Raw genomic sequence first — 115343 nt, 5'->3', positions numbered from 1 at the left:
GTTCCTCGGCCTGCTCTGCGGCGCGGGCGGGCTCGTCGGTGGCTACCTCGGCGCCCATCTGCAGCCCCGCCTGCCCGAGCGGGCCCTGCGATTCCTGCTCGGCGGGCTGGCCGCCGCGCTCGCTGCGCTCTACGCGGTTCAGGCGACCACCGGTTGAGTTGCGTCGATATATTTTTTCCCTGCTCAGGAAAAACATCCTTGGATCTTTGAGTTGCGTCGATTTGGCGCGCATGGGCCTTTCGTCGCCGGGTACCCGCCGCATCCGACGAAGGGATACAAAAATGTTGTTGCGACGTATGGCGGTCCTGATCGCCGCCACCGGGCTTCTCGCGCTGCCCGGAACGACCGCTCTCGCGGCACCCTCCGACCAGGACGCCAGCTATTTGAAGGCCGCGCACCAGTCCAATCTGGCCGAGATCGCGGGCGGCAAGATCGCCCAGCAGAAGGGCACGTCCGAGCAGGTCAAGAACCTCGGTGCGCGGTTCATTGCCGACCACACGAAGCTCGACACGGCTCTGCGTCAGACCGCCGAGGGGCTCGGGGTCGAGCTGCCGTCGGCGCCCAACTCCGAGCAGCAGGCGCTGGCCCAGCGGCGGCGACCGGATTTCCAGTGAGGCCGACGTGCACCGGCAGTTGGCCACGCTCTTGGATTTCGGCCCCTACTACGGCAAGAACCTGGACGCGCTGTGGGACCGGCTGACCACCGACGTGCCGAGACCGGTGCACCTGGTCTGGACGGCGGCCGCGGCCAGCCGGGCGGCCATGGGGGCGTTCGCCTTCGACCGGGTCGACCGCGTGCTGCGCCGGGTGGCCGACCGGGACGCGGACCGTGAGCCGGCCAAACGCTTCACCTACGAGTTGGGCTGACCCTGCGGGACCCAGTCGGCCTCGATCGCGCCGGGCGGGATGTGGTTGTCGGCGATGAGCGTGGCGATCTCGGTCATCATGCGGTCGAGGTCTTCGGGGCCGCACAGGTCGTAGTGCTTGTTGATGATGCGGTCGTCGGCCAGGCGGATGCTCTGGAACTCGGTCTCCCCGGTGGCCCAGATGATGACGGTGCCCATCCACGCCTCGGACTCGAAGTCGCTGATGATGGTGGCGGTGCCGTGGTTCGGGCTGACGGGACGGGTCTGCCAGACCAGCGCGGCCCGGGTCCAGGTGTCGGCCCGGGCCGCGATGGCGTCCGGCAGCTTCTCGAGCGGAAAGTCCACGGCGCGACTATCGCACCTGGGCGCGCCCGGCCCAACCGAGTTCCGGACGCGGCGTTCCGGATCCCGACGCGGCTACGGTCCTGAGGGTGTCGCCGTCCCTGTTCTTGACGCGGCCATGATCTCGGGGGCACTCCTGCTCGAGGAACGTGCGGGCACGATCAGGATTACCGATGTCACCGCCAGGAGGAGGCCGGCGGTCACGAAACCGGCGGCCGGGCCCTGCGACTGGGCGACGAACCCGGCCAGGGCCGCCCCCGCGGCGCTGCCCGCATTGGTGGCCACGTTGACCCATGTGCCCGCCTCGGTGGCGGAGTCCGAGCCGGCGTAGGAGTCGGCGGCCAGATAGGCGACGACGTAGATCGGGGCCAGCGCCGTGCCGGTCAGACACAGCACCAATCCCAGCCAGAGCAGGCCGGGTGCGGCGGCGGCGATGGTGAGGCCGGCGGCCAGGGTGGCTACGAGCAGGGCGAGCTGGCGGTTGTGGTGCGGGCCGTGGTCGCGGCGGGCCCACAGCAGGCCGCCGGCCACGCTACCCACGGCCAGGGCGGCTTCCAGGAGGCCGGCGGCTCCGGGCTTGCCGTGGTTCTGGGCGGTGACGGCCAGACAGGTGTAGGCGGCGCTCGTTCCGGCACCTACGGCCAACACGGCTGTAAGCAGGCCCCGCAGGCTGGGAGAGCGCAGCGGGCCGAGCGAGAACAGCCCGCGCAGACCTGAAGGGCGTGCCGGGGTGGCGGAGGGTGGCTGGTCTGCGGCGGCCGAAGGGCTGGGCTCGGCGTGGCGGGCCGGTGGGGTGGCGACCATGCCGAGTGTGCCGGTGAGCAGCAGGACCGCGGTCAGCACGAGTGCCCAGCGGGCCGGCCCGGCCGCGACGAGCAGCCCCGCGATCAGCGGCCCGATCAGATACAGCGACTCTTCGACGACCGAATCCAGCCCGTACGCCCGGGGCTTGAGCGGTGTCCCGTCGGTCAGGCGCCGCCACGTGGCTCGCATGGCCGGGCCCAGCGGCGGGGCGGCCAGCCCGGCCAACGTGATCAGGGCGATCAGTGCCAATGGGTGGCGGAGGAAGGCGGCCGCGGTCAGGGCGGCGGCGCAGACCAGAGCGAGTGGGGGCAGGACGGTCCGCTGGCTGTGCCGGTCGGCCAGGCGGGCCTTGACGGGCAGGGTGACGGCGGTGATGCCGAACCCGGCCGCGGCCAGGCCGGCCGTCGCGTACGAACCGGTGGCCTGCTGGACGGTGAACAGACTGGCGAGCGGGAAGACACCGTAGGCCAGGCGGCCGCCGATCGCGGGCACGAAAGTGCGCAGCGCGAACGGCAACCCCAGCACGGCACGGTAACTCCCCACGCCGAGGGCGCGGGACATGAGAGAGACTCCTGGGACGAAGCGACTAGGGACCGGTGAAGGGCCGGCTGCCTAGTGCGGCGTCGAAGTCATGGCGACACTGTAACCCGGCACCGCACGGCGGGGATGAACCAGTCGAAGACGGCGGCGAGCGACGGCGGCGCGGGCCAGCCGTTGATGGTGGCGACCAGACCCCAGTAGCGCTCGACCCGAAAATCGTTGGCGACCTCCAGGCGGGTCACGAGCCGGGCCCGGAAGTCGCTGGTGTCGGCGGCCGAGAACGTGTCGGCGTAGCAGGCGATTAGGTCCGCCACGACGGGCGCGGCCTCGGGCGACTCCGGCCGGATGCCCGCGGCGATGGCGGCGGTGACCCGGTCGCGGACGGTGGTGGTCAGGTCGTGGTGCAGGCCGGTGCGGTCGCCCTCGGCGCGCTCCGCGGCCTGGTGCGCGGCCATCCGGCGTACGGAGGAGAGGAAACCGGGGTCCTGCACGAGCTCGGCCAGCTCGATCCAGGAATCGAGCTGCTCGGCGGCCGGCTCGTCGGGGAGCTCGGGCAGGCTCTGCCGCAGCAGCTCGACGAGCTCGGGGTTGGCGTCGACCGCGCCGAAGGTGCTGTCGAGGAAGCCGTCGACGAGGCGGCGGCGTTCGGTGGCGGTCAGCCGGGCGTGGTGATCCATGATGGCCATCTCCGATGCGGTCGTAGGAGTGGTGGCGGCCCGGCGCAGGACGGCCCGGCGCAGCCGCAGCAGCCGGATCTGGGCGTCGAGGGCGTCGGCCTGCACCGCGGCGGCCTGGGCCACGGTCAGCTCGTCGGCCAGCACGCGCTGGATCGTTGCCAGGTCGAAGCCGATCTGGCGCAGGGTGCAGAGCAGGTCGAGGCGGGACGCCGCGGTGTCGTCGTAGCGGCGATGACCGGCGCCGGTGCGGGCGGTGGGTGGCAGGACGCCGGCGTCGGAGTAGAAGCGGATGGTGCGTACGGGCAGGCCGCTGCGCCGGGACAGGTCGCCGATGGTGTACACGCCGACCATCGTGCGGTCTCCAGTGGGTGGAGAGGCAAGCTGTTGGCATGAGCGAGCAGTGGGACGCGGACGACCTGACGACGATCGGGGGCAGTCAGGAGCTCGAGATCGCCGTACGGCGGGCGGCTGGCGGGCTGGGCCGGTGGACGCCGATCTGGGTCGTCGTCGCGGGTGGGGAGGTGTTCGTGCGCACGTGGCATCGGCGGGAGACCGGGTGGTACGGGGGTGTGCTCAGGACCGGCCGGGCCCGGATCCGGGCCGGCGGGCTGGAGGCCGACGTGCTGGTCGAGGACGTGGGGGAGACGGCCCGTACGGACGTCGACGCGGCCTATCACGGCAAGTATCGGGGCGGCGTCGCCGACATGGTGAGCGACGCCGCCGCGGTCTCGACGCTGCGGCTCAGGCCCGGGCCAGATACGACGACACCCACGACAGGGCCGAGTTCCAGTTGATGGCCAGCTCGTTGGTGGCGTACGAGTTGATGTCGTCGAGGTAGCAGAACTGGGGCAGGCAGCCGGCGAGGCGTTTGGCCGACAGCGGGTCCTGCAGGCCCGAGTTGGGGCCGCCCGCGATCGTGCCGACCGGCGGGTGGGGCAGCGCGGGATCGAGCTGGTGGGCGTACATGCGGCTCTGCTGGTTCCGGGCGTAGACGGTGCCGTAGCCGGTGACGTACGAGATGTTCAGCGCGTTGCGGCCGAAGATGAAGTCGGCGCCGGTGAGGGCGGCGTCGCGGTAGCGGTCCAGGCCGGTCAGCCGGGCCGCGGTGGCCAGCACGACGATGTTGTTTCCGATGTTGCCGTTGGAGCCCCACGCCCACTGGCCGCCGGCCGGGGCGTACGGCTGGCCGTAGGGCTGTCGGCGTTGCAGCGCGATGAGTCTCTCGGCGGCGGCCACGACCGACAGCTTGGCGACCGGATCCCCGTGCAGCGCCAGGTCCATGCGGCCCAGGGCGGCGACGGAACCCCAGTAGAAGCCGTCCGGGTCGAACACCACCGGCGGCGCGACCGGGCGGTAGGCCGCCTTGCGGGTCGTGAGGAACAGCTCGGCCGCGGCCCAGTAGAACTCGTCGCGCACATCGGAGTCGGCGTAGGCGCCGCCGCCCGCGGTGTCGGTCGCGGGCGCGTACAGGGCCGGGTTCGCGCGCGCCGCTGAGTAGGCCACTTCGGACACGGCGAGCAGCTTGCGGGCGTACGGGGAATCGGTTGTTCGGAAGACCCGGGCACCCTGGGCCGTGACCGCTGCGAGGTTGAGGGTCGCCGCCGTCGAGGGGCGGTGCAGGGCGCGTGGCTTGGCGTCGGCCGCGGGGGCCAGCGGCAGGCCGGTCCAGCTCGTGTCGGTGATCTTGTGGTAGGCCATGCCGGCGAGGGGCTGACCGGGTGGCACCTGCATCTTGAGCAGGAAGTCGAGCTCCCAGCGGATCTCGCCGAGCAGCCGCGGGTCCCGGTCGCCCTGGTCGTATTCGGACAGCAGCTGGGCCACCGCGATGCCGCCGTTGACGACGTACTTGCCGTGGTCGGCCGCGTCGTACCAGCCGCCGGTCACGTCGCGGGTGTAGCCGGCCGGGCAGGACCAGTCGGCGGTGGCCAGGCACGGCACGGCGGTGTCGCCCTGGTTGGGCGCGACCCCGACATGCCCGGCGGCCCGGCCGTAACCCGGCGCGACCGAGTCGAGGATCGGAGTGCCGCTGCGCTGCGTGTAGAACAGGGTCTTGCTGTCGCGAGGCAGAGCCGCGTAGATGTCCGGCCGGATCGCGAACGGGTGGCTGGTGGCGCCGTCCGCGGTCAGCCGGAAGCCGTCCCCCGACACGAGCCGGCCGGAGAAGTCGATCGAGTGTACGTTTTGCCCGGAAGTCGGATCGATGCCGCGCGGCTGGGATGAGCCCGACCGCACGCTCCGGCCCGCCGCATCGAGGAGCTGCCACCGGACGGGCCGCAGCACGGGAGTCAGCAAAGTGCCGAAGAACGGGCCGTCGGGGAGGTAGCCGACCTGGTTCACCCGCACGCGCGGCCCGGTGTCAGGAACGTACGGGGGAAAGGGCTCGCCGCCGACCAGGCCCACGTCGTCGAGGCAGAAGGTGGTGCGAGCCTGCCCGCCGAACTGGAATCCGAGCTGCCCGTCGGCGAAGTCGCCCTTGCCGAGGCCGGTCAGCGTGTACGTCGTCAGCCCGGTCGGGACGGTCGTCGTCGTGGCCAGCACGGTCGAATACGTGGGCGAGTTCTGCTGGAACACCACGGTGACCGGGATCGGCGTCGTCGTGCGGGCCGAGAACGTCAGCGTGTAGCTCACGCCGTTCTGGATCCGCAGGTAGGGCAGCGCCAGCATCGAGTCCCACGGGTTGACCGTCCCCGTGCCCGTGTCCACGCAGGCCTGACCATCGACCGGGCGCAGGCTCCCCGAGCTTCCCCCGTACGCCACCCAGGGCGCGACTCCCGTGTCGAAGGTGCCGTTGGTGACCTGGTCGTACGGCTCGGCCGCGCTCGGCGCCAGGACGAAGGCGCTCAGCAGCAGGGCAGTGGCAGCGAATCCCATGCTCACCGTCTTAGGCCCGCGCGCACCGGCGGCGCCACCAGGCGAACAGGCGTGGTCGGAAGCGATCAGAAACGATCAGTGCCGGGGTCGCAGCGACGACTGCCGGACGACCAGGCTGGGCACGAGCTGCAGCCGGTTGGCCGGGCGGCGGTCGCCCTCGGTCAGCCGCGAGACGAGCATCTCGACCGCCATCCGCCCGATCTGCCCCTTGGCCGGGCGGACGGCGGTCAGCGGCGGCTCGCCCTGCCGCGCGACCTCGTCGTCGTACGAGACCAGGGCCAGGTCACCGGGGACGCGCAGGCCGGTCTCGGTGGCCCGGCGGGCCAGGGCGATCGCGTCCGGGTCGCTGTGCACGAGCAGGGCCGTCGTGCCGGTCGCGGCGCAGGCCCGCAGCACCTCGTCGACCCGATCGCCGCCGGTGCGCAGGGTGTCGCGCACCAGCAGGGCGTCGCCGTCGAGCCCGGCCGCCGCGCGGCCCCGGGTGAAGCCCTGCTCGATGAGCGCGGCGTTGGGGCTGATCGGCGTGACGACCAGGCCGACCCGGCGGTGTCCCTGCCCGGCCAGATGTCGCAGCGCGGCCTCGACCCCGGCGTCGTGGTCGTTGCGCACCGACTCCAGCGGCCGCGCGCTCGGGCCCAGCGCCGGCGCGGCCCGCTCGACCAGCACGCACGGCACCGGCAGGGCGCCGATCCCGCTCAGGTCGTCGTGCACGTCCGGCGCGAGCAGCAGCCCGTCGAGCCGGCCGGTCTCGAGCAGCCGGGCGATCTGCCGCCGGTCCTCCTCGGGGTCGTAGCCGGAGCCGCGCAGCCGCAGGCCCGCCCCGAGCACGGCCGCGGCCGTCCGCGCGCCCGTGATCACCTGAGGCCAGAAGAAGTCCAGGTCGGGCACGATCATGCCGAGCGTGAGCCGGTCGGCCGGGGCGGGGCTGCGGGCCGGATCCGGGGGCAGCAGCGCGCCGCCGTGCACCCGCACGAGCCGGTGCTCGCGGGCCAGGGCGGCGATGTCGCGGCGCACCGTGACCGGGCTGACCTGGAAGAGCGCGGCCAGCTCGGCAACCCGGACGGCACCGTGCCGGCGCAGCTCGGCCAGCAGGCGCTCGCGCCGCTGGGCGTTGAGGATGTGGTCGTCGGGCAAGGGGCCATCGTAGGACCGCGGCCGCCGTCAGAGGCTGCGCGCTTCCCAGACGAACCCGAAGTCGGCCCGATTGCCCTGGGCCTTGTCGTCGTCGGCCAGCACCGGCGTGAACCGGTAGGGACGGGTCACGGCGCCCTGACCGGCCGGCTGCCACAGGCCCGGTTTCAGCCCATTGACCCAGCCCGAGGCCCCGGCCATCGTCCGCAGGGTCGCGTCGCCGAGCGTCGTCCACGTGCCGGGGGCGGCGCACGACGACCCCGAGCCGAGGTCGATCCGCATGCTCAGCAGCGCGCCCAAGTCTTGGCCGTGCTCGTCGAGCCCGGTCAGATAGAGCCGCACCTCGGCCGTCGCGTCCCCGCTGTAGGTGACCTCGATGCACCGCGTCGCGCCGGGGCCGGGGGCCAGGTCGGTCGCGTCGAACAGGGCCCGCCCGCTGTCGTTGTCGGTCAGCGTCACACCCGCGCTCGTGAAGGTGTTGCCCGAGATCACGACGTCGTTGTTGAGGGCCGCGTACGTGGCCTGCCAGATCACGGCGGACGTGGCGATCGCGCCGATGACCGCCGCGCCCAGCCGTCGCCGCCGCCTGACGGTCACCGCAGCACCCCGGTCGGCTGGGCGTCGGCGAACGTCACCTTGTTGCGGCCGTTGTGCTTGGAGTCGTAGAGCGCGGCGTCGGCCGACGCGATCAGGGCCTCCGCGTCCGAGCCGTGCGCCGGGCTCGTCGCGACGCCGAGGCTGGCCGTCACCCCGGTCACCGTCTCGAGCGCGGCGATGCTCAGCCGGATCCGCTCGGCCGTCGCCAGCGCCGAGGCGGCGTCGCGGCCCGGCATGACGACCGCGAACTCCTCGCCACCGTACCGGGCGACCAGGTCGGACTCGCCGATCGCGGCCCGGATCGCCGCGGCCACCAGCTTGAGCACCTCGTCGCCGGTCAGATGCCCGTACGTGTCGTTGAGCCGCTTGAAGTGGTCGATGTCGACCAGGGCCAGCGCCAGGTCGGCGCCGCTCGTGCCGGCGTGCCGCAGCGCCGCCGCGAACGCCTCGTCGAACCGCTTGCGGTTGGCCACCCGGGTCAGCCCGTCGGTCTCGGCCGTGGCCCGGATGTGCTCGGTCAGCACGATGCGGTCCAGCGCCACCGACGCGTGCAGGGTGGCCTGCATCGCCGTCTCCAGCAACCGGCGCTCGAGGCGGTCCCGGCGCACCTCGACGACCAGCGCCCCGGTCACCTTGTCGATGGTGAACGGCAGCACCACGACGTTGTGCGCGTCCGGCAGCATCGCGGCCAGCCACGGGTCGGCGTCCGGGTCGAGCCGGCGCAGCAGCTGCGGCCCGGCGGCCATGGCGTGCCGGATCACCGAGCGCGGCCCGGGCTCGCTGTCGGGGCCGAGCGCGCCGAGCCGGGTGGTGCCGGCCAGTTCCACGTACGCGCCGAGGGTGTGCCCGCCCTCCCCGGCGACCGGCGGCTGCACGTGGGCCAGCACGACGGCCTTGCGCGCGGGCAGCTCCTCGAACGCGAACTCGGCCAGGGCGGCCGCGACCGTGACGGCGTCGGGCGCGGTGGTCGTGCGCAGGCCGAACTGCCGCAGCTGCTCGCTGTCGTGGCGCCGCCGCCGCAGCTCGCGCTCGTTCATGGCGGCGAACCCGGCCGTGCTGGCCACGGCGGCCCAGAGCACGCCGAAGAAGACCCACGGGGTGGACGTGGGGGTGCCGGGCAGCAGCTCGAGCATGACGGCGTCGATGACCAGCACCGCGACGAAGCAGTGCCAGACCGCCAGCCGTACGCCGGTGCGGAACGACGCCAGCAGGGTGACGGCCACGGCGTGCAGCACGATCAGGAACTCGAGAACGTGGTGCTGGTCGCCCAGCGCCCACTTGGCCAGGGCCAGCAGCACGCCGTCGCCCAGCAGCGAGACGGTCAGCGCCGCGCGGGCGACCCGGCGGCCCGCCCGCGGCGCGAGCATCGACAGCGCCGTCCCGGCCGGCCAGGCCAGCGCCAGCCCGATCCAGGTGCCCGCGCCGCCCGCGGCCGGGGTGTCGCTGAGCCACCAGGTGGCCAGCACGGCGACGCTCAGGATGGCCCGCCAGCCGAGCATCCACTGGATCCGGTCGGCCACCGGCACCAGCTCGCCCGGCTTGACCGGCCTAGTCTTTCGGTTCGCCACGGTCGACCTCGTTGTTGTCGGTGAATTCCAGATACGGCTCGCGCAGCACGGGGGCCAGGGCCAGCTTGGGGTCGCGCCGGTCCGACCGGTCGACGGCGAACAGCAGCAGCCACATCGCGGCCAGCGAGAACAGCAGGTGCCAGGGGTGGCGCGCGGTGGCGTCGAGCAGCTGCCAGGCGCCGCGCACGACCGCGCCCAGCGACTCGCTCCACCGGCTGCGACCGGTCTCGGCCGGCTGCGGCTCGAGCTCCGGCACGGGGTCCGCGGACCGGGCCGGGTCGACCGGGACCACGGCCGGGGCGGCGGTGGAGGGCGTCGCGGCGGGCTGCCCGGCCACCGGCGCGCCGCGGGTCGGGACGGCGCTGGACGGGACGGCGCTGGACGGCGCGCTTGTCGTCGGCGTTGGACTCGACGCCGCGGGGCTCGACGGCGCGGGACTCGACGGTGCGGGGCTGGTCGGCGTGGGCGTCGTCGGGGTGGCGGCCGGGCCCGGGTCCAGGAGCCAGCGGAACGTCGCAGTCCCGGCGGCGCGCTGGAACTGGTCGTCGTCGGCCACCTCGACGGTCAGCCGATAGGTGCGTGTCTCGGTGGTGGCCGGCGTCCACCCGGTCGCCACGCCACCGGTGACCGCCAGCCCGGTCAGCGGGCCCTCGAAGACGGTCCGGCCGCTGAAGCCCGAGCAGTCGCCCAGCGTCCCACCGGTGCCCAGCTCGACCCGCAGCCGCAGGCCCGCGACCAGCGGCCCGGACAGGTCGGCGGCCTGCAGGCTGACCTCGCGGCCGGCGTGGGTGATCCGCACGCAGTTGCTGACCTCGCGCCCCGGCACCAGCTGCCGGGCCGAGAAGAGCGCGCCGGAGCCGTCGCCCGCGGCCAGCGAGATCTGGGCGAGCTCGGTCGCACCGCTGTCCCGCCCGCCCAGCGACCCGAGCACGAGAACCCCGGCCGCGGCGGCGGTGACGAGCGCGGCGGAGGAGAAACGCGCTGGCACGACCACGGAATGGGGTATCGGTCGGCCATTCCCGCGCTTGAGGAGTCGTACGGGCTCAGCAAGTCACACCGGTGGCCGATCGGAGGAGGTGATGATCGGCAGGAAGGGCAGCCGTCAGCGCGCGCTCTGGCTGTTGCTCGACGTGCGTGACGCGGTCGTCGCCTGCCTGATCGGCATGCTGCTGGTCGCCGCGGCGCCGGTGGTGATCGGCTGGCGCAGCACCGTGGTCGTCTCCGGCTCGATGCAACCGAGCATCAAGGCCGGGGATGTGGTCGCCGCCCGGCCCGTGCCCAGGGCCGACCGTACGGGTGTCAAGCCGGGCACCGTGGTGCTGGTCGAGGACCCGGCCGCGCCCGGCCGCCTGCTGCTGCACCGCCTCGTCCGCTACGACGAGCAGGGCCGCCTCATCCTCAAGGGCGACGCCAACCGGTCCGCCGACAGCACTCCCGTGCCGCCCGAGCAGCTCCGCGGCGTGGCCCGGCTGAAGGTCCCGTTCATCGGGCTGCCCTACCTGTGGGTGCAGGAGGGCCAATACCTGCCCGTGGTGGCGTTCGCCGTGCTGCTGATCGCGTTGATCGCCTGGCAGCCCCGCGACTCCGACGACGAGGACCCCGCCCCCTCTTCGGAATGGCCCCTGCGCAAGAGCCCGCAACCGCAGCGTTCCTGGCGGCCTTTGGACAAGGCGGTTTACAGAGCAACCGTTTAGCAACCGGCCCATTACTGGTGTTCTCCCGTTCTGCGACCGAAAGAGACCCTCGGCGGCAGCAGGACGCAGCCGTTCTTGACAGGACGTCGCAGAGGAGCACTCGTGGGCTGGATCGGACGCAAGTCGTCGTCGGAAGCTAAGCAGAACCGTCGCCGGCGGGGGCGGGTGGCCGTCTTCGTCGGTCTCATCGCCGCCTCGGCCGTGGTGTTTCAGGCCTCGCACGCGGCCTTCACCGGCACCACGGACAACCGCACCAACAGCCTCAGCGCCGGTACGGTGACGATCACCGACAACCGTGCGGGCGTGGCGATGTTCACCGCGTCGAGCCTCGCTCCCGGCGCCACGGGCCAGTACTGCATCGGCGTGTCGTACACCGGCTCCATCACCCCGTCGGCGATCAAGATGTACTTCGCCAACCCGATGGAGTCCAACGCCGGCGCGGCCTACACGACCTGGGCCAACAACACGACGTCGGCCATGGACAACAACACCACGATGCGCGTCGAGGTCAACGACACCGACCTGGCGTCCGACCCGGGCGTCAACAACTGCACCCCGACCGGCTACGGCGCCTACGTCTCGGGCAACGTCACGCCGGCGACCGCCATGAACACTCTCATCGACACCAACAAGACCTTCGCCACGGGCCTGCCGACCTGGAACACTGTCACGCGCAACACGTGGCGCGTTTTCCGGTTCACCTACACGCTGGACGCCAACGCGCCCGACGCGGCCCAGGGTGACGGCGTGCAGTTCGACGTCGTCTGGGAGGCCCACAGCTGATCGGCTGATCCAGAACCCGGCTCCGGCGGTGTCCCCCCACCGCCGGAGCCGGTTTTTTTTTGGTCAGGTGCCGTTGATCAGGCGCATCGCCAGGCCGGGGTCGAACGTGCCGGCCGGTGTCGCCGGGGCCGTCCCGCAGAGACCGTCCGACGTGCCCACTGTCTTGACCCAGAGCAGCATCTCGGCACCCCCGCCGACCTGCGGCCGCGACCCCAGCTTGCGACCGGCCGGGTTGCACCACTGCCCGTTGCTGCCGTTGCCGTTGCGGCTCGTGTCGACCACGTACGGCTTGGCGCCGCCCAGGGCCGCGTTCACCTTGTTCGCGTACGAGATGGACGCGGCGGTCGTGTAGTAGTTCGCCACGTTGACGGCGAACCCGCGTACGGCGGAAACCCCGGCCTCGCGCAGATAGCCCGCCATCGTCGCGGGGGCGACCCAGCCCGCGTTGCCCGCGTCCAGATAGGCCCACGTGTTCGTGGCCCGGGAGGCGAACTGGCTCACCGCGAAGTTGAGCAACGTGTTGCGGGCCGCGATCTGCGCCGGCGTCATGCACGAGTAGTCGCCGAACGCGTCCGGCTCGAGGATGACGACCGCCGGCCGCGACCCGATCGAGTCGGCGAACGCGGCGATCCACGACCGGTAGGCCGCGTCCGAGGCGGCCCCGCCCGACGAATGCCCGCCGCAGGCGTCACGCCCCGGCAGGTTGTAGGCGACCAGCACCGGCAGTTTCCTCGCGTTCGCGCCGCGCCCGACGTAGGCGCCGACGGCCTGCCCGATGGTCGGCCCGGACGACCCGGTGAACCATTTGGCGATCGGGTAGTCGCCGATCTCGGCCTTGATGGTGGCGGCCCGCGCATCGGTGGGATGCTGAGCCACCCAGGTGTTGGGGACGGAGTCGGGATCGACCAGAAACCCGGTGGTCGACCCGATCGGATTCGCGGCGGCCGAGGCCGCCGTGAGGGGGATGACGGCGGCCGCGGCGGCGAGGACCACCGCGGCGACGGCCAGTTCGGGGGAGCGGTTCATAGGCCCCATCCCCACCCATCCACTCAGATCAATGCCAGCAACCGGTCGGGTTCGGTCGGAAACGGTCACGAACGTTCAGCGTAGAGCCCGGCCACCTGGCGGGCCCGATCGCGCAGGGCGGTGCGCAGCCACGCCGGCTCGAGCACCTCGGCCCCGGTGGAGAGCTGCCACAAGGCCCACTCGGCGTGCCGGCCGTCCTGGAACGTGACCTCCAAGGTCGACTCCTGCTCGCTGAGGACGGCCAGCGCGGTCCGGAGCAGCTCCTCGCGACGGGCCGGGTCGAGCCGCACCCGTACGGTGATCTGGTTGTCGCCCGCCCGGAACCGGGAGCCGCGGTCCTGCCAGGCCCGGCCGAGGTCGACCCGCTCGGGCCGGTCGGCCGGCTCGTCGAGCGCCTCGGCCGCCAGCACCCGCGAGAGGCGGTAGGTGCGATCCTGCCCCGACCGGGTGGCCAGCAGATAGCCCTGGTCGCGCACGGTGACCAGGCCGATCGGGTCGACCGTGCGCCAGGCCGGGGCCTGCCCGTCGGGCGCGTAGCGGATGCGCAGCTTGCGGCCGGCGAAGACCGCCTCGCGGATGGCGGCCACGATCGCGTCGGGCACCTCCTCGCCGGCCGACGGGCGTGACAACAGGTCGGCGGGCGGATCGATGAGCAGCCGCTGGGCCGCGCCGGCGGCGGTGACCCGATAGCTCTCGGGCAGCGCGTCGACCACCTTGAGCATGGCCGAGGCGAGCGCCGAGCCGAGCCCGAACGTCTGCGCCCCGCGCCGCGACCCGGCGATCAGCAGCGCCAGGGCCTCGTCGTGGCTGAGCCCGGTGAGCTCGGTGCGAAAACCCGGCAGCAGCGCGAACCCGCCGTTGCGGCCGCGCTCGGCGTAGACCGGGACGCCCGCCGCCGATAGCGCCTCGATGTCCCGCAGCACCGTGCGGGTGGAGACCTCGAGCTCGCGGGCCAGGGCGGCCGCCGACAACCGGCCCTGCTGACGGAGCAGCAGCACCAGCGAGACCAGCCGGTCGGCACGCACCCCGGAAAGTTAACAGGAATACATGACACAGGTTGTCGTGTATCGCTTGCGAGGCTCGCCCTGTCGGTTATTGAAGAAGGAGCGAATGTGGCGATGCAACGTACGGCGGTCAACCCGGTGCCGTGGTCGGTGGCGATGGGCTTCAACCAGGGCGAGCTGGTCTCCGGTCAGACCCGCACCCTGTATCTGTCGGGGCAGACCGCGATGAGCAAGGAGGGCCGCCCCGAACACGACGGCGACCTGGCGGCCCAGCTCGCGTTGAGCCTCGACAACGTGGAGGCCGTGCTGGCCGAGGCGGGCATGACCCTGACCGACCTGGTGCGGCTCACCGTCTACACCACCGACGTCGACCTGCTCTTCCAGCACTACGGGATCCTGGCCGGTCGGCTCGGTGCGGCCGGTGCTGCCCCGGCCACCACGATGCTGGGCGTGACCCGCCTGGCCGTTCCCGGTCAGCTGGTCGAGCTGGAGGGCACCGCCGTGGCCTGACCTTCGAGGGCGGCCCTGATCTCGACGATGCCGCGTTCGGTGCGGGCCCGGACGGCGGGGGCCATCGCGTGCGGCAGCACGTCGGTCAGCCAGACCAGCCGGGCCCGCTCGCCGTCGGGCAGGACCTGGAAGCTGGCGTGGTGGTAGGTCAGCGGCATCTTCTGCCCCTCGACCACCGCGTACGCGAGGCGGCGGTCGTCGTGGTCGAGGGCGACGATCAGTTCGCGGATCTCGGAGCCGTCGGGCATCGTCAGGATGCGGGCGTCGCCGTCGAGGCGGGCGTCGGCCACCCGGCCGGGCAGCAGGCGCCGGTGCACCGAACCGACGTCGGCCACCGCCTCCCACACCTGCGCCGCGGGCACGTCGATGACGGTTTCGACCCGGACTGTAGCCACTACGCGAACCTCCCGAGAGCGGTGAAACGTGCGCCCAGATCGTCCACCCACGACGCCGGGGTGCCGTCACCGGCCTCGGTGGCGGCACGGATCGTCACAGGCGGGCGATGGCCGAGGCCGGGTCCTCAATGGCGTCGGCGACGCTGCGCATGAAGCCGGCCGCGGTGCCGCCGTCGCAGACGCGGTGGTCGAAGACGAAGCTCATCTGCGTGATTTTGCGGACGCGGATCTCTCCGTCGACGACCCAGGGGCGGTCGAGGATGCGGCCGAAGCCGAGGATCGCCACCTGCGGGTGGTTGATGATGGCGGCGCTGCCGTCGACCCGGAAACCGCCGTAGTTGTTGAGCGTGAACGTGCCGCTGCCGATGATCGTGCCCTGCCGCGCGCTCTCGGTCACGCGGCGGATCTCCGCGTCGAGGCCCGCCGTGGTCAGGGCGCCGGCGTCGGTGACCGCGGGCACGACCAAACCCCGGTTCCCCTGTACGGCGAGGCCGAGATCGATGCGATCGAGCTCGACGATCTCCTGGCGTTCGGTGTCGACGCGCGAGTTGAGGACGGGGTATTCGCGCAGGGCGGCCACCGTGAAGCGGGCCAGGTAGGCCAGGATGCCCGGCCCGGGGCGGGTGGCCTCGCGCAGCTCCCAGAGCCGGGTGGCGTCGACGTCGACCCAGACCGTGGCCTCGGGGATCTCGGCCCGGCTGCGGGTGAGCGCCGTCGACACCGCCTTCCGGAACCCGGTGAACGGGATCCGCCGCTCGCCCGGCGTGGCCGTGACACCGGTGTCAGCGGGCTCGCTACCGAGATCATTGGGCGTGACGCCGGTGTCACGAGTTCGCGCCCGCTGCACGTCGGCCCGCACGATCAGGCCGTCCGAGCCGCTTCCGACGAGCGATCCGAGGTCGACACCGGTGTCACGGGCGAGCCGGCGAACCAGCGGCGACACCACGCGAATCGGCGACGACGGCGGGGGCGGGGACGGGAGCGGGGACGGTGGTGGGGGCGGGGTGACTTTGGATCGGGGGCGGCGACGACGGGTGGGGGCCGCGGAAGCACTGGTCGTGCCGTAGCCGATCAGCACGTTGCCCGACCCGGCCCGCTCCTCCTCGCGATACGTCTCAGCGGGGGAGGCGGGGGAGGTAGTGGGGGTGGGGGAGGCCGCGGGGGTGGGGGAGGCCGCGGGGGTGGGGGAGGCCGCGGGGGTGGGGGAGGCCGCGGGGGTGGGGGAGGTAGTGGAGGCGGAGGAGGTAGTGGAGGCGAAGGAGGCAGCGGAGGTGGGGGAGGCAGTGGGGGCGGGGGAGGTAGTGGGGGCGGGGGAGGCAGTGGGGGCGGCGGGGGCGGCCGACTCGATGCGGGCCACGGTCAGCAGCGGCTTGCCGACCTCGAGCACGGACCCCTCGGGCGCGTGGCGGGTGGCCACCTGTCCCGCGTACGGGGAAGGCACTTCGACCAGGGATTTGGCCGTCTCGACCTCGACGACTGGCTGGTCGATCGTTACGGTCTCGCCCTCGGTCACGAGCCAGCGCACGACTTCGGCCTCGGTCAGGCCCTCGCCGAGGTCGGGCAGCAGGAACACCTGGTCGCTCACGAGTCCTCCCACTGCAGGTCGTCGACGGCGTCCAGCACCCGGTCGACGCCGGGCAGGTGCAGGTGCTCGTATTTCGGCGGCGGGTAGGGGATGTCGAACCCGGTCACCCGCCGGATCGGGGCGGCCAGGGAGTGGAAGCACCGCTCGGTGACCCGCGCGACGATCTCGGAGGACACGCTGGCGAACCCGGCCGCCTCGGCCACCACGACGGCCCGCCCGGTCGAGCGCACCGCCGCGCACACCGTCTCGTCGTCGAACGGCACGATCGAGCGCAGGTCGACCACCTGCAGGCTGCGGCCCTCGCGGTCGGCCACCTCGGCCGCCGCCAGGGCCACGGGCACGCTCGGCCCGTACGCGATCAGGGTCGCGTCCGTGCCCTCCCGCCGGACGACCGCGCGTCCCACCAGCGAGGCAGTGGTCAGCGAGACCTCTTCCTTGGTCCAGTACAGCTTCTTGGGCTCGAGGAACACGACCGGGTCGGGCGAGGCGATCGACTCCCGCAGCAGCCCGTACGCGTCCCCGGGCGTCGCGGGCGTGACCACGTGCAGGCCGGGTGTGTGGGCGTAGTAGGCCTCGGACGAGTCGCAGTGATGCTCGACGCCGCCGATCCCACCCGCGTACGGGATCCGGATGACCATGGGCAGGGTGACCCGCCCGAGGGTGCGGTTGCGCATCTTGGCGACGTGGCTGACGATCTGCTCGAACGCGGGGTAGGCGAACGCGTCGAACTGCATCTCGACGACCGGGCGCATCCCGTTCATGGCCATGCCGACCGCCACGCCGACGATGCCCGCCTCGGCCAGCGGCGTGTCGAAGCAGCGATTCTCGCCGAACTCGGCGGTCAGCCCGTCGGTGACCCGGAAGACGCCGCCGAGCGGGCCGACGTCCTCGCCGAACACCACCACCGAGCTGTCCTCGGTCATGGCGTCGCGCAGGGCCCGGTTGAGCGCCTGCGCCATGGTCAGCTTCTCGTGGGTCACCCCGCCGCTCCTTCCCGGGCGTGTTCGTCGGCCAGCTGGGCCTGCTGCTCCCGCAGTTGCGACGTCGGTGTCGCGTAGACGTACTCGAAAAGCTGCGCGGGGGTGGGGGAGATGTCCCGGTTGAGGCCATCCCGCAGATGGGCTGCCACCCGGTCGGCCGCCTCGCGCATTTCCGACACGTCTGACGCGGGCAGGTTGAGGTGCCGCTCCAACCGCGTGATCGGGTCCCGCTCGAGCCAGGCGTCGACCTCCGCTGAAGTGCGATATCGCGTGGCATCGTCGGCGTTGGTGTGCGCCTGCATCCGATAGGTGTGCGCCTCGACCAGCTGCGGCCCCTCGCCGGCACGGGCCCGCGCGACGGCCTCGCCCAGCACGGTCAGCAGCGCGGCCACGTCGTTGCCGTCCACCCGTTCCCCGGGGATGCCGTAACCGATTCCCTTGTACGCCAATGACGGCGCCGCGGTCTGCCGGGCCAGCGGCACGCTGATCGCGTACTCGTTGTTCTGGATCAGGAACACGACCGGGGCCCGCAGCACCGCGGCGAAGTTGAGCGCCTCGTGGAAGTCGCCCTCGCTGGTGCCGCCGTCGCCGCACAGGGCCATCGCCACGGTCGGCTCGCCGCGCAGCCGGGCCGCGTGGGCGACCCCGACGGCGTGCGGCAGCTGGGTGGCCAGGGGCGTGGCGTGCGGGGCGACCCGGTGCTCGTACGGGTCCCAGCCGCAGTGCCAGTCGCCCTTGAGCAGGGTCAGCGCCTCGACCGGGTCGACTCCCCGGCCGACGGCGGCCACCGTGTCGCGGTAGGTCGGGAAGAGCCAGTCGCCGTCGTCGAGCACCTGGGCCGCGGCGACCTGGCAGGCCTCCTGCCCGTGCGAGGACGGGTAGACCGCCAGCCGGCCCTGCCGGACCAGGGCGTGGGCCTGGTCGTTGAGCCGCCGGGCGGTGATCAGCGCGGCCAGGGCCTGGCGCAGCTCGGCGTCGGAGGGGAAGACGCGACCCGAGCCGGCGACGGGGTGGCCGTCGATGCCGATCAGGGTCACGGGGGTGCCCGAGGGCAGAAGGTGGTGGGCGTCACCTGTCATGGGGCCATGCTTGTAGAGTTGCCAATTGAACGCCAGATCTGCGCGAAAACCGAGAAAATGTATTCGCGAAGGCCGCCGTCCGGGGCCAAAGGTCCAGCGACCTCGGGGCTGAGGGCGGGGAGGGAAGACAAGTGGCCGACGCCCTCGACGACATCGATCGGCTGATCCTGGCCGAGCTCACCCGGGACGGGCGCCTGTCGATGCGTACCCTGGCCGAGCGGCTGCACATCTCGCGCGCCAATGCCTATGCCCGGGTCGAGCGACTTCGTACGGCAAAAGTGATCCGTGGCTTCCGCGCGGACGTAGACCCTGTTGCGGCGGGTCTCGGCACGACCGCGTACGTGACCGTGAATTTGAACCAGGCCGAGTGGCGCGACGTGGCCGACCGGCTGCGCTCGCTGCCCGGCGTCGTGCACATCGCGCTGGTCGGCGGCGAGTTCGACGTGATCATGCTGGTCCGCGCCGAGGACAACGCGGCGCTGGGCCGGCTGGTGCTCGACGCGATCCAGGGCATGCCCGGGGTCGTCAACACGCGGACGCTGCTGGTCTTTGAAGAGGCGGAACCGGGGTAGGGAGCGTTCATGAGATCGGTACGGGTCGCCTTGGCGGCAGGTCTGCTGGTGGGAGTGGCCGCGTGCGGCGACGGCGACGCGTCGAGCGCGGAACCCCGGCGAACGGCCTCGGCCTCGGCCGCGGTGGAGGTGCCGGCCCTGGTCGAGACGCGGGTGCAGGGCGGCGGCGACGATCCGATCAAGGCGCCGCCGGGCTGGACGGTCAGCGTGTGGGCGAAGGTGCCGGGCGCGCGGCTGCTGGCCTGGACGCCCGACAAGCGCCTGCTCGTGTCGCGGCCCGAGTCGGGCGACGTGCTCGTGCTCGATGAGCAGGGGCAGTCGCAACCCCTGGTCGAGGGGCTGAACCAGCCGCACGGGCTGGCCTTCGACGGCGACACGCTCTATGTGGCCGAGAGCGATCAGGTCGATTCCTTCTCGTACGCGGGCGGCAAGGTGAGCGGCAAGCAGGTCGTGATCGACGATCTGCCCGACGAGAAGAGCGTGGAGCTGGGCGGCAAGTACGCGCACGCGCTCAAGAGCGTGGCCGTGGGCCAGGACGGCTCGATCTACGTCTCGATCGGCTCCACCGGCAACATCTCCGAGGAGGACCGGGAGACCAAGCCGGAGCGGGCCGCGATCCTGCGCGCGAAGCCGGGCCGGCCGGCCGAGACGTTCGCGCGGGGCGTGCGCAACGGCACCGGGCTGGCGATCGACCCCGACGGCGGCGTGTGGACGGCCGTCAACAACCGGGACAACATCGCCAACCCGAAGAACAACGACGTCGAGGAGTCGTACGTCAACGACCACCCCCTCGAGCCGCTGGCCAAGCTGACCGAGGGCCGCGACCTGGGGTGGCCGTACTGCAACCCCGACCCCGACCTGGGCGACGGCGAGATCAGCTACACCGACCGGCCGTTCGTGCGCGACGTGCAGACCAACCCGGACGGCGACAAGCTCGACTGTGCCAAGCTCAAGCCATCCGAGCAGGGCATGGGCGCACACTCGGCCCCGCTCGGGATGGCCTTCGTGAGCGATGTCGCGGGCGGCTACGGCGACGGCGCGCTGGTCGGCATCCACGGCTCGTGGAACCGGCAGCCGCCCCGCCCGCCCGAGGTCTCGTTCTTCGCCTGGCGCGACGGCACGCTCGGCCCGCAGCAGACCCTGCTCACCGGGTTCCAGCGCGAGGACGGCTCACGCTGGGGCCGGCCGGTGATGGCGGTGCAGGGTCCCGACGGCCGGATTTACGTCAGTGACGACCAGGCTGGGGTCATTTACCGCGTCGCCTCGTCCTGAACTGCGAAGGGCCGGGCAATTGCCCGGCCCTTTCCCTTAAGTCCAGCCATTACTCTTTGTGATCGTGAAGTTGATCACAACGCTTCACCGGCTCCTCTACGCACCGTTACTGTGCCACGTCTAGTTACCTTTGCGTTCGCTGTTAACGCTGGTTAGACGCCAGTAGCACGTTGCGGCGATGACACACGGTGATTTCGGTCGGGTTGCCAAACGGCGACGGCCGACATCACTGAGAGTCATCGTTGTTGAGAGGACGAGGAAGCTCCGTGATCCCCGCGCCCCGGTACGACTACGACGCCTACAGCGGCCTCGCCGGCCCCGCCGTGCCTCCGCCGGACGAGCCGGGGCCGATCGCGATGCGCCGGCTGACCGGCCGCCGCCCGCTCGGCAACATCGCGATCACCCTGTTCGCGTTCGCGTTCGAGGCCACGTTCGTGACCTGGCTGCTCAGCTCGGTGACGGTGCCCGACCGCGCGCTGCACCCGACCCTGCACGCCGCGACCTGGTTCATGATCGTCGCGACCCTGCTCATCGAGGTGTTCCGTCTCGTCAACGTGGTCACGCTGTGCCTGGCCACGATCTGGGCCCGCGACCCCGAGCCGCTCGCGCCCGACCCCGGCCTGCGGGTCGCCTTCCTGACCACGATCGTGCCCGGCAAGGAGCCGGTCGAGATGGTCGAGCGCACGCTGGCCGCGGCCATGAAGGTGCGGCACGAGGGCAAGTACGACGTCTGGCTGCTCGACGAGGGCGACGACGACGAGGTCAAGGCGATGTGCGAGCGCCTCGGCGTGCAGCACTTCACGCGCAAGGGCAACCCGCTCGACAACACCCCGGCCGGCGCCTTCAAGGAGAAGACCAAGCACGGCAACTACAACTCGTGGATCCGCAAGCACGGCAGCGCGTACGACGTGTTCGTCTCGGTCGACCCCGACCACGTGCCGCTGCCGAACTTCTGCGAGCGGCTGCTGGGCTACTTCCACGACCCCGAGGTCGCTTTCGTGGTCGGGCCGCAGATCTACGGCAACTACGACAACGTCGTGACCCGCTGGGCGGAGTCGCAGCAGTATCTGTTCCACTCGCTGCTGCAGCGGGCCGGCAACCGGTTCGGCGCGGCCATGCTCGTGGGCACCAACAACGCCGTACGGATCGAGGCTCTTCGCCGGATCGGCGGCCTGCAGGACTCGATCACCGAGGACATGGCGACCAGCCTGGCCCTGCACGCCGCCGGGTGGCGCTCGGTCTACACCCCCGACGTGCTGGCCGTGGGCGAGGGCCCGTCCTCCTGGACCGACTACTTCAGCCAGCAATACCGCTGGTCGCGCGGCACCGACGAGGTGGCCGTGGCCAAGTTCGGGCGGATGATCCCGAAGCTGGGCGCGCGCCGCACCCTGTTCTACGGCCTGCTCATGTCGTACTACCCGCTGACCGCGCTGGCCTGGGTGCTGGGCGCGATCAACGCCACCTGCTATCTGGTGCTCGGGGCCAAGGGTGTGCAGGTGCCGCAGCAGGTCTGGCTGATGCTGTACGTCGACGCCGCGCTCTTCCAGTTCCTGCTCTATCTGTGGAACCGGCGGCACAACGTGAGCCCGCACGAGGAGGCCGGCTCGTCGGGGCTGGCCGGCATGCTCGTCTCGACGCTGTCGACCCCGGTCTACGTGTCCGCCTTCCTCTCGGCCCTGCTGCGCCGGCCCGCCCGCTTCGTGGTCACGCCCAAGGGCGAGTCGGCCAGCCCCGACGGCGTCCGCACGTTCAAGCACGCGCTGCGCTGGGCCGCCTTCTACGCCGCGCTGCTGGTGGCCGCGCCGTTCGCCGGGCACGTGGACGGCTTCATGTGGCTGTGGCCGGCCCTCAACGTCGTCATCTGCCTGACCCCGCTGACCGTCTGGCTCTTTCACCGCCGGCGCGCGGCCGCCCCCGTTGCTCAGCTCGAAGAAGTCAAGATCGAAGAACCCGTGGAGACGTACGCATGACACCCCGCCCCCGCCCGACGCTCGCTCGCCGCCTGGGCACCGGTCTGGTCGCGCTCGCCGTCCTGTCGGTGGTCGCCGTGGTGAACCGGCCCATGGTCGCGTTCGGCGCCGACGCCCTGCATACGTACTCGATCAATCGCCAGTCCTACAAGGAGCAGTACGGCCACTGGTCGCGCCTGCCCGTGCCGGCCGGCTTCCAGGTCAACGCCATCCACGCGGCCCTGCTCAACACGGGCAAGGTGCTGATCATCGCGGGCAGCGGCAACAACCGGGAGAGCTTCGAGGCGGGCACGTTCCGCACGATCCTGTACGACCCCCAGGGCGACAAGTTCACCGAGGTGCCCACGCCGACCGACGTCTTCTGCGCCGGGCACACGTTCCTGCCCAACGGCAACCTGCTGATCGCCGGCGGCACCAAGAGCTACGAGGTGCTCGAGGGCGACATCACCAACGCGGCCGGCGTCATGAAGATCAAGAACGAGTCGGCCACGGCCGGACCCCGTACGTTCGGAAAGGGCACCCGGCTCGAGTCGTCGACCGGCTTCGTCTACGAGACCCGCGAGGACGTCACCGTGCCCGCGGCCCACCAGATGATCCACGACGGCCTGCCGATGCAGCACGCCGGCGAGGCCGAGGTGTGGGTCGACGCGATGCTGCCGGGCAACGCCGCGTTCGTCGACAAGCCCGCGCAGTACAAGATCCAGGGCCTGACCGGCGTGGACCGGAACAACCTGTACGGCGTCTCCGACAAGATCACGCGGGAGAAGCAGGAGTACGGCGGCGACAACACCTCGTACGAGTTCGACCCGGTGGCCGAGAAGTACATCCGCACCGGCGACATGGTCAAGAGCCGCTGGTATCCGACCCTGGCCGAGCTGCCCGACGGCGACGTGCTGGCCGTCTCCGGGCTCGACGAGTTCGGCCGCATCCTGCCCGGCGACAACGAGAAATACCTGCGGGCCGAGCAGAAGTGGGTGGCCGCGCCCGAGCTCAAGCGCTACTTCCCGACCTATCCGGCGCTGCACCTGATGGCGGACGACCGGCTGTTCTTCTCCGGCTCCAACTCGGGCTACGGCAGCGACACCGAGGGGCGTACGCCCGGGCTGTGGAACTTGACTGACAACAGCTTCGAGGTGGTCCCCGGGCTCGCGCAGCCCCGGCTGACCGAGACGAGCTCGTCGGTGCTGCTCGCCCCGGCCCAGGAGCAGAAGGTCATGATCTTCGGCGGCGGCGAGGTGGGGGAGTCGCCGATCTCGACCACCCGCACGGCCATCGCCGACCTCGACACGTCGAACCCGATCTACGAGCCCGGGCCCGACCTGCCCAAGCCGGCGCGCTACCTGAGCACTGTGCTGCTGCCCGACGACACGGTCTTCACCACCGGCGGCTCCTCCGGTTACCGCGGGGGCCCGTACGGGGGTAAGCCGCGCAGCGATCTCTTCAACTCCCAGATCTATCAGCCGTCCTCGAACTCGTTCGCGACCGCGGCCGAGTCGACCGTGGGCCGCAACTACCACTCCGAGGCGATCCTGCTGGCCGACGGCCGGGTCATCACGCTCGGCAGCGACCCGCTCTACGACGAGACCGGCAAGAACCCGGGCAGCTTCGAGAAGCGGATCGAGGTCTACAGCCCGCCGTACCTCTTCCAAGGCAAACGGCCGGTCATCACCGGTGGGCCTACCACGGTCAAGCGCGGCTCGACGGTAACGTTCCCCACCGACAGCACAAATGTGCAGCGTGCGCGGCTTGTGCGGCCCAGCGCCGTGACCCACGTCGTCGACGTCGACCAGCGCTCGGTCGCGGTCGGCCTCGAGCGTACGGAGGACGGATTGGCCATCAGCATCCCGGCGAAGAAGGGCCTCGTGCCGTCCGGCTGGTACATGCTCTTCGTCGTCGACGACAAGGGTGTGCCCTCGGTCGCCCGGTGGGTGCAGGTCGCGTAGTGGCTCGTCGCCTCACCTTCGTCCTGCTCGCTGTCGTGCTGGTCGTGGTGCTTTTCGTCTGGCTGGCACTTCGGTATGTGTCCGATTCGCCTTCATCCACGCCGGTGTCCGCTCCGCCGTCCTCAGCCCCACCTTCCTTGTACGTCGATCCCGCCGGCCCGGCCGTCGAGCAGGTCAAAACGTACGAGGCGCTGGGGCGGACGGCCGACGCCGCGCTGATCCGGGAGATCGCGGACCGGCCGGTGGCGGCCTGGTTCGCCGACGAGGCGACCGACCCGACCGTACGGGCCCGCGCGCTGGTGACGGCGGCGGCCGCCGCGGGCAAGGTGCCGGTGCTGACGCTGTATCGCATCCCGCAACGCGACTGCGGCAGCCACTCCGGCGGCGGCGCCACCACCGCGGCCGAATACACGGCGTGGGTCGCCTCGATCGCCGCCGCCATCACCGGGCAGCGCGCGATCGTCGTCGTCGAACCCGACGCGGTCGCCCAGGCCGTGCAGGGCTGCCTGACCAACGCCGAACGCACCGAACGCTACAAGCTGCTCGGCTCGGCGATCGACACCCTGTCGGCGAACCCGCAGCTCAAGGTCTACCTCGACGGCGGCAACCCGAGCTGGATCACCGACACGGCCACGATGGGCGACGCGCTCAAGAAGGCCGGCGTGGGCCGGGCCGACGGCTTCGCCCTCAACGTGGCCAACTTCGAGACCACGGCGGCCAACGTCACCTACGGCACCAAGCTGTCGAAACACCTGGGCGGCGCCCACTTCGTCATCGACACGAGCCGCAACGGCAACGGCCCGGCCAAGAAAACCAGCGACTACGACGGCCACTGGTGCAACCCACCGGGCCGCGCCCTGGGCAACACCCCCACCCTGCAAACCGGCCACAAACTGGTCGACGCCTACCTATGGATCAAACGCCCCGGCGAATCCGACGGCCCCTGCGGCAACGGCGCCCCAGCCGCCGGCCAGTGGTGGGCCGACTACGCCTTGGGGCTGGCCCGGGGCTGAACCCGAGCGCGTCCAGGGTCACCGGCCGGCCGCTCCGGGCCGCGCGCCGATCCTCAGCGCTCGCCCGTCCGATGCTCGCCGGCCCTCAGTGCTCGCCCGTCCGATGCTCGCCGGCCCTAGTGTTGGCCGCGCCCAGTACCCACCCTCCCAGGGGGTCCCCCGCCACTTCCGATTGTCCCCGAAGCCGGCGATCTTCGCCGTCGGCCGTGTGGACAAGTAGCCATTGTGGATAACCCGAAACGATCTCGCCGGTGTGCTAGGTCCCTGTTCGCCGTGGTGTAACGGGTGGCAGCGAGACCGGGTCCAGCTTTGGCCGGGTGTCGGCTCTTAGGCCCAGCTTCCGGGTTCGGAATCGGACGCCCCCAGGGATCCGGCCGCAGCCGTGAAACGCCGCCGGTCTCGGTCTGCCAGGTTGGACCGCAGGCGTATCGGACGGCTGGGGCGCAGCTGCTGCGGATCATGCCGTGGCCCAGGCGAATCTCACCGTCGCACACTGACGCATCCGCTCTCGACATTTCACTCCATGGCGATCCGGCCGTCGACGGGCTGCAGTCGCAGGCGGTTGTCGGTGTCGAGAACTGGGCGCAGGCGGTCCAGGCCGTCGACGATCAGGTCGGCCTCCGTGAGCTCGTGGGCGGGGGAGGTGCCGGTGACGGCCAGGACGGTGCAGCCGGCGGCGCGGGCCGAGCGGATGCCGGCCGGGGCGTCCTCGACGGCCAGGCAGCGCTTGGGGTCGACGCCGAGGCGTTCGGCGGCCAGCAGGAACGGTTCGGGGTCGGGTTTGCCGGTGTGGACGTCGTCGGCGGTGACCATGACGGCGGGGACGGGGAGGCCGGCGCCGCGCAGGCGGGCTGTGGCCAGGGTCGTCGAGCCGGAGGTGACGATGGCGCGGCGGTGCTCGGGGACGGCGGCGAAGAACTCGCCGGCGCCCGGCGTGGGTTTGATCGAGGTGGCGTCCTCGGTTTCGATTTCGAGGATGCGGGCCAGGCCTTCGGCGGTGCGTTCGGGCGGGAGCAGCAGGGTCATGAGGGCGCGGGCCCGGCGGCCGTGGTTCTGGGCGACCAGCTGAGTGTCGACCCCGGTCTCGGTGGCGAAGCGGCGCCACGAGCGCAGGACCGAGGCCGTCGAATCGGCGAGGGTGCCGTCGAGGTCGAACAGGACGGCGTCGAAGTCCCGGGCGAACAGCGGGTTGTCGGCCGGGGGCGCGGGGGAGCGCAGGCCGAGGGTCAGCAGGGCGCGGAGCAGCTGCTGGTCGGTGGTCAGCTCGGCGTCGAGCTCGATGACCGGGACGGCCGGGGGGACGTACGGTTCGGGCACGCGGTGACGGTCTCGGGTCTCCGTGCGGGCGGCTCGGCGCTGGGTCAGCAGGTCGTCGGCGCCATGGAGGTGGATGACCTTCAGGTCGGGGCCCACGGCGTCGCGCAGGCGGGTCCATTCGGGGCCGCCGCGTAGCTCGGCGGTGAAGGGTGCGACCAGGACCAGTCGGCCGGCGGTTCCGGCGATGTCGCGGGCCGTGGCGCACAGGGCGGCGTATCGACCCGTACGGATCTCCGCGGCGTGCGGTGACGTGAGCCAGTGACCGCCGAGGGTGGCCGGGGGCAGGGCGTCGAGCAGGGGGTTCGTCAGCGAGTCGAGGTCGAGCAAGGGAGCCGCCAGCGTCGCCGCCAGGGCGCGGCCGAGCGTGGACTTGCCGCTGCCGGCCACGCCCGCGACGGCCACGATCGTCCGGGCCGGCTGTTGACAATCCGTCGAGGAGCGCCACATCATGGGCGTCATGTTACCGGTGACATGAGCGAGAAAGACACCGGTGACATGTCCTCACCTCAAACATCCGGCACCGGCCGTCGGTCCATTCGTGACACCGGTGACATGATCGCGGCTAGGAGAGCTCCTGTGGTGAACCCGGCACGCCTGGTCGCGGGCATCGATCTGGGCAGCACGGGCATGAAGATGCTCGTCACCGACGAGACGGGCCACGAGGTCGCCGTCGCCCAGGTGCCGACGCCGTGGCGCTCGGGGCCCGGGGGCACGACCGAGATGGACGCCGGGGAGCTGCTGGCCGCCGTCCGCACGCTCGTCACCACCGCGGCCGGCCGCGTCGCCGCCGTCACCGACGCGCCGATCGAGGCCGTCGCCCTGGCCGGGATGGGCGAGACCGGCATGCTGATCGACTCCCACGGCGCGCCGGTCGCCCCCGCGTACGCCTGGTTCGACCCGCGCGGCGCGGACCAGGCCGCTGCCTTCCCGCCGCGGCTGCGCGCGGACTTCGCCGGCCGCACCGGACTGCCCCTCGGCGCCCAGGTCAGTGTGGCCAAGCTGGCCTACCTGCGCGACCAGGGCGTCCGCCTCGACCGGGCCCGCTGGCTCAACTTGCCGGAGTTCGTGGCCACGGCCCTGGGTGCCGACCCGGTAAGTGAGTACTCACTTACGTCCCGGACCGGCCTGCTCGACCAGGACACCGGCCGTCCGTGGCCCGAGATGCTGCGCTGCCTCGGCGTGGACGAGACGTTCCTGCCACCGCTCGTCGCCGCGGGCACCCCGGTCGGCCTCGCCGGCGGCCCAGCCGCGAGCGGGTTTCAAGACGGCGCGGGCGGATTCGCGCCGGTCGAGTGGCTGCCGGCGAACGTCATGGGTGCGATCCTCACGGTCGCCGGTCACGACCACCTGGTCGCCGCCGAGGCCTCCGGCGGACTGCCGCCCGACCACTATCACGTCTCGCTCGGCACGGCCGAAGTGCTGCTGCGGGTGATCGACGGCCCGCTCGGCTTCGAGGCCCGCTGCCGCCTGGCCGAGCATCTGATCAACGAGGTCCGCCACGTCGTGCCGGGCAAGCACGTCCTCGTGGCCGGCGTGAAGACCGGCCTGTTGCTGCGGCGCGTGCTGCAGACCGCCGGCATCCACGACCGAGCCGGCCGGGACGCGCTCGATGCGGCCGCCATGAGCATCCCGTACGAGGGTGGTCTGCCCGACGACGCGATCGAGGTGGCCGGGGCCCGCAACGACGACGGCGTGCTCAAGCTGACCGTCCGCGCCGACGGGGTGAGCCCGGCCGAGGTCTTCGGGGCCGTCCTGCGGCACAGCAACGACGAGATCGCCCTGCTCATCGAGGCCATGGACCGGGAGCTGCCCGCCGCCGCGACCTCGACCCTGACCGGCGGCTGGGCGGGGATGGCCTCCGTCCGGCGGGCCCGCGCCCAAGTCCTGCCCCCGATGACCGCCTCCACCCGCGAGGAAGAGACCGCGTACGGCGCCACCCGCGCCGCCGCCCGACTGCTGAGCACCACCCCTCCGATGATTGGAACCGCACCGTGAACCAGCTGACCACCCTCGAACGGCGTGGCATGTCCGCGATCTCGACCCCGGGCGGCCGGATGCTGATCGTCGCCGCCGACCAGCGCAACGGCATGAAGGCCGCGATGAAGGACGCCCCCGACGGGCCCGACTCGATCAGCGTGGCCGAGCTGGCCGCGGCCAAGGCCGACCTGCTGCGCTACCTGGGCAACAACGCCCCGGCGATCCTGCTCGACCCCGAGGTCGCGCTGCCCGCGGTCGTCGACGACGGCGTGCTGGCCCGGGGCACCTCGCTCGTCGTGGGCATGGACGCGTCCGGTTACGAGACCGTCGACGGCCTGCGGTACGCGCGTTACGTGCCCGGCATGACGGCCCGCCGCGTACGGGAGCTCGGGGGTGACGTGGCCAAGATGCTGTGGCACATCCGGCCCGACCGGCAGGGCCCGGACGACCGCGCGGCCGTGGAGATGCGCGAGCTGGTCGCCGCCTGTGCCGACGAGGGGCTGCTGCTCATCGTCGAGCTGCTCACGTATCAGCTCAAGGGCGAGAGCGAGGAGGAGTACGCGGCCAAGTTCCCCCAGCTCGTGGCGGACGGCGCCAAGCTGGCCGTGGAGTGCGGCGCGAAGGTGCTCAAGCTGCAGTACGCCGGGTCGGCCGAGGGCTGCGCGGCCGTCACCGCCGCCGCGCAGGGAGTGCCGTGGGCCGTGCTGTCGGCCGGCGTCGACCACGAGACTTTCCTGGGGCAGGTCGCCACCGCGATGGCCAACGGCGCGGCGGGCGCGATGGCCGGGCGGTCGCTGTGGAAGGACAGCCTCTCCGTGTCGCCCGACCTGCGCAAGGACTACCTGACCAAGCGGGCCCTGCCCCGGTTGCACGAACTCGCCGAGGTGGTCGACGGCCGTAAGTAGCGAAGCGCCCGTGCGGCTCCGATATGCTGCTGCGGTTCTGGCGGGCGGGCGGAGGTGACCATGGCGACGATGCGTGACGTGGCCGCCCGCGCCGGGGTGTCGGCCAAGACGGTCTCCCGGGTGTTCAACGACGATCCGCACGTGCTGCCCGAGACCCGCGCCAAGATCGAGCAGATCATGCGGGAGCTCAACTACGTCCCGAACGTGCTGGCCACCACCTTCCGGTCGGGCAAGACCTCGGCCATCGGCGTCGCGGTGCCCGACATCGTCGACCCGTATTTCGCCGCGATCGCCCGCGCGGTCGACGACGTCGCCCGCAAGCGGGGAGTGGCCACGCTGCTCACCAACCTGGGCGACGACCCGGCCCGCGAGCGCGACGTGCTCGAGTCGCTGCTCAGCCGGCGCCTGGCCGGGCTGATCGTGGCCCCGATCGGCGTCGACCACTCGTGGTTGAAGAGGTGGACCGAGAGCACCCCCGTGGTGTTCGTCGACCGCTCGCCGACCGGGTTGCCGGCCGACATCTTCACCGACAACGACGAGGCCGGCGGCCATCAGGCGACGAGTCACCTGATCGGCCACGGGCACAAGCGGATCGCGTACGTCGGCGACAGCTTCCACCTGTCGACCGAGGTGAACCGCCTGGCGGGGTATCGTCGCGCGCTGACCGAGGCGGGCCTGGGGTTCGACGAGGCGCTCGTGGCGTCGTACGTCAAGGATCGTGACTCGACGCGGGCCGCGGTGGAACGGCTGATGGCGCTGCCCGGACGGCCGACGGCGGTCTTCTCGTCGAACGCGCGCAGCTCCATGCTGCTGCTGCGCGCGCTGCCCGAGGCGTCGGTGGCCGTGGTCGGCTTCGGCGACTTCCCGCTGGCCGATCTGCTGCGGCCGGCCCTCACGGTGGTGGATCAGGATCCCGACCAGATCGGGCTGCTGGCCGCCGGCCGGGTCTTCGAGCGCGCCGACTTCCCGAAGCGGCGGCTCAAGCGCACCAACGTGCTGGACGTGACGCTCATCGAGCGCGAGTCCTGCAAGGTCGCCCGGCCCTGACCTGACGCTCGTCCCGGCCGGGCTCGGCCGGGGCTGGATGCTGCCCGCGCTGAGCTGGTGGGTCACGGTCATGTCACCGATGACATGGAGATCAAGAAATAGCCATGACACCGGTGACAAACACCGGTGACATGACCTACTGTGCGTTTCAACCGAGTTAACAAGTGGTCCCGCTCACAGGCTCAGGAGGAGTTCGCATGAAGGCGCACACCGCTCGCCAAGCCGTCGTCACCGCGCCCGGCCGGGTCGAGGTCCGGCCCGTCGCGGTGCCGTCGGCCGGGCCGGGCGAGGTCGTCATCCGCATGCGGCTGGTCGGCATCTGCGGCTCCGACGTCCACGCCTTCCACGCCCGCCACCCGTTCGTCCCGCTGCCCTACCACCCCGGCCACGAGATCTACGGCGTGGTCGAATCGGGCGAGGGTCTCACGCCGGGCAGCCGGGTCGTGGTCGAGCCGATCCTGGCCTGCGGGGACTGCAAATACTGCCGGGACGGTCGCTACAACCTGTGCGCGACCATGACGTTCTTCGGCTGCACCACGCCGGACGGGGGACTGGCCGACTACCTCGTCGTCCCGGCCCACCGCGCCGTGCCGGTGCCCGACGAGGTCGGCGACCTGGCCGCCGTCCTCGTCGAACCGCTCTCCACCCCCGTCCACGCCGTCCGGCTGGCCGGCCCGGACCTCACCGGCAAGACCGTCGCCGTCCTCGGCGCCGGCACGATCGGCCTGCTCACCCTGATCGCCGCCCGGCACGCCGGCGCCGCCCGGATCGCCGTCAGCGACCTCTCGCCGCACAAGCGGGAGCTGGCGAAAGAGCTGGGCGCCGACTCCGTGCACGACGCGGCGTCGCCCGCCATGGTCCAGGACATCCGCGACGACCTCGGCACCAGCGCAGACGTTGTCTTCGACTGCGTGGCCGTGCAGGCCACCGTCGACCAGGCCGTCGCCATCGCCGTCAAGGGCGGCACCGTCATGATCGTCGGCGTGCCCGCGGCGCCGGTCACCGTCCCGCTGCCCCAGATCCAGGACCTACAGGTACGCATCCAGGGCAGCGCCACCTACACCCGCGGCGACATCGAGCAGGCCGTCGCCCTGCTCGCGGCCGGCGCGGTCGACCCGGGGCGGATCATCACCGCCCGCTATCCCCTCGACGAGGTCGAGCAGGCGTTCGCGGCCGCGTCGAGCGGCGGCAACGTCAAGGTCGTCGTCTCAGCCTGAAGCAAAACTCCGAAAAACAGCCCTCCCCGGCTGGTACACGCAATTCTGGAGGTCATTTTCAATGAGGAAAACGAGAGTCGCGATAGCCGCCCTGGCGGCCTGCGCGCTGACGCTGGGCGCCTGCTCGGGCGCCGGCACGTCGGACGAGACGAGCACTTCCGAGGGCGCCAGTGAGATCACGGTGCTGATGGTCGGCAACCCGCAGATGGAGGACATCCAGAAGCTGACCGCCGACAACTTCACCAAGCAGACCGGGATCACCGTGAAGTACACGATCCTCCCGGAGAACGAGCTGCGCGACAAGGTCACCCAGGACGTCGCCAACCAGGGCGGCCAGTACGACGTGGTGACCATCGGCGCGTACGAGGTGCCGATCTGGTCGAAGAACGGCTGGCTGCACGAGCTGTCCACGCAGATGGACGCGGACGCCGCCTACGACAAGGCCGACCTGCTCAAGCCGATGGTGACCGTGGCCAGCGGCGAGGACGGCAAGATGTACGGCGCTCCCTTCTACGGCGAGTCGTCGCTGCTCATGTACAACAAGGAGATGTTCGAGGCCAAGGGCCTCACCATGCCCGAGAAGCCGACCTGGCAGCAGGTGGCCGACCTGGCGGCCAAGGTCGACGACAAGGCCAACGGCACCGCCGGCATCTGCCTGCGCGGCCTGCCCGGCTGGGGTGAGGGCATCGCCTCGCTGACGACCATCGTCAACACGTACGGCGGCACCTGGTTCGAGAAGGACTGGACCCCGAAGCTCAACGCGCCGGAGTTCAAGGAGGCCACCAAGTTCTACGTGGACCTGGCCCGCGCCCACGGCGAGCCCGGCGTCGCGCAGTCCGGCTTCACCGAGTGCCTCAACATCTTCAGCCAGGGCAAGTCGGCCATGTGGTACGACGCCACGTCCGCCGCGGGCACCGTCGAGGACCCGAACGCCTCCAAGGTCGCCGGCAAGGTCGGCTACGTGTACGCCCCCGTCAACAAGACCGAGCACAGCGGCTGGCTCTGGTCGTGGGACTGGGCGATGCCCAAGACCACCAAGAAGGCCGACGCCTCCTGGAAGTTCATCAGCTGGGCCACCAGCAAGGAGTACGAGCAGCTGGTCGGCAAGGAGCTGGGCTGGTCGCGCGTCCCGGCCGGCAAGCGCACCTCGACGTACTCGATCCCGGAGTACAAGGAATCGGCCAAGGCCTTCGCCGACATCACCCTCGACTCGATCGCGAACGCCGACCCGGTGAACCCCGGCCTGCAGGAGCGGCCCGCCACCGGCGTCCAGTTCGTGGCCATCCCCGAGTTCCAGGATCTCGGCACCAAGGTGTCGCAGGAGATCGCGGCCGCGCTGACCGGTCAGAAGACGGTCGACCAGGCGCTCGACGCCGGTCAGAAGCTCGCCGAGGACGTGGCGAAGAAGTACAAGTAGTGCTCGCGGGCGCGCCGGGCCGACGCCCGGCGCGCCCTCCCCGGAAGGCCACGACCATGACCGATGTCGCTACCCGGCCGGCCCCCGCGCCCGTCGTGGAGAAGACCCGCAGTTCCAAGGAGCGCTGGGTCCGCCGCGCACCCCTCCTGCCCGCCTTGATCTTCGCGATCATCGTGACCCAGGTGCCGTTCCTGGTCACGCTCTACCTCTCCACGCAGGGCTGGAACGCGCTGCGGCCGGGCCAGCGCGAGTTCGTCGGCCTCGACAACTACGTGACCGTGCTGACCGACACCCGCCTGCGGGCGGCGCTGGTCAACACGGTGCTGCTGACGGCGGGCGCGGTGATCTTCTCGCTGATCCTGGGCCTGGCCCTGGCTATCCTGCTCGACCGCAAGTTCCTCGGCCGCTCGGTGGTGCGCACGCTGCTCATCACGCCGTTCCTGGTGATGCCGATCGCCGCCGCGCTGCTGTGGAAACACGCGATCTACAACCCCACGTACGGGCTCATCAACGGGCTGTTCGGCGGCTCGACCGACTGGGTGTCGTCCTATCCCAAGGCGGCCGTGATCGCCACGCTGGTCTGGCAGTGGACGCCGTTCATGATGCTGATCCTGCTGGCCGGCCTGCAGTCGCAGTCGCACGAGGTGCTCGAGGCGGCCAAGGTCGACGGCGCGAACGCGTGGCAGATCTTCCGCCGGATGACGATCCCGCACCTGCGGCAATACCTGGAGCTGGGCGCGCTGCTGGGCTCGATCTACCTGGTCAACACGTTCGACGCGGTCTTCACGATCACGCAGGGCGGGCCGGGTACGGCGACGACCAACCTGCCGTACGAGATCTATCTGACGATGTTCCGCAAGTTCGAGTACGGCGAGGCGTCGGCGGCCGGTGTGATCGTGGTGGTCCTGACGATCATCGTGGCGACGTTCGCCCTGCGTGTCATCTCGGGCCTGTTCAAGGTGGAGGCCAACCGATGAACCGCCGCTTGATCGACTCCGCGTGGGGCGTCGTGGCCTGGGTGGCCGGCATCGTCTTCGTCTTCCCGGTCATCTGGATGGTGCTGACCAGCTTCAAGCAGGAGAACGCGGCCGCCTCGAACCCGCCCAGCTGGTTCTTCGAGCCCACGCTCGACCAGTACGCGCTGGTCTTCGAGCGCAACATGACGCCGTTCCTGCTCAACTCGCTGATGGCGTCGGTGTTCTCGACCCTGCTGGTGGTCCTGCTGGCCACCCCGGCCGCGTACGCCCTGTCGCTGCGCCCGGTCGAGAAGTGGTCGGACTCGCTGTTCTTCTTCATCAGCACCAAGATGATGCCGGTCGTGGCCGCCTTCCTACCGGTATATCTGCTGGTCAAGCACGCGGGCATGCTCGACAACGTGTGGACCATGGTCATCCTCTACACGTCGATGAACCTGCCCCTGGCGGTCTGGATGATGCGCTCGTTCCTGCTCGAGGTGCCGCGCGAGGTGCTCGAGGCGGGCGAGGTCGACGGGGCCGGCCTGCTCACGTCGATCCGTAAGATCATCCTCCCGATCGTCAGCCCCGGGCTGGCCGCGACCGCGCTGATCTGCTTCATCTTCGCGTGGAACGAGTTCTTCCTGGCGCTCAACCTGACCGCCACGAACTCCAGCACCGCGCCCATCTTCCTGGTCGGGTTCATCTCGTCCGAGGGCGCGTTCCTGGCCCGGCTCTGCGCGGCCGCGACGATCGTGTCGCTGCCGGTGCTGATCGCCGGCTGGCTCGCGCAGAACAAACTCGTCCGCGGTCTCTCCATGGGCGCCGTCAAATAACTGGGATGATCAACTTCATGGACTTCACCCACCGCCCGATCCTGGTCACCGGCGCCAACGGCAACATCGGGGCCGCCACCGTCCGGCTCCTCAAGCAGCACGGCGCCGACGTGATCGCCGCGGGCCCCAGCGACGAGCTCCTCGCCCCCGTGGTCGACGAGACCGGCGTACGGGGGCTGGCCTTTGACCTGGCCGCCGAGAACGAGGTGTGCCGGGCGCTGAGCGACCTCCCCCTGTACGGCGTGGTCAACTGCGCCGGTCTCGGGGGCGTGGTCGGCCCGCTGCAGGACGCCGACGTCGACGTCTACGACAGCGTCATGGCCGTCAACGCCCGCGGCGCCTTCCTGGTGACCAAGTACGCGGCCCGCACGATGATCGCCGCGGGCCGGGGCGGCTCGATCGTCAACGTCTCGAGCCAGGCCGCCGTCGTCGCGCTGACCGGCCACATGGCGTACGGGGCCTCGAAGGCGGCCCTGGACAGCATGACCCGCGTGGCGGCGCTCGAACTGGGCCCGCACAACATCCGAGTCAACAGCGTCAACCCGACCGTCGTCATGACCCCGATGTCCGCCTCCTACTGGGGCCGCCCCGAGATCAAGGACCCGTTCCTGGCCCAGATGCCGCTCGGCCGCTACGCCACCGAGGAAGAGATCGCCGCCCCGATCGCCTTCCTCCTGAGCGACGCCGCCTCAATGATCACCGGCGTAACCCTCCCGATCGACGGCGGCTACACCGCCCGCTGAGGACAGGCCGCGGCCCACGTCGCCGTCGGGCAGCGGCACCTCCAGGCCGAGGTCGTGGCGCAGCTTGGTCAGCCGGGTCAGGGCCTGCTCGACGCTGGCCGGCATGACGCTGCGGACGAGGGCGAGCCGCTCGGCCGCCTCGTCGAGCCGGTCGTGACACGGCCGCGCGGGCTCCGGGGGCAGACCGAACGTCTCCAGGACGGTGGCGTAATACCAGAGCGAGACGCCGAGCTGCAGGCAGAGGCGTTGCTCGCCCGGATCCTCGACGGGCGCGCGGTGAATCAGGTCGTCGCCACGCTGCAGGAGCTCCTTCGCCTCCGTCCCGGGCCAATCGGTGTCGGCCAGGTCCATCAGCACCTGATGGATCGGCCCGGTCTGGCCCTCGCGGCGGATCTGGGCGGCGAGACCGGACTTGAGCTTGACGATGTCGTGCCCGACCACGCGTTCGGTCAGGACGGCCAGGCCGCCCTGGCGCACTCGTGTCCGGCCGTCCTCGGCGCCGGCCTCGCCGACCAGGGTGCGCGCCGCTCGCAGCAACTCGCGCGGCAGACCACCGGCGAGGGCGTGACACAGCGCCATGAACGGGCGCGGACAGCCAATCAGGCGCCGGCCGAGCAGCTCGACCGAGTCGTCCAGCGTCATGATGCCGAGGCGCAGCACCTCGTCGAAGGTGCTGTCGAGCGCGGGCCGGATGCCGATCATGCGGCGCTCGAACAACGCCAGCGCATCCTCCGAGATCGTGACGAGGTAGGTGCATCCTCGGACACCGAAGACACCCTTGATCTCGTTGATGAACTTCTCCGCGAGCTCCCCGTCGTTGATCCGGTCGACCTCGTCGATGACGACGATGACCCGCCCGCCGCCGGGCCGGGTCGTCGTCCACCACTCCGCCACGTCGGCCGCGAACCGGCGGAACTCGCGTACCAGATCGGGGTGGGACGCCGGCTGTTCGATGAGCTGCCGGGTCCATTTGCGTCCGATGTCGAAGCCGCGCGAGGACTTGAACACCCCGCTCAGCTCGCGAGAGACGTTCTGCAGGAAGCGCAGGCGGCGGAGCTGGTGCCGGGCGCGGCGGCGCATCCTCGTGGTCGCGTACCGGTGGGTCAGCCGGGCCGTCCGGCCGGTGATCGTCCACCAACGGTCGCGCCCGGTGCCCTCGATCACCGCCTCGCACAGGGCGCGGAACAGCAGGATGGTGAAATCCCGGGCCTGGTAGTTGACCGCCGCGTCGACGGCGACGACCAGGTCGTGCGGCGGTCCGTCGGCCTCGGCAAGATCTCGCAGCAGGGTCGACTTGCCGGCGCCGCGCGGACCACTGATCGCGATGGCCGAGGCGCCGAGCTGACGCATCAGGTTCTCGATCTGCCGCATCTCCGGCCGGGCGACCCGGTGCAGCGGGTCGGACGCCGACGAGAGGCCCGGGGCAGAGGTGAGCCGCAACTCCGGCCGCTCGCGATCCTGAGCCAGGCGCATGATGTCCAAGCGGACCAGCGGCCGCACCTGCTCGGGCAGGGTCTCGAGGTAGCGCCGGCGTTCCGTGCGGACAGCCACCGCGTAGCCGGCGGCGCTGCGTCCGAGCGCGATCAAAGTCCCCGCGGCGAGAACGCAGCCGAAAATCTGGCCGGTCAGGCCCAAGCCGAATCCCTTCCCGACGAACAGGGCCGCGGTGGCCACCGCGTTGTGCTGGGGCGCATGGATCATCCGGACCAGGGCGACGACCAGGATCACCGTTCCGGTGGCGGCCGTCAGCGCGCGTCCGGCAGCCGCGCCGCATCGCCGGCGGAACAGCCGGCGCCGGAGCAGGAACTCGGCGGTAGCCTCGCGCGTCTGCCGGAGCCTCTGATCGACCAGGTAGCGACGCTGTCCGGTCCGCGCGAGGTACTCGGTGAACTCGGCCTCGTCGAGCACGTTGTCGGCGGCGTGCTCGACGAGCCGGGCGAGGTGCTCCGCACGGCGGCGATCCCGGCGCCCCTGGGCGGCGTGGCGTAGCGCATCAACCATGGTGACCCTCTCGTCGTTCCCCGCTTACTGACGGACGAGGGCTTGTCCGTCAGTAAGCGGGGAGACAATGCGGACCGGCGGAGGGGAGTCGATGGCCGACTTCGAGACACTGATCTACAACCAGTGTCTGCCAGCCAGCGGCGGCCGGGCACGGCCGGCCCCCAGTTGCAGGCCGCCTCGGGACGGACCGACGCCGCCACCATCCAGGTCGTCCAGGACCATCTGCTGTACGAGCAGCCGCCGCCGGCCTGGCGCGACGGCCAGCCGGCGGCGGGATATCCACGGTCCTTCGCCCACATGGGCGGTGAGCGCTTCGCCACCGCGGCCGGTGTCTATCTCGGACCGGAACTCTCGGGCACGGCTGACGGCAACGCTCTGACACACGCCCTGACGACTGTCGACCCGGCGGCCTACGGTGACCTGCGGCCGGCTCAGCTCTTCGACGCGGAGTTCTGGACCGCCCGCCCGGCCGGCACCACACGCAGCGACCCGGTGACGGGGCCGCCCCGGCCCGGCCGGTTCGACACCGACACCGTACGCGGTCTCATCCGCAGCCAGCCGCGCGGAAGCGCCCTGTTGGCGACACTTCTCACCGCGCTCGGGGGCACGCGCCGCGTGCTCTTCGTGGCCGAGGAGATCGAGCCCGTCCTCACCTGGATCGCCGCCGCCACGCTGCTGCTGCCCAGGCGCCGCGCGCTCGAGATCGGCTTCAAGGTCTTCACCCTGGACCCGGTAGCCTGCTCCCAGCGGGTGGTCGCCGTTCATCCCGGCTGGGGCAAACCGGCCGCCACCGTCGACCGCCCCGGTGAGTTCGTGGTTCTCGACCTGACGACGCTGCGATGCAGTCAGACGACCGCGGATCCGGCCGCGCGGGCGTGGGCGGAACTGTTCTGCTCGCCCGAGCCGCTCGACCTCGCCGGCGCTGTCATGCTGGCTGACGAATGCGGTTTGGCCCCGATGGCCGCCCTGGCGCTGGTGCGGGCGGCCGTGCTCGGTCAGGCGGTGGACCCCCGGCACGCCGAGGCGATCTCGGGCTGGCTCAAGACCGGCCGGTCCTCGCTCATCGCCCGATACGGACCGGCGATCGCGCGCCGGCTGGCCGCTCAAGCGCCCCACCAGGATCTCGGGGCCTTGCGCGCTCTGGACGCGGCGATGGCCTCCGGGACCCTCGGCCCCGGCGCGGCGGAGGTGCGGCTGCAGCGGTTGTCGGCCGAGTTGAAAGCCGCTCGCGCTGCCGATGCGACGACGATCGCCCCGGTCGGCCGGGTCCTGGCGGCCGAGTGGGGAACGGCCGAGGCCGAGCGCGCGGCCGAGGCGGTCGTGGCCGAGCTGCGGACCGCCCGGGAGCACGCCTTCGCCGCGGTCCTGCTGGTGGCCGGACGCTTCCGGGTCCCGATCACCTGCACCGGCATCGGGCGGCCCGTGGACGGCTTCGTCGACTGGTGGGCCGAGCACCCGGAAACGGGCTTCGATCCGCAGCTCTGGCCCTGCCCGACCGAGCTGGACGAGCGTCTCCGGGCCGAGCTGTGCCGGCGGATCAAGAACACCCCGGGCGACCGCCGCAAGATCGCAACAGCCTGGAGCGCTCAGCTGGCCCCCCGGCAGCCGGCCCGCGAGATCGACGCCGCGATCCTGGGCAGCCTGATGGCCGATGGCACCCCGGCGACCCGGCGGGCCGTGCTGACCGAGCAGATCGGCCGCGCGACGCGAACGGTAGCTCCGGAGGTCCCGTTCGGCGAGCTGGGCCGCTGCCTGTGGCAATGGACGCTGCCTACCCAGGACGAGCTGAGGCTGTTCGCCGGGGCCATGCCGAGCGACGCCGGGCTCGAGCCCGGCGTCGTCGAGAAGTTCCTGATCGACCAGCCGCAGCCGGGCGGTCTCACGGTGAGCGATCTGGCGGTCGTCGCCGAGCTCGTCAGCGCCGGCCGGCTCCAGCCGAGCCCCCGTACGGAGGAGTTCCTGCGCTCGAACAGGATCGTGGAAGATGCCGTCGCCAGGCTGAAGGACGCCCAGGCGAACAAGTCCGGCGTGGCGCAGACGCTGCACCAGGCCGCCTCGGCGGTGCTCCAGGCTCACGCCCGCGACCTGGTCGAGGTGCTGCTCGCGACCGAGACACCGAGGGTCGTCGGCGATGTGTTCCGGACGCTGCCAGGCCCGGCGCAGAGCGACTACATCACCGGGGTCGCCCGAATGATGACCGGCGACGTGGCGGCGTCGCTGATCGCGGGGGCCGTCGTGGTCCTCGACGAGAGCGATGCCGAACGAACGAGGCAGGAGCTCATCTCCGCTCTTGATCTCTGGCTCGTTCGGAACCCCTCGGCCACCAGGCGGAACGCCGTCGACAACGCACTCGACCGCCGAGGCACCGGGAACGCGCGGGCGTTGTGGAGCGGGTTGTGCGGCAAGCCGGACCGGCGTGGCGGCGGCTGGTTCTGGCGCCGGGGCTGACGAGCACCTGGCTGGGCAGGCCGGTCAGGCGAACCCGGAATAGGTCGCCTGAGTGTTCGGAATCGGACCACGAAGAGGTCTAACCGGGCGCCGGGCCTGGAGGACCGGGCGGGCGTGCAGGAAGCTTCAACCACCGATCGGCATGGACGAAAGGAGCCCTCGGTGGGCACTGCGAATGCGCGTACGGTGCACCTCGACCACAGCACCCTGCGCCGCCGTCCGCGGAACGGGGAGGCGCCGGGGCTCTACGTCTCGCGGTCGGCCCGGGCCGAGCCGGTCGATCCCGAGCGGCGGCTGCGGGAGCTCGCCGCCACCGGGACGCTGGCTTCCGTCGCGGCCGCCGGTGGGGCGCAGCGGGCCGAGCTCACCAGCGCGGCGTACAACCTGGTGTGGCCGATCGTCTTCATGCGGATCACCCGGCGGTTCGAGCGGCAGCGCGGGCACGCCCTGTGCGCGGCGGGAGTGGAGAACCTGGCCGACGAGTGCCTCGACCGGTTCCACGACGACGTCGAGGCCGTGGTCGACGACCTGCTGGCCCACGCCGACCGGCCGATCCGCCAGCTCGAGGCCTGGGTGGCGACCCGGGTCGGCGCGGCCACCGTCAACGCCCATCGGCGCCGGCGCGGGGAGCGGGGCGCGTTGCAACGGCCACGGCTGCCCGGGTGGCTGGCCGACGGGCTGGGCCGGGACCGCTGGCTGACCACGCTCGCCGTCGACATTCTGGTCTGGGTCGGGGTCAGCGGCACCGCGGGCAGCGAGCTGTGGCCGCTCGAGTCGTGGGCCCAGGAGCGGGCCGCGTGCACCGGCGACTGGCAGGGCAGCGACCCGGCCGCCGTGCGCCGCGAGATCGACCAGGTCCTCACGGTCATGCGCGGGCGCCCCGACTGGTACGCGTCCTTCGTGGAGCGCCCGCTCGGGGCCAAGCAGCCCCCGGTCATGGCGATGGCGGTCGACCCGTACGGGGAACCGGTCGCCCCGCTCGGCCTGGGCGAGCCCGACGACCGTGTCGACGCCGAGCTGCGCCGCCTGGCCGCCGACGCCGTCCGGGCCATCGGCGACCGGATCGGGCGCGGCGAGCCGGCCGAGGACGCGGTGGTCGAGGTGGTGCGCACGGTCTTCGGTGGCGTCTTCACCGGCACGCTCGACCAGGCCCCGTACGGCGGCGCCGACCCGCTGGGCGGGGTCACCGGCGCGCTCTCCGACCGGCAGCGGCTGAACGCGATCGTGTCGGCCGCGCTCACCATCGTGAACGAGCCCGAGAAGTAGCGCGGCTCAGCAGTGGGACTCCATGGCGGGCTCCTTGTCGCGACTGATCGGTAGCGGTCACCTCGGGACCTCGATTCGGATAACGACCTGGTCCGTGGTCCAGTCGTGGCCGGTGGGCAGGGCCGCGTCGCCGAGATCGCGGTAGGAGCCGCGCACGCCGAGGGTCTCGGCCAGCGCCGGCATCACGAACGGCTCGACACCGAAGGGCGCCTCGGCCACGAACAGCTTCAGCCGGTCCTTCACCGAGGCGCCCGGCTCGACGGGGACGGTCGGCGGCAGGAACGCCTTGATCCGCCGGCCGTCCAGGCACTCACCCACGTCGCGGGCCGCCACGAAGTAGCCCGGGAAGAGCACCGGGTCGACCTTGAAGCGCGACGTCAGGTCGAGCAGCGCGCAGAACAGCGGCCGGTCGGAGTCGTTGCGCAGCCGGATGAGGATCTCGGGCGGGTCGCCGCCGTCGTACTGGACGACGTACTCGTTCGAGGAATCTCGCTCCAAGATCTGGCGTTTCCCGGCGTCCAGCACCTCCACCCGTACGGGGGAGCCAAGCGCTGTTACGCCGTTGCGGCGGTGCCACACCCGCAACCACCGGGCGATGTGTTCGACGGCGGCGGCCGCCTCGTCCACGAAGTATCGCCGGCGCAGCAGCTCCTCGCCGCTCTGGTCGACGACCGCCAGCTCGCCGTCCGCGTAGTGCGCTCGCAGGTCGGGGATGCCGTCATCGAGCACCCGTACGTCCAGCGACCGCGCGAGCGCCGCGCGCAACTCCTCGTCGCCGGTCGCCACGGTCGTCAGCGGCGTCGGCATCGCCGTGACCACGACCGGGTACTGGCGGTGCGGATCGGGCGCCCACCCGGCGATCGGCGCCACCCGGCTGTCGCTCGCGCGGACCTCGACCACGTCGGCCTGCCGGTCCGGGTCCCCGCGCACCCCGATCCGCAGCCCGTCCCCGGCCTCGAGCCCGTGCATCGCCCCGGCGTCGATCACCCAGGCCGACCCGCTCCGGCGCATCCGGATCTCACGGTCGGACGGCGTCACCGCCCCGCCCAGGAACCGCTGGTTGAGCAGCTGGGACGCCCGGGGCCGGGCCTGCGGGACCTGCCGGCAGGCGTTCAGCTCGACCTCGGTCCGCGCCGCCAGCAGCAGGTCGTTGTAGGTGGCCGCCGGGCCGAGCCGGCGCATGGCCTGCAGCAGCGACCAGGTGAAGACGCCCCGGCGATGGCAGCCGGGGCCGAGGGTGCGTTCCTCGGCGGCCTCGGTGGACTGGCACGCGGCCAGGACGATGTGCTCGGCCGGGCGGTCAGCGGCGAGCCGGGCCTCCAACCGGGCGCGCAAGTGGTCCAGGTCGGGCGCGGCTCCCGGCGGCACCGAGCGGGTCCGTACGGCCGGCTCGCGCTCCAGCAGCTCGCGGGTGGCGCCGTCGGAGTGGCAGCTGTCGAGCACCACGGCCACGTGCCCGGCCCGGTCGCTCACGTCGTCCAGCAGCAGCGACAGCTCCTTGTCCCACAGGTCGGGCACTGTGCCGGAGCGACTGTCCGCGCAGACCAGCGACTGGAGCCGTCCGGTGGGCTCGATCCGCTTGGCCCATGCCGGGACGGGCCAGTCCGAGCCGTGCCCGGCGAACCAGAACAGCGCCACGTCGTCCGGCCCGGCCTGCCCCAGGTGCGACGTGATGGCGCCGACCACCGCGTCCCGCGTCGCCTGCTCGTTCAGCAGCGTCAGCGGGACCAGGTCGGTGCCGGGCGCCAGCGTGGCCTCGAGGTGCTCCCGGGCGTCAGTCACGTCGCGCACGCAGCCGGACAGGGCGGGGACCGCGGCGTACCGGTCGATGCCGACCAGCAGGGCGTACAGGTTTCGCATGCCTCTTTCTGACGGACCGCTCAGGTCAAAGGCGTCCAAGCGATCCCGTACGCGTATCCCTCGCGCAAGCTGCGGAAGTCGCGGGACACCTCGCCCTGCGGAGTCGGCGCGACGATCTTGCGGCTGGCGCGCCGGGCGTCCAGGTCGGGATAGGCCACCTCGTCGAGCAGCCACACCTCCTCCGGGCGGCGGTCGCGCGGAAACCGCACCCGTACGCTGCCCGAGTCGCACTGGGACAGCGGGACGATCGCGTAGTGCGGCCGTACGGGTTGGCCCGGCGGCAGCGTCACGTGCAGCCAGAACTCGTGCGTGTCGTCGGGTGCCAGGGGCCGGGGGAGTGTGAGCGTGATGAGCCGGCTGGAGCTGCCGTCGTCGTGCTCGATCCCGCGTATCCGCGTGCCGAACAGGGCCTCGACGGCCGGCTCGCCGACGTCGGGCCCGCTCGGGGGCAGGGTGATCCGTACGGTGATCTCGGCGATCTCCCGGGTCGCGACGATCGTCCGGAGCTCGTACAGCTCGGGGGTGGGGGTGTCGAGCCGGAACAGGCAGGACAGCGAGGACACCCGCCAGCCGCACCCGTCGCTCTGCTCCTCGTCCGGCGCCTCGGCGACGGCGTTCACGAGGGCCTCGAGTGCCGCGTCGGCCAGCCGCCGTGCCGTACGGGTGGAGACCTTCTGCAGGTCGGCGAGCTGACCGATGCGGGCGTCCAGGGTGCCCAGTCGATGGCCGTCCCCCACGGCGAAGGAGACCAGCACCGCCTGCCGCTGCTCGGGCAGCAGGGTGTCGGCCAGCGTGGTCAGCCAAGTCTCGACCGCGGCGCGGGTCCTGCTGTCGGGCTGCCTGCCGGTGAGCCCGCACAGGCGGCGGATCCGGAAGCCGAGGTGGTCGTACAGCCCGGCCCGGCAGACACCCTTGCGACTGCGCAGGGCTTGTAACTCTTTGGACAGCTCCGAGTCGGGGGACATGAAGCTCCTATGTACCGTCCGTCGTCATTCCACTACAGAGAAGGTAGCGGTGAAGTCCACGCCCCGCGACCTCCGGGTCGTGGCCAGAACTCCAGTGGGCTACGGACCGTGACGGATTCTGGCCAGATATCGGCCAGCTGTGCGGCCAAAAGAATGGCCTCCATCCGGCTAAATGCGCCGACATGATTATCCGATGTTCTGGGGGCAGATCACACAGAGTGATGGTTTGATAACCTCACTACCGCACAGTGGATATCCGGACGCGTCACCCCTGCGGGGGCTGCGGTGACGCATGACCATGAATACACCATCAAGCGGCTCCGGGAGCTGGCTCGCGCCGGCGACCTGGGCCGGCTGTCCGAGGCGGAGCGAGACGTGCTGCGCCCGGCCGCCTACGACCTCGCCTGCTCCATAGTGTTCGACGTCGTCTATCGCCGCGTCGCGCGCAACCGGGGGCATCACGCCTGCGCCCGCGGGTTCCGGCACTTGGGGGAGTGCTGCCTCGACGGGTTCCACGACGATCTCGAGGCGGTCGTCGAGCGCCTGCTCACCACGACCGAGCAGATCAACGACCTGGAGGCCTGGATCGCCGCGCGGGCGCCCGGGTTCGCCATCGACGCCTACCGCCGCCGCCGGGGTGCGATCGGCGCCCCGCAGCGGCCCCGGATGACCAAGTGGCTCCGGGCGGCGCTGGGCGACGACCCGTGGCTCTGCCGGCTGGCCCTGCGTATCCAGGAGTGGGTCGGCGTGCCGGGCGGGGTCGGCGCCACGCTGTGGCCGGTGGACAGCTGGGCCGGCGAGCGGGGGATCAGCCCGTCCGAGGCGCAGGCCGACGTGGAGAAGGTGCTGGTCGCCATGCGCGAGCGGCCGAAGTGGTACCACGACCATATCGAGGTCCCGCTCGGCCACAAGACCGCGCCGGTAGGCGGTTCCCCCGGCGAGGGCGCCGGCGAGCCGCGTCCGTTGCCGCCGGGCGACCCCGGCGAGCTCGACGACGCGCGGGCGGACGATCTGGCCACGGTGGCCGTCGAAGCCATCCGGGCCGGGCTGGGGCGGGGCGAGGACGCCGCAGCCACGGTGGAGACGGTGCTGAGGGAACTGTTCCTGCACGGGTCCGGGGCCGACGAGATCGGCCGGGCGCCCGGGGCGGGAACGGAACGCGAGGAGCGGGTGTCAGCGTTGCTCGACGACCCCGTCGCCCTCGAGATCCTCATCGAGCGGGTCCTGCGCATCGTGCGCGGCCCGGCCGGCTAACCGTTCGAGGGCCCGGCGGCGTTCGGCGACCAGCTCGGCCACCGCCGCCGGGTCGTGGCGCTCCCGCGAGACGCGCAGAGCATCGCGTAACTCCTGCTCCAAGAGTTGCTGCAACTGCTCCTGCTGGTCCGGCGTGAGCTCCACGGTGCGGCCTACCCCGCCGCTCGGCATCGCGCATCCCTCATGATCATGTTTCGATTATCAACCAGCCGCCGTGGTTTTGGTTTCATCCCCGCCCCTTTCTCCTGCCGTGGAGGACACATTCAGAACTGGCGGACGGCACGGCCGGGCGGGTGACAGGACAGCCGCGTGGTCAGGGCCGGGGGCAGCAGGGTGGCCGCGGGAACGTCGTCGCCGTCGTGCCGCGCGAGCAGGCGCTCGACCGCCAGCCGGCCCAGCGCCGCCGCCGGCACCTGCACGTTCGTGACGTGCGGGGTGGCCGCCAGCGCGACGTCGTCGGGGCAGATGGCCAGCACCGACACGTCGCCGGGCACGCTGCGGCCCAGCGTCCGCAGCGCCGTCAGCACATGGTCGAGGGCGCTCTCGTTGTGCACGATCAGGGCGGTCGCGTCCCCGATCGGCTCCAGCGCGGCCATGGCGGCGGGGAAGAGCGGTTCCAGCGGTACGGCGTACGCCTCGACCCCGCACCGCGCGGCGGCCGCCCGTACGCCCTCGCGCGTGCGGCGGGCGAACCCGGTCCCACGGTCGTACACGGCCTGCGGCGCCCCGAGCAGCGCCACCCGCCGATGCCCGAGCGCGGCCAGATGCTCCACGCAGACCTCGCCCGCCCGGGTGAAGTCGAGGTCGACGCAGACCAGCCCGGCCGGGTCGGCGGGCAGCCCGATGAGCACGCTGGGCCGGCTCAGCTCGCGCAGGGCGGGCACGCGCTCGTCGTCGGTCTCGACGTCCATCAGGATCAGGCCGTCGACGAGCGCGCTGCCCGCCACGCGCCGCAGGCCCGCCGCCCCCTCGTCGGCGGTCACCAGCAGCACGTCGTAGTCGCAGGACCGGGCCGCGTCGACCACCGCCGCCGCGAACTGCATCACCACCGGCACGTTCATGCCCGCGCGCAGCGGCAGGGCGAGCGCGATGATGTTCGACCGGTTGCCGGCCAGCGCCCGCGCCCCCGCGTGCGGGTGGAAGCCGAGCACCCGCACGCTGGCCAGCACCTTCTCGCGGGTCACGGCCGAGATGGCCCGCTTGCCGCTGAGCACGTAGGAGACCGTGCTGGCCGAGACCCCCGCGTGCCGGGCGACGTCGGCGATCGTGACCGGGGGTGGCGTCACGAGCGGAACGTGATCGCGCTGATCCGGCTCCCGGTGTCCATGGCCAGGTAGAGGTCGTGCACGCCCTCGGTCTCGGGCACGGCGACCGACGATCCCGGGGTCACGAGGGCGAATTCCCCACCCGCGTACGGGTCGTCGAGGCGCAGCGTCACGGCCGGGCCGTCGCCGTCCACGGCCACTTCCCGTACGCCGGAAAGGTCGGTCCCGTTGAGGCAGCACCACGCGCCGTCCTCCGTCGCGCGCACGGCCTCACCCCGTACGGGATCGCCTGTCGCCACCAAAGTGATCCCGCTGTACTCGTCGTGGTCGCCGGCCCGGATCGTCCGGTCGGCGGCCTTCTGCGCCCCGACCCGGCTGCCTCGCACGGGCAGGGTGCCGGTGAGCCGGATGTCGCTGGCCGAGCGCCCGACCAGGATCTTGTGGCGCGCAGTCTCGACCACGAACCGGTTCGACGTCACGTCCCAGAAGGACAGGTCGGCCACGTCCAGCTCGAAGCTGACCAGCGAGGACTGGCCGGGCTCGAGCCGGATCTTGTCGAACGCCCGCAACCGGCGCAGCGGCTGCTTCACCCGCGACACCTGCTGATGCGTGTAGAGCTGCACGACCTCGGAACCGGCCCGCTTGCCGATGTTGGTGACCCAGGCCGTGACGGTGACCTTGTCGCCCACCGCGGCGGTCGTGTGCGAGATGTCGAGGTTGGAGTAGTCGAACGACGCGTACGAGAGGCCGTGCCCGAAGGGGTAGAGCGGCGTCCCGCGGTAGTACTGGTAGGTCGCGTCGTTGGTGATGATGTCGTAGTCGAGGATGTCGGGCAGCTCGCAGGCGCTGCGATACCACGTCTGGGTCAGCCGGCCGCCCGGGTCGGCCCGCCCGGTCAGCACGTCGGCCAGCGCGTGGCCGAGCTCCTGACCGCCGTGCGACATCCACAGCACGGCCGGCAGGTGCGTGTCGGCCCAGCCGATCGCGTACGGGTAACTCGAGATCAGCACGAGGCCGGTGTTCCGGTTGGCCGCGTACACCTCGCGCAGCAGCCTGTCCTGCGCCGGTGGCAGTTCGAGATCCGTACGGTCCTCGGTCTCGCGCCCGTTGACGAGCGGGTGATTGCCGGCCACCACGATCACGGCGTCGGCCGTCGCCGCCAGGTCGGCCGCGTCGCTCGCCCCGTCGACGATCGTCTCGAGGGTGAAACGGGCCGCGCGAGGGCCCAGGGTGAGCTGCGCGGTGACGGCGCCCCGGTCCGGGTTGCCGGGGGAGCTGTGGGTGCGCAGCGCGACCGAGCCGTCGGGGCGGCGCTCCAGCTTCCACATCTCGGTGACGACCCAGTCGCCGGGGCCGTCCGAGTCGGCGGCCAGCCTGTCGTTCTGCACGCGCAGGAACTTGCCGTTCAGCGTGGACCGCAGGGTGACGACGCCGTTGCCCCAGTCGAACAGGTCGAACGCGGCGGGCTCCGGGCTCAGCCGTACGCCGTGCTCGTCGGCGGCCAGATGGAGCGCTCCCAATTTGAGCACGACACGATCCACGCCCTCGCTGTGCAGCACCTCCGGCATGACCTCGGCCAGACCGGCGCGCGCGGTCACCGCGTACGGGAAGGAACCGCTGTACCAATCGGTGAACGCGCGATCGGCGTGTGAGCCGACCACCGCGACCCTCTTGTGGCGTGCGGGGTCGAGCGGGAGCAGGCAGCACTCCGACTTCAGCAGCGTGATCGACTCGCGGGCGGCCTCGCGGGCCAGCTCCTGATGCTTCTTCAGATCAACTGCGGTTTCCGCGTACGGGTTGTGCTCGCTCGGATCGAACTCGCCGAGCCGGACGCGGATCGTCAGCGCCCGCCGCACGGCCCGGTCGACGTCCTCCTCCTTGATCAGCTCGCGGCGCAGGGCCTCGGTGATCCGCTCGACCGTGACGTCGCTGCGCTTGTCGGCGTCGGTGAAGCTGTCGATGCCCGCGCGCAGGGCCGCGGCGTGGCTCTCGGCGTGATCGGGGAACCAGGCCTGCTGCGTCGGGTCGGCCAGGTTGCTCGGGGCGTAGGCGTCGGAGACCACGAAGATCTCGTCGCCGGTCCAGGTGCGTAGCTCGTCCTCGAGATAGGGGGAGACGTGCGCGGGACGGCCGTTGACCAGGTTGTACGACGCCATGACGGCCACCGCGGAGCCACGCTCGACGGCCGTGCGGTAGGCGGGGAGCTCGTATTCGCGCAGCACGCGGGGGCTGAGGTTGCTCGACGTGAGGCAGCGGTCGGTCTCGTTGTTGTAGCCGAGGAAGTGTTTGAGGGTGGGGGCGGTGCGCAGGACCCGGGGGTGGTCGCCGGCCAGGCCGCGGGCGTAGGCGTCGCCCATGAGCGCGGTGAGGAAAGGGTCCTCGGCGTAGCCCTCCTCGTTGCGGCCCCATCGCGGGTCGCGCAGCGGGTTGACGACCGGGGCCCAGACGTTGAGACCGGCCTTGCCCTGCTGGTGGGAGGCGCGCACTTCCGTGCCGGTCGCTTCGCCTACGCGGCGGACGAGGTCGAGGTCCCAGCTCGTGGCGAGGCCGATCGCCTGGGGGAAGACCGTGGCCTCGCCCAGCCAGGCCAGGCCGTGCAGGGCCTCCGTGCCGGTGGTGAAGGCGCCGATGCCGAGGCGGTCGATCGCGGGCTGATGCTGGTGCAGCATGGCCACCTTTTCGGGCAGCGTGAGCCGGGCGAGGAGGTCCTCGACGCGCTCGGCGAGCGGCGCGTCGTACCGGCGGAACAGCGGTTTCTCGCTCATGGGGTCACATCCGGTCATTCGTCGAAGCGCTTCAACGGGCGTCCCACAAGATCGGCTTCGATTGTCAGCCGACCGCCATTCGAAGCGCTTCGACACGGGGCGGCGAACATGTCGTCCGTGTTTCGGCGAATTGACGAACTGTCTACCCGAGCCGCGCCCGGCCCGTCAAGAGATCATCCTCGATCCTTGTTGCCGGTCCTCACTATGCTGCCGCCGTGATCACGACACGGCTGGCTGGTGCCGCGCTGTTGCTGCTGGGTGCCGGGAGCCTGGCCGGCTGCGGCGTGCTCGACTACGGCTGCAGCCAGCGCGACAGGAACTTCTCGGTGACGCTGGACGACTCCGCGATCCTCACCGTCCACCCCGCCCAGGCCCAGGAGATCAGCGCCGGCTCCGGCTGCGACGACGACGACGGTTTCGCCCACGCGGGCCGCGAGTTCCGCAGCACCCTGACCCGCGACGAGATCATCAAATTCCACCGCGACGCCGCCACCGCCGACGGCTGGCAGTGGCAGGGCGACGGCACCCCGATCCCGTCCGACGGCCTGGCCGTCAGCGCCGCCGCCACGTGCCTGACCAAGGAGATCGACGGCACCACGGTGTATCTGTCGGTCTGGTTCCCCAGCGACTTCAACGGCCTACCCGACCAGAAACCAGAACCCGAAGACGTCTACGGCCTCTCCCTAAGAGGCTCCCACGACGGCGCCGCCTGGTGCTGACCACCGACTAACACCCACCGCGGCCTTCTTCTCACCTGTCTCCACCCGCCGCCAACCCTTTCTCACCCGCCGTCCACCACCGCGGCCGGCCCCTTTTTCCGTGCCCTCCACTCGCCTCGGCTCTTCTCCTTTGCCTCCAGTCGAGTTCTCGTTGGTAAGTGAGTACTCACATCGGGGAGATGGGGATCGCACTCGTCCGGTAACGCATCGGGGGTGGGGTCGGGCTTCTGCCTGCGAGCGGGTCAACTTCCGGTAGGTAAGTGAGTACTCACATCGGGCAGTTTGTGGATGCCGCTCGCTCAGGCAACTCACGTCGGATCAGCCTTTCGGGTCGGTGACCTGGCGGGCGCGGCACTGGCGGGCGCAGGCAGCGAGCGCGACAGGGTCACATTGGTAAGTGAGGACTCACATCGCGAAGCCACGGCGTCGGCGGGACGACGGCAAACTAGGTTCCTAGGACGCTTTAGACGACGTGTGGGCGGGCGCGGCGTGGAGCAATCAGCGGCGACGTGTGGGCGGGCGCGGCGTGGAGCAATCAGCGGCAATGAGGGGCAACGCGGTGACTGCCGCCGCGACCGACGAAGAGGGCAAGCCAACGGTCGGTGCAGGTGGTCGTCCGGCGGGGTCAGCGGGAGAGCGATGCTGACTGCGGTGGAGGGTGAGTGCCCCCGCGACCGGCGCAGAGGACAGGTGGGCGGTCGGTGCGGGTTGGTCGTCCCGGCGGGGTCAGCGGGGGAGCGGGGCTGTCTGCGGCGGAGGCAGAACACCGGCGTCGATGGCGTCCAGTACGCGGGTGGCTCCGCCCGCGGCGGCGGCGCTCGAGTCGAGGGCTGAGGCGACCAGACGGGTGCCGCCGCAGTTGGCGGCGATCGAGCGGGATTCCAGTTCGGCCGTGGCCGGTGGGATGAGCCACGGTGACAGAACAGTGAAGTAGCCGCCGAGGGCCACGCAAGCCGGGTTTATCAGGTTCGTCAGCAGCGATATTGCGTGGCCCAGGTGGCGGCCCACGTCGGTGAGGGCGGTCAGCACCTGGGGGTCCTCGGCCTTGGCCAGGCGATGGATCTCGTCGACGTGGGGGCCGAACTCCGACGGGGACAGGGCGGTTTCGATGCCGACATCCGGCAGCGCGGCCCGGATCAGGGCGCCCAGGCCGGCGTACGCCTCCAGGCAGCCCCGCCGCCCGCAGGTGCACAGCGGGCCGGCGGGGTCGAGGGGCAGGTGGCCGAACTCGCCGGCGAAACCGCGGGCGCCGCGCAGGGGACGGCCGTCGCAGATGATGCCCGCGCCCAGGCTGGCGCCGCCGGTCAGGTAGACCAGGTCCGGGGTGAAGGACAGGCGTTGTTCGGCCAGGACGGCCAGGTTGGCGTCGTTTTCGACCAGCAGGGGGTAGGCCGGTTCACCCAGGGCCGCGGTCAGGGATTTGCGCAGGTCGACCTGGTGCCAGCCCAGGCCCGCGGCCAGTTCGACGACCCCGTCCGCGTCGACCAGGCCGGGGACGGCGACGGTCAGGCCGAGCACCTGGCGGCCTTCGCGTTCCATCTTTGACACCGCGCGGCGGGCCAGGGCGGCCAGGGAGGCGATGGCTTGGCCGGGCTGGCCGGGGGTGCCGGTGAAGGCGCGGCGCCACGAGAGCAGACGCTCGCCGGCCAGGTCGAGGGCGACCGCGGTCAGGTAGTCCGTGTTGATTTCGAGGCCGACCGCCGCGTACGGGGAGCCGTCGAGGACCAGCATCATGGCCGGGCGGCCGATCCGGTTTTCGGTCATGCCGACCTCGCGCACGAGGCGCCGCTCGATCAGGTCGGTCACCAGCGACGACACGGTGGCCTTGTTGAGGCCGGTCGTGGCCGCGATGTCGGCTCGTGAGCAGGGCGCATGCGTGCGGACGTGGCGCAGCACCACGGCGAGATTCGTCGCGCGGACATCGGCGAAGTCGGCCGGCTGCGGACCGCTGTCCCTAGTGATCACCAACGCCCCCAACCCACCCCCGCAGACTACGGCACCGGCCGGACCCGGGGCTTGTGGCCCCGCACTTAGTTCGTTTACCGTCCCAACTAAAGATTGCCACAGATGGAGCGGGACAGTGAATAATTTCGATAGACGGCGATTCCTCGGGCTGGCCGGTCTCGGTGCCCTCTCGGTGGCGAGCGGCGGTCTGCTCTCCGCCTGCGGCGACGCCAAGACGTCGAGCGGCCCCGGCACGACCACGCAGGATCAACTGCAGAAACTGCTGCCCGCGTACGTTCCCAGCGAGCTCGTGAAGGCCGACATCCCGAGCGTGATGGGCGCGAACGGGTTCTTCAGCAGCCCGGCGTTCCTCAAGTACCCCGACAACCCGGTGGCCACGACCTCCGGCGTACCGGGGAAGGGTGGCTCTTATACGACGATGACGCCGCTGTGGGGGGCCATCCCGTCGGCTAGCGGCAACTCGTACTACGACGCCGTCAACAAGGCCATCGGCGCAAACCTGAAGCTGCAGCCGGCCGACGGCAGCAACTACGACAAGGTGCTGCCGACGCTGTTCGCCGGGGACAAGCTGCCCGACTGGGTGCAGATCCCGAGCTGGAACATGGGCAACCTCGGCTTCGCGGACGCGGTCAACAAGTTCGCCGACCTGGGGCCGTACCTGGCCGGCGACGCGATCAAGGCGTACCCGAATCTGGCCGCCATTCCGACCAGCGCCTGGCAGTGCTGCATCTGGAACGGCAAGCTGTTCGGCCTGCCCGTCTACTACAGCGGCGCGACGATCGCGGGCACGATCTTCCACCGCAAGGACATCCTGGCCAAGGAGGGCATCAACCCCGACGACATCAAGACCCCGGAGGACCTGGCCGAGCTGGGCAAGCAGCTGACCAGCGCCGCGGCCGGGCGGTGGGCGTTCGACGACATCTTCGACGCGATCGGGCAGATCTACAAGTTCCCGGTCGATCCCAACCGGTGGGTCATCGACGACGCCGGCAAGATCATTCACCGGTACGAGACCCCGGGCATCATCGAGGCCCTGAACTGGTATCAGGCGCAGGCCAAGGCCGGTCACGTGCACCCGGACGCGCTGGCCGACAAGAGAGAGGACGCCAAGCAGCGGTTCTGGAGCGGCAAGGTCGCGATCACCGGCGACGGGCCGGGCGCGTGGAAGGGCGACGACGCCAAGAGCGGCAAGGCGGCCAACCCCTCGTACGACCGGCAGGCCTTCAAGCTGCTGTCGACCGACGGCAAGCCGCAGATCTGGATGAACCCCAGCGCCGGCATGTACAGCTTCCTCAACGCCAAGCTGAGCGGCGACCAGATCAAGGAGTGCCTGGCCATCGCGAACTACCTGGCCGCGCCGTACGGGTCGAAGGAATATCTGACCGTCAACTTCGGGGTCGAGGGCACCGACTACACGATGGTCGACGGCAACCCGGTGCTGACCGAGCGCGGCAGCAAGGAGGTCGCGACGACGTATCAGTTCCTGGTCACCCCGATCAGCCCGACCACCGTCATCGCCGGGCAGACCCAGGTGGTCAAGGACTACGCCGCGTGGGAGGCCGACATGGTCAAGTACGCGGCCAAGCCCGCCTTCTACGGCATGAACGTCACCGAGCCGGCCCAGTACGCGAACATCAACCAGCCGATGGTCGACCTGGTCAAGGACATCCGGTACGGCCGCAAGCCGGTCTCGGCGTTCCAGGAGGGGCTCAAGACCTGGAGGGCCCAGGGCGGCGACCAGCTCCGCGCCTTCTACGAGGACATCCGCAGCAAGTACGGCACGGGCCAGTGACCGCTCTTCACGACGCGCCACCGGCTTCTCTTCGCGCCCCGGAGGAGAAGCCGGTCAAGAAGAACCGGTTCCGCCGCGACCGCAGCCTGCTGCTCATGGTGGTCCCGGCGGTTGTGCTGCTGCTCGTCTTCAACTACGCGCCCATGTTCGGCACGGCGACGGCGTTCCAGCGTTACAGCATCTACGCCGGGTTCTGGCACAGCCCGTGGACCGGGCTCGAGACGTTCCGGCAGCTGTTCGCCGATCCGCTGTTCTGGAGCGCGCTCGGCAACACGCTCATGCTCAGCCTCGTCCAGCTGGTGCTGTTCTTCCCGGTGCCGATCGCGCTGGCCATGCTGCTGCATTCGATCATGAGCAACAAGATCCGTACGATCGTGCAGTCGGTCGTGTATCTCCCGCACTTCTTCTCGTGGGTGCTGGCCGTGACGATCTTCCAGCAGATGCTCGGCGGGGCCGGGGCGCTCAACCAGTTCCTGCGCCAGAACGGCATCGGCACCTGGGACGTGATGACCGACCCGGACACGTTCGCGCTGCTCGTGACCTCCCAGGTGATCTGGAAGGAGGCCGGCTGGGGCATCATCGTGTTCCTGGCCGCGCTGGCCGCCATCGACACCCAGCTCTACGAGGCGGCCGCCGCCGACGGGGCCGGCCGCTGGCGGCGCATGTGGCACATCACGCTGCCCGGCATCCGCGGCGTCATCGTGCTCATGCTCGTGCTGCGCCTGGGCAACGTGCTCACCGTCGGGTTCGAGCAGATGCTCATCCAGCGCGGCGCCGTCGGGCGGGACGCGGCCGAGGTGCTCGACACGTACGCGTACTTCTACGGCGTCGTGAACGCGAACTTCAGCCTGGGCGCCGCCGCGACCCTGTTCAAGGGCGTGCTGTCGCTGCTCTTCCTGCTGGCCGCCAACAAGATCGCGCACCTGTTGGGCGAGGACGGACTGTATCGGCGATGACTGTCGTGACCCCCCTGGCGGACCCCAGCCGCCGCAACCGCAACCGGCCCAACTGGGAGGAGCCGCCGACCGCGGCCGGGCAGACCGGCAAGGGCGTCGTGCTCGCGATCGTCGTGGCCGTCGTCCTCATCCCGCTCTGGATGGTAGTGCTGACCAGCCTGTCCACCCAGACCGCGGTCAACAAGGCCGGCGGCATGGTGCTCGTGCCCGACGGGCTCACCCTGGCCGCGTACAAGCAGATCTTCACCAACCAGCTCGTGATGCATTCGCTGCTGGTGAGCCTCGGCATCACGATCGTCGGCACGGTCATCTCGATGGTGGTGACGATCCTGTGCGCGTACGGGTTGTCCCGGCACGGCTCGTACGGGCATCGGCTGATCCTGATGGTCCTGGTGATCACCATGTTCTTCAGCGGCGGCCTGATCCCGACGTTCCTGGTCGTCTCGGCGCTCGGCGGCTACGACAGCTACTGGTCGATGATCCTGCCCACCGCCGTCAGCGTCTTCAACATCCTGGTCGTACGGGCGTTCTTCTCGGCCACGTCGCAGGAGCTGATCGACGCGGCCGCCATCGACGGGGCCGGCCACTGGCGTACGTTGTGGTCGGTCGTGCTGCCGACCTCGCGCGCGGTCACCGCCGTGGTCGCGCTGTTCTACGCCGTCGGCTACTGGAACACGTTCTTCAACGCGTTGCTGTTCCTGCCCGACAACCAGAAGTGGCCGCTGCAGATGGTCATCTACACGTACACGCTGCAGGGCAACGCGATGCCGGGCAGCGGGCAGAACACGACGGGCCAGTATTTCGGCACCCAGGAGATCACGCCGCTGGCGATCCAGATGGCCGTGGTGACGTTGACGCTGGTGCCGATCCTGCTCGTCTATCCGTTCGTGCAGCGGCACTTCACCAAGGGCGTGCTGCTCGGGGCGATCAAGGGATGATCTTCTTCGGCGGGGACTACAACCCGGAGCAGTGGCCGCCGCCGGTGTGGCGGGAGGACGTCGCGCTGATGCGGTCGGCGGGGGTGAACCTCGTGACCGTCGGCGTGTTCTCGTGGTCGCGGTTGCAACCGTCCCCGGGCGATTTCGACTTCGGCTGGCTCGACGAGGTGCTGGATCTGTTGCACGACAACGGGATCGGGGTGTGCCTGGCCACGCCGACCGCGTCGCCGCCGCCGTGGTTCACGCGGGCGCATCCCGACGCCATGCCGGTGACTCGGGACGGGGTGCGGCTCACGCACGGCTCGCGCGACACGTACTGCGTCAACGCGCCCGCCTATCAGGAGGCCTCGCAACGGATCGCGGGTGCGCTGGCCGAGCGCTACGGCGGGCATCCGGCGCTGCGGTTGTGGCACGTGCACAACGAATACGGCACGACCTGCTACTGCGACCATTGCGCGCTCGGCTTCCGGCGGTGGCTTTCCCGGACGTACGGGGAAACCGGCGTCTTGAACGAGGTGTGGAGCGCGGACTTCTGGTCGCAGCGGTACGGCGGCTTCGACGAGGTGCTGCCGCCGCGCGCGACCCAATATCTGAGCAACCCCGCCCACGTGCTGGACTATCGCCGGTTCGTGTCGGACGCGATGCTCGCGCACTACGTGGCCCAGCGCGACCTGCTGCGGCCGTCGGGTGTGCCGGTGACGACGAACTTCGTGCTGGGCGGCTGGGTGCCGGTCGATCATGCCCGCTGGGCGCGCGAGGTCGACGTGGTGGCCGTCGACGACTACCCGGCCTCGCTGGACGATCACCTGTCGGAGCGGGCGTTCGTGGCTGACCTGGCCCGGGGCTGGGCGGGCGGCGAGCCGTGGATTCTCATGGAGCATGCGCCCGGCGCGGTCCGGGAGGCCGACGGTGTCACCCGGGTCATGCCGCCAGGGCAGGCGAGCGCGGCGGCCTCGGCCTACCTTGACGGTGGGGCCAGCGGGGTCATGTATTTCCAGTGGCGGGCCGGGCGGGGCGGGGCCGAGCAGTGGCATCCGGCGATGGTGCCGCTGCTGTCCGAGCTGGCCCCGATCGGCGAGGCGCTTTCCACCCGTACGCCGGTGCGGGTCGACGCCACGCGCGCGCTGATCTATGACGAGCAGTCGATGTGGGCCTGGCAGTCTCCGCATCTGCCGACGCCGTTCGTGGACTACACCGGCACCGCGCGGCGCTGGCATCGCGCGATGGGGTCGCCGGTCGACGTCGTGCCGGTCGGGGCTTCGCTGGACGCGTACACGCTGGTGGTGGCGCCCTTGCTGCATCTCGTGTCGGGGGCGGAGCACAAGGCGCTGCGGTCGTACGTCTCGGACGGCGGGACGCTGGTCCTGACCTACGGGAGCGGGCTGACCGACGAGCACTGCCGGATGACGCCGGGGGCGTTCGACGACCTCGCGGGCGTACGGGTGGTGCGTCATCGGCCGGGGGAGCGTGGCGTGTGGCTGGACGAGATCGAGCCGGTGAACGCGGCCGTGGTGCTGAGCGCTGAGGGGCGTCCGCTGGTGACCGAGCATCGCTACGGACGGGGACTGGTGCGCTATGTAGCGGCCGATCTCGAGGACCTCACCCGCTGGGCAAGATCATGAGCTACACAACTCCTACTGATAACCCGCCCGCCTTGGGGGACCCCCACCCTAAAGGCCCTGGCAAATCAACGGCCCTAGTTTTCCACATTGCTCTCGGTGACCGGGGCGGTTGTCCACAGGCGGGTGCCGCGGTTGCTTTCGCTGACCGGGGCGGTTGTCCACAGGCGCGTGTCGCGTTTGCTTTCGCTGACCGGGGCGGTTGTTCACAGGCGGGTGTCGCGTGGCCGAGATGATGGCGGACGCGTGCACGACCCTGCGGTATCGCACCCCCGCGGCCGAGTGGACCGACGCGCTGCCCCTGGGCAACGGGCGGTTCGGGGCGATGTGCTTCGGCGGGGTGGGGGAGGACCGCTTCCAGCTCAACGAGAACACGTGCTGGAGCGGGACGCCCGACAGCGCGTACGGAAAACGCCGGGTCACCGACGGGCCGCGGCTGCTCGAAGCGGCCCGGGCGGCGCTGGACCGGGGGGACGTGCGGGCGGCCGAGGAGTGCCTGCGCGGGCTGCAGGGCGGCAACAGCCAGGCGTTCCAGCCGCTGGCCGACCTGTGGATCACCCAGCCGGTCGACGAGGCACCGACGGTTTATCAACGGCATCTGGACATGCGCTCGGCGGTGGCGTCGCATACGTTCAGCGGGCCGGGCGGGCGGGTCAGCCAGGAGGCGTGGATCGGGCCGCAGGCCCTGGTGATCCGGCGGCGGCTGCAGAACCCGTCCCGGCTGCGGGTACGCCTCACGTCACCCCATCCGACGGCGTCCGTGGGTGGGCCGGGGCTGATCATGACCGTACGGATGCCCTCGGACGTGCCCGCGGGATCGGACCAGGTCGCGTACGGGCCGGGCTCGGTCACCGCCATGGTCGGGCTGCGCGTGCTCGGCGCGGAACAAGTAGATGGGGACGAGTTGGTCGTCGACGCCAGGGACGAAATGGTCCTAGTCCTCGCGGCGGTCACCGACTACGTGGACCCGTTCACGCCACCGCACGGGCCGATCGCGGAGCAGTTGCGCGCGCGCCTCGACGACGTGACGGCGGTGCTGCGGCAGAAGGACGGCTACACCACCCTGCGGGCCGCGCACGAGCGGGAGCATCGGCGGTTGTTCGCGCGCTCCGGCGTACGGCTGGGACCGCCGGAGGCCGTGGCCCGGCTCGACACCGCCGACCGCCTGCGCGCGCATGCCGCCGGCGACCCGGACCCCGCCCTGGCCGCCCTGCAGTTCCAGTACGGCCGCTACCTGCTGATCGCCTCGTCGCGTCCGGGTGGGCTGCCCGCCGGTCTGCAGGGCCTCTGGAACGACATGGTCCGGCCGCCCTGGAACGCCAACTACACCACCAACATCAACCTCGAGATGAACTACTGGCCGGCCCTGGTCACCAACCTGGCCGAGTGCCACCGGCCGCTGCTCGATTGGCTGACCCATGCCTCCGTACGGGGTGAGGAGACCGCCCGCACCCTGTACGGCCTGCCGGGCTGGACGCTGCACCACAACTCCGACGCCTGGTGCTTCGCGCAGCCGGCCGGGGTCGGCCAGGACGAGGCCCGCTGGTCGTTCTGGCCCCTCGCGGCGGCGTGGCTGGTCCGGCACGCGCGCGAGCACCACGACTACACCGGTGACGCGTCCTATCTGCCGCTGCTGGACGGCGCGGCCGAGTTCTGCCGGGCCTGGCTGCGGGAGATGCCGGACGGCACCCTGGGCACCTCGCCGTCGACCTCGCCCGAGAACGAATACCTGGCGCCGGACGGCCGGCCCACCGGCGTAGGTGTCTCCTCGACCGCCGACCTGGTGCTGATCCGGGCGCTGCTGCCCGACCTTCCCGTCCCGGGCGAGCGGGTCGGCGCCGACGGCCGGCTCGCCGAGTGGTCGGCCGACGTCACCGACGCCGAACCCGGGCACCGGCACACCTCGCACCTGGTCGGGCTCTTCCCGGGCTGCTCGATCGACCCCGACGACACCCCGGACCTGGCCGCCGCGGCCCGCCGTACGCTCGACGCCCGCGGCCTCGAGTCGACCGGCTGGGCCCTCGCGTGGCGGATCGCCCTGCGGGCCCGGCTGCGCGACGCCGACGACGCGTTCGCCGCGGTGCAACGGTTCCTGCGCCCGGCCGGGACCAGCGCGGGCGTCTATCAAAATCTGTTCTGCGCCCACCCGCCGTTCCAGATCGACGGCAATCTCGGATTCACGGCCGGCGTCGCCGAGATGCTTCTGCAATCGCACCGCGACGAGATTCACCTGCTGCCGTGCCTACCCACCGAATGGACCGAGGGCGCCTTCGCCGGTCTGCGCGCCCGCGGCGGTGTCACCGTCGACGCTACGTGGTCGAAGGGCGTGCCGACCGAGGTGTGCCTGGTCAGCGACCGGGATCAGGCAGTGTCGGTGCGTTTCGGCGAGCGCCGCACCGAGGTGAAACTGCGGGCCGGCACCCCGCACCGGTTCCAGCCGGACTAATTAGTCCGATCGGCCAGAAACGGCGTGGAGATCGTTCGCGGGCCGGATACCCCGATACCGTCCGCGGGTTCGGTCCGCTCTATTCGAGGCAAATGCGTGACACATTCAGACTTACCCGCGATCGAGATCACCTTCTCGTCGGACGAGTCCCCCGAGACCGTCGAGCGCAACACCCGCGTCGTCAAGCGCGACTTGCGTGACCGCATTTCTGCGCACGGGGGCCGGGTCGTCGCCACCCCGCAGCCGGGCCCGCCGGCCCCGCGGTCGGCCGGCGTCGCCACGATCGGGTCGGTGCTGGCCTCCGTGCCCGTCGCCGTGCAGGCCGTGGCCGAGATGGTCAAGGTGCTCAACGCCTGGGTCGCCGGCCGGGCCGAGCGCCGGGTCTGCCTGAGCCTGCCCGACGGCACCTCGCTCGACATGGTCGACGGCACCGCAACGAGCGAGGCCGCCCTGGTCACGACCGTCTTCGAGCGCCTGTCGGCGTAGGGCGGGATCGACAAGCGGGCCGTGGGCGCAGTATCCCTAGGCGTATGCGTATTGACGCCCATCACCACGTCTGGGATCTGGCGGTGCGGGACCAGCCGTGGACCGCGGGGCTGCCGCGGCTGCGGCGGACGTTCACGTACGGGGATCTGACGGCCGATCTCGACCGGCACGGCATCGACGGCACGATCCTGGTGCAGACGGTGACCGTGGCCGCCGAGACGCCCGAGATGCTGGCCCTGGCCCGCGCCACCCCGCGCATCGTGGGCGTCGTCGGCTGGACCGACCTGACCGCCCCGGACGTCGCCGAGCGGATCCCGCGGGACTCGCGGCTGGTCGGCCTGCGCCACCAGGTGCAGTCCGAGCCCGACCCCGGGTGGCTGCTGCGGCCCGACGTGCAGCGCGGGCTGGCCGCTGTGGCCGCGGCCAACCTCTCGTACGACCTCGTGGTGACCGCCGATCAGCTGCCGGCCGTCGCCGCGGCAGTCGAACGGCTGCCGCAGGTGCGGTTCGTGCTCGACCACGCGGGCAAGCCCCCGATCGCCGCCGGTCGGCTCGACCCGTGGCGCGCCCACCTGGCCGCGATCGCCAAGCATCCCAATGTGGCGTGCAAACTGTCGGGCCTGGTCACCGAGGCCGGCCCCGACCTCGACACCGTTTCCCCGTACGCCGCCCAGGTGCTCGACACGTTCGGCCCGGCGCGCGTGATGTTCGGCTCCGACTGGCCCGTCCTGCTGCTGCGCACCGACTACGACACCGTGATCGGCCAGGCCGAACAGGCCACCGCCGGGCTGAGCACGACCGAGCGGGCCGATGTGTTCGGCGGGACGGCCGCCCGCTGGTACGGGCCGCTCTGGCTGCGCTGAGCTGTCACCGTCCGGCCGATGTGCCGGCGGCCTCGGCGGTCGCAGGATGATCGGATGGAAGCGGATGTCGTAGTGGTCGGCGCCGGGCACAACGGGCTCATCTGCGCCGCCTACCTGGCCCGGGCCGGGCTCGAGGTCGCCGTGCTCGAGGCGCGCCCGATCCCCGGCGGCAACACGGTGACCGAGGAGCTGACGCTGCCCGGCTTCGCCCACGACTCGTGCTCGTCGGCGCACGTGCTCATCCAGTCCAACCCGCTGCTGCAGGACGACGAGCTGGGCCTGCTGTCGACGTGGGGCCTGCGCTACGAGCACACCGACCCCGCCGTGGTGCTGCCCCGCGCCGACGGCGACACACTCGTCATGCACCGAGACCTCGACGCGACCGCCGACGAGCTCGCCCGCTACTCACCCGCCGACGCCACGGCGTTCCGCGACCTGATCGGCGAGTGGACGACCGGGCTCGCTGCGGTGCACGGCCGCTGGTCGTCCGGCTTCGACCTCGGCGACACGCCACCCGCGAAGGCGTACGCGGCGCTGCGCGCCCGATCCGCGTGGGACGTCGTGCACGAACGGTTCAGCCATCCCGCCGTACGGGACCTGATGGTGTGGTTGTCCCTGGCCACGATCCAGGACCCACGACGCGAAGGAACGGGGGTGCTGCCGTCGTCGATCGCCGCGGGCCGCCTGCGCTTCGGCTGGTCGACCCCGATCGGCGGCTCGGGCGCCTTGCCGGCCGCGCTGCTGCGCCTGCTCGAGGCCCACGGCGCCACCCTGCACACGACGGCCGAGGTCGACCATGTGGCCGTACGGGATGGCCGCGTCACCGGCGTCCGCACGTTCGACGGCCGTACGTTCACCGCCCGCCGCGCCGTCGTAATGAGCAGCAACGTCGCACGCCTGCCCGACATGCTCGACGAAGTGCCGACCGACCTGGCCGCCGCCAAGCAAGCCTGGCGCCCCGGCCTCAGCGTCTTCGCCGTGCACGCCGCCCTGCGCACCGACCTCGCATTCACCAACGGCCTGCACTCGGTCGCCGCCGGCCTCGGCGACACCGCCGGCATCGCCCGCCAGCTGGACGCCTTCTACCGCGGCGAAACCGACACGACCAACCCGTGGCTGCTCGTGGTCAACCAGAGCGTCGTGGACCGCACCCGCGCACCCGAGGGCGCAGGCACGTTCAAAATCCTGACGATCGCCCCCTGGACCCGAGCCGACGCCCGCCCATGGTCGAAGGCCAAAGCCGACTTCGGCGCCGACCTGATCGACTTGGTGCGCACCCGAGTGCCGACTCTGGACCCCATCTCGATACGCATGGAATCCCCCCACGACATAGCCGCCCACAACCCCCACAACGTCGGCGGCTCCTGCCACGGCGGCGAATTCCACCTGCCCACCGGCGAACGGCTCGTCGGCTGGCCGCACTACACAACGTCCATCCCCGGCCTCTTCCTGACCGGCTCGACCAGCCACCCAGGCGGAAGCGTGAGCGGCCGCCCCGGCCGCAACACCGCCAGAACAATCCTGTCCAAACTCGGCCTGAACCCGGCCACGGTAATGGGCCCGAGATAATCGCGCCGCTTTGCCAATCACTTTACTCACGGCGCCCACAAACCTCCGAGCCACTTTGCCACTCGCAGCCACCCGTAACCCGACTGTCAGTTTAACTTTTTCGACCGCGCCCACATAATGACAGATCGCAGTCAACCGGAGCCCGGCTGTCGGTTCGGCCGTTTTTCCGACCGCGCCCACATAATGACAGGTCACACTCAACCGGGGCCCGACTATCGGTTCGGCCGTTCTTTCGACCGCGCCCACAGAATGATGAGTTGCACCCACCCGCAGCCTGATTACGGCATCGAGTGCCACCTCAACCACAACCCGACAGCGACCACAGTAATTCATCAAAATGCAACGAGCGACGGCCAACGTCAAAACAGCAACCCCGAGCGGGTTTGTCCACCGACGCCCCGCAGCCTCAACCTCCGAGCTGCCAGCGACCGACCGCTGAGCTGCCTCGAAGTTGCCACGGGCCGGCGGGTGCCCGGCGTCCGAGTTGTCGGCGGCCGATGGCCGAACCACCTTCGAGCCGTCAGTGGCCGACGGGTGCATGACGTCTGAGCTGTCGGCGGCCGGCTGCCGAACTGCCTCCGAGTTACCAGCGACGGACGGCTGAACCGCCCCCAGGTTGTCAATGGCCGATGGGCGCGCAGCGTCCGAGCTGTCGGCGGCCGATGGCCGAACTGCGTCCGAGTTGTCGGCGGTCGACGGCCGAGCTGCGACGCTCAGTTCCTGAACTGGCGATCGATCCAGATCCCGCGCTCCTGCCATCGAGGAAGACGACGTCTTAGTCCGACTCGGAACGCTGAGGTCTTCGACTCTGATCGACAACGCTTCGCCACGGCTGTGCAAATACTTCAACTTCTCGGAATGCCGCCGGTATAAACCCCAAGCACGCCGCTGCGCATGCTCGCGCCGAAATTCGTCGCGGCTCGGCGAATAATTGCGCGCCTTGGTGCGATCACGCATAGCTGAGATCTCGGTCCGACCAAAGAGCGACAACTGGCGTTCCATACGACGATTATCCCGCACGTGCAGCCCGCAACAACAGCATTCGATCATGCCAATCGAACATTAGTACAAACGCGATCTGGCGCAGAACCTTGTTATTCATGGCTCGCGAAGGTGAGAGATAAATTGCCGATTGAGGGTGGGGTGGAGTGGGGCGAGGCAGGGCCGGAGGGCGGCGGAGGGGGTGAGGGCGGGGGTGGAGCGGGGCTAGGTAGGGCCGGAGGGCGCAAGCAAGCGCGACGGTGGGGCGGACCGGGCCGAGGGAGGGGCGGAGGGCGGCGAGGGGGTGACGACGAGGGTCAGGGAGGGGTGGCGAGGGGCGAAGAAAGGGGTGGCGAAGGACCGAGGGGAGAGGGAGGCGTCGACGGTAAGGACAACGGCGAAGGCAACGGCGCGGGAGGGGTGGACGGCGCGGCGAGGAAGGGGTGACGGCGAGGGACCGAGGGCGAGGAATGGGTGACGGCGAGGGAGCGGGCGAGGAGGAGTGAGGACGGGGAGGGTGAGGGTGCGGCGATGGCGAGAGACGCGGTGAGGGTGAGGGGAACGGCCGCGGCTCGGGCTACGGCAGCGGCGAGGGCGGCGTGACTGGGTCCCAGCGGTGGCGAGGCCGAAGCGGCGCCGACGTGGCGATGGCAACGGCGAAGGAGGGATGGAGGAGCGAGTGATCGCGAGCGGGGAGTGAGGAGGCGGCGTGGTCGAGAGGGCGGCGACGGTGGGCGGCTGAAGGGCGCGGGAGGGGTATCGGCGACGAAAGGGGAGGGCGGCAGTGGCGGTGTGGGCGAGGGAGGGGCGATGGGCGGGGCGGCGTTGACGGGGCGCGAGCGGGGCGAGGAAGTGGGTGATGGCGTCGGGTGTGTGGGGGTGGGGGACCGAAAACGTTTCGGTGGGGAGGAGGGGAGGGATGGCGTTGACATAGATGGGGCTGGATGTAAGCATCTCCGAAAAGGTTTTCGGCGTTTCTCCCCCTGCACGGCCGCGAGCCGGTCCGTGTTGCGCCTCCTCCGCCACCGAAGACCCATGGAGGTGCCGCGATGCCACGCCCCCGATTGGCCGTCGCGCTGTCCGCACTGCTCGCTGGAACGTTCCTGACTGTCCTGCCCGCCACCCCCGCCCTGGCGGCGCAGACCATCGGCTATCCCACGTTCACCGGGCCGGCCGTGCCGGTGCCGCCGGTGGGGATGAGTGCCGGCAACACCATGCAGGCGATCTATGACGCCGAGGCGGGTGGGACCGATTTCTGGATGGATCGGCTGCTGGCCCGGCCCGGCAATGACCCCGCCGGCACCTGGCTGATGAGCCGCGGCCGGGCCGTCTTCATGAAGACGCATACGCCGGGCGCGCTCGGGTTCGGCGGCACCGTGGCCTACTGGGAGAGCATCAGCGACCAGGCCGCGTTCACCGTCACCGCCGGCTCGGGCAGTTGGACCGAGCAGGTCGCTCAGCGCTGGCAGGCCCCCAGCCACTGGAAGAGTGTGCACACCAACGGTTCGCTGCGGATCAACCAGACGAAGTTCATCACCCAGAACGACGTCGCCGTGGCCAACCTGGCCATCACCAACACCGGCGCGGCCGCGCAGAGCGTCGCGCTCCGGGTGACCTCGCCCTACGCGACCACGGCAAGCGGCTCCGAGCTCACCGGGCAGCGGACGGTCAAGAACGGGCTCACCACGATCTCTCCGCGGCTGTCGGCCGACGGGTTCACCGCCGCCAACGGCGCGCTGACGAGATCGGTCACGATTGCCGCCGGCGCCACGGTCACCGTCAAGGCGCAGCTCGGATTCTTGGCGAACGAGATCCCGGAAGCAGCCACCGAGTACAACGCCATCAGAAACAACACGCCGCAGGGTGCTTTCGCCACCCACGTACGGGATTACAACCGCTGGTGGGCCGTCAACGTGCCCTACCTCGACGTGCCCGAGCCCGCCATCAAGAAGGAAATCTATTACCGCTGGTGGCTGATGCGGTTCAACCATCTCGACGCCAACATCCCCGGTCAGGATTTCCAGTTCCCGACCAGTGTCGAGGGCGCGCTCGGCTACAACAACGCCATCGTGCTCACGCAGCCGATGCACATCGATGACCTGAAGTATTTGCGCAACCCCGCCCTCTCGTACGGGCCCTGGTTGTCGGTCGGGCAGGTGTCGAAGGGTGGCAGGTTCGTCGACAACCCCGGCGACCCGGAGAACTGGTCGAACAGCTACACGCAATACATCGCCGAGGCCGCGTGGCGTAGCTACCAGATTCACGGCGGGCAACCGGCCATCGCCGCCAACCTCGCGAAGTATGCCGAGGGCGACGTCAAGGGTCAGCTCGCTTTCTACGACCACAACAACAACGGCCTGATCGAGTACGACTGGGGCGCGCTCACCGGCAACGACGCCGACGCGGTGTCGTTCCACTGGCGCGCGGGCAATCTGGACCGCGCCGAATCGGCGTACGTCTACAGCGGCGCCCTCGCGGCCGCGCAGGCGTACGCGGCCATCGGCAACACGGCCAAGGCGACCGAGATGCAGCAGATCGCCGACCGCATCAAGAGCGCCATCACCACGTACTTGTGGGATTCGACGAACAAGCTCATCAAGCACCGGCACGTGGCGACCAACGCCCTCGTGCCGTGGAAGGAAATCAACAACTATTACCCGTACGCCGTGGGCGCGATGCCCAACACGGACGAGTACCGCCAGGCGTTGCGGCTGTTCGCCGACCCCGCCGACTACCCGATCTTCCCGTTCTTCACCGCCAACCAGCGCGACAAGGCCGAGGCGGCCGCGGCCGGGCAGCCGGGCAGCAACAACTTCTCCACCATCAACTCGACCGTGCAATTCCGCTTGTATTCGTCCGTGCTGCGCAACTATCCGAACCAGTGGATGAGCGCCGAGGACTACAAGAAGCTGCTCTATTGGAACACCTGGGCGCAGTACGTCGGCGGCAACACCCAATGGCCCGACGCCAACGAGTTCTGGGCCAATTGGAACGCCTCGGCCAAGACGATCGACTACCGCTCCTGGATCCACCACAACATCCTCGGCAGCAGCAACTGGACCGTCATCGAGGACGTGATGGGCCTGCGGCCGCGCAACGACAAGCAGGTCGAGCTGAGCCCGATCGGCATCGGCTGGTCGCATTTCGCGGCCAACAACCTGCGCTACCGCAACGCCGATTTGAGCATCGTGTGGGACGACCCGGCCGACGGCGTGGTCCGTTACAACGGCATCCCGCAGGGCTACTCGATCTTCGTCAACGGCACCCGGGTCGCCACCGTCGACCGGCTCGTCCGGTTCGTGTGGAACCCGGACACCGGCGCGGTCACGTTCCCGTCCACCGCCGGCACGGTTCTTTACAGCCAGCCGTACGGGGGTCTGCAGGCACCCGCCGCGGTCACCCAGGGCAGCGCGCAAATGGTCGACATGTTCAACAAGGCCGGCGTCGACCTGACCGCCAACCTGCCCAACTACGCGCAAGGTGTGGCGACCACGGCTTCGTACACCGCGAGCGGCACCTCGGGCGCGGCCGCGGTCGACGGCTTCCCGATCAACGAGCCGCTGTGGGGAACGTACGGGTCGCCCAATGCCACCGACTGGCTCGAGCTCAACCTCGGGCAGGCCCGCACGCTCGACGAGGTGCGGTTGTGGTTCCGCAACGACCGGGCGGCCAACCGCTATCGGCAGCCCGCGTCGTATCAGATCCAATACCTCAACGGCAGTACGTGGACCACCGTCGCCGCCGCGGTCAAGACGCCGGCCACCCCGCAGGCGAACTACAACGTCGTCCGCTTCGGCCCGGTCAGCACGACCCGGTTGCGGGTGCAGGTCACGCACGCCTCGGGCTTCAAGACCGGCCTGACCGAGATCAAGGCGTACGACCGATGAGGCGCCGGACGCTCCTCGCCGGATCCGTGGCCGTCGCAGGGGTCTCAGCCCTGGCGCCGGAACGGGCCATGGCGGCCGCCCGCCCGGACATCGGCGTCTCGGCGTACGCGTTCCCGCTCTCGGCCGTGCGCCTGCTGCCCAGCCCGTTCACCGAGAACGCCGCCCGCACCCAGTCCTACCTGCTGTTCCTCGACAACGACCGGCTGCTGCACACGTTCCGCCTCAACGCGGGCCTGCCGTCGACGGCGACCGCGTGCGGCGGCTGGGAATCGCCCACCACCGAACTGCGCGGGCATTCCACCGGTCACCTGCTCTCGGCGCTCGCTCAGGCGTACGCGAGCACGGGCGACACCGCGTACAGGGTCAAGGGTGAGCAAATCGTGGCGGTGCTCGCCCAGTGCCAGACGCGTCTGGGCAACGGCTATCTGAGCGCCTTTCCGGAGAGCTTCATCGATCGGGTCGAGGCGCGGCAGAGCGTGTGGGCGCCCTACTACACGCTCCACAAGATCATGGCCGGGCTGCTCGACATGCACCTGATCGCGGGCACCGCGCAGGCGCTGACCGTGCTGCTGGGCATGGCGGCGTGGGTCAAGGCCCGCAACGACCGGCTCACGCTCGCGCAGCGGCAGAACATGCTCGACACCGAGTTCGGCGGCATGAACGAGGTGCTGACCAACCTCTACCAGCTCACCGGCGACCCCGCCCACCTGGCCGCGGCGCAGCACTTCGACCACGCCGAGATCTTCGACCCGCTCGCCGCCGGGCAGGACAACCTGAACAACTATCACGCCAACACGCAGATCCCGAAGGTGCTCGGCGCCATCCGGGAGTTCCACGCCACCGGGGTCACGCGGTATCGCGACATCGCCGTGAACTTCTGGGACATCGTGACCCGGCACCACACGTACGCGATCGGGGGGAACTCGAACGGCGAGTATTTCAAGGCGCCGGACCGGATCGCGAGCGAGCTGTCGGACACCACGGCCGAATGCTGCAACACGCACAACATGCTCAAGCTGACCCGGCAGCTGTTCCTGACCGACCCGGCGCGCGCCGACTATCTCGACTACTACGAGGGTGCGCTCTACAACCACATCCTGGCGTCGCAGGATCCCAGCTCGGCGCACGGGTTCCAGTGCTATTACGTGCCGCTGCGGGCCGGCGGCCTCAAGACGTACAGCAATGACTACAACAGTTTCGTCTGCTGCCATGGCACCGGGATGGAGAGCAACACGAAGTACGGCGACACCGTCTACTTCCACGACGGCGGCAGCACGCTCTACGTCAACCTGTTCATCCCGTCCGTGCTGACCTGGGGTGCGTACACGATCCGGCAGGAGACCACGTTCCCGGCCGCGGGCTCGACCCGGCTGACCGTGACGGGGGCCGGGACGTTCCAGATGCGCATCCGGATCCCGGCCTGGGCGGCGGGGGCGCAGATCCGGGTCAACGGCGGGGCGGCCACGTCACCACCGGCGGGCGCCTACGCTTCCCTCAGCCGTACGTGGGTCACCGGTGACGTGGTGGACGTGACGCTGCCGATGACTGTGCGCCGGGAGGCCGCGAACGACAACAGCACCGTCCAGGCCGTGAAGTTCGGGCCGCTGGTGCTGGCCGGGCTGTTCGGCAGCTCGAACCTGAGTGCGCTGCCGGTGCTCGATCCGGCCACGCTGACTCCCACGTCGGCCGGAAGTGTGGCGCTGCAACCGTTCTACAAGGTGCACGGGCAGCGGTACAGCGTCTACTGGTCGGTGACCGGGTCGCCGCTCACCGCCCACTATCCGTTCGACGGGTCGCCGGCGGATGTGAGCGGCAACGAGCGCACGGCCACGGTTTACGGCGCCGGGTACGGCTCCGGGCGTACGGGGAACGCTTTGGCTCTGGACGGCAGCGCGGGCTATGCGGCGTTGCCGAACGGGATCCTGGCCGCCGCCACGAACTTCACGATCGCGCTGTGGGTACGCCTCGACACCGTCACCACGTGGAGCCGGCTCGTCGACTTCGGGACGGGAACGGGCGCGTACCTGTTCCTGACGCCGCGGTCGAGCGCGGGCACCCTGCGGTTCGCCATCACCACCGGCGGATCCGGGGCCGAGCAACGCATCGACGGTCCCGCCGCCTTGACCGCCGGGGCCTGGACGCACGTGGCCGTGACCCGCAACGGCAACCTGGGCGTGCTCCATGTCAACGGTGTCGCGGTGGCGCAGAACCCGGCCCTGACCGTGGGGCCCGCCGCGCTCGGCAGCACCACGCGCAACTATCTCGGCCGTTCCCAGTACGCCGATCCCTACCTCGACGGCGCGCTCGACAATGTGCGGCTCTATGCCCGTGCGCTGTCCGCCGCCGAAGTGAGCACCCTCTACACGAGCGGTTCGTGAGGAGTCCCCATGCGTCTGTCCCGTTCACTCGCGGCGGCTGTCCTTCTGCTGACGCTCCTCATTCCCGGCCGGGCCGCGGCCGTGTTCGGCAGTACGATCACCAACACTGGCACCGGCAACTGCGTCACCGTGCCCGGAGGCGCCACGACGGCCGGGCTGCAACTCACCCAGGCCACCTGCGCACAATCGTTCACTTTCACGCAGGCCGGCGACACCTACACGATCGGCACCCCGACCGGCAATTGCGTCGACGTCAACGGAGGGAGCACGGCCGACAACGCCACGATCATCCAGTGGCCGTGCAACAACGGGAACAATCAGCGCTTCCAGCTGCGGCCGGTGGCGACCGGAACGTTCCAGCTGGCGGCCCTGCACTCGGGCAAATGCATCGCCGCCAACGGCACCGCGGCCGGGCTCGTCCAGCTGCCGTGCAGCACGGCCGCAGCCCGGGTCTGGCGGGTCAACGGTGTCACGGCCCCGGCCAAGACGTTCACCAACCCGCTCAAGGCGCAGGGCCCGGACCCGTGGCTGACCTACCACAACGGCTTCTACTACCTGGCCACGACCACATGGAACCGCACAATCACGATGCGCAAGTCGGCCACCCTGGGCGGGCTGGCCACCGCCACCGATCAGGTGATCTTCACCCTGACCCGGCCCAACGGCGCGGGCACGATGTGGGCGCCCGAGTTCCACCTGATCAACGGCCGCTGGTACTTCTACTACACGGCCGGGCAGGAGCCCTACAACCTCGGCACGCAACGCATCCACGTGCTCGAGTCCTCGGGCACCGACCCCATGGGCCCGTACGCGTTCAAGGCCGACCTGCTCGACCCGGCGGCGGACAACACGTGGGAGCTGGACCCGAGCATTCTGCAGCTGAACGGCAAGCTGTATCTGCTCGGGACGTACTACAACGGGTCGCAGCCCAACTTCATTCGTGAGCTGTCCAACCCGTGGACCGCGGCGGGCAGCCGGCGGGTGCTGTCCACTCCCACGTACGGGTGGGAGACCGTCGGCGGGGCCGTCAACGAGGGCGCGGAAGTGCTGCAGCGCAACGGCAAGACGTTCATCGTGTTCTCGGCCTCGCACTGCTCCACGCCCGACTACAAGCTGGGCCTGCTCACCTACAACGGCGGCGACCCGCTCAACTCGTCGTCCTGGGTCAAGTCGTCCACCCCGGTCTTCCAGCGCAACAACGCGGCCGGCGTCTACGGCCCGGGGCACAACGGCTTCTTCAAGTCACCCGACGGCACCGAGGACTGGATCGTCTATCACGCCAGCACGAACCCGAACGGCAACTGCGACCTGAACCGCTCGACCCGGGCCCAGAAGTTCACGTGGAACGCCGACGGCACCCCGAACTTCGGCTCCCCGGTCGGCTTGGGGGTGACCCTGACCGCGCCGTCCGGCGAGTAGCGCCCCCGGCGCTCAGGCCAGCAGCAAGACAGCGCTCGCCACGAGCATCCCGATCCCGGCGACGGCCGTGCCGATGATGACGGGCCATCCGGTCAGCAGCCCCGGCCGCTTCCTGGCGGCCGGGGCCGGGCTGACCGGCACCGCGGCCGCCCCGGCGACGAAGCGGATGACTTCGCGGCGTGGCGGCGCGCCGGTCGGGTGGCGCAGCACGGCCTCGAGACCGTCGCGGGCCCGCGCGGCCGTCCACCGGGCCACCGGGTCGCGGGTCAGCAGCCCGGCGATGACCTCGTGCACCGGCCCGGGCCGGTGCGGCGGGTCCGGCTCGTCGATCTGCGCCGCGAGCAGCGTCCCGGCCGGGGTGGGCCGGTCGAACGGCGGCCGCCCCTCGACCGTGGCGTACAGGGTCGCGCCCAGCGACCACAGATCCGTCGCCGGGCCCGCCACGCCGCGGCCGGCCCGCTCGGGGGCGAGAAACGCCGGCGTGCCCACCAGCGTGCCGGTCGGGTCGGTGCCGATCGTGGCGATCCCGAAGTCGGTCAGCACGACCCGGCCGTCCGGGGCCAGCAGCACATTGCGCGGCTTGACGTCGTGGTGCAGGACGCCGGCGGCGTGGGCGGCCGACAGCGCGGCCAGCAGCGCCCGGCCGATCCGGGCCGCCTCGGCGTGCGCGACCGGGCCGTCCTGGGCGATCACCTCGTGCAGCGAGCGGCCCGGCACGAATTCCATGACGATCCACGAGCGGCCGGGCGTCCACACCACGTCGAAGACGCGGACGACGTTGGGGTGGTCGAGCCGGGCCGCCGAGCGGGCCTCGCGGACCGTGAGCCGGTGCGCCTCGGCCTCGTCGCCGGGGGAGAGGCCGGGGCGGAGCACCTCCTTCACGGCCACCGTGCGGTCGAGCAGCTCGTCGTACGCGCGCCAGACCCGGCCCATGCCGCCGGTGCCGGCCAGGTCGGTCAGCCGGTAGCGCCCGGCCACCATCTCCCTCATGGCAATAGTTCGGAGTCGTGGATCCCGGGGCTTGGTCGACTTTTTATGCCACGAAAGTGTTAGTAACGGCGAGCACTGCACCAAATGTCCGTTATGCGTGATTCCATGATCTTGCAAAACGTCATGTCGAGAGGGGAAAAGAGCAATGAATCGCGTTACCCGTCTTCTCGCCATCGCCGGCCTCGGGCTGGGCACCGTCGCCGTCGGGGCCGTCCCGGCCCAGGCTGCGACCGGTTCCGCGCAGGGCGCCGGCCAGAGCTCCTCGGCGCAGACCCAGTCTCGCTGGGGCAACGACGAGGTCGTCGGCTACTTCCGCTCGCTGCGGGAGTGCGAGCGGGTCGGCCGCATCGGTGAGTTCCGGGACCGCTGGGACGACTACGACTGCGACCGGGTCGGTGGCGGCTGGGGTCGTGGCGCTTGGGTCCTGACGGTCGAGGAAGACGACTGGAACGGCCGCTGGGACAACCGCAACTGGTACGGCGGCTGGTACAACAGCTACCGCGGTGGCGACTTCCGCGGTGCGTGGTACCACTGGCGTCACCGCTGAACCTAGCGTAACCGGGGGCCGCGTCCGTAAGGGCGCGGCCCCTCCTTCATGGCCTCGATCGACGTGAACGTCTGCCGCAGGGTGGCCATGGCCCGGCTCGCCCGCGACTTCACGGTGCCGGTCGAGCAGCCCAGCTCGGCCGCGATCTCCTGTTCGGACAGGCCGGCCCAGTAGCGCAGCACCAGCACCACTCGCTGCGAGGCCGGCAACGAGCGCAGCGCGGCCAGCACCACCGCGGCGGTGTCGTGCTCGTCGTAGGCGTCGCCGGGAGTGGGCCGCTCGGGCGGGGCCGCCGCCGGGACCTCCCGCCGCCACAACCGGCGCCCGGCCCGCCACGCCGCCCGCACCATCACCCGCCGCGTGTACGCCTCCGGGTCGCCCTGCTCGTGCAGGCGCCGCCACGCCCGGAACGTCTTCACCAGCGCCTCCTGCGCCAAGTCCTCGCCGTGGCCGCGGTCGCCGGTCAGCAGGGTGCCGTACCGGGTCAGCGCCGGATAGCGGGACGAGACGAACTCGGCGAACCCGGGTGGCGTGTCCGTGCCGCTCATCGGACCTCGATCCCGAACAGCCGGGTCAGCTCGCGGACGGCTTTGTCGCTGAGCCGCACCCGGCCGCCCCGGTCCGAGAACGCCTCCTGGCAGTCCTTGTCGATGGTGAGGTAAACGACTGACGCGTTGCCCAGCAGCAGCAGCGCGGCCCGATCGCCGGGTTGCGAGCAGGCGTCCTCGCCGCTGACCGCCTTTCTCTGGTCGCGCAGGAGCGCCAACACTTCCGCGATGGTCGCCGGGTCCGTGATCTTGCCGTGGCTCGCGACGGTGAACTTCCCCGACGCTTCGGGCCGGGAGAACTCGGCGTAGGGCACGGAGTCGACCAGGTTGAGCCGCCCGGAACCGACGGGCTCCGTCCGGATCGTGCCGGCGATGGTCCGTGCCGCCGGGCCGTCCAGGTTGAACTCGAGGATCACCTTCGACCACGGCAGCACCATGGATGTGTGGCCGGTCTCAAAGGCGTCGCGCAGCAGGGCCGGCTCGCCGCCCGGCAGGGTGAGCAGCGGCAGCGGGGTCATGATGCCGCTCCCGCCGGGAAGATCTTCCAGCGAACCGACGGGGTACGCGAGGACTTTGGCCGTCGATACCCGAATCGAGGAACGGGCGCAGTCGTCCGACGTCTCCCCATAGATCAGAACTTGCCCGTCGCCCGCTCTGCCGCATGGCGAGTCGGAGCCCGGGGTAGCGACACGCCAGCCGTCCGGGACGGGCAGCCGCATCGCGCCGGCGACGACAACCCTGTCCACGACCCGGGGTGTCGGCGGCTCGACCGGAACCGAGCCGACTGGTGCCATCGGCCCGTTGGCGTCATGCCGGTTCAGGGCCAGCCCACCGGCGATTCCCGCCGCGGCGAGCACGCAGGCGACCGCCCCGGCCACCGCCTTACGGCGACGCGCGGCCCGGCGACGGCCCATGACGGCCGCCACCGGGTCGCGGGTGCCCGGTTCGATCCCGGCCACCGCGTGGTCCAGCAGCTCTCTGATGTGCTGTGTCATCGCGTTCCCCCGTAGCCGAGTGAACCTCCTCACCCGTCCAAAAGGCACCGGGGAGGCCAATGGTTCCGTCGGAACGCGAACTATTTCGGCGGGCCTGTCGAGGCGCGCACGACCAGCGACGGCGCGAGCAGCACCGAGCGCGGGTGGCGTTCCGGGTCGTCGAGGGTGTCGAGCAGCAGCCGGGCCGCCTCGCCGCCGATCTCGTAGTGGGGGATGGCCACCGTGGTCAGCGGCGGGCGCATCTTGTCGAGGAACGGCATCTCGTTGAAGCCGATCACGCTCATGTCGTCGGGGCAGGTCAGCCCGCGTTCGGCGAACACGTCGTAGCAGCCCAGCGCGATCAGGTCGTTGCCGGCCACGATCGCGGTGAACTCGGCGCCCGAGTCGAGCAGCTTGCGCAGCGCCTGGGCGCCCTCGGTCTCGCTCCAATACCTGCATTCGACGATCAGGGCCGGGTCGTCGGGCAGGCCGTTGTCGATCAGGGCGTGCCGGAACGCGCGGGCCCGGCTGACCCCGGTCGACGTCTGCTGCGGGCCGGCCAGGTGCGCGATGCGGGTGTGGCCGAGCGCGATTAGGTGGGCCACGGCCAGCGCGATTCCCGCGTCGTCGTCCGCGGCCACCGACGGCAGCTCGAGCCCGTCGACGCGGCGGTTCACGAGCACCATCCGTACGCCCTGCTGGTGCAGCCGGGTCAGCAGCGGGTGCTCGCGGCGGGCAGTCGCCACGATCAGCCCCTCCACCTGCCGGGAGCGCAGCGACTCGACCTGCGCCTCCTCGCGGCCGGGATCGTTGTCGGTGTTGACGATCCACGCGTTGTAGCCGGCCGGGGTCAGCACGTCCTCGATGCCCCGCACGATCGGCGGGAACAGCGGGTTGGTCAGGTCGGGGATGACCAGCCCGACCGTGCTGCTGCGGGCGGTCTTGAGGCTGCGCGCGATCGGGTTGGGCTGATAGCCGATCGACTCGGCGGCGCGCAGCACCTTGCGGGCGGTGTCCGCGTTGACCAGCGGGCGGGTCTGCGGGTTGAGCGCGCGGGAGGCGGTCGCGGGGTGCACCCCGGCCAGCTGCGCGACGTCGCGAAGCGTCGGGGCGGTCATCCGCACCACTTTAGGTTCTGTCACGCCGGCCTCCATCGTGCCCTGGCCACGGTGGCGAGCAGCCCGAGCGGGATCATGGCCAGACCCAGGCACCCGTACGCCACCCCGTAGTGCCCGGCCTCGGCCGGCCCCGCGATCAGCGCCGCCGAGACCGCGCTGCCCGCGAACAACGAGCCCGCGAAGCCGGACACGACCGTGGCCCGGGCCGCCGGCAGCACCTGGGTGGCCCACGTCTGCAGCGACGAGTGCATGGCCGCCCAGGCCAGCCCGATCAGCACCGCGACGGCGGCCGCCGCCCACACCTGCCGCGACAGGGCCGCCGCCGAGCAGGCGAGCACGGCCGAGGTCGCCCCGATGCCGATCAGCCGCCAGGCCGGCCAGCGCCGCGAGAGCGACCCGACCAGCCGCGCGAAGACGAGCACGGCCACGCCGTAGATCGCGGTGACCGCCCCGGCCAGGGCCGCGCTGACGCCGGTGGACTCGACCGCGGGCGGCAGCAACGTGAGCGCGCCGAGCAGGATCCCGCCCTCGATGAACGCGATCAGCAGCACCAGCAGCGCCCACCGCGACCGGAAGAGCCGGCCGAACTGGGCCAGGGGACCCTCGGCGGGCCGGTCGAGCACGGGTTCGGGCAGGCGCCGCAGCAGGAAGGCCAGCGTGAGCGCGCAGGCCGCCGAGACCAGGAACGCCGCGCGCCACCCGGCGAAGGCCGCCAGCACCCCGGCCCCGGCCGAGGCGAGGGCCGTGCCCAGCGCGACCCCGACCATCAGGTTGGTGATCTCGGTCTGCCGCCGGGGGCCGGGCACGGTGTCGCCCACGTAGATGAGGCTGGCCGGGACGGCCGCGCTGAACGCCGCCCCGGTCAGGGCCCGGGCCACGCCGAGCTGCCCGACGGTGGTCACGGCGGCCGAGCCGGCGGCGGCCACCCCGGCCGCGACGAGGGTCAGGCGCAGCGTGCGGACGCGGCCCAGCCGGTCCGAGACGACGCCCCAGACCGGTTGCATGAGCCCGTACGCGAGGAAGTAGACCCCGGCCGTCTGGACCACCGCCGACAGGGGCACCCCGAGCGCGCTCGCCATCACGATCAGCATGGGCGGCATGGCGAACCGGTCCATCGTGCTCACGAACGTGGTGGCCTGCAGCAGCCGTACGGGCCGGGTCACGCGAGCGCCAGCGCGGCGGCGAGCGGGTCGCCCTCCAGGGCCGGGCCGAAGCGGCGGCGCAACCCGACCAGCGTCTCCAGGGCGGGCCGGTCGATCCTGCCGTCGGGGACAAGGCCCTCGTCGGGGTCGCGCAGCCGGTGCAGATAGCGGACGGCGAGCGGCTCGGGCAGGCCCAGGGCCTCGGTGGCGGCCGCGACGACGAGGGCGTCGTGCTGCCCGGCGACGATCTCGGCGGCGGTCGTGGTGAGCGCGGTGGCCAGCCAGGCGACGTCGGCCGGGGCCAGCGCGGCCAGGACCGTGCCGAGGTAGGGGCCGCACACGGCGGTCGTGGTCTCGACCCTGGCGAACCCTGCCGCCTCGGCGTGCAGCTCATTGCCGGCATTGAGCATTGTCGCGTCGCAGTCGCCGGTGAGCAGGGCGGCCAGCCGGGTCGGTGTGGACCCGAGCGCGACGATCTCGTATTCGTCGCGAGCCAGGCCCAGGGACTCGGCCAGGGCGTACATGACGAAAGCGAAGCCGGAACCGGGCACGTCGACCGCGAACCGAGCGCCCCGTAGCGAGCCGCCGCGGGCGTAGAGGGCCAGCCCGAGCCCGCGGTCGATCGCGGCGAGCATCTCGATCGGAGCGTTGACGCCGAGCGGGTTGATCGGGCTGAACCTGTACGCCAGGACGTTGTCGGGGCTGGTCAGCACGGCGTCGTAGCCGCCGTCGAGCAGCGTGCGGAACTGGGCCGGCGAGGAAGGCACGAGCGTCTCGTCGACCTCGGTCTCGAGGCGGCCGAGGCGGCGGGTGACGCGCAGCAGGACTGACGGGGTGAACGAGCCGAGACGAAGTGGCGGCGCCATGGCACGAGTGAACCGCACTCGATTGCAGTCCGGCAAGAGCGGATCCACCAGAACCATTGACACTCGTGTAACACGGTGGTCATCATCACATCGCAAACGATTGCGGCCCGGCTCACCCCCTTCTGGAGGGCCCCGATGATCGATAAGTCAGTCTCCCGACGTTCCGTCCTTGCCGCCTCGCTCGCCGCCTCGCTCGCCGCCTCGCTCGCCCTCGGCCTCGGCGCGTGCGGTTCCCGGCCTTCCGAGAAGGCCGCCTCCGAAACCGACCAGCCCCTGGTCATCGGCGTCTCGCTGCCGTTGACCGGCGACTTCTCCCAGCCCGGCACCGAGGCCAAGCGCGGCTACGAGGTGTGGGCCGAGCAGATCAACAAGTCCGGCGGCCTGCTCGGCCGCCAGGTGCAGCTCAAGATCGTGGACGACGCCAGCAACCAGGACACGGTGGTCAGCGACTACACCAAGCTGATCACGCAGGACAAGGTGGACCTGCTGCTCGGCACGTTCTCGTCGCTGCTCAACTACGCCGCCTCGGCCGTCGCCGAGAAGAACGGCATGGTGTTCGTCGAGCCCGCCGGTGGCGCCCCGAACATGTTCACCCGCGGCTTCAAATACCTGTTCTTCGCGCAGCCGGCCACCGCGCCGCACCAGGCCGACGTCTTCGTCGACTGGATCAAGTCGCTGCCCGCGGACCAGCGGCCCAAGACGGCCGCCTACCCGATCCAGGACGACCCGTTCGCGGCGCCGGTCATCGAGAGCATGAAGGACCAGCTCGAGGCGCTCGGCGTGCAGACCGTCTACACCCAGACCTATCCCGCCGACACCACGAACTTCCAGCCGGTGGCCCAGCAGCTGGCGGCCAAGAAGCCCGACCTGGTCGCCCAGGGCGCGGTCTTCGAGGACGGGGTCGGCCTGGTCCGCTCGCTCAAGCAGCTCCAGTACAGCCCGAAGATCATGTTCCAGACGTCCGCGCCCAGCAACGCCGGGCAGTACAGCTCGGGTGTCGGCGTGGGCAGCACCGAGGGCGTGTTCTACACGGTGAGCTGGCATCAGGACGCCAAGACGCCCAAGAACTCCGATTTCGTCGCGGGCTACAAGGCGAAGTTCGAGAACGCCGACCCGGCCGAGGACGCGGCGGACGCGTACGCGGCGGCGGAGGTGCTGGCGGCCGGCGTGACCGCGGTCGGGGCCGTCGACCAGGACAAGATCCGCGACTGGCTGCACGCCAACGAGGTGACCACGATCCTGGGCCCGCTCAGCTGGGAGGCCACCGGCGAACCCAAGGGCAAGTTCCTGCTCGGCCAGTGGCAGGACGGCAAGGCGCAGGTCGTCGCGCCGGCCGAGGCGGCCACCGTGCAGAAGGTCGTACACCCCAAGCCCGACTGGAAGTGAGCGGCTCATGGCCCAGTTCGTCCAGGCGCTCGCGCTCGGTGTGCTGATCGGCGGCATCTACGCGCTGATGGCCGGCGGCCTGACGCTCATCTTCGGGGTGCTGCGGATCGTCAACATCGCGCAGGGAGCCTTCCTCATCCTGGTCGCGACGTTCACGTGGTGGCTGTGGCGGGCGACCGGGCTCGACCCGATCCTGGCCTCGGTGATCACCGCCCCGCTGATGTTCGGCGCCGGGTGGGTGCTCTACCGCTACGTGGTCGTCCGGATCCGGGGGCAGGCCGCCTCGATGTCGGTGCTGCTCACGTTCGGCATCGCGCTGGTCATCGAGGGCGTGCTGAACATCGTGACCGGCAACCGGTTCCGGTCGGCCACCCCGGCCTACTTCGAGCAGAGCTTCCGGATCGGCGACATCCTGCTGCCCAAAGCCCAGGTGTACGGGTTCCTGGCCGCGGTCGTCGTGCTGGGCGGGCTGTATCTGGTGCTCACCCGCACCTGGGCGGGCCGGGCCATCCGCGCCACCTCGCAGAACCCGTCGGCCGCGGCGCTGGTCGGCATCGGCGCGACGGCCACCGCCGCCCTGGCGTTCGCGCTCGGCAGCGCCAGCGCCGGGGTGGGCGGGTCGATCCTGTCGGTGCTCTACCCGTTCTTCCCGGCCTCGCACTACGACTGGATCTCGCGGCTGCTCGGCATCGTCGTGCTGGGCGGCATGGGCAGCCTGCCGGGCGCGCTCGCCGGTGCGCTGATCCTCGGTCTGGCCGAGACCTTGACGGCCACGTACGGGTCGTTGCAGTGGTCGACGCTGGTCTTCTACCTCGTGATCATGGCCGTCCTGCTCGTTCGTCCGCAGGGGTTGTTCGGCGCCCGGCTCAGGGAGGACGCGGCATGAGACGTTCTCATCTGATCGCGGGCATCGGCCTGCTCGCGCTGATCCTCTATCCGGTGATCAATCCGTGGCAGCCCTACCCGCAGGGCGTCATGCTGATCGCGTTCCTGCTCGCCATCCAGGCCACCAGTTGGAACATCATCTCCGGGTACGCCGGGTACATCTCCCTCGGGCACAGCATGTTCCTCGGCCTGGGGTCGTACACAGCGGCCATCATCGCCCTGCACACGGGAGTGAACCCGCTCTGGATGGCGCCCCTCGGCGGAGTGACCGCGGTGGTGATCGCCATCGTGTTCGGGTCGGTCGTGTTGCGTACGCGGGGGCATGCCTTTGTCATCATCACCATCGCACTGCTGCTCTCGGCCCAGATCGTCGCCACCAACTGGGACGGGCTGACCAACGGCTCCGACGGCATCACGCTCGAGCTGCCGTTCTGGAGCTCCGACTTCCAGAACATCCCGTTCTACTACGCGTTCCTGCTGCTGCTCGTGCTGACCGTGCTGTTCAGCGCGTGGATCGCCCGCACCAAGTTCGGCACCGGGCTGATCGCGATTCGCGAGGACGAGGGCAAGGCGGCGGCGATCGGCGTCAACACGACCGTGTTCAAGATCCTCGCGTACGGGGCCAGCAGCTTCTTCATCGGCGTGGCGGGCGGGGTCTACGCGTACTACCAGACGTTCCTCAACCCGGTCGGCGCGTTCGCCATCCTGGGCAGCGTCCTGATCGTGCTGTCCGCGCTGCTCGGCGGGCGTGGCTCGCTGTACGGGCCGGTGATCGGCGCGTTCATCGTCTCGCTGATCAACGAGGCCGCGACCGTCTACGGCGGCAGCACCCAGTCCCGCGTGCTGATCCTGGGGCTGATCCTGGTGGCGGTCGTGTTGTTCCTGCCGGCCGGGTTGCTGCCGACTGTGCAGGCGGCCTGGCGCAAGCGGCATCCCGTCGAGACCGAATACACCGACCAGACGGGGGCGCTGTCGCACCAGCCGGTGGCGATCGTTCGTGATCGGCTGCCGTCCGCGTCGTCTGGGCCGGCTGGGTCGCTTTCTTCGGCTGGGTCGCTTTCTTCGGCTGGGTCGCTTTCTTCGGCTGGGTCGCTTTCTTCGGCTGGGCCGCTGTCTTCGTCGGCGCCGCTTTCCTCGGCTGGACCGTTGTCTTCGTCGGCGCCTCTTCTCGAGGTGCGTGGGGTGACCAAGCGCTTCGGCGGGCTGGTGGCCGTGGACAACGCCGACCTGACTGTCGAGCGCGGATCGATCACGGCGTTGATCGGGCCCAACGGCTCGGGCAAGACGACCCTGTTCAACCTGATCACCGGGAACATGCCGCTCGACTCGGGCACGATCACGTTCAACGGCAAGCGGATCGACAAGCTGGCGCCCTGGACGCGCGGGCATCTCGGGCTGGGCCGCACGTTCCAGGTGACCCGGCTGTTCAAGGACATGACCGTGCTGCAGAACGTGGTGGCGCCGCTGCCCGACGGACGGTTGCGCACCATGTTCGCCGACGCGGTCAGCGGCGCCGAGGCGGCCCGGGCCCGTGACCTGCTCGGCATCGTCGGGCTGGCGCGCTTCGCCGACCAGCGGGCGGGCGATCTCTCGTACGGGCAACAGAAGTTGGTCGAACTTGCGCAAGTGCTCATGCTCTCGCCCGAGCTGATCCTGCTCGACGAGCCCGCCGGCGGGGTCAACCCGTCGCTGCTCGGGCGGCTGACCGGGGTGATCCGCGAGCTCAACCAGGCCGGGGTGACGTTCCTGGTCGTCGAGCACAACATTCCGCTCGTGCTCGACCTGTGCGATCCGGTGCACGTTTTTGCGCGCGGAACGTGCATCGCGTCGGGGCCGCCGGCCCTGATCCGTGAGGACCCCGTGGTGCTCGACGCGTACCTCGGCGACGACTGGAGGCCGCAGGATGCTCACGCTCAATGACGTCACGGCCGGCTACGGCAACGGCGGGAACGTGCTGCAGGGAGTCGACCTGCATTGCGCGGAACGAACAGTAACGTGCATCGTCGGGCCGAACGGGGCCGGCAAGTCCACGGTGCTCAAGGTGATCAGTGGGCTGCTGCGCTGCCGTACGGGGTCGATCTCCATGGGGGATGTGCCCCTGACCTCCCTGGCGCCCGACCGCATCCTGGCCCATGGGATCACTCAGGTGCCGCAGTCGCAGGCGCTGTTCCCCGGCATGTCGGTGCGCGACAACGTGATGCTCGGCGGCTACCTGATCCGGCGTGACCGCAAACTGCTCGCCGCTCGCTACGCGGCAGTGCTCGAACGCATCCCGATCGTGTCCGAACGCGCAAGTGACCACGCGGGCAACCTGTCGGGCGGGCAGCGCCGGATGGTCGAAATCGCGCGCTGCCTGATGCTCGACCCCAAGCTGCTGCTGCTCGACGAGCCGTCGCTGGGGCTCGACCCCCGCAGCCTGGCCGGGGTGGCCACGCTGATCAAATCACTGAACGACGGCGGCACGACAGTCCTGCTGGTCGAGCAGAACGTGCGGCTCGGGCTCGGCCTGGCCACCCACGGGGTGGTGATGGAGGGCGGCAAGGTGCGCCTCACCGGCACCGCCGCCGAGGTCCGCGACCACCCGGAGATGGCGTCCCTCTATCTCGGTGGCTCAGCCCCCGCCACGCCTGCTCCCGCCGGCCCCGCTTCAGTTTCCGCCGGGCCCGCTTCGGCCCCCGGCACGCCTGCTTCTGCTCCCGCCGGCCCCGGCTCGGCCCCCGCCACCCCCGCCACCCCCGCCACCCCCGGCTCGGCCTCCGCTTCGCCCACCGCAAAAGGAGTAAGCAATGCCTGACAACCTCACCGTCGGCTGGATCGGCGCGGGGCGGATGGGCGCCGCGATGGCGACTCGGCTGGCCCGCGCGGGACATCCGCCCGCCGTGTGGAACCGGACCCGCGCCAAGGCCGAGGCGACGACGGCCGCCGGTTGCTCCGTCGCCGACGAGATCGCCGACCTGCGCTCGAAGGACGTCGTGTTCACGATGGTCTCGACGACGGCCGATCTGGAGGAAGTGCTTCTGGGCGAGGGCGGCCTGCTCGCGGACCCCGCGGACGTGCCCGACGTGCTCGTCGACTGCTCGACTGTGTCCACCGAGTCGTCCGAGTTTGTGCGCGCCGAGTGTCTGCTGCGCGGGGTGGCCTTCCTGGCCGCCCCGGTCAGCGGCAACGGCAAGGTGGCGGCGGCGGGCAAGTTGTCGATCGCCGTGTCCGGGCCGCGCGACGTGTTCGATCGGGTGCGGCACCTGCTGAACAACATCGGGCGATCGGTGACGTACGTGGGGGAGGGCGACGTGGCCCGCCTCGTGAAGATCTGCCACAACCTGATGCTCGGCGTCGTCACCCAGAGCCTGGCCGAGATCACCGTGCTGGCCGAGAAGGGCGGCGTCTCCCGCGCGGCGTTCCTCGAGTTCCTCAACGACAGCGTGATGGGCTCGGTGTTCACCCGCTACAAGTCGCCCGCCTTCGTGCATCTCGACTACACGCCGACGTTCACGCCGCTGCTGCTGCGCAAGGATTTCGACCTCGGGCTGGCCGTCGGGCACGAGCTCGACGTGCCGATGCCGCTGGCCGCGCTGACCGCCCAGCTCGTGCAGCAGACCGTGTCGAGCGGGCGGGTCACCGAGGACTTCGCGATCCTGCTCGACCAGCAGGCCGCCGCCTCCGGAATGACGTTGAAACCCGAGGACACCCCGGTCGACGACGGCCTCGGCGGTGCCGCATGAGCCGCCCGATCGCCGCCCCCGGGCACATGGCGGTCGACTACGAGGAGCGGATCAACTTCGACCGGCTCCGCCGCTACCGGCTCGAACGCGCGCAGAAGGCCCTGGCCGGCTCGGAGTGCGGCGCGTTCCTGCTGTTCGACTTCTACAACATCCGCTACACCACCCAGACGTGGATCGGCGGGGCGCTGGGCGACAAGATGACCCGATACGCCCTGCTCACCCGCTCGGGCGGGCCGACCCTGTGGGACTTCGGCTCGGCCGCGCGGCACCACAAGCTGTACGCGCCGTGGCTCGACGAAGCCGACTGTCGCGCGGGGATGCTGGGGATGCGCGGCGCGATCGCCCCGTCGGCCGGGTTGATGGAATCCGCCGTACGGGAAATCAAGGGAATGCTCGAGGACGCCGGCCTGCTCGACGCGCCGGTGGGAGTCGACATCGTCGAGCCCGCGTTCCTGTTCGAGATGCAGCGCCAGGGCCTGAAAGTCGTCGATTGCCAGCAGCTCATGCTGGACGCCCGCCTGATCAAGTCGCCGGACGAGATCATGCTGCTCAACCAGGCCGCGGCCATGGTCGACGGGGTGTACCAGGACATCGTCGAGGTGCTCAAGCCCGGGATCCGCGAGAACGAGATCGTGGCCATGGCCAACAAGCGCCTGTACGAGCTGGGATCCGACCAGGTCGAGGCGATCAACGCGGTCTCCGGCGAACGGTGCAACCCGCACCCGCACAACTTCAGCGACCGCATCATCCGCCCCGGTGACCAGGCGTTCTTCGACATCATCCACTCGTTCAACGGCTACCGGACCTGCTACTACCGGACGCTCGGGGTCGGCCGGTCGACCGCCTCGCAACGGTCGGCCTACGCCAAGGCCCGCGAATGGATGGACGCCGCGATCGCCACCGTGCGGCCCGGAGTGGGGACTGACGAGATCGCGGCGGTGTGGCCGGCCGCGACCGAGTTCGGCTTCGAGAACGAGATGGCCGCCTTCGGCCTGCAATTCGGGCACGGGCTCGGGCTGGGCCTGCACGAGCGACCCATCATCTCGCGGCTCAACAGCATGACAGCGCCGGTGGAGCTGCAGGTGGGGATGGTTTTCGCCCTGGAAACCTATTGCCCGGCCGACGACGGTTTCTCGGCCGCCCGCATCGAGGAGGAGGTGGTCGTCACCCCGGACGGCCCCCGCATCCTGACCTTGTTCCCGGCCGAGGATCTTGTGGTTGCCAACCCCTACTGACCCTTCCCCGCCACACCACTGGGGGACGAGCCTCGGCAAATCTATCGCATGTCAAGCCGGGGCCGGGGGTTATCCACAATGCCCGCTTGTCCACAGCGCCGTTTGACAAATCGCAAGGAGCAACGAGTGGAGACCGATCTCTTCATCGGCGGCAAGTGGGTGCCGGCCGAGTCCCGTTTCGACGTGCTGGACCCGGCGACCGGCGACGTGATCGCGTCGGTCGCGGACGGCACGGTCGCCCACGCTCTTGCGGCCGTCGACGCCGCGGCGGGCGCCGCGCGGGATTGGGCAGCCAAGCCGCCGCGGGCGCGATCCGAGATTCTGCGCTCGGCCTACACGCTCATGGTCGAGCGGGCCGAGGAGCTGGCCAAGCTGATCAGCCTCGAGAACGGCAAGGCCCTGGTCGACGCGCGCGGCGAGGTGGCATACGCGGCCGAGTTCTTCCGCTGGTACGCCGAGGAGGCCGTGCGCGCCGCGGGCTCGATCACGACGGCCCCGTCCGGCGCGAACCGCATCGTGGTCGTCCGGCAGCCCGTCGGCGTCTGCGTGCTGGTCACCCCGTGGAACTTCCCGGCCGCCATGGCCACCCGCAAGATCGGTCCGGCGCTCGCGGCCGGGTGCACGGTCGTCCTCAAGCCGGCCAGCGACACCCCGCTCACCGCGCTGGCCCTGGCCGTGCTCCTGGCCGAGGCGGGCGTACCCGACGGTGTCGTCAACGTCCTGCCGTCGCGCAGCTCGGGCCAGGTCGTCTCCGCGATGTTGCACGATTCCCGCGTACGCAAGGTCTCCTTCACCGGTTCCACCGAGGTCGGCCGCATCCTGCTCGCCCAGGCCGCCGACAACGTCGTCAACACCTCGATGGAGCTTGGCGGCAACGCGCCGTTCCTGGTCTTCGCCGACGCCGACCTGGACGCGGCCGTCGACGGCGCCATGATCGCCAAGATGCGCAACGGGGGTGAGGCCTGCACCGCCGCGAACCGCTTCTACGTCGAGGCCCCGATCGCCGGCGACTTCGCCGCCCGCCTGACCGCACGCATGGCGGGCCTGCGCCTCGGGCCCGGCGCCGACGAGTCGACCCAGGTCGGCCCGCTGGTCAACGAGGACACCGTGGCCAAGGTCGACTCACTCGTGCGGCAGGCGCTCGACGACGGCGCGACCGCCACCACCGGCGGCACCCGGCCCGCCGGCCCCGGCTTCTACTACCCGCCCACCGTGCTGACCGCCGTGTCGCCGGGCTCGGCCATCCTGCGCGAGGAGATCTTCGGCCCGGTCGCCCCGATCGTCACCTTCGACTCCGAATCCGAGGCCGTCGGCCTGGCCAACGACACCGAATACGGCCTGGTCGCCTACGTATACACCGGCGACCTGGCCCGCGGGCTGCGGGTCAGTGAGGCCCTGGAGGCCGGCATGGTCGGCCTGAACCGCGGCCTGGTCAGCGACCCGGCGGCCCCTTTCGGCGGCGTCAAGCAGAGCGGCATCGGCCGCGAGGGCGGTCACGAGGGCATGCTCGACTACCTCGAATCCAAATACATCGCCACCAACTGGTAGACCCCCCGTCCCGCTGGGCCCGGTGCACCCCCGGCACCGGGCCCAGCGCCGCCTCCCGTGCCCGTCAGCCCCGCTCGATGGCCGCCACGATCGCCTCGGTCGTCAAAGGCAGATCCCGCACCCGTACGCCGATAGCCGCGGCCACGGCATTGCCTATGGCGGCCGGTGTCGGGCCCTGGGCCGCCTCCCCGGCGCCGACCGACTTCTCGCGGCTGTCGATCACGGTGACGTCGACGGCCGGCGTCTGCGAGAACCGCAGGATCGGATACGACTCCCAGGTGTCGCTCGTGACGTGGCGCCGGTCGAACCGCACGCGCTCGACCAGCGTCCAGCTTGCCGCCTGCGTCGCCCCGCCCTCCAGCTGATTCCGTACGCCGTCCGGGTTGACCACCTGCCCCACGTCGACGGCGATGTGCAGCCGCCGCAGCCGCACCTCGTTCTCGGCCTCGACCTCGGCCACCACCGCGCAATAGGCGCCTCGCCCTTTGTATCGCGCGTAACCCAGGCCGAGCCCCACACCCTCGGGCCGGGGCCGTCCCCAGTCCGCGGCCTCGGCGGCGGTCTCGAGCACTCGCCGCCCGCGCGGGTCGCCGAGATGTGCGAGGCGGAACTCCAGCGGGTCGAGCCCGGCCGCCAGCGCGGCCTCGTCCATGAACGACTCGATCGCGAACACGTTGAGGAACGCACCCAGCGCCCGCATCGCCGAGCTGCGGATCGGCGACTCGATCAGCCGGTGCCCGGTGATCCGCCGCCGGGGCAGGTCGTAGCCGGGCAGCGCGTTGCGGGTGCTGCCGGCCCCGGCCGCCGCCGGCGGGTCGACCGCGGCGGGATAGTCGGCCGGGGGATCGAGCAAAGTCGCCGAGAACAGCCCCGGCACCCCCGCATAACCCGGCCGCGCGGTGTGCCCCTGGCTGTAGACGTCGTACTGCCACGACGACAGCCGGCCCTCGGCGGTCAGCGTGGCGGAGACGTCGGCCGTCATCGCCGACCCGAACGGCGCCCAGGCCAGCTCGTCCTGCCGGCTCCACAGCACCTGTACGGGTGTGCCCGGCACCGCCCGCGCCAGCAGCACCGCATCGAACGCCGCGTCGTCGGCCGCGTTGTGCCCGTAACAGCCCGCGTTCTCGGCGTGCTCGACCCGCACCCCGGCCGGGTCGAGCCGGAGCGCCCCCGCGATGGCCCGCCCGAGCAGGAAGACGCCCTGGCTGTGCGACCACACGTCGACCTGGTCGTCCGCCCGCCACACGGCCACGCCGCAGCTCGGCGCCATGGAGGCGTGCGCGACGAACGGCCGGCTGTAGGTCGCCCGCACGGTGCTCCCGCCGGGCGGCTCCTCCCCGTCGTCGGCCACCATGATCGTCTCGTGCGGACCGGCACGCAGGAACTTGTCGAGCTCGTCCTCGTCGGGCAGCGTGTCGTGCTCGGCCCACCGCGCCGCCCGGCGCACGGTCTCCGCGGCCCGCACCACCCCCGCCTCGTCCGCCCCGATCACCCCCAGAAAAGAGCCTTCCCGTACGAGGGTCACGCCCCCGGGCAGGGCGGGCTCGACCGAGAGCAGCCGGGCCCCGGGCGACGGCGGTTTGATCGCGCGCCCGAACAGCTGGCCCGGCAGGCGCATGTCCTGGATGTAGCGCGGCCGGCCGTACACCTTGTCGGGCAGGTCGAACCGCGGCACGTCCGTCCCGACGAGCTCGTGGGTCTGGCGCAGCGGCACGTCGGGGTCGGCGGGCACGTCGAGGTCGACCCGGGCGGCCCACTCGGCGTACGAGAAGTCGGCCTTTCCCGCCGCGGCGGCGAACAACTCGCGCACGTTGGCGGCGGCTATCCGTACGGCCGTGCCCGAATCCATGATCGACATGCTGCCGGCCGTCAGGCCCTCGTCGGGGCCGGCGGGACCGGCCGGGAGCATCCGCACGGCGGCGATGCCGACCCCCAGCTCGTCGGCGGCGATTTGGGCGAGGGCGGTCACGATGCCCTGGCCGAGCTCGACCTTGCCGACCCGCACCGCGATCGTGCCGTCGGCGCCGACCTGGATCCAGCGCCCCACTACGGGGTTCGCCGCGAGGCTCTTGGGCAGCTCAGCCATCTGAGGCCTCTTGGGGCCGGCCTGCTTGCACGACGGCCCGGATCATGCGTTGCTGCGCGCCGCAGCGGCACAGATGCCGGTCGAGCGCCGTCGCCACCGCCGTCTCGTCGGGATGCGGATCTCGTTCGAGCAGCGCGGCGGCGGTCATCACGATTCCGGTGACGCAGAACCCGCACTGGGCGGCCTGCTCGTCGAGAAACGCCTGCTGTACCGGATGTGGCGTCAGCCCCTCGACGGTCACCACCGACTTGCCCTCGAGCGACCAGACCGGGGTGTCGCACGACGGCACGGACACCCCGTCGACGTGCACGAAGCAGGCCCCGCAGAGGCCGAGCCCGCACCCGAACCGGGCGCCCATCAGCCCCAGCTCGTTGCGCAACACGTAGAGCAGGGGTGTGTCGGGATCGGCCGCCACCTGGCGGGGCACGCCGTTGACCAGGAACTGGGTCATCAGTCCTCCCCGAAGACCTCGGGATGCCGGTTGAGCTCTATGCGGGTGCGCCGGATGTGCCCGGCCAGGAACCGGCCGGCGTCGATCTCGTCGCCCCGGCCGAGCGCGTCCATCAGCAGGCGATGCTCGGCGTTGACCACCCAGCGCCGGCTCGGCCCGCTGATCTGCATGAACGCGCGCCGGTAGTACTGCGTCGAGTTCCACAGCCGGGTGACCGTCGCGTTCAGGTGGTCGATCCCGCAGGCGCTGTACGTGCGGAGGTGGAACTCGCGGTCGAGGGCAAGGAACTGCTCGACGCTCACCCCGGCCTCGATCTCGTCCTGGATCTCCTCGAGGCGCAGCAGGTCGCCCGGCAGCAGGAAGGGCATGCTCTCGGCCAGCGCCAGCGGCTCGAGCTGCTCGCGCATCTTGTACATCACGTCGACCTCGCGCATGGACAGCCACGGCACGCGGGCGCCCTTGTTGGGCTCGTGCTCGACCATGCCCTCGGCGGCGAGCATCTGCAGCGCCTCGCGCACCGGGAGGCGGCTCGCGCCGAGCTGCTGGGCGACCTCTTCCTGCCGCACGCGCTCGCCGGGAGCGAGGTGGCCGCCGAGGATGGCCTTGCGCAGTTGCTCGGCGACGCGCTGGGTGGTGACGGTCATCGCGCACCGGCCCGGCGTGCCTCGTCGAGGAAGAAGGCCCGGCCGTCCGGGTAGGAGACAAGCTCGAATTGCATGCCCCATGGTGCCAGGAAGTAGACCCAGCGCTGACCCAGGTGGGGCCCGCGGCTCGCCGTCGGGTCGCCCAGCACCGTCACCTCGTGCGCCCGCAGGTGGGCCACGGCGGCGTCGAGGTCGTCGACGTAGAGCGCCACATGATGCCCGCCGACGTCGCTGTTGCGTGGCGGCTCGGCGCGCTGGCCGGGGCACGTGTAGCGGAACACCTCGAAGATCGCCTGTTCGCCGAGCCGGAAGAACCTGTTCTCCGGCACGGTCGCTCGCGGGTGCACGTTGAGGTGGTCGGCCATCCACGTGCCCTCGTCGGAGAACGGGCCCAAGGAGTAGAGGTATTCACAGCCGAGCACGTCGACGAGGAACCGCTGGGCCTCGTCAAGGTCGGGCACGGTGAAGCCGATGTGGTCGAGCCTTCGCAGCCCTGGCATTCCCATGACGGCACCTCCTCTTGGATCCAATCGACCCTATCGCTTCGCGGCTTCACGGGCAAAGCCGATTATGGGGCTGGCAATTGGATCCAATGCGTGGCAGCCTGAGCGGGACGAAGGAGGCCCCTGATGCCGGAACTCCACCCGCTGCAGCCCGAAGCCACCTGGACGGCGCTGGTCACCACCGACGCCGACTGGGATGAGGCCGACCCCGCCCTGCTGGCCGCGATGTTCCACCAGCTCGTGCTTGTGCGCGCCTTCGAGGAATACGTGCTCGAGCTCGCGGCCGCCGGTCTCGTGCACGGCCCGGCCCACTCCAGCATCGGGCAGGAGGGCGGGGCTGTCGGGTCCGTGCTCGCCCTAGCGCCTGGCGACGAGATCAACGGCTCCCACCGCGGCCACCACCAGTTCCTGGCCAAGGCCCTGCAGCACGTGGCGCCCAAGGGCTTCGACCTCACCGCCGAGCTGCCCGACGAGATCCGCACGGTGCTGCTGCGCACGCTGGCCGAGATCTGCGGGCTGGCCCGCGGGTTCAGCCACGGCCGCGGCGGCTCGATGCACCTGCAGTGGAAGCAGGCCGGCGCGATGGGCACCAACGCGATCGTCGGCGGCGGCGTCCCGCTCGCGGCCGGCTTCGCGTGGGCGGGCCGCCAGGCCGGCACGGACGCCGTGGCGGTCACGTATTTCGGCGACGGCGCGGCCAACATCGGCTCCACCCTCGAGACGTTCAACCTGGCCGCCGCCTGGCGCCTGCCCGTCTGCTTCTTCGTCGAGAACAATCAGTACGCGGTCTCCACCAGCGTCGCCGAGGCCACCGGCGAGCCCCGCCTCTCGGCGCGCGGCCCCGGCTTCGGCATCGCGAGCTGGCGTGTCGACGGCATGGATCCCCTGGCCGTCCACCTGGCCATGCGCGAAGCGGTGGCCCACATGCGCGAGGGCCGCGGCCCCACCCTCGTCGAGGCCGACACGTATCGCTACTTCCATCAGAACGGCCCGTTCCCCGGCAGCGCCTTCCGCTATCGCAGCAAACAGGAGGAGGCGCAGTGGCGCGCCCGCGACCCGATCGAGCTGCTCGCCGGGCACATGATCCGGCGCGGCCTGCTCACCGAGGCGGCCCGCGACGCGTCGGTGGCGGGTGCGAAGTCGGCCATGGAGGCGGCGGGTGAGATGCTGCTCGAGCCGAAACCGGGCGGCAAGCCGGGGGAGCGGCGGATCCGTCCCGCCGAGTGGCCCGATCCCGCGTTCGTCGACGTCGGGGTGCGCGGCGACCTCAGCGAGTTCGACGGCGCCCGGCCCGGTGGCGACGACGTCGCCGTGCACGAGGTCAAGTTCATCGACGCGGTCGCCGAGGTGATGCGCCGCCGGATGACCGCCGACGACCGCATCGTCGTCATGGGCGAGGACGTGCACCGGCTCAGCGGCGGCACCAACGGCGCCACCAAGGGCCTGAAGGACGCCTTCCCCGACCGCATCCTCGGCACCCCGATCAGCGAGAACGCGTTCACCGGCCTGGCCGGCGGCATCGCGCTCGACGGCCGGTTCCGTCCGGTGGTCGAGTTCATGTATGCCGACTTCATGTGGGTCGCCGCCGACCAGCTCTTCAACCAGGTGGGCAAGGCACGGCACATGTTCGGCGGCGACGGGCCGGTGCCGCTGGTGCTGCGCAGCAAGGTCGCGACCGGCTCCGGGTACGGGTCTCAGCACTCGATGGATCCGGCCGGCGTCTTCGCCACCGCGCCCGGGTGGCGGATCGTCGCGCCCTCGACCCCGTACGACTACGTCGGCCTGATGAACGCCGCCCTGCGCTGCGAGGATCCCGTGGTCGTGATCGAGCACGTCGACCTCTACAACAGCACCGGTCCCGGCCCGGTCGACGACTACGACTACCACCTGCCCGTCGGGCGGGCAGCCGTGCGGCGCGGCGGAGAGGCCGTGACCGTGGTGGCCTATCTGTCGATGGTGGCCGAGGCCCTGGCCGCGGTCGCGGAATCCGGGGTGGACGCCGAGGTCATCGATCTGCGCTGGCTCGACCGGGCGAGCCTCGACTGGGAGACGCTCGGCGCCAGCGTCCGCAAGACCAACCGGGTGCTGATCGTCGAGCAGGGCCCGGTCGGCACGTCGTACGGGGGCTGGCTCTCCGACGAGATCCAGAGACGGCTCTTCGACTGGCTCGACGCGCCGATCATGCGGGTCACCGGCGGGGAGGCCTCGCCCAGCATCAGCAAGGTGCTGGAACGGGCGGCCTACGCGCGGCGCGAGGAAGTGGCCGAGGCGCTGCGCCGGGCCGGGGAGGCGTGAGATGGCGAGCCTGCTGAGGATGCCCGAGATCGCCGCCAACATGATCGAGGCGGTGCTCAACGAGTGGCCCGTCGCCGAGAACGCGACGTTCGCCGCGGGCGACCCGATCGCCACCGTCGAGACCGACAAGGCGGTGGTCGACGTGCCCGCCGAGTCCGCCGGTGTGCTGGTCCGCTGCCTGATCGAGCCGGGCAAGGCCGTCTCGGTCGGCGCCCCGATGGCCGTGCTGGCCGCCCCGGGCGAGGTCATCGACGACGTCGACGCCCTCGTGCGCCGGCTCGTCGGCGGCCCGCCGGCCACGGCCGACGAGCCGACCCCGGCCGGCGCCCGCGAGGTCACCCAGAACGCCGAGCCGGCGTCGGCGACCACGCACGCCCGGATCTTCGCGAGCCCCTTGGCTCGGCGCCTGGCCCGTGAGCACAACCTTCGCGTCGAAGACCTGCGCGGCTCGGGCCCGAACGGCCGCATCGTCCGCGACGACATCCGTCAGGCGCTCGCCGCCCGCTCCGACGAGCCGGCCCCAGCGGCCGCCGCCCGTCCACGCTATGACGAGATCCCGCACACGCGGATGCGCCGGGCGATCGCGACCCGGCTGTCGGCGGCCGCGCGGGAGACGCCGGTGTTCACGATCCGGGGGAGTGCCCGGGTCGATGCCCTGCTGGCCCTGCGCGGCGAGCTGAACGCGTCCGCGGGCGTCAAGGTCTCGGTGAACGACCTGATCGTCGCGGCGGCGGCCCGGGCGCACGCGGCGATCCCCGACATGAACGTGGTGTGGACCGAGGAGGCGGTGCGGCGATATCACGACGTCGACCTGTCCGTGGCCGTGGCGACCGAGCACGGGCTGGTCACGCCCGTGGTGCGCGGGGCGCAGCGGCTCACCCTCTCGGGCCTGGCCGAAGTCAGCGCCGGCCTGGTGGGCCGGGCCCGGCAGGGCAAGCTGCGGCAGGACGAGCTCGAGGGCGGCACCCTCACCGTCACGAACCTCGGGGTCTACGGCACCGAGGAGTTCAGCGCGGTGATCAACCCGCCACAGGCGGCCATCCTGGCCGTCGGCGCCGCCCGGCCCGAGGCCGTGGTCGTCGACGGCGCCCCGGCCGTGGCCACCGTCCTGCGGGTGACGCTCTCGGTCGACCACCGCCCGGTCGACGGGGCGCTCGCCGCCCGCTGGATGGCCCATTTCCTCGGCCTGCTCGAGGCCCCGATCCGCATCCTGGTCTGACGGAGGTTCCCGTGCCCGACTCCGCGATCGAAACCGCCCTCGCCCACTGGGGCCCACGCCTGATCCAGAACGGCGTCGACTACAACGACCTGATGGCCACGGTCGCCCGCACCGAGACATGGGACGACTGGCTGCCCGAGTGGAACCGGACCGCCGACGAGCAGGCCGAGTTCGCCCGCGAGGCCGACGCCGCCGGGCACACCCTGACCGCGGGCCAGGCCTGGCGGCGCGCCTCGGTGAACAGGCACTTCGGCAAGTTCGTATGGACGGTCGACCTCGACCTGGCCGCCGAGGCCACCCGCCGGTCCGTGCGGGAGACGATCACCGCGCTGGCCCGCTTGGACCCGCGCTCCGAGCGGCTCGAGGTGCCCGTCGCGGGCGAGACGGCGTATGCGAACCTGCGCCGGCCGCCCGGGGCCGAGCGCCCGCCGTACGTGGTGCTCATCCCCGGTCTCGACTCGACCAAGGAGGAGTTCTTCTACTTCGAGCAGTCGTTCCTCGACCGCGGGCTGGCCACGGTCTCGCTCGACGGGCCGGGCCAGGGCGAGACGGGGTTCGCGCTGCCGATCCGCCCCGACTACGAGGTCGCCCTGACCCCGCTGCTCGACCTGCTGGCCGGCCGGGCCGACCTCGACCACGAGCGCATCGGGGTGGCCGGCGTGAGCCTCGGCGGCTACTACGCGCCCCGGGCGGTCGCGCACGAGCCGAGGGTGGCCGCGGTGGCGGGCATCAGCGGGCCGTTCCGGTTCGGCGACATGTGGGACGACCTGCCCCCGATGACCCGGCAGACGTTCACCGTCAAATCCGGCGCCCGTGACGACGAGGAGGGCCGCCGCGTGGCCCTGACGCTCGACCTGACCGGAGTCTGCAAACAGATAACCGTGCCCGCGCTCTACATCACCGGCACGCTCGACCGGCTGATCCCGTGGCAGCAGACCCAGCGCCAGGCCGACGAGACCCCGCGGGGCACGTTCGTCAACTTCCCCACCGGCAACCACGGCGTCTCGAACCTGCCCGCCAAGGCCCGCCCGATGATCGCCGACTGGATGGCCGATCATCTGGCCGGCCCGCGGGGGTAAGCCTCACAAGGCGGTCCGGCCGGTCGATAAGTAGGGGACGCCCGCCCGCCCAGACCCTGAGGAATCCCGCGCATGATGGCACCCGGCCGCCGCCGCTGGATCGGCTACGCGCTGGTCCTGGCCGTCGTGGTCGGCGGCTCGGTGGCCTCGTGGTCTGCGATGGCCGAGGTGAGCGAGGTGCAGCAGCGGCACACGGGTCTGCTGATGGACCACAACGCCGACGCCATCCAGCGCGCGGTGGCCAACGAGGCCGCCCGCTACACCGAGACCCTGGCCGACATGAGCGCCGCGGCGGCCGCGCAGAACACGTTCACCTCGCAGGATTTCGAGGTGATGACCTCCCGGCTCAACCGGGAGCGCCTGCCCGGCGCGAGCGCGGTCAGCTTCGTCGTGTCGTCCAGGGCGAGCGAGGCCACCGCCCTGCAGTCGTACTGGCGCGACCGGGGCGCGCTGAACCTGAACCTGCGCACGGCCGGCGACGCCGACCAGCACTACTACCTGATCTTCAGCCGGGCCCTGGACACCGTCACCCCGGACGTCGGGCGCGACCTGAGCGCTGCCGACGAGCCGACCGCCGCGCTGCAAGCCGCGCAGGCCAGCGGCGAGATCACCGCCAGTCACCCGTACGTGCTCCTCAAGGACCGCAAGCTCCCCGCGCGCCAGCAGCAGCGGTCGTTCCTGCTGGCCGCCCCGGTCAACCGGGCCGCCGGCACGGCCGAGCCGGCCGAGTTCCTCGGCTGGGTGGTCCTGTCGATGCGCGGCAGCGACTTCGTCGACGAGACCCTGCGCGCGTACGCCGGAGCGCTCGTCAAGGTGACGCTGAGCGACCTCGAGGGCTCGGCCGCCACCGCCGTCGCCTCGACCACCGCGGCTGCGGCCTCGCTGCGCGACCCCAGCCTGCGCCGGATCCGCACCACCACCGTCGGCGGGCGGGAGTGGCAGATCTACGTGCAGCCCACCGACCGCCTGCTCAGCGACACCGACCGCCGCCTGCCCGGCGCGACGCTGGCGATCGGCCTGTTCGTCACGTTCCTGGCCGGCGGGCTGGCCGACGGGCGGCGCCGCGCCCTCAAGAAGGTCGCTCAGGCCACCGCGGCCCTCAGCCGCGACATCGAGCAGCGCAAGGCCGTCGAGGCCCGGCTGCGTGAGAGCGAGGACCAGCTGCGCCACCTGGCCCTGCACGACACGCTCACCGAGCTGGCCAACCGCGCCCTGTTCAACGAGCGCCTCGCGCACGGTCTGCGGGCCCAGACCCGTACGGGGGAAGCTTTGGCCGTGTTCTTCATCGACCTCGACGGTTTCAAGGCGGTCAACGACGGGCTCGGCCACGGCGCCGGCGACCTGCTGCTCGTCGAGGCGGCCCGGCGGCTGGAACAGTGCGCCCGGGCCAGCGACATCGTGGCGCGGCTCGGCGGCGACGAGTTCGCGATCCTGGCCGAGGGCATGACCAGCGCCGACGACGCCGAGGTGATCGCCGGCCGGATCGTGGCGAGCCTGCGGGCGCCGTTCGACATCGACGGCCAGCCGGTCACGATCAGCTGCAGCGTCGGCGTGGCGATCCAGGAGAGCGGCGACGACCCGGCCGGCCCCGAGCAGCTCGTGCGCACCGCCGACGAGGCGATGTACGCGGCGAAGTCGTCCGGCAAGAACCGGCACGTGACCAGCCGGTACAGGCATGTACCACCCGTGGAGCAGGCCGGGCTACCGTCGGTGCCATGACGCCACGCTCCACCCCCGATGCCGGGATCGGCGCCCGGATCCGGTCGCGCCGCCTGACGCGGGGCTGGAGCGTGCGGTTCGCGGCGAGCCGGGCCGGCGTCTCCCACGCCACCTGGAGCCGGATCGAACGGGGGCTGCAGGCGGCCGACAACCGGTTCACGCTGGCCGCCATCGCCAGGGCCCTCGAGTGTTCGCCGGCCGAGCTCGCCGGGTCGCCCGTGCCCGCGGCCGACCTGCAGACCCTGGCCGCGCTGGCCGGCGTCGACGCGGTCCGGCAAGCCTTGATCGACATCGATCTGAGCGAGTCCGCCGACCGGGTCGCGCCGCCGCTGGACGAGCTGGCCCGCACGGCCGAACTGGCCGAGGCGCTGCTGCACACCTGCGACTACGCGGCAGTGGTCCGGCTGTTGCCGCCGCTTTTGCGCGATCTGCACGCCGAGACGGCCGGGCCGGAACCTGTGCGTGCGTTGCGGTTGTTGTGCGGCGCCGCGAGCACGGCCTCGTCGGTGCTGCGCAATCTGGGCCTGCCGGCCGACGCGTGGCTGGCCGCCGAGCGTGCCCGCGAGGCCGCCGACGGCGCCGGCGACCCGGTGCTGCAGGGCTATGCGGCCTACGGGCGGGCAGGCGCGGCGGTCTCGGCCGGTTCCTTCCAGCGGGCGCTGACCATGGCCGAGCGGGCCGCCGACGACCTGAGCCGGCACGTCGCCCGGCCCGGCGGCGCCGAGGTGCTGGGCTCGTTGCACCTGATGTGCGCGCTGGCCAGCCAGTGCACCTCCCGCCTGGACGACAGCCGGGCCTGGTCGGCGCAGGCGGCCGTGCTGGCCGGGCGCACGGGGGAGACCGACGCGCTGGGCCTGTTCTTCGGGCCCACCAACGTCGACATCTGGCGGATCAGCATCGAGGTGGAGGACGGCGACCCCGGTCTCGCCACGGAGATCGCCCGCAGGGTCAGTCCCGGCGTCCTCCCCGTCGGCCTCCGGCAAGTTTTCCTGTACGCCGACACCGCGCGAGCACTCACGAAGCTGCGCGATCGTGACCGTGACGCCGTCCGGCTGCTCCTGACCGCCGAACGGATCGCGCCCCAACATGTGCACCGGTCGGCCGAAGTGCTCGAGGCTGTGCGGACGTTGCTCGAACGCTCACGAACGAGCAACGGCGGCGCCGAGCTGCGCGCACTCAATGAACGTATGCAGCTCGCCTGACCCCGAGCAGCAGACCGGTCCCGACCAGCCAGCAGACAGCAACGAACAGAACCGCGCGCTCGACCAGCGCGCCGAATCCGCTGCGCCCGACGAACAACATGAGCAATCCGAGCACGGCGCCGAGCGGAACGGTCAGGAACACGGCCACCCCGGCCAGGCGGGTCACCGCCGTGCGCAGGCCGGACAGCCACACCAGGGCCATCGCCCCGGCCAGCACCACCATGCCCAGCACGCTGGCCGCCGCGTGAACGACGTCGGCGAGCGTGGTCGGCTCGTACGGCGGCAGCGGGCAGCTGTCGGTGCACGCCACCAGCCCCGACACCGCGGCCAGCCCGGCCGCGACGAACAGCGCCGCCGAGGCCAGCTTGAGCGCGCGCAACGCCTGCCCGACCAGCGCGACGCCGGCCGCGAGCATGACCAGACCGAGCCGGTAAGGGATCGCGTACGGCTGACCGGCCGTCCCGGCCTCGCTCACATACCCGTCCCACCAGCTCCCCGCGGGTGCCACCAGAGCCACCAGCATGATCACGGCCCCCGCCGTCACCACCGCCGCACCGCCGATCGCCGCAACCCTGCTCACGTCCCCATCATGATCGATAAGGTCGAGCCATGCCCCGGACGGTGGTCGTAACCGGTGCGAGCTCGGGCATCGGCCGGGCCGCGGCCGTCGCGTTCGCACGCCACGGCGACGAGGTCGTGCTGCTCGGCCGCGACCCGCAGCGCCTGGCCGAAGCCGTCAGCGCCGTGCGTGAGGCGGGCGGCCGCACCCCCGCCTCCTACCGCGCCGACTTCGCGGTGCTCGACGAGGTGCGCGCGGCCGGCACGCAGATCGCCGCCGAGCACGAACACGTTCATGTGCTCGCGAACAACGCCGGGCTGCTGCCCGCCGTCCGCCCGCTCACCGCCGACGGCAACGACCCGGCGATGCAGATCAACTACCTCGCCGGGTTCCTGCTGACTCACCTGCTGCTCGACCGCCTGCGGGCCGCCGCCGCACCGACCGCGCCGGCCCGCATCATCACGACGTCGTCGGCGGCCGAGGCCTGGGGCACCCTGGACGCCGATCGCCCCGGCCGCCCGCAATACCTGCGCTGGCTGGCCTACGGCGCGAGCAAGCAGGCCAACATCCTCTTCACGATCGAGGCGGCCCGCCGCTGGGCGCCCGAGCACATCGTGCCCACCTGCTACTTCCCGGGCCTGGTGCGCAGCGGCTTCGGCAGGTCGAGCCCGTCCTTCAGCCTCGCCCGGGGCCTGTTCCTGACCCCCGAACAGGGCGCTGACACCCTCGTTTGGCTCGCGAACGACCCTGCGGCCCTGATCCCCGGCGGCTACTTCGCGTCGCGCTCCCAGTTCCGAGCAACCCCACGAGCGACTTCCTGGTCGCGCGCTGTCCGGCTCTGGGCATCGAGTCTGGCCTCCGTGATCTGACGGCGGCTGACCCGAACACCCACGGTCAGCACCCACGCGTCGACTAAGGGGTCAGATGGCGGGCGAAGAAGCGAACGGCGCCGGCGGCCTCGAAGCGGGGTAGTTCGGCGTGCCGCCCCGGGTTGACGTGCAAGACGTGCCCTTTCGGAATGCCGTAGAGGCACTCCCCGGGGCGGTCAGCCGTGAACGGCTAACCCGGGGAGCACCCGACCACCTGCTGCGTTGATCGGTCTCACCTCCTCGGGCCGTCGGAAGGCGCGATCTATCAGTCCGGGCGTCGTCCCGGGGCGCCGGCGGGCTCGGCGACGGCGACGGCGATGTCGAGGGTGACCGGGGACAGCGGGCAGCTTTGACAGGCCAGCACGTAGCCGTCGTCGCGCGGCTGAGTGACCGAACCCGCGCGAAGCCGCACCTTGCAGTCACCGCAGCTGCCGACCGTGCACGAGTACGGCATCGGCAGCCCGGCGGCCAGCCCGGCGTCGAGCAGCGTCTGACCGGGTTCGACCACCGCTGTGCCGACCGGGCGACCGTTCTCCTCGACGGTCAGCGGTTGCGGCACGGTCGTCGTCGCCGCGAGCTCGCCGCCGCTCGTGAAACGCTCGCTGTGCACCCGCTCACCCGGAATGCCCAGCCCGGTGAGCACCTCCTGCACGGTGTCCATCAGCGCGGTGGGCCCGCATACGTAGTAGTGAGCGTCCGGGCCGGCGGAGAGGCCGACGATCCACCCCCGTACGCGGTCCGCGTCGAGCCGCCCGTCACGGCCGGTCAGCACGTGGGTGACGTCCGCCGGGAGCCGGTTCAGCTCCTCGCCGTAGATGACCTCCTCGAGGTTGCGGCTGCTGTAGAGCAGCGAGACGCGGCCGGCTAATCCGGCGCGAATCATGCTCATCATGGGCGTGACCCCGCTGCCCGCCGCGATCAGCACCAGCTCGGTCGGCGGCTGCGAGCCGGTGTGAAACGTCCCCGACGGTCCACGCACGGCCAGGCGATCACCGGCGCGCACATTGTCGTGCACGTGGGTCGAGAACCGGCCGCCCTCGACGCGCTTGACGGTGACCTCCAGGCGCGGGCCCGGCGCGGAAGCGGCCGAGTAGGCCCGGCGTACGGGAAGGCCGTCGATGTCGGCGACGAGCGTGAAGAACTGGCCGGGGAGGAAATCGAACGAACCCCCGTCCTCCAGTACGAGGGTGACCGCGCTCGGCGTCTCGCGGCGCACCTCGGCCACCCGGACGTCGCGCAGCGGATTCTCGGTGCCGCCGCCTCGACGCGCCTCGACGGCGACCTCCCCGTAACCCTCCTTGCGCAGCCCCGACCGGTAGGCCCGGTTCATCACGAACCGCAGCAGGCGGGTGATGCCCGGGATCGTCCCGACCGCCCGCAGCAGGAAACCCTGCGACGAACCTGCGGCCAGATGCTCGCTCGCGATCGCCATCAGATCCGGCGCTTGCCGCACGTGGGCGTCGGGGTTCCACATGCGCGAGCGGGTGACTGCGTGGTTTCCGGACAACTCGACGTGCTCGACATCGATCAGGAGAGCGGCGTGCGGTGGCTGCCCGCGCAACGCCATTGTCGCCAGCAGCCCGGGATCGTCCGTGATCAGCCCCCGCCCGCGGATGTGCAGCACGCCGTTGCGTCCAGGCACGAGCGCAGCGAGCGCGATCCGCTCATCATCGAGCAAGTTGTGCAGCGTGTCCGCGCGCTTGTTGCCCTTCCGGTCCGGAATCGCAAGCGTCCGCCCATCCAGAATGCGCGCAACCGTCCCCTGGTCGCCGCGCGGGCTGGTGTCGCTACCCCCGCCCGCGTCCCAAGTAGAAACCGCCAGAAACGGCGACGCGCCTAAGAACTCAGCAACACCTTCCGCGCGCAGAGGCCCGTCATCCTCGATCACTGCGGGCTGCTCTAGTGCTGGCGGTGGCTGCCACAATCCGGCGCGTAAGACTGCTTGTGCGCAATGAACGTACGCTTCGGCGACTTCGATGGTCGTTCGTGCTCGTTTGTGCGCGGCCACTGTTCCGTTGACGCGCAGGACCTCGCCCACGCCGGGCAGCAGGAAGAAGAACGAGACCGGCCCATACGGCTCCCCGCGCTCGGGCAGGTCGAACGAGAACCGGGTCGGGGAGTCCACCCGTACGAAACCGGGGGTGCCTCCGACGAACGTGGTGCGGCTCGTCCCTTCGGCGTCGCGATAACCGAACGCCGCGATCGGACAACGGGCGAGCACCATCACGCAGCCTTTGTCGAGCACGTCGATCTGCTTCTGCATGATCACCGCGGGTGGCCGTCCGATGATCGCCTCGACTGCGTCGGTCGTGCGTAAGCGATGCTGTTCGGTCAGTTCCATAGGTGTTCCTCTCGGACGAGCACGAATCAGCCCGCGCTTGAACAGCCTGGGCATGAACAGGCCGCGCTAGCGCAGGCCGGGCATGAGCAGGCCGCGCTTGAACAGCCCACGCATGAGCAGGCCGGGCATGAGCGAGACGGGTACGGATCAGCTGGATGCGGAGACCGGGTGGGGGACGGTGCGGCGCAGGCTGGCGGGGTCAGCCGGGGGCGGAGCGGCCCACGCGCCAGTAGCCGAAGAATGAGATGTCGCGTTTGGGTACGCCGCGGTCGTTGACTAGATGGCGGCGGACGGAGGTGGCCAGGCGGGATTCGCCTGCGGTCCAGGTGTAGAAGCGGTCGGTGGACAGAGTGGCGTTCTTGAGGACGTCGAGCACGACGTCGCCGGGGCGGTGGCCGTTGCCGCTGGACCAGTGGATGCGCGGGTCGGGGCGGATGTCGGCGGGGGTCGCCACCTCCACGTACGCCTCGGTGGTGACCGTGGGTGGCGTCCCGTCGAGGATGGCCAGGATCGCGGGCAACGCGGTCTCGTCGCCGACCAGCAGTTGGTGTTCGACCTCGGCCGGGCGTCGGTACATCGTGCCGATGTCGAAGATGCCCGCGGGGCTGCCCGGCGAGGCCCGGCGCACCCAGGATGACATGGGCGAATTCCCGTGCACGGCGAACTCGATGTCGAGCTCCTCGTCGGCGGGGCGGACGCGCCGGATCGTCAGGTTGCGCACCCATGGGCGTACCGACTTCGGCTGCAGCAACAGCTGGGCGATCCAGGCCTCGCTGGAGACGGTCGGCATCCGCAGCTCGGCCTGGCCCTCGCGGGGGAAGAACAGCCGCACCGCCTGATCGTTGCCGGCGACGACCAGATCGCGCACGGCCGGGCCGCCAAGGGTCAGGCTCGCGAAGCCGGGAGTCAGCAGCTCGCGGCGGCGCACCTCGAGGGTGATCATCGTGCGGGAGGCCGGCAGTTTGACCTTAGGGATCATGGCAGGGTCTTGTTTTCGCAGCTCACCACATTATTGTGAGTAATTGCTCAGCTCTTTGCTACTCGCTTTTGCCGCCAGGGAAGGACCCTCGGATGCCGTCGGCCGACCGCCGTCTTCAGCCTCGTCGCAAGCCCCGTCAGGTGCGGGCCGAGCTCACGCGTGACCGCATCCTGAACGCGGCTGCTCACATTTTCACCGAGCACGGGTACGCCGCCGGCACCACCAACCACATCGCCGAGCACGCGCGCGTCTCGATCGGCTCGCTCTATCAGTATTTCCCGAACAAGGACGCCATCCTGGCCGCCCTGCTGGTGCGGCACATCGACCGCGGCGCCTGGACCGAGGCGGCCGACCTGGACCTGACCGAGGGCAGTCTGCAGGCCACCGTACGGGCCCTGGTGCGCGACGCGATCGACAACCACAGCGACGATCCGCGGCTGCTGCGCATCATGATCGAGGAGGCGTCGTTCTCGCAGGAGCTGCTGGACGCGATCGACCGGCACGGCCGGCTGCGCGTCGGCCAGGTGCGGGAGGTGCTGGCCCGGCATCCGGACGTGCGGGTGACCGAGCTCGACACCGCCGCCGAGCTCATCCTGTTCACCGTCGAGATGAACACGCACAAGATCATGGCCGATCCGCGGTCCGTCACCGTCGAGACGTTCGAGTCCGAGCTGGTCAACATGGTCACCCGCTACCTGCGCGGCGATCAGATGTGACCGAATCCGGGGTCCACCCGGTCTTAGTGGGCAGAGACCGAGCGGACGAGTGAGGGAAACGAACAGTGGATGCAAACCTGCGGGACCAGTTCGACCGGGCGGTCGGTCACGACCCCGGCGCCGATCCGTCGGCGATGGCGCACACGGCGATCCTCGAGGGCGGCCGCGTGCGCACCCGTCGGCGCCGGCTGGCCGCGGCCGGGGTGGCCGCAGCGGGCCTGGTGCTGGCGGCGGGGGTGGGGACCGCCCTCAACCTGCGGTCCGAGGCGCCACCTCCGCCGCTGACGATTCCCGCCGCCATGATGCCGCTGGCCGCCCCGGGCTGCTCCGAGGGTGCGGTGCAGAGCGGCGCGACCGATGTGTCCATGTTCCTGACCTACGAGGCGACCGAGCAGCAGCGGTCGGCGATCCGGTCGGCGCTCGACGGCGACGCGCGCGTGGAGTCGTCCTACTTCGAGAGCAGGCAGACGGCGTACGAGCGCTTCAAGAAGCTCTGGCAGGACAGCCCCGAATTCGTCGCGTCGGTCGGCCCGGAGTCGCTGCCCGAGTCCTTCCGGGTGCGGCTGACCGAGCCGGCGCCGTCCACCGCCTTCGAGCGGCAGTATGCGGCGATGCCCGGCATCCAGGACGTCGTCGGGCGGACCTGCCCGCCGGACGCCCCGGTCGGTGGGGTCAAGTGACGGACACGGTGGTGCCGCCCCGGTCGACCGGCTGGACCCTCACCCGTCGCCGCGGCAAGGCGGCCCGTGACCAGGAGTTCACGGCCTTCGTCGAGTCGACCGCCACCCGGCTGCGCCGCAGCGCGTACCTGATGTGCCGGGACTGGCATCTCGCGCAGGATCTCACCCAGCAGACCTTCACCAAGATGTACGCCTCCTGGGAGCGGCTCAAATCGGGCACGAACCTCGACGCGTACAGCCGGCGGGTGCTCATGAACCTCGTCTTCGACCAGCAGAAACGGCTCAAAGGCTCGGAGATCGTGCTGGCCGAGCTGCCCGATCGGCCGGACGCCGCCGCGAACCCGGAGCTGCGGCTCACGCTGGTCGAGGCGCTGGCCGGGCTGAGCGTCGAGGACCGGGCCGTGCTCGTGCTGCGGCACGCCGAGGACCACAGCGTCGAAACCGTGGCGACGATTCTCGGTGTCTCGTCGTCCGTGGTCAAAATGCGCAACACTCGCGCACTGAGCAGACTGCGAACACTGCTCGGAGACGATTTCCTCGACCGCTGAGGACGTCGGACCGGGCCCGCGGCGGAGGTGAGCGAGCACCGCGTGGCAGGCTGGGGCGGTGAGCGCACCCGTCGAAGCCGACATCGTCCTGGTGGGCGGGGGTGGCGCGGCCTCGCTCGTGCTGGCCGCGCTCGGCCGCGAGCGGTTGCCCGGCGTAAGGGTGGCGGTGGTCGACCCGGTGCTCAAGCGCGGCCAGGACCGTACGTGGGCGTTCTGGGGTTCGCCCGGCACGGCGCTCGACCCGCTGCTCAGCGCAAGCTGGGACGACGTCGACGTGGTGACCCCGGCCGGGCGCCGCACCCTGTCGCTACCACCCCTGCGGTACGCGATGCTGCGCTCGGCGCCCCTGTACGAGCTGGCGGCCAAGACCGACGCCGTCCGGATCACCGCGGCGGCCGGCACCGTGCTCGACGACGGTGACCGGGTTGTCGTGTCGGATCCGGACGGGACACCCCTCGTACGGGCGGCTTGGGCCCTCGATTCCCGGCCCCGGCCCCCGCGCCGGGCCGGGCGCACGAACTGGCTGCAGCATTTCCGCGGCTGGTGGCTCGAGGCTGCGCGTCCGGTGTTCGATCCTGATCGCGCGGTGCTGATGGATTTCCGTACGCCGCAGCCCGCGCGCGGCGTGTCGTTCGGTTACGTGCTGCCCGTGAGCGACCGTTTCGCGCTGGTCGAATACACCGAGTTCTCGCCCGCGCGGCTGACGGACGCCGAATACGACCGGGCGTTGCGCGCCTACGCCGACCTGATCGGGCTCAATGTGGCGGAGTTGCGCGTACGCGAGGTCGAGGACGGCGTCATCCCGATGACCGACGGCCCGTTCGACTCCCGGCCGTCCCCGCGCGTGATCCGGCTCGGCACGGCGGGCGGCGCCACCCGCCCGTCGACCGGCTTCACGTTCTCGGCCATGGCCCGCCAGGCCGGCCGGATCGCGCAGGAGGTCGTCGCCGGTCGCCCGCCCGTGCCCGACCCGCCCTACCCGGCGCGCCACCTGTGGATGGACGCCGTGCAACTTCGCGCACTCGATCGCGGCCTGGTCGACGGGGTGGCGTTCTTCGACCGGCTCTTCGACCGCAACCCAGCCTCGCTGGTGCTGCGCTTCCTCGACGGCACGACCAGCGTGGGGGAGGATCTGCGGCTGATGGCCTCCACCCCGCTGCTGCCGATGACCCGCGCGGCCGCCGGCGACGCCGTCGCGCGCCTCCGCTCACGCTGAGCGCGTGGTGCGCACGTTGAGCGCGTGGTGCGCATGTTGAGCGCGTGGTGCGCACGTTGAGCGCGCGTCCTAGCTCAAGCGCCCGTCTTCGCTCACATTGACGAGCACCTTGCCGACCGCGCCGTTCTCGACTGCCACATGCGCGCCGGCGGTGTCGCTCAGCGGGAACGAGGTCAGCGGCAGGCCGTGCTCCTCGCCGACCGGCAGCGCGCCGTCGCCCACCGCCGCCGCCAGGTCCTCCGCGCCCGCGGTCAGCGCCTGCTCGCCGACGGTGTAGAGCACCAGGAACTGGAAGCGCGTGTTGAGCGACATGTTCTGCCGCACGTCGAGCTCGACCGTCTTGCCGCCGTCGTTCGCGTACGTGGCGATCGTGCCCCGGGTGCGCAGCACGGCCAGGTCGAGCGCCAGGTTCGCCCCCAGCGCCACCTCGGCGACGATGTCGACCCCGTCCGGCGCGATCGCCCGGATCTCGGCCGCCGGGTCGCCCTCGCGATAGTTGACCACGTGGTGGGCGCCGGCCGCGGTGGCCAGCCGGGCCTTCTCGGGCCCGCTGATCGTGCTGATCACGGTCGCGCCGGCCCAGCGGGCGAGCTGGATCACCGCGTGGCCCACCGCCCCGGCGCCACCCGCGGCCAGCACGACCTTGCCGTCAAGGGCACCCTTCGACAGCCGCCGCGGGCCGTCCTCGGCCACGGTGAGCGTGCGGTGCGCGGTCAGCGCGGGAACGCCCAGCGAGGCGCCGAGCTCGAAGCTCGCGTCGTCGGGCAGCGCAATCGCCCGGTTGGCGGGCACGACGGTGAACTCGGCGGCGGTGCCGGTCGGGCGGCCCGCGGTGGCCATGAACAGCCAGACCCGCTCGCCGACCCGGCCCGCGTCGACGCCCGGCCCGGTCGCGTCGATCACACCGGCGCCGTCGAGATGCGGGGTGACCTCGGGGAACTGCTTGGGGTTGGTGGCGCCGGCGCGCGTCTTCCAGTCGGTCGGGTTGACGCCCGAGACGGCCACGCGCACGCGGACCTCCCCGGGGCCTGGCGCGGGCGGCTCCCGGTCGACCAGCCGCAGCACGTCGGGGCCGCCGTTGTCGCTGTAGATGATGGCCTTCATGCCGTCCATAATCGCTCGCCTCGGCCGTGGGCGCGCTGTTAGCGTGCGGGCGTTCTGATCGCCTTTCGAGGACGGGCCCTTGTACACCAGCTGAGACATTCACCGCGCCGAGCAGGCAGCGCGCCGGGCCACAGGCCGCGCGTAGCCCTCGTGCGCACTGACGTCCCGCACTGACCACGCGAGTGCGGCGTGCCGTGGTGACACCCGGCCGCCACTCGCGTCTCCGTCGTGCGCGGACATCCTCCGCGGAGCCGTGTCTCCGCCCTGAATGTCGCAGTAGAACGGCTTTTTCCACCGGTGATCGACAACCGAACAACGCAGTGGCTGGTGTGCCCGACGGGCCTCCCGCTCATCCGCCGTCGTTGCCTGCGCTGCCCGTCGGCGCGCTACCGGGCGCACGGCAAGTTCCGCATCAACGCCAACCACAAGCTCCTCGACGTCTGGCTGCTCGCCCTGTGCGCCCGGTGCGGGGAGACCATCAAGCTGACCGTCCTGGATCGGGCCAACGTCCGCACGATCGACCCGGCCATGCTCGACCGCTTCCACGACAACGACGTCACCCTGGCCGCCGAGCTGCTGACCGACCCGGCCCTGCAGCGCCGCAACAACGTGACGCTGGACTGGGACGACGCGTGGACGATCGAGAAGACCGAGGACTGCCCGTCCCCGGTGATCCACACGTCGGTGCGTTTCGCTCAGCGGATTCCGCTCCGGCTGACCACGCTGCTCGCGGTCGGCCTGGAGGTCTCCCGATCCGAGATCCACCGCCGGCTCGCCGACGGCACCCTGTCCTCACCCCACCGCCTGACCGGGAGGTCCTCCAGCGACTTCAGCTTCACCCTGCGGAGATAACCCGCCTCGCGGTTGCGGCCCCGGAGCGCGGGGTCAGGGACCGAAGACCCACTCGTCGGCCTCGACCCTGATCGTGAGCTCGCCGTCCTCGGACTCCAGCCGAAGCGTCGACGAGTTCAGGGAGCCGCCGAGCAGCCGCCGCCCGGTCAGGGAGGCCAGCCGGTCGGGCTTGTGCGCCGGCTCGACCCGGGTCTCCCCGTGCTCGTCCATCGCGTAGGACGGGTACGGGGAGAGCGGGGACAGCAGCAAATGGTCGCCCATCCCGTGCACCTGGACCGTCACGCCGCCCTCGAAGGTCAGCCAGAAATGCAGCAGGCTCTCGGCGTCGCCGTCCCGCCGTCCCTCGAACCAGTGCCGCGCCTCGGTCACGGCCTCGATCCGGCGCCCGATCCAGCCGCTGAGCACCCACGCCCGCAGCAGTTCGGCGGCGAGCCAGTGGCCCCGCGACTCGGCCTCCCACACGGGGGTCGAGTTGCGCTCGCCGATCCGCAGCGGGTCGGCGCCGCGGGCCAGCAGCAGGGCGGTCGCGTCGACCTGAAGCGGGCCGCCGCCCTGGTGGAAGCCGTCGATCTCGACGTCGATGGCGTGCCGCAGCAGCGTCCAGCCGTCGCCGTTGTCGTCCTCGACGTCCTGGCCCGCGTCGAGCAGGTCGCGCAGCAGGGGCAGGTCGAGATGCTCGACGGCCAGGTGGGCCGGGGTGATCGCCATGACGGGCTGCCTTCCGGGGTGTGCTCGAGAAGATCGTCCACGACGGAAAATCCGGTCCGCAAGTCAAAATCATCGATGTTAAGCTCCGGCGCCCCCGCGACGCAGAAGATCGGGGGCAACGGGGAGAACACATGAATCGCACCGTACGTGCGCTGCTGTCAGCGGCCGCCGCCACGCTGACCGCCACTACTGTCCTCGTCGGACTCGCGACCGGGCCGGCCCAGGCCGAGACCTACGGGAGCGTTCCGCTCAAGGGCTGGTCCTACGTCGACAAGGCGCAGCCGTCGACGCCGAACCCGGATCCGGACGGCGACTACCTGATCGGCAGCAGCGCGGATCCGTCCGGGCTCAAGCACACCGGCCGGGCCTACTTCACCTTCGACCTGACTCAGCTCAAGGGCCAGGTGCTGCACCGGGTCACGTTCTACACCACCGAGCGTACGGTCGTGGACTGTTCGCGGCTCGCCCCGATCGAGGTGTGGCGCACCAAACCGGTCACCTCGACCACCACCTGGCAGCACACGCCGAAGGAGCTGGAGCTGCTCGGCGAGCGGTCCTACGGCAGCGGCACCACGATCTGCCCCGGGGCGTACATGGGAATCGACATGATCCCGGCGATCCAAGCCGCGTTCGCGCGCGGCGAGAAGACCCTGACGCTCGGGGTGCGGATCAAGGCCGGCAGCGAGGGTGACGCCACGGTCGGCCGGACGATGGCCCAGGCGCGGATGAGCTTCGCGGCCAACCACGCGCCCAAGGTGAGCGGGCTCAAGCTCAAGTATCCGGACGGGGGCTGCGGCACGCTCGCGAAGCACCCCACGGCCGGGTCCCGGATCCAGGTGCAGGCCACGGTCACGGACGCCGACCCCAACGACCACCCGCAGACCCGGTACGCGTACTGGCCGGTCGATCGCCCGGACGAGCGCCGCGAGTCCTCGTCGCCGAACCTGAGCCTGAGCGGGCTCGCGGACGGCACGGTGGTCGCCTGGACCGCACGCGGTGAGGACTACGACGACGCCGGTGCGTGGGGGAAGACCTGCTACTTCACCGTCGACACGATCGCCCCGGCGGTCACCCCGATCGTCTCCTCGAAGCAGTATCCGAGCAACGACTACCCGGGCACGGGCGGTCCCGGTGTGCCGGGCACGTTCGTATTCGACGCGGCCGGTGACGTCGACGTGGTCGGCTTCGACTGGGGCGGCATGGACGGCGGGCTGCTCGAGCGGGTCACCGCCAACCACCCCGGCGGCCGGGCCAAGGTCACCATCACGCCCAGCCGATGGGGCAGCGGCCGGCTCGAGGTGGCCGCCCGCGACGCGGCCGGCAATCGTGGGCCGTTCGTCGAATACCGCTACCAGGTGCGCAACTCCGCGCCGTTCGTGTTCGTCGACGTCGCCGGCGTCGGCCTGACCAGTCGCGTCACCCTCTCCTCGCGCCTGCCCGAGACGACCGATCTCGGGTACGCCGTGGACGGCGGCCCCGAGAAGCGGCTGGCCGCGGTCGACGGCAAGGCCGCGGACGACGTGGTGTTCACGAGCGTCGGCACCAAGACGGTCGTGGCCCGGGCGTACGCGGGAAGCAAGATGATCGGCGCCGAGACCGTGCAGGTCACGGTTTCTGACGCCCCGAAGATCACCTCGGCCGACTTCGACTGGACGAAGGACCCGGTCGAGGGGGTTCCCGGGTCGTTCACCTTCGCCCCGCGCACCACCGGCGTCGTGTCGTACGTCTACCAGTTCGCCGGCGGCGACGAGAAGACCGTCGAGGCCGATGCGGACGGCCGGGCCGTGCTGGTGTGGACACCCGACCGTGGTGGCTCCTTCGGGATCACCGTGTCGTCGGTGGACGAGTCGGGCCACCGCTCGCAGCCGGCCTCGCTGTCGTTCTCGGTCATCGCGCTGCGGCCGGAGGTGGGCGTGTATGGCTTCGAGCATCACGTGGGTGAACCGATTCCCGTCTGGGTCTGGACCTACCTGCCGGACGCAGCCGCCCTCGTCTACAGCCTCGACGGCGGCCCGCAGCAGACGACCGGTCTCTCGAACAGCTTCGAGGTGGTGGCCGAGCGGGCCGGAGATCTCGTTCTCCGGGTGTGGGTGAAGCGGGCCGACGGGTCGCTGTCGCCGCCGGCCGAGGTGGTCATCCCGGTCAGTTCGGCCCCGCGGGTCGCCGCCAAGGGCCCGTTCGGCGAGGCCGCGGTGCTGGGCCGCCCGGTGTCGCTGACCTTCACCGCGGGGGTGCCGGGCACGACCTCGTTCCGGTATTCGGTCTCCGGCGGCCCCGAGCAGACCGTCCCGGCCGGCGCCGGCGGCACGACGACGGTCACCTACGACGTCCCCGTGGACGCCGGTGAGATCGTGGTCAGGGTGGCCGGCCTGACCGCCGACGGCACGGCGTCGCAGACCAACGCCTTCCTGGTGCCGTCGCAGAATCCGGGCGTCGAGGTCAGCAGCACGTGGGCCTACGACCCGGGCGGGCCCGGCATCCCCGGCCAGTTCGGCTTCTCGGCCTGGGACCTGACCGACGTGACCACGAAGTTCCTGTGGCACGTCGACGGCGATCCGGTGCAGGAGGTCGAGTACGACTGGTCGGCCTGGGAGACCGTGGCCTCGTACACGCCCGAGCGTGCGGGCGAGCACACCCTGTACGTGCAGCGGGAGTTCACCGACGGCTCCCGGTCGCCGGTGACGACCGTACCGTTCGTGGTCGGCTGATCTTTCCCCGCAGCGACGGCCCGGTCCTGGTGACCGGGCCGTCGTTCGTTCGGGGTGCCGTCTCGCATAAAAATGTGGAGTGGTGCATAATCACCTCGTGACCAAGGTTCTGTCTTCTCTCCCGGTCGGTGAACGTGTCGGCATCGCGTTCTCCGGTGGCCTCGACACGTCGGTAGCGGTCGCGTGGATGCGCGAGAAGGGCGCCGTGCCCTGCGCCTACACCGCCGAGATCGGCCAGTACGACGAGCCCGACGTGACCTCCGTGCCCGAGCGCGCCATCGCGTACGGCGCCGAGCTCGGCCGTCTCGTCGACTGCCGCGCCGCCCTCGTCGAGGAGGGGCTCGCCGCCCTGGCCTGCGGCGCCTTCCACATCCGCTCGGGCGGCCGCACCTACTTCAACACCACCCCGCTGGGCCGGGCCGTCACCGGCACCCTGCTCGTGCGGGCGATGCTCGAAGATCAGGTGCAGATCTGGGGCGACGGCTCGACGTTCAAGGGCAACGACATCGAGCGCTTCTACCGTTACGGGCTGCTGGCCAACCCGTCGCTGCGTATCTACAAGCCGTGGCTCGACAAGGACTTCGTGACCGAGCTCGGCGGCCGCAAGGAGATGAGCGAGTGGCTGCTCGCCCACGACCTGCCCTACCGTGACTCGACCGAGAAGGCGTATTCGACCGACGCCAACATCTGGGGCGCCACCCACGAGGCCAAGTCGCTCGAGCATCTCGACAACGGCATCGAGCTGGTCGACCCGATCATGGGCGTCCGGTTCTGGGATCCCGAGGTGGCCATCGCGACCGAGGACGTGACGATCGGCTTCGCCGAGGGCCGCCCGGTCACGGTCAACGGCAAGGAGTTCGGCTCCCCGGTCGACCTGGTGCTGGAGGCCAACGCGATCGGCGGCCGCCACGGCCTGGGCATGTCCGACCAGATCGAGAACCGGATCATCGAGGCCAAGAGCCGCGGCATCTACGAGGCGCCGGGCATGGCGCTGCTTCACATCGCGTACGAGCGGCTGGTCAACGCCATCCACAACGAGGACACGGTGACCAGCTATCACAACGACGGCCGCAAGCTGGGCCGGCTGATGTACGAGGGCCGCTGGCTCGACCCGCAGGCGCTCATGCTGCGCGAGGCCCTGCAGCGCTGGGTCGGCAACGCCGTCACCGGCGAGGTCACCCTGCGCCTGCGCCGCGGCGACGACTACTCGGTGCTCAACACGACCGGCCCGGCGTTCAGCTACCACCCCGACAAGCTCTCGATGGAGCGCACCGAGACGCCGGCGTTCGCCCCGGCCGACCGGATCGGCCAGCTGACCATGCGCAACCTCGACATCGCGGACAGCCGGGCCAAGCTCGAGCAGTACGCCCAGCTCGGCATGGTCGGCAGCCCGCAGGGTCTGGTCGGCGCCCTGCCCGCGGGCGGCGCCGAGGAGATCGCGTCGCGCGGCGCCGTCGCCCCCGGCAACGACGACCTGCTCGACCAGGCCGCCATGGAGTCCGGCACCGACTGACCCGGTGGCTCAGGCGTGGGCCGTGCCCGCGATCTGGGTGTTGAACGTGACGAAGGGGGAGTGGAGCCGATACGACTCCACCTCCACCTTCGTGAACCCGGCCGCCCGTACGAGGGTGGCCAGGTCGCGTTCGCACGAGCAGCCCTCGAAGGTCCACGCCCAGGGGCGGCGCAGCGCCCGCTGCAGGGCGCGGGTCGGCGTGCCGTCCCGGGCGGCCACGTGCTCCACGAACCGGAACGTGCCGCCCGGGCGCAGGATCCGGCGGACCTCGGCCAGCACTTGTGCGGGGTCGCTCACCGTGCACAGCACGAGCGACGAGATGACGGTGTCGGCGCTGTGCTCGGGCAGGCCGGTGTCCTCGGCCCGGCGGGCGCGCAGGTCGAGTTTCACCCCGCGGCGGTCGGCGGCCGCCCGCAACCGCCGGTGCATGGGCACATTGGGCTCGACGGCGACGAGGGTCGAGCCCGCCGGCAGATAACGCAGGTTCGCGCCGACCCCGGAGCCGAGCTCGACGACCGTACGGGGAAGGTTGTGGAAGAGACGGCGCTTGCGGTCGCGCACGTTGAACTCGATGTACGGGCCCATCACGCTGAAGAAGGCGGCGTTGAACGCCCCGCGCCCCCGGTGCACCTCGAAGTCGGACATGCCCTCATCGTGTCCGGCCGGGGGCGGGCGAGTCAGGCGGGGAAACACCCCACTGTGCGGTGAACCAGGCGGCGATCTGCGCGCGGGAGCGGAACCCGAGACGCTGCAGGATCCGCTCGACGTGCCCCTCGGCCGAGCGCTCGTCGATGCTCAGCCGGTGCGCGATCTCGCGGTTCGTGCAGCCCTGACTGATCAGTTCGGCCACCTCCCGCTGCCGGGCGGTCAGCCCCTCGGCGCGGCGGCGGGGGACGGGCAGGCCCAGGAACCGGCGGACGGTGCGCACCAGTTCGCCATGGTCACCCGCGTACGGGAGGTGGGATCGGCCGGGCAGGAGCGCCAGGTGGGAATGCTCGATGCCGGCCGAAAGTGCGCGAGCCTGCGCGACCGGTGCCGCCCGATCGCCGGTGCGGTGCACGATGAGCGTCGGTGCGCGAACCTGCGCGAGATGAGCACTGACGTCCAGCTCGTAGCTGAGTGCCAGCAGTGCGCGTGCGGTCGCGGCGCTCGAACACGCACGCTGATACCGAGCATGGCCGGCCCGGGTCGCGCGATCGGCGTCCGGCGCGAAGATGTCGGTCAGCACGTCCGACCCGAGCCCCCAGTGCGCCTCGATCAGGCCCAGGACGTTCTCCCGTACGGCGGGGGCCGACAGCTCGGACCCGCGAACCCACCCGCCGTAGAGCACGAGCCGCCGTACGGTGTCCGGGTGAGCGGCCGCCCACGCCGCCGCCACCGGCGCGCCCATGGACGTCCCCATCAGATCGAACGGCTCGTCCAGCGTCGCCGCCACCGCGCCCAGCTGTTCCAGCTCGAACTCGAGCGAGAACGGCCGCGTGGTCGCCGCCGACAACCCGCATCCCGCGCGGTCGTAGCGCACCAGGCGAACACCTTCGGCCAATTCCTCGTAGAACGTCCGCTCGGCCCCGGGCTCCCAGCTCAGCTCCAGATGCGTGAGCCAGCCCATGACGTACACGAGTGGCCGCCCGGCCCCCGCCGACGCACAGGCCACCGAGGTGCCGTCGGCCAGCGTCACCTGCCCGAGCCGCTGCCGCACCCGGCGATTGTCGCAAAGAGAACGCCGCCCCGGGCAGTCCCGGGGCGGCGTCGATGATGCAGGGTCAGACGAGACCGTTCTCGGTCAGCCAGCCCTTGGCCACCGCGGGGGTGTCCTGCTTGTCGACCTGAACCTTGGCCAGCGTGGTGGTCAGGTTCTCGGTGGTCAGCTTGGCCGAGACCGCGTTCAGGGTCTCGGTGACGGTCGGGTTGTTCGCCGTCGAGCGGATCAGCGGGATGATGTTCTCGGCCAGGTACAGGTTCTTCGTGTCCTCGAGCACGACGAACTTGTTGACCGCGATCGAGGAGTCGGTGCTGAAGATGTTGCCGACCTGGATCTGACCCTTGACCAGGGCGTTCACCGTCAGCGGGCCACCGGCGTCGAGCGGCTTGAACTCCTTGAACTCGATGCCGTAGAGCTCCTTGAGGCCCTTGAGGCCCTGGTAGCGCTCCTGCCACTCGGGGCCGGCGCCGATCGTGAGGTCCTTGGCCACCGGCTTCAGGTCGTCGATCGTCTTGAGGCTGTACTTGCTCGCCGTCTCCGAGGTGACCGTGAGCGTGTCCTTGTCCTCGGCGGGGGACTGCTCGAGCACCTCGGTGCCCGACGGCAGCACCTTCTTGAGCGCGCCCAACACGTCCTCGGGCTTGCTGACGCCCTCGGGCGCGCCACCGGAGGACAGCGCCGCCAGCAGGGCGCCGTTGTACTCGGGGAGCAGGTCGATCGAGCCGTCCTGCAGTGCCTTGAGGTAGAGCTCGCGGGCGCCGATGTTGAACTGCCGCTTGACGGTGACGCCCTTGGCCTCGAGCGACTGGGCGTAGATCTCGGCCAGCAGCTCGCTCTCGGCGAAGTTGGCCGAGCCGATCGTGATGGTGCCCGGCGCCGAGCTGGCCCCGGTGTTGTCGTCGGCCAGCGGGTCGTCGCCCGAGCCGCACGCGGTCAGCGCCACGGCCATGGCGACGGCGGTGCCCACCGCACTGAGTCGCTTAATGAGTTTCATGGAACGGACCTTTCACTTGGATGCCCGAAGACCGGGCGAGACGATCCAGCGCTGGGCGAACGCCAGCACCAGGTCGAGCAGAACGGCCAGCACCGCGACGACAATGGCGCCGGCCAGCACTCGGGAGTAGTCGTTGACGGCCAGGCCGTCGATCAGCAGGCGGCCCAGCCCGCCCAGGCCGACCGCGGCGGCCACGGTGGCGGTGGCCACCACCTGCAG

The 115343-nt window shown here is 71.0% G+C and carries 97 protein-coding genes (2 of these 97 cut by a window edge); 56 read left to right on the top strand and 41 right to left on the bottom strand.

Annotated features, from left to right (window positions below; genetic code table 11):
• The 3 genes from JKJ07_RS43480 to JKJ07_RS43470 form a co-directional block, all read left to right on the top strand.
• Positions 1-157, top strand: partial view of a sulfite exporter TauE/SafE family protein gene (locus JKJ07_RS43480; RefSeq protein WP_202997880.1) — the final stretch only. It extends 626 nt beyond the left edge of the window; the window shows 157 of its 783 coding nt (coding positions 627-783); the start codon falls outside the window, past its left edge; it ends in the stop codon at positions 155-157.
• Positions 158-281: 124 nt separating this feature from the next.
• A complete protein-coding gene (locus tag JKJ07_RS43475) occupies positions 282-614 on the top strand; it encodes a DUF4142 domain-containing protein (RefSeq protein WP_202997879.1) in 333 nt (110 codons plus the stop codon).
• Positions 615-621: 7 nt separating this feature from the next.
• Complete coding sequence (locus JKJ07_RS43470) at positions 622-867, top strand: barstar family protein (protein WP_202997878.1); 246 nt, start codon at positions 622-624, stop codon at positions 865-867.
• On the opposite strand, the gene JKJ07_RS43465 is transcribed toward JKJ07_RS43470, so the two are convergent.
• From JKJ07_RS43465 to JKJ07_RS43455, 3 genes are all read right to left on the bottom strand, one after another.
• Positions 852-1211: an immunity protein TriTu family protein gene (locus tag JKJ07_RS43465; RefSeq protein ID WP_202997877.1), complete on the bottom strand. Its 360-nt coding sequence runs from the start codon at positions 1209-1211 to the stop codon at positions 852-854. The genes JKJ07_RS43470 and JKJ07_RS43465 overlap by 16 nt on opposite strands.
• 72 nt (positions 1212-1283) lie before the next feature.
• Positions 1284-2573, bottom strand: coding sequence for an MFS transporter (locus JKJ07_RS43460; protein WP_202997876.1), 1290 nt, complete (start codon positions 2571-2573; stop codon positions 1284-1286).
• Between the two features lie 68 nt (positions 2574-2641).
• Positions 2642-3571 (bottom strand): MerR family transcriptional regulator, encoded by a 930-nt coding sequence (locus tag JKJ07_RS43455; protein ID WP_202997875.1) that lies wholly within the window; start codon positions 3569-3571, stop codon positions 2642-2644.
• A gap of 47 nt (positions 3572-3618) precedes the next feature.
• On the opposite strand from JKJ07_RS43455, the gene JKJ07_RS43450 reads away from it, so the two are divergent.
• Complete coding sequence (locus JKJ07_RS43450) at positions 3619-4023, top strand: DUF2255 family protein (RefSeq protein ID WP_202997874.1); 405 nt, start codon at positions 3619-3621, stop codon at positions 4021-4023.
• Here JKJ07_RS43450 and JKJ07_RS43445 read toward each other — a convergent pair.
• The 5 genes from JKJ07_RS43445 to JKJ07_RS43425 form a co-directional block, all read right to left on the bottom strand.
• Entirely contained in the window at positions 3971-6100 is a 2130-nt protein-coding gene (locus JKJ07_RS43445) for a glycoside hydrolase family 9 protein (protein WP_202997873.1), read from the bottom strand. The genes JKJ07_RS43450 and JKJ07_RS43445 overlap by 53 nt on opposite strands.
• Before the next feature lie 75 nt (positions 6101-6175).
• Complete coding sequence (locus JKJ07_RS43440; RefSeq protein WP_202997872.1) at positions 6176-7234, bottom strand: substrate-binding domain-containing protein; 1059 nt, start codon at positions 7232-7234, stop codon at positions 6176-6178.
• 27 nt (positions 7235-7261) lie between these two features.
• The gene (locus JKJ07_RS43435) at positions 7262-7828 is read right to left on the bottom strand and encodes a M73 family metallopeptidase (protein ID WP_202997871.1); all 567 of its coding nucleotides are present in this window, start codon (positions 7826-7828) and stop codon (positions 7262-7264) included.
• Positions 7825-9396, bottom strand: coding sequence for a GGDEF domain-containing protein (locus JKJ07_RS52095; protein ID WP_202997870.1), 1572 nt, complete (start codon positions 9394-9396; stop codon positions 7825-7827). The genes JKJ07_RS43435 and JKJ07_RS52095 overlap by 4 nt, the downstream gene beginning before the upstream one ends.
• Positions 9377-10384 (bottom strand): hypothetical protein, encoded by a 1008-nt coding sequence (locus JKJ07_RS43425; protein ID WP_202997869.1) that lies wholly within the window; start codon positions 10382-10384, stop codon positions 9377-9379. Before JKJ07_RS43425 ends, JKJ07_RS52095 begins: the two co-directional genes overlap by 20 nt.
• A gap of 91 nt (positions 10385-10475) precedes the next feature.
• Between JKJ07_RS43425 and JKJ07_RS43420 the strand changes: the two genes are divergently transcribed.
• On the top strand, positions 10476-11090 hold the full coding sequence (locus JKJ07_RS43420; protein WP_202997868.1) for a signal peptidase I: 615 nt from the start codon (positions 10476-10478) through the stop codon (positions 11088-11090).
• Between the two features lie 102 nt (positions 11091-11192).
• Entirely contained in the window at positions 11193-11873 is a 681-nt protein-coding gene (locus JKJ07_RS43415) for a hypothetical protein (RefSeq protein ID WP_202997867.1), read from the top strand.
• 63 nt (positions 11874-11936) lie between these two features.
• Here the strand turns inward: JKJ07_RS43415 and JKJ07_RS43410 are convergent, their stop codons facing one another.
• Together JKJ07_RS43410 and JKJ07_RS43405 are read right to left on the bottom strand one after the other, a co-directional pair.
• Positions 11937-12899: a glycoside hydrolase family 6 protein gene (locus tag JKJ07_RS43410; protein ID WP_202997866.1), complete on the bottom strand. Its 963-nt coding sequence runs from the start codon at positions 12897-12899 to the stop codon at positions 11937-11939.
• A 65-nt stretch (positions 12900-12964) separates the two neighbouring features.
• Positions 12965-13924: a helix-turn-helix transcriptional regulator gene (locus JKJ07_RS43405; protein ID WP_202997865.1), complete on the bottom strand. Its 960-nt coding sequence runs from the start codon at positions 13922-13924 to the stop codon at positions 12965-12967.
• A 93-nt stretch (positions 13925-14017) separates the two neighbouring features.
• Here JKJ07_RS43405 and JKJ07_RS43400 point away from each other — a divergent pair, with 93 nt between their 5' ends.
• Complete coding sequence (locus JKJ07_RS43400) at positions 14018-14413, top strand: RidA family protein (protein WP_202997930.1); 396 nt, start codon at positions 14018-14020, stop codon at positions 14411-14413.
• Here JKJ07_RS43400 and JKJ07_RS43395 read toward each other — a convergent pair.
• The 4 genes from JKJ07_RS43395 to JKJ07_RS43380 all read right to left on the bottom strand — a co-directional run bounded on the left by JKJ07_RS43395 (position 14377) and on the right by JKJ07_RS43380 (position 18452).
• A complete protein-coding gene (locus JKJ07_RS43395; protein WP_202997864.1) occupies positions 14377-14808 on the bottom strand; it encodes an SRPBCC family protein in 432 nt (143 codons plus the stop codon). The two genes, JKJ07_RS43400 and JKJ07_RS43395, sit on opposite strands and share 37 nt — an antisense overlap.
• A gap of 94 nt (positions 14809-14902) precedes the next feature.
• Positions 14903-16393: a dihydrolipoamide acetyltransferase family protein gene (locus tag JKJ07_RS43390; RefSeq protein ID WP_202997863.1), complete on the bottom strand. Its 1491-nt coding sequence runs from the start codon at positions 16391-16393 to the stop codon at positions 14903-14905.
• Entirely contained in the window at positions 16390-17352 is a 963-nt protein-coding gene (locus JKJ07_RS43385) for an alpha-ketoacid dehydrogenase subunit beta (RefSeq protein WP_202997929.1), read from the bottom strand. The genes JKJ07_RS43390 and JKJ07_RS43385 overlap by 4 nt, the downstream gene beginning before the upstream one ends.
• Positions 17353-17369: 17 nt before the next feature.
• Complete coding sequence (locus JKJ07_RS43380) at positions 17370-18452, bottom strand: thiamine pyrophosphate-dependent dehydrogenase E1 component subunit alpha (RefSeq protein WP_202997862.1); 1083 nt, start codon at positions 18450-18452, stop codon at positions 17370-17372.
• 131 nt (positions 18453-18583) lie between these two features.
• Between JKJ07_RS43380 and JKJ07_RS43375 the strand changes: the two genes are divergently transcribed.
• From JKJ07_RS43375 to JKJ07_RS43355, 5 genes are all read left to right on the top strand, one after another.
• Positions 18584-19024 carry an Lrp/AsnC family transcriptional regulator gene (locus JKJ07_RS43375; protein ID WP_202997861.1) on the top strand — a complete coding sequence of 147 codons (441 nt, stop codon included), beginning with the start codon at positions 18584-18586 and terminating at the stop codon, positions 19022-19024.
• 9 nt (positions 19025-19033) lie between these two features.
• On the top strand, positions 19034-20296 hold the full coding sequence (locus tag JKJ07_RS43370; RefSeq protein WP_202997860.1) for a PQQ-dependent sugar dehydrogenase: 1263 nt from the start codon (positions 19034-19036) through the stop codon (positions 20294-20296).
• A 266-nt stretch (positions 20297-20562) separates the two neighbouring features.
• Positions 20563-22266, top strand: a complete 1704-nt coding sequence (locus JKJ07_RS43365) for a glycosyltransferase family 2 protein (protein WP_307834738.1) — start codon at positions 20563-20565, stop codon at positions 22264-22266.
• Positions 22263-24209 (top strand): radical copper oxidase GlxA, encoded by a 1947-nt coding sequence (gene glxA, locus JKJ07_RS43360; RefSeq protein ID WP_202997859.1) that lies wholly within the window; start codon positions 22263-22265, stop codon positions 24207-24209. The genes JKJ07_RS43365 and glxA overlap by 4 nt, the downstream gene beginning before the upstream one ends.
• Positions 24209-25222: a glycoside hydrolase family 6 protein gene (locus JKJ07_RS43355; protein WP_307834736.1), complete on the top strand. Its 1014-nt coding sequence runs from the start codon at positions 24209-24211 to the stop codon at positions 25220-25222. Before glxA ends, JKJ07_RS43355 begins: the two co-directional genes overlap by 1 nt.
• A gap of 516 nt (positions 25223-25738) precedes the next feature.
• Here the strand turns inward: JKJ07_RS43355 and JKJ07_RS43350 are convergent.
• The gene (locus JKJ07_RS43350; RefSeq protein WP_202997858.1) at positions 25739-26989 is read right to left on the bottom strand and encodes an HAD-IA family hydrolase; all 1251 of its coding nucleotides are present in this window, start codon (positions 26987-26989) and stop codon (positions 25739-25741) included.
• A 126-nt stretch (positions 26990-27115) separates the two neighbouring features.
• Between JKJ07_RS43350 and JKJ07_RS43345 the strand changes: the two genes are divergently transcribed.
• The 8 genes from JKJ07_RS43345 to JKJ07_RS43310 all read left to right on the top strand — a co-directional run bounded on the left by JKJ07_RS43345 (position 27116) and on the right by JKJ07_RS43310 (position 35634).
• On the top strand, positions 27116-28534 hold the full coding sequence (locus tag JKJ07_RS43345; RefSeq protein WP_307834735.1) for an FGGY-family carbohydrate kinase: 1419 nt from the start codon (positions 27116-27118) through the stop codon (positions 28532-28534).
• Positions 28531-29421 (top strand): tagatose-bisphosphate aldolase, encoded by an 891-nt coding sequence (locus JKJ07_RS43340; protein ID WP_307834734.1) that lies wholly within the window; start codon positions 28531-28533, stop codon positions 29419-29421. The genes JKJ07_RS43345 and JKJ07_RS43340 overlap by 4 nt, the downstream gene beginning before the upstream one ends.
• 60 nt (positions 29422-29481) lie before the next feature.
• Positions 29482-30468, top strand: coding sequence for a LacI family DNA-binding transcriptional regulator (locus JKJ07_RS43335; protein ID WP_236030931.1), 987 nt, complete (start codon positions 29482-29484; stop codon positions 30466-30468).
• A gap of 197 nt (positions 30469-30665) precedes the next feature.
• Complete coding sequence (locus JKJ07_RS43330) at positions 30666-31685, top strand: zinc-dependent alcohol dehydrogenase (RefSeq protein WP_202997856.1); 1020 nt, start codon at positions 30666-30668, stop codon at positions 31683-31685.
• Positions 31686-31746: 61 nt separating this feature from the next.
• Complete coding sequence (locus JKJ07_RS43325; protein WP_202997855.1) at positions 31747-33102, top strand: ABC transporter substrate-binding protein; 1356 nt, start codon at positions 31747-31749, stop codon at positions 33100-33102.
• A gap of 56 nt (positions 33103-33158) precedes the next feature.
• Positions 33159-34079 carry a carbohydrate ABC transporter permease gene (locus JKJ07_RS43320; RefSeq protein ID WP_202997854.1) on the top strand — a complete coding sequence of 307 codons (921 nt, stop codon included), beginning with the start codon at positions 33159-33161 and terminating at the stop codon, positions 34077-34079.
• Positions 34076-34891 (top strand): carbohydrate ABC transporter permease, encoded by an 816-nt coding sequence (locus tag JKJ07_RS43315; protein ID WP_202997853.1) that lies wholly within the window; start codon positions 34076-34078, stop codon positions 34889-34891. Before JKJ07_RS43320 ends, JKJ07_RS43315 begins: the two co-directional genes overlap by 4 nt.
• Positions 34892-34896: 5 nt before the next feature.
• The gene (locus JKJ07_RS43310; RefSeq protein WP_202997852.1) at positions 34897-35634 is read left to right on the top strand and encodes an SDR family oxidoreductase; all 738 of its coding nucleotides are present in this window, start codon (positions 34897-34899) and stop codon (positions 35632-35634) included.
• Here JKJ07_RS43310 and JKJ07_RS43305 read toward each other — a convergent pair.
• Positions 35581-37635 (bottom strand): AAA family ATPase, encoded by a 2055-nt coding sequence (locus JKJ07_RS43305; protein WP_202997851.1) that lies wholly within the window; start codon positions 37633-37635, stop codon positions 35581-35583. The two genes, JKJ07_RS43310 and JKJ07_RS43305, sit on opposite strands and share 54 nt — an antisense overlap.
• A 123-nt stretch (positions 37636-37758) precedes the next feature.
• Between JKJ07_RS43305 and JKJ07_RS43300 the strand changes: the two genes are divergently transcribed.
• Both JKJ07_RS43300 and JKJ07_RS43295 read left to right on the top strand, forming a co-directional pair.
• Positions 37759-40083 (top strand): GTPase-associated protein 1-related protein, encoded by a 2325-nt coding sequence (locus JKJ07_RS43300; RefSeq protein WP_202997850.1) that lies wholly within the window; start codon positions 37759-37761, stop codon positions 40081-40083.
• 162 nt (positions 40084-40245) lie between these two features.
• Positions 40246-41349 carry a hypothetical protein gene (locus JKJ07_RS43295; RefSeq protein WP_202997849.1) on the top strand — a complete coding sequence of 368 codons (1104 nt, stop codon included), beginning with the start codon at positions 40246-40248 and terminating at the stop codon, positions 41347-41349.
• A 57-nt stretch (positions 41350-41406) separates the two neighbouring features.
• On the opposite strand, the gene JKJ07_RS43290 is transcribed toward JKJ07_RS43295, so the two are convergent.
• Both JKJ07_RS43290 and JKJ07_RS43285 read right to left on the bottom strand, forming a co-directional pair.
• Positions 41407-43209 carry a caspase family protein gene (locus tag JKJ07_RS43290; RefSeq protein WP_202997848.1) on the bottom strand — a complete coding sequence of 601 codons (1803 nt, stop codon included), beginning with the start codon at positions 43207-43209 and terminating at the stop codon, positions 41407-41409.
• A 20-nt stretch (positions 43210-43229) separates the two neighbouring features.
• Positions 43230-44174, bottom strand: coding sequence for a hypothetical protein (locus JKJ07_RS43285; RefSeq protein ID WP_202997847.1), 945 nt, complete (start codon positions 44172-44174; stop codon positions 43230-43232).
• Positions 44175-44459: 285 nt separating this feature from the next.
• On the opposite strand from JKJ07_RS43285, the gene JKJ07_RS43280 reads away from it, so the two are divergent.
• Positions 44460-45428, top strand: coding sequence for a hypothetical protein (locus tag JKJ07_RS43280; protein ID WP_202997846.1), 969 nt, complete (start codon positions 44460-44462; stop codon positions 45426-45428).
• Here the strand turns inward: JKJ07_RS43280 and JKJ07_RS43275 are convergent.
• From JKJ07_RS43275 to JKJ07_RS43265, 3 genes are all read right to left on the bottom strand, one after another.
• Positions 45348-45599: a hypothetical protein gene (locus JKJ07_RS43275; RefSeq protein WP_202997845.1), complete on the bottom strand. Its 252-nt coding sequence runs from the start codon at positions 45597-45599 to the stop codon at positions 45348-45350. The two genes, JKJ07_RS43280 and JKJ07_RS43275, sit on opposite strands and share 81 nt — an antisense overlap.
• Positions 45600-45691: 92 nt before the next feature.
• On the bottom strand, positions 45692-46714 hold the full coding sequence (locus JKJ07_RS43270) for a LacI family DNA-binding transcriptional regulator (RefSeq protein ID WP_202997844.1): 1023 nt from the start codon (positions 46712-46714) through the stop codon (positions 45692-45694).
• Positions 46711-49458 (bottom strand): glycoside hydrolase family 3 protein, encoded by a 2748-nt coding sequence (locus JKJ07_RS43265; RefSeq protein WP_202997843.1) that lies wholly within the window; start codon positions 49456-49458, stop codon positions 46711-46713. The genes JKJ07_RS43270 and JKJ07_RS43265 overlap by 4 nt, the downstream gene beginning before the upstream one ends.
• Before the next feature lie 215 nt (positions 49459-49673).
• On the opposite strand from JKJ07_RS43265, the gene JKJ07_RS43260 reads away from it, so the two are divergent.
• Entirely contained in the window at positions 49674-50177 is a 504-nt protein-coding gene (locus JKJ07_RS43260) for a hypothetical protein (protein ID WP_202997842.1), read from the top strand.
• A 726-nt stretch (positions 50178-50903) separates the two neighbouring features.
• Here JKJ07_RS43260 and JKJ07_RS43255 read toward each other — a convergent pair.
• Complete coding sequence (locus tag JKJ07_RS43255) at positions 50904-52142, bottom strand: ROK family protein (RefSeq protein ID WP_307834731.1); 1239 nt, start codon at positions 52140-52142, stop codon at positions 50904-50906.
• Between the two features lie 115 nt (positions 52143-52257).
• On the opposite strand from JKJ07_RS43255, the gene JKJ07_RS43250 reads away from it, so the two are divergent.
• The 11 genes from JKJ07_RS43250 to JKJ07_RS43200 all read left to right on the top strand — a co-directional run bounded on the left by JKJ07_RS43250 (position 52258) and on the right by JKJ07_RS43200 (position 71476).
• On the top strand, positions 52258-53934 hold the full coding sequence (locus JKJ07_RS43250) for a type 2 periplasmic-binding domain-containing protein (protein ID WP_202997840.1): 1677 nt from the start codon (positions 52258-52260) through the stop codon (positions 53932-53934).
• A complete protein-coding gene (locus tag JKJ07_RS43245) occupies positions 53931-54890 on the top strand; it encodes an ABC transporter permease (protein ID WP_307834729.1) in 960 nt (319 codons plus the stop codon). Before JKJ07_RS43250 ends, JKJ07_RS43245 begins: the two co-directional genes overlap by 4 nt.
• The gene (locus JKJ07_RS43240) at positions 54887-55828 is read left to right on the top strand and encodes a carbohydrate ABC transporter permease (RefSeq protein WP_202997839.1); all 942 of its coding nucleotides are present in this window, start codon (positions 54887-54889) and stop codon (positions 55826-55828) included. Before JKJ07_RS43245 ends, JKJ07_RS43240 begins: the two co-directional genes overlap by 4 nt.
• The gene (locus JKJ07_RS43235) at positions 55825-57450 is read left to right on the top strand and encodes a beta-galactosidase (protein WP_202997838.1); all 1626 of its coding nucleotides are present in this window, start codon (positions 55825-55827) and stop codon (positions 57448-57450) included. The genes JKJ07_RS43240 and JKJ07_RS43235 overlap by 4 nt, the downstream gene beginning before the upstream one ends.
• Positions 57451-57679: 229 nt before the next feature.
• Positions 57680-59893 carry a glycoside hydrolase family 95 protein gene (locus JKJ07_RS43230; RefSeq protein ID WP_236030979.1) on the top strand — a complete coding sequence of 738 codons (2214 nt, stop codon included), beginning with the start codon at positions 57680-57682 and terminating at the stop codon, positions 59891-59893.
• Between the two features lie 96 nt (positions 59894-59989).
• The gene (locus JKJ07_RS43225) at positions 59990-60379 is read left to right on the top strand and encodes a hypothetical protein (protein WP_202997836.1); all 390 of its coding nucleotides are present in this window, start codon (positions 59990-59992) and stop codon (positions 60377-60379) included.
• Positions 60380-60423: 44 nt separating this feature from the next.
• Positions 60424-61242, top strand: a complete 819-nt coding sequence (locus JKJ07_RS43220; RefSeq protein ID WP_202997835.1) for an amidohydrolase family protein — start codon at positions 60424-60426, stop codon at positions 61240-61242.
• Positions 61243-61260: 18 nt separating this feature from the next.
• Positions 61261-62811, top strand: a complete 1551-nt coding sequence (locus tag JKJ07_RS43215) for a phytoene desaturase family protein (protein ID WP_202997834.1) — start codon at positions 61261-61263, stop codon at positions 62809-62811.
• Positions 62812-64841: 2030 nt separating this feature from the next.
• Positions 64842-67679 carry a discoidin domain-containing protein gene (locus JKJ07_RS43210; protein WP_236030925.1) on the top strand — a complete coding sequence of 946 codons (2838 nt, stop codon included), beginning with the start codon at positions 64842-64844 and terminating at the stop codon, positions 67677-67679.
• Complete coding sequence (locus JKJ07_RS43205) at positions 67676-70057, top strand: glycoside hydrolase family 127 protein (protein WP_202997833.1); 2382 nt, start codon at positions 67676-67678, stop codon at positions 70055-70057. The genes JKJ07_RS43210 and JKJ07_RS43205 overlap by 4 nt, the downstream gene beginning before the upstream one ends.
• Positions 70058-70066: 9 nt before the next feature.
• On the top strand, positions 70067-71476 hold the full coding sequence (locus tag JKJ07_RS43200; protein ID WP_202997832.1) for a family 43 glycosylhydrolase: 1410 nt from the start codon (positions 70067-70069) through the stop codon (positions 71474-71476).
• 12 nt (positions 71477-71488) lie between these two features.
• Here JKJ07_RS43200 and JKJ07_RS43195 read toward each other — a convergent pair whose 3' ends face one another.
• Positions 71489-72466, bottom strand: a complete 978-nt coding sequence (locus JKJ07_RS43195) for a serine/threonine-protein kinase (protein WP_236030923.1) — start codon at positions 72464-72466, stop codon at positions 71489-71491.
• Positions 72467-72611: 145 nt separating this feature from the next.
• Here JKJ07_RS43195 and JKJ07_RS43190 point away from each other — a divergent pair, with 145 nt between their 5' ends.
• Complete coding sequence (locus JKJ07_RS43190; RefSeq protein WP_202997831.1) at positions 72612-73013, top strand: hypothetical protein; 402 nt, start codon at positions 72612-72614, stop codon at positions 73011-73013.
• Between the two features lie 2 nt (positions 73014-73015).
• Here the strand turns inward: JKJ07_RS43190 and JKJ07_RS43185 are convergent, their stop codons facing one another.
• From JKJ07_RS43185 to JKJ07_RS43165, 5 genes are all read right to left on the bottom strand, one after another.
• Complete coding sequence (locus JKJ07_RS43185; RefSeq protein ID WP_202997830.1) at positions 73016-73561, bottom strand: SigE family RNA polymerase sigma factor; 546 nt, start codon at positions 73559-73561, stop codon at positions 73016-73018.
• A complete protein-coding gene (locus tag JKJ07_RS43180) occupies positions 73558-74556 on the bottom strand; it encodes a hypothetical protein (protein WP_202997829.1) in 999 nt (332 codons plus the stop codon). Before JKJ07_RS43180 ends, JKJ07_RS43185 begins: the two co-directional genes overlap by 4 nt.
• Before the next feature lie 80 nt (positions 74557-74636).
• On the bottom strand, positions 74637-75677 hold the full coding sequence (locus tag JKJ07_RS43175) for a LacI family DNA-binding transcriptional regulator (RefSeq protein WP_307834727.1): 1041 nt from the start codon (positions 75675-75677) through the stop codon (positions 74637-74639).
• Positions 75674-76816, bottom strand: coding sequence for an MFS transporter (locus tag JKJ07_RS43170; protein ID WP_202997828.1), 1143 nt, complete (start codon positions 76814-76816; stop codon positions 75674-75676). Before JKJ07_RS43170 ends, JKJ07_RS43175 begins: the two co-directional genes overlap by 4 nt.
• Positions 76813-77661: an ABC transporter substrate-binding protein gene (locus JKJ07_RS43165; RefSeq protein ID WP_202997827.1), complete on the bottom strand. Its 849-nt coding sequence runs from the start codon at positions 77659-77661 to the stop codon at positions 76813-76815. Before JKJ07_RS43165 ends, JKJ07_RS43170 begins: the two co-directional genes overlap by 4 nt.
• Positions 77662-77796: 135 nt before the next feature.
• Here JKJ07_RS43165 and JKJ07_RS43160 point away from each other — a divergent pair, with 135 nt between their 5' ends.
• The 7 genes from JKJ07_RS43160 (at position 77797) to JKJ07_RS43130 (ending at position 86437) form a co-directional block, all read left to right on the top strand.
• Complete coding sequence (locus JKJ07_RS43160) at positions 77797-79047, top strand: amino acid ABC transporter substrate-binding protein (protein ID WP_202997826.1); 1251 nt, start codon at positions 77797-77799, stop codon at positions 79045-79047.
• A 7-nt stretch (positions 79048-79054) separates the two neighbouring features.
• Positions 79055-79933, top strand: coding sequence for a branched-chain amino acid ABC transporter permease (locus tag JKJ07_RS43155; protein ID WP_202997825.1), 879 nt, complete (start codon positions 79055-79057; stop codon positions 79931-79933).
• On the top strand, positions 79930-81852 hold the full coding sequence (locus JKJ07_RS43150) for a branched-chain amino acid ABC transporter ATP-binding protein/permease (protein ID WP_202997824.1): 1923 nt from the start codon (positions 79930-79932) through the stop codon (positions 81850-81852). The genes JKJ07_RS43155 and JKJ07_RS43150 overlap by 4 nt, the downstream gene beginning before the upstream one ends.
• On the top strand, positions 81836-82726 hold the full coding sequence (locus JKJ07_RS43145; protein ID WP_202997823.1) for an ABC transporter ATP-binding protein: 891 nt from the start codon (positions 81836-81838) through the stop codon (positions 82724-82726). Before JKJ07_RS43150 ends, JKJ07_RS43145 begins: the two co-directional genes overlap by 17 nt.
• Positions 82719-83654, top strand: a complete 936-nt coding sequence (locus tag JKJ07_RS43140; RefSeq protein WP_202997822.1) for an NAD(P)-dependent oxidoreductase — start codon at positions 82719-82721, stop codon at positions 83652-83654. The genes JKJ07_RS43145 and JKJ07_RS43140 overlap by 8 nt, the downstream gene beginning before the upstream one ends.
• Entirely contained in the window at positions 83651-84889 is a 1239-nt protein-coding gene (locus JKJ07_RS43135; protein WP_202997821.1) for a M24 family metallopeptidase, read from the top strand. The genes JKJ07_RS43140 and JKJ07_RS43135 overlap by 4 nt, the downstream gene beginning before the upstream one ends.
• A 126-nt stretch (positions 84890-85015) precedes the next feature.
• On the top strand, positions 85016-86437 hold the full coding sequence (locus tag JKJ07_RS43130; protein ID WP_307834724.1) for an NAD-dependent succinate-semialdehyde dehydrogenase: 1422 nt from the start codon (positions 85016-85018) through the stop codon (positions 86435-86437).
• 64 nt (positions 86438-86501) lie between these two features.
• On the opposite strand, the gene JKJ07_RS43125 is transcribed toward JKJ07_RS43130, so the two are convergent.
• The 4 genes from JKJ07_RS43125 to JKJ07_RS43110 are packed head-to-tail and all read right to left on the bottom strand — an operon-like array spanning position 86502 to position 90124.
• Positions 86502-88523 (bottom strand): xanthine dehydrogenase family protein molybdopterin-binding subunit, encoded by a 2022-nt coding sequence (locus tag JKJ07_RS43125; protein WP_202997819.1) that lies wholly within the window; start codon positions 88521-88523, stop codon positions 86502-86504.
• Positions 88516-88974, bottom strand: coding sequence for a (2Fe-2S)-binding protein (locus JKJ07_RS43120; protein ID WP_202997818.1), 459 nt, complete (start codon positions 88972-88974; stop codon positions 88516-88518). Before JKJ07_RS43120 ends, JKJ07_RS43125 begins: the two co-directional genes overlap by 8 nt.
• The gene (locus tag JKJ07_RS43115) at positions 88974-89618 is read right to left on the bottom strand and encodes a GntR family transcriptional regulator (protein ID WP_202997817.1); all 645 of its coding nucleotides are present in this window, start codon (positions 89616-89618) and stop codon (positions 88974-88976) included. The genes JKJ07_RS43120 and JKJ07_RS43115 overlap by 1 nt, the downstream gene beginning before the upstream one ends.
• Complete coding sequence (locus JKJ07_RS43110; RefSeq protein WP_202997816.1) at positions 89615-90124, bottom strand: VOC family protein; 510 nt, start codon at positions 90122-90124, stop codon at positions 89615-89617. Before JKJ07_RS43110 ends, JKJ07_RS43115 begins: the two co-directional genes overlap by 4 nt.
• Before the next feature lie 123 nt (positions 90125-90247).
• Between JKJ07_RS43110 and JKJ07_RS43105 the strand changes: the two genes are divergently transcribed.
• The 5 genes from JKJ07_RS43105 to JKJ07_RS43085 all read left to right on the top strand — a co-directional run bounded on the left by JKJ07_RS43105 (position 90248) and on the right by JKJ07_RS43085 (position 97635).
• Positions 90248-92416, top strand: coding sequence for an alpha-ketoacid dehydrogenase subunit alpha/beta (locus tag JKJ07_RS43105; RefSeq protein WP_202997815.1), 2169 nt, complete (start codon positions 90248-90250; stop codon positions 92414-92416).
• 1 nt (position 92417) lies between these two features.
• Positions 92418-93635 carry a dihydrolipoamide acetyltransferase family protein gene (locus tag JKJ07_RS43100; RefSeq protein ID WP_236030921.1) on the top strand — a complete coding sequence of 406 codons (1218 nt, stop codon included), beginning with the start codon at positions 92418-92420 and terminating at the stop codon, positions 93633-93635.
• An 11-nt stretch (positions 93636-93646) separates the two neighbouring features.
• Positions 93647-94714: an alpha/beta hydrolase family protein gene (locus tag JKJ07_RS43095; protein ID WP_202997814.1), complete on the top strand. Its 1068-nt coding sequence runs from the start codon at positions 93647-93649 to the stop codon at positions 94712-94714.
• Positions 94715-94786: 72 nt separating this feature from the next.
• Positions 94787-96433 (top strand): diguanylate cyclase domain-containing protein, encoded by a 1647-nt coding sequence (locus JKJ07_RS43090; RefSeq protein WP_202997813.1) that lies wholly within the window; start codon positions 94787-94789, stop codon positions 96431-96433.
• Positions 96430-97635: a helix-turn-helix domain-containing protein gene (locus JKJ07_RS43085; protein WP_202997812.1), complete on the top strand. Its 1206-nt coding sequence runs from the start codon at positions 96430-96432 to the stop codon at positions 97633-97635. The genes JKJ07_RS43090 and JKJ07_RS43085 overlap by 4 nt, the downstream gene beginning before the upstream one ends.
• Here JKJ07_RS43085 and JKJ07_RS43080 read toward each other — a convergent pair.
• A complete protein-coding gene (locus JKJ07_RS43080) occupies positions 97610-98215 on the bottom strand; it encodes a DUF998 domain-containing protein (RefSeq protein WP_202997811.1) in 606 nt (201 codons plus the stop codon). The genes JKJ07_RS43085 and JKJ07_RS43080 overlap by 26 nt on opposite strands.
• A gap of 41 nt (positions 98216-98256) precedes the next feature.
• Here JKJ07_RS43080 and JKJ07_RS43075 point away from each other — a divergent pair, with 41 nt between their 5' ends.
• A complete protein-coding gene (locus JKJ07_RS43075; protein ID WP_202997921.1) occupies positions 98257-99063 on the top strand; it encodes an SDR family NAD(P)-dependent oxidoreductase in 807 nt (268 codons plus the stop codon).
• A 265-nt stretch (positions 99064-99328) separates the two neighbouring features.
• On the opposite strand, the gene JKJ07_RS43070 is transcribed toward JKJ07_RS43075, so the two are convergent.
• Together JKJ07_RS43070 and JKJ07_RS43065 are read right to left on the bottom strand one after the other, a co-directional pair.
• A complete protein-coding gene (locus tag JKJ07_RS43070; protein WP_202997810.1) occupies positions 99329-101404 on the bottom strand; it encodes a 2Fe-2S iron-sulfur cluster-binding protein in 2076 nt (691 codons plus the stop codon).
• Between the two features lie 199 nt (positions 101405-101603).
• Complete coding sequence (locus JKJ07_RS43065; RefSeq protein ID WP_202997809.1) at positions 101604-102383, bottom strand: siderophore-interacting protein; 780 nt, start codon at positions 102381-102383, stop codon at positions 101604-101606.
• Positions 102384-102475: 92 nt separating this feature from the next.
• Here JKJ07_RS43065 and JKJ07_RS43060 point away from each other — a divergent pair, with 92 nt between their 5' ends.
• From JKJ07_RS43060 to JKJ07_RS43045, 4 genes are all read left to right on the top strand, one after another.
• Positions 102476-103099: a TetR/AcrR family transcriptional regulator gene (locus JKJ07_RS43060; protein ID WP_202997808.1), complete on the top strand. Its 624-nt coding sequence runs from the start codon at positions 102476-102478 to the stop codon at positions 103097-103099.
• A gap of 65 nt (positions 103100-103164) precedes the next feature.
• On the top strand, positions 103165-103779 hold the full coding sequence (locus JKJ07_RS52090; RefSeq protein ID WP_202997807.1) for a permease-like cell division protein FtsX: 615 nt from the start codon (positions 103165-103167) through the stop codon (positions 103777-103779).
• Entirely contained in the window at positions 103776-104327 is a 552-nt protein-coding gene (locus JKJ07_RS43050) for a SigE family RNA polymerase sigma factor (RefSeq protein WP_307834720.1), read from the top strand. Before JKJ07_RS52090 ends, JKJ07_RS43050 begins: the two co-directional genes overlap by 4 nt.
• Positions 104328-104385: 58 nt before the next feature.
• On the top strand, positions 104386-105543 hold the full coding sequence (locus JKJ07_RS43045) for a lycopene cyclase family protein (protein ID WP_202997806.1): 1158 nt from the start codon (positions 104386-104388) through the stop codon (positions 105541-105543).
• A 69-nt stretch (positions 105544-105612) separates the two neighbouring features.
• Here the strand turns inward: JKJ07_RS43045 and JKJ07_RS43040 are convergent, their stop codons facing one another.
• The gene (locus tag JKJ07_RS43040) at positions 105613-106647 is read right to left on the bottom strand and encodes an NADPH:quinone reductase (RefSeq protein WP_202997805.1); all 1035 of its coding nucleotides are present in this window, start codon (positions 106645-106647) and stop codon (positions 105613-105615) included.
• A 297-nt stretch (positions 106648-106944) separates the two neighbouring features.
• Between JKJ07_RS43040 and JKJ07_RS43035 the strand changes: the two genes are divergently transcribed.
• Positions 106945-107499 carry a DUF1062 domain-containing protein gene (locus JKJ07_RS43035; RefSeq protein ID WP_307834719.1) on the top strand — a complete coding sequence of 185 codons (555 nt, stop codon included), beginning with the start codon at positions 106945-106947 and terminating at the stop codon, positions 107497-107499.
• Positions 107500-107532: 33 nt separating this feature from the next.
• Here the strand turns inward: JKJ07_RS43035 and JKJ07_RS43030 are convergent, their stop codons facing one another.
• On the bottom strand, positions 107533-108207 hold the full coding sequence (locus JKJ07_RS43030) for an ankyrin repeat domain-containing protein (protein ID WP_202997804.1): 675 nt from the start codon (positions 108205-108207) through the stop codon (positions 107533-107535).
• Between the two features lie 131 nt (positions 108208-108338).
• Here JKJ07_RS43030 and JKJ07_RS43025 point away from each other — a divergent pair, with 131 nt between their 5' ends.
• Positions 108339-110915 (top strand): hypothetical protein, encoded by a 2577-nt coding sequence (locus JKJ07_RS43025; RefSeq protein WP_202997803.1) that lies wholly within the window; start codon positions 108339-108341, stop codon positions 110913-110915.
• 97 nt (positions 110916-111012) lie between these two features.
• Complete coding sequence (gene argG, locus JKJ07_RS43020; RefSeq protein WP_202997802.1) at positions 111013-112428, top strand: argininosuccinate synthase; 1416 nt, start codon at positions 111013-111015, stop codon at positions 112426-112428.
• Positions 112429-112437: 9 nt separating this feature from the next.
• Here the strand turns inward: argG and JKJ07_RS43015 are convergent, their stop codons facing one another.
• The 4 genes from JKJ07_RS43015 to JKJ07_RS43000 all read right to left on the bottom strand — a co-directional run.
• The gene (locus tag JKJ07_RS43015) at positions 112438-113073 is read right to left on the bottom strand and encodes a class I SAM-dependent methyltransferase (protein ID WP_202997801.1); all 636 of its coding nucleotides are present in this window, start codon (positions 113071-113073) and stop codon (positions 112438-112440) included.
• A gap of 4 nt (positions 113074-113077) precedes the next feature.
• Positions 113078-114127, bottom strand: a complete 1050-nt coding sequence (locus JKJ07_RS50715) for an alpha/beta fold hydrolase (protein ID WP_307834718.1) — start codon at positions 114125-114127, stop codon at positions 113078-113080.
• Between the two features lie 64 nt (positions 114128-114191).
• Positions 114192-115124, bottom strand: a complete 933-nt coding sequence (locus JKJ07_RS43005) for an ABC transporter substrate-binding protein (RefSeq protein WP_202997800.1) — start codon at positions 115122-115124, stop codon at positions 114192-114194.
• Between the two features lie 12 nt (positions 115125-115136).
• A protein-coding gene (locus JKJ07_RS43000) for an ABC transporter permease (RefSeq protein ID WP_202997799.1) crosses the window boundary here: on the bottom strand, positions 115137-115343 show its end. It continues 450 nt past the right edge of the window; only the last 207 of its 657 coding nucleotides appear in the window; its start codon lies beyond the right edge, outside the window; the stop codon is at positions 115137-115139.

The sequence above is a fragment of the Paractinoplanes lichenicola genome (assembly GCF_016785085.1).
In the GTDB taxonomy this organism is placed as follows: domain Bacteria; phylum Actinomycetota; class Actinomycetes; order Mycobacteriales; family Micromonosporaceae; genus Actinoplanes; species Actinoplanes lichenicola.
Note: the sequence above shows the minus strand (reverse complement) of the source record. Positions and strands in the feature narration are given on the sequence as shown.

What these genes read in the sequence shown, in the direction of transcription:
- JKJ07_RS43475 (WP_202997879.1), top strand. Translation starts at nt 282, where the DNA reads ATGTTGTTGCGACGTATGGCGGTCCTGATCGCCGCCACCGGGCTTCTC.
- JKJ07_RS43460 (WP_202997876.1), bottom strand. Translation starts at nt 2,573, where the DNA reads ATGTCCCGCGCCCTCGGCGTGGGGAGTTACCGTGCCGTGCTGGGGTTG.
- JKJ07_RS43450 (WP_202997874.1), top strand. Translation starts at nt 3,619, where the DNA reads ATGAGCGAGCAGTGGGACGCGGACGACCTGACGACGATCGGGGGCAGT.
- JKJ07_RS43445 (WP_202997873.1), bottom strand. Translation starts at nt 6,100, where the DNA reads ATGGGATTCGCTGCCACTGCCCTGCTGCTGAGCGCCTTCGTCCTGGCG.
- JKJ07_RS43420 (WP_202997868.1), top strand. Translation starts at nt 10,476, where the DNA reads ATGATCGGCAGGAAGGGCAGCCGTCAGCGCGCGCTCTGGCTGTTGCTC.
- JKJ07_RS43410 (WP_202997866.1), bottom strand. Translation starts at nt 12,899, where the DNA reads ATGAACCGCTCCCCCGAACTGGCCGTCGCCGCGGTGGTCCTCGCCGCC.
- JKJ07_RS43400 (WP_202997930.1), top strand. Translation starts at nt 14,018, where the DNA reads ATGCAACGTACGGCGGTCAACCCGGTGCCGTGGTCGGTGGCGATGGGC.
- JKJ07_RS43385 (WP_202997929.1), bottom strand. Translation starts at nt 17,352, where the DNA reads ATGGCGCAGGCGCTCAACCGGGCCCTGCGCGACGCCATGACCGAGGAC.
- JKJ07_RS43380 (WP_202997862.1), bottom strand. Translation starts at nt 18,452, where the DNA reads ATGACAGGTGACGCCCACCACCTTCTGCCCTCGGGCACCCCCGTGACC.
- JKJ07_RS43370 (WP_202997860.1), top strand. Translation starts at nt 19,034, where the DNA reads ATGAGATCGGTACGGGTCGCCTTGGCGGCAGGTCTGCTGGTGGGAGTG.
- glxA (WP_202997859.1), top strand. Translation starts at nt 22,263, where the DNA reads ATGACACCCCGCCCCCGCCCGACGCTCGCTCGCCGCCTGGGCACCGGT.
- JKJ07_RS43350 (WP_202997858.1), bottom strand. Translation starts at nt 26,989, where the DNA reads ATGATGTGGCGCTCCTCGACGGATTGTCAACAGCCGGCCCGGACGATC.
- JKJ07_RS43335 (WP_236030931.1), top strand. Translation starts at nt 29,482, where the DNA reads ATGGCGACGATGCGTGACGTGGCCGCCCGCGCCGGGGTGTCGGCCAAG.
- JKJ07_RS43330 (WP_202997856.1), top strand. Translation starts at nt 30,666, where the DNA reads ATGAAGGCGCACACCGCTCGCCAAGCCGTCGTCACCGCGCCCGGCCGG.
- JKJ07_RS43325 (WP_202997855.1), top strand. Translation starts at nt 31,747, where the DNA reads ATGAGGAAAACGAGAGTCGCGATAGCCGCCCTGGCGGCCTGCGCGCTG.
- JKJ07_RS43320 (WP_202997854.1), top strand. Translation starts at nt 33,159, where the DNA reads ATGACCGATGTCGCTACCCGGCCGGCCCCCGCGCCCGTCGTGGAGAAG.
- JKJ07_RS43315 (WP_202997853.1), top strand. Translation starts at nt 34,076, where the DNA reads ATGAACCGCCGCTTGATCGACTCCGCGTGGGGCGTCGTGGCCTGGGTG.
- JKJ07_RS43310 (WP_202997852.1), top strand. Translation starts at nt 34,897, where the DNA reads ATGATCAACTTCATGGACTTCACCCACCGCCCGATCCTGGTCACCGGC.
- JKJ07_RS43305 (WP_202997851.1), bottom strand. Translation starts at nt 37,635, where the DNA reads ATGGTTGATGCGCTACGCCACGCCGCCCAGGGGCGCCGGGATCGCCGC.
- JKJ07_RS43290 (WP_202997848.1), bottom strand. Translation starts at nt 43,209, where the DNA reads ATGCGAAACCTGTACGCCCTGCTGGTCGGCATCGACCGGTACGCCGCG.
- JKJ07_RS43285 (WP_202997847.1), bottom strand. Translation starts at nt 44,174, where the DNA reads ATGTCCCCCGACTCGGAGCTGTCCAAAGAGTTACAAGCCCTGCGCAGT.
- JKJ07_RS43275 (WP_202997845.1), bottom strand. Translation starts at nt 45,599, where the DNA reads ATGCCGAGCGGCGGGGTAGGCCGCACCGTGGAGCTCACGCCGGACCAG.
- JKJ07_RS43265 (WP_202997843.1), bottom strand. Translation starts at nt 49,458, where the DNA reads ATGAGCGAGAAACCGCTGTTCCGCCGGTACGACGCGCCGCTCGCCGAG.
- JKJ07_RS43240 (WP_202997839.1), top strand. Translation starts at nt 54,887, where the DNA reads ATGACTGTCGTGACCCCCCTGGCGGACCCCAGCCGCCGCAACCGCAAC.
- JKJ07_RS43235 (WP_202997838.1), top strand. Translation starts at nt 55,825, where the DNA reads ATGATCTTCTTCGGCGGGGACTACAACCCGGAGCAGTGGCCGCCGCCG.
- JKJ07_RS43230 (WP_236030979.1), top strand. Translation starts at nt 57,680, where the DNA reads ATGATGGCGGACGCGTGCACGACCCTGCGGTATCGCACCCCCGCGGCC.
- JKJ07_RS43220 (WP_202997835.1), top strand. Translation starts at nt 60,424, where the DNA reads ATGCGTATTGACGCCCATCACCACGTCTGGGATCTGGCGGTGCGGGAC.
- JKJ07_RS43215 (WP_202997834.1), top strand. Translation starts at nt 61,261, where the DNA reads ATGTGCCGGCGGCCTCGGCGGTCGCAGGATGATCGGATGGAAGCGGAT.
- JKJ07_RS43210 (WP_236030925.1), top strand. Translation starts at nt 64,842, where the DNA reads ATGCCACGCCCCCGATTGGCCGTCGCGCTGTCCGCACTGCTCGCTGGA.
- JKJ07_RS43205 (WP_202997833.1), top strand. Translation starts at nt 67,676, where the DNA reads ATGAGGCGCCGGACGCTCCTCGCCGGATCCGTGGCCGTCGCAGGGGTC.
- JKJ07_RS43200 (WP_202997832.1), top strand. Translation starts at nt 70,067, where the DNA reads ATGCGTCTGTCCCGTTCACTCGCGGCGGCTGTCCTTCTGCTGACGCTC.
- JKJ07_RS43195 (WP_236030923.1), bottom strand. Translation starts at nt 72,466, where the DNA reads ATGAGGGAGATGGTGGCCGGGCGCTACCGGCTGACCGACCTGGCCGGC.
- JKJ07_RS43190 (WP_202997831.1), top strand. Translation starts at nt 72,612, where the DNA reads ATGAATCGCGTTACCCGTCTTCTCGCCATCGCCGGCCTCGGGCTGGGC.
- JKJ07_RS43185 (WP_202997830.1), bottom strand. Translation starts at nt 73,561, where the DNA reads ATGAGCGGCACGGACACGCCACCCGGGTTCGCCGAGTTCGTCTCGTCC.
- JKJ07_RS43180 (WP_202997829.1), bottom strand. Translation starts at nt 74,556, where the DNA reads ATGACACAGCACATCAGAGAGCTGCTGGACCACGCGGTGGCCGGGATC.
- JKJ07_RS43165 (WP_202997827.1), bottom strand. Translation starts at nt 77,661, where the DNA reads ATGGCGCCGCCACTTCGTCTCGGCTCGTTCACCCCGTCAGTCCTGCTG.
- JKJ07_RS43160 (WP_202997826.1), top strand. Translation starts at nt 77,797, where the DNA reads ATGATCGATAAGTCAGTCTCCCGACGTTCCGTCCTTGCCGCCTCGCTC.
- JKJ07_RS43155 (WP_202997825.1), top strand. Translation starts at nt 79,055, where the DNA reads ATGGCCCAGTTCGTCCAGGCGCTCGCGCTCGGTGTGCTGATCGGCGGC.
- JKJ07_RS43150 (WP_202997824.1), top strand. Translation starts at nt 79,930, where the DNA reads ATGAGACGTTCTCATCTGATCGCGGGCATCGGCCTGCTCGCGCTGATC.
- JKJ07_RS43145 (WP_202997823.1), top strand. Translation starts at nt 81,836, where the DNA reads ATGCTCACGCTCAATGACGTCACGGCCGGCTACGGCAACGGCGGGAAC.
- JKJ07_RS43140 (WP_202997822.1), top strand. Translation starts at nt 82,719, where the DNA reads ATGCCTGACAACCTCACCGTCGGCTGGATCGGCGCGGGGCGGATGGGC.
- JKJ07_RS43135 (WP_202997821.1), top strand. Translation starts at nt 83,651, where the DNA reads ATGAGCCGCCCGATCGCCGCCCCCGGGCACATGGCGGTCGACTACGAG.
- JKJ07_RS43125 (WP_202997819.1), bottom strand. Translation starts at nt 88,523, where the DNA reads ATGGCTGAGCTGCCCAAGAGCCTCGCGGCGAACCCCGTAGTGGGGCGC.
- JKJ07_RS43120 (WP_202997818.1), bottom strand. Translation starts at nt 88,974, where the DNA reads ATGACCCAGTTCCTGGTCAACGGCGTGCCCCGCCAGGTGGCGGCCGAT.
- JKJ07_RS43115 (WP_202997817.1), bottom strand. Translation starts at nt 89,618, where the DNA reads ATGACCGTCACCACCCAGCGCGTCGCCGAGCAACTGCGCAAGGCCATC.
- JKJ07_RS43110 (WP_202997816.1), bottom strand. Translation starts at nt 90,124, where the DNA reads ATGGGAATGCCAGGGCTGCGAAGGCTCGACCACATCGGCTTCACCGTG.
- JKJ07_RS43105 (WP_202997815.1), top strand. Translation starts at nt 90,248, where the DNA reads ATGCCGGAACTCCACCCGCTGCAGCCCGAAGCCACCTGGACGGCGCTG.
- JKJ07_RS43100 (WP_236030921.1), top strand. Translation starts at nt 92,418, where the DNA reads ATGGCGAGCCTGCTGAGGATGCCCGAGATCGCCGCCAACATGATCGAG.
- JKJ07_RS43090 (WP_202997813.1), top strand. Translation starts at nt 94,787, where the DNA reads ATGATGGCACCCGGCCGCCGCCGCTGGATCGGCTACGCGCTGGTCCTG.
- JKJ07_RS43085 (WP_202997812.1), top strand. Translation starts at nt 96,430, where the DNA reads ATGACGCCACGCTCCACCCCCGATGCCGGGATCGGCGCCCGGATCCGG.
- JKJ07_RS43070 (WP_202997810.1), bottom strand. Translation starts at nt 101,404, where the DNA reads ATGGAACTGACCGAACAGCATCGCTTACGCACGACCGACGCAGTCGAG.
- JKJ07_RS43065 (WP_202997809.1), bottom strand. Translation starts at nt 102,383, where the DNA reads ATGATCCCTAAGGTCAAACTGCCGGCCTCCCGCACGATGATCACCCTC.
- JKJ07_RS43060 (WP_202997808.1), top strand. Translation starts at nt 102,476, where the DNA reads ATGCCGTCGGCCGACCGCCGTCTTCAGCCTCGTCGCAAGCCCCGTCAG.
- JKJ07_RS43040 (WP_202997805.1), bottom strand. Translation starts at nt 106,647, where the DNA reads ATGAAGGCCATCATCTACAGCGACAACGGCGGCCCCGACGTGCTGCGG.
- JKJ07_RS43030 (WP_202997804.1), bottom strand. Translation starts at nt 108,207, where the DNA reads ATGGCGATCACCCCGGCCCACCTGGCCGTCGAGCATCTCGACCTGCCC.
- JKJ07_RS43025 (WP_202997803.1), top strand. Translation starts at nt 108,339, where the DNA reads ATGAATCGCACCGTACGTGCGCTGCTGTCAGCGGCCGCCGCCACGCTG.
- JKJ07_RS43015 (WP_202997801.1), bottom strand. Translation starts at nt 113,073, where the DNA reads ATGTCCGACTTCGAGGTGCACCGGGGGCGCGGGGCGTTCAACGCCGCC.
- JKJ07_RS43005 (WP_202997800.1), bottom strand. Translation starts at nt 115,124, where the DNA reads ATGAAACTCATTAAGCGACTCAGTGCGGTGGGCACCGCCGTCGCCATG.